The sequence below is a fragment of the Salmonella sp. SJTUF15570 genome (assembly GCF_043357055.1).
Classification (GTDB): domain Bacteria; phylum Pseudomonadota; class Gammaproteobacteria; order Enterobacterales; family Enterobacteriaceae; genus Salmonella; species Salmonella enterica.
The window spans coordinates 52358-134125 of sequence record NZ_JBEUKJ010000011.1 but is presented as its reverse complement, the minus strand read 5'-3'; the positions used below and the strand labels follow the sequence as shown (position 1 = coordinate 134125).

General features: G+C 50.2%; 71 protein-coding genes, 1 tRNA gene and 4 pseudogenes. 36 read left to right on the top strand and 40 right to left on the bottom strand.

Translation table 11 applies throughout. The features are described from left to right. The 5 genes from ABVN44_RS19745 to trmL all read left to right on the top strand — a co-directional run. On the top strand, positions 1–2601 hold a 2601-nt coding region (locus ABVN44_RS19745), incomplete at its 5' end, for a YadA family autotransporter adhesin (RefSeq protein WP_393920715.1). Positions 2602–2899: 298 nt separating this feature from the next. After that, the gene (gene lldP / locus ABVN44_RS19740) at positions 2900–4555 is read left to right on the top strand and encodes an L-lactate permease (RefSeq protein ID WP_001055305.1); all 1656 of its coding nucleotides are present in this window, start codon (positions 2900–2902) and stop codon (positions 4553–4555) included. Beyond that, positions 4552–5328, top strand: coding sequence for a transcriptional regulator LldR (gene lldR / locus ABVN44_RS19735; RefSeq protein WP_000636696.1), 777 nt, complete (start codon positions 4552–4554; stop codon positions 5326–5328). Before lldP ends, lldR begins: the two co-directional genes overlap by 4 nt. After that, positions 5325–6515, top strand: coding sequence for a quinone-dependent L-lactate dehydrogenase (gene lldD, locus ABVN44_RS19730; protein ID WP_000586988.1), 1191 nt, complete (start codon positions 5325–5327; stop codon positions 6513–6515). Before lldR ends, lldD begins: the two co-directional genes overlap by 4 nt. A 63-nt stretch (positions 6516–6578) precedes the next feature. Next, complete coding sequence (trmL, locus tag ABVN44_RS19725; RefSeq protein ID WP_000932336.1) at positions 6579–7052, top strand: tRNA (uridine(34)/cytosine(34)/5-carboxymethylaminomethyluridine(34)-2'-O)-methyltransferase TrmL; 474 nt, start codon at positions 6579–6581, stop codon at positions 7050–7052. A gap of 67 nt (positions 7053–7119) precedes the next feature. Here the strand turns inward: trmL and ABVN44_RS19720 are convergent, their stop codons facing one another. Further along, complete coding sequence (locus tag ABVN44_RS19720) at positions 7120–8124, bottom strand: LacI family DNA-binding transcriptional regulator (protein ID WP_031619425.1); 1005 nt, start codon at positions 8122–8124, stop codon at positions 7120–7122. A 318-nt stretch (positions 8125–8442) separates the two neighbouring features. Between ABVN44_RS19720 and ABVN44_RS19715 the strand changes: the two genes are divergently transcribed. Both ABVN44_RS19715 and ABVN44_RS19710 read left to right on the top strand, forming a co-directional pair. Beyond that, on the top strand, positions 8443–9639 hold the full coding sequence (locus ABVN44_RS19715; RefSeq protein WP_023231693.1) for an L-talarate/galactarate dehydratase: 1197 nt from the start codon (positions 8443–8445) through the stop codon (positions 9637–9639). 73 nt (positions 9640–9712) lie between these two features. After that, the gene (locus ABVN44_RS19710) at positions 9713–11023 is read left to right on the top strand and encodes an MFS transporter (RefSeq protein ID WP_001092104.1); all 1311 of its coding nucleotides are present in this window, start codon (positions 9713–9715) and stop codon (positions 11021–11023) included. Positions 11024–11105: 82 nt separating this feature from the next. Here the strand turns inward: ABVN44_RS19710 and cysE are convergent, their stop codons facing one another. The 5 genes from cysE to ABVN44_RS19685 form a co-directional block, all read right to left on the bottom strand. Then, the gene (cysE, locus tag ABVN44_RS19705; protein ID WP_001112114.1) at positions 11106–11927 is read right to left on the bottom strand and encodes a serine O-acetyltransferase; all 822 of its coding nucleotides are present in this window, start codon (positions 11925–11927) and stop codon (positions 11106–11108) included. Between the two features lie 77 nt (positions 11928–12004). Continuing rightward, the gene (gene gpsA / locus ABVN44_RS19700) at positions 12005–13024 is read right to left on the bottom strand and encodes an NAD(P)H-dependent glycerol-3-phosphate dehydrogenase (protein WP_001076596.1); all 1020 of its coding nucleotides are present in this window, start codon (positions 13022–13024) and stop codon (positions 12005–12007) included. Next, positions 13024–13491 carry a protein-export chaperone SecB gene (secB, locus tag ABVN44_RS19695; protein WP_000003370.1) on the bottom strand — a complete coding sequence of 156 codons (468 nt, stop codon included), beginning with the start codon at positions 13489–13491 and terminating at the stop codon, positions 13024–13026. The genes gpsA and secB overlap by 1 nt, the downstream gene beginning before the upstream one ends. 43 nt (positions 13492–13534) lie before the next feature. Beyond that, positions 13535–13786: a glutaredoxin 3 gene (grxC, locus tag ABVN44_RS19690; protein WP_001273795.1), complete on the bottom strand. Its 252-nt coding sequence runs from the start codon at positions 13784–13786 to the stop codon at positions 13535–13537. 85 nt (positions 13787–13871) lie between these two features. Continuing rightward, positions 13872–14303 carry a rhodanese-like domain-containing protein gene (locus ABVN44_RS19685; protein ID WP_001156179.1) on the bottom strand — a complete coding sequence of 144 codons (432 nt, stop codon included), beginning with the start codon at positions 14301–14303 and terminating at the stop codon, positions 13872–13874. Between the two features lie 247 nt (positions 14304–14550). On the opposite strand from ABVN44_RS19685, the gene gpmM reads away from it, so the two are divergent. From gpmM to ABVN44_RS19670, 3 genes are read left to right on the top strand one after another with little or no spacing between them, the layout of a single operon-like run. Then, entirely contained in the window at positions 14551–16095 is a 1545-nt protein-coding gene (gene gpmM / locus ABVN44_RS19680; protein ID WP_000116589.1) for a 2,3-bisphosphoglycerate-independent phosphoglycerate mutase, read from the top strand. 33 nt (positions 16096–16128) lie between these two features. Continuing rightward, the gene (gene envC / locus ABVN44_RS19675) at positions 16129–17388 is read left to right on the top strand and encodes a murein hydrolase activator EnvC (protein WP_231528403.1); all 1260 of its coding nucleotides are present in this window, start codon (positions 16129–16131) and stop codon (positions 17386–17388) included. A gap of 3 nt (positions 17389–17391) precedes the next feature. Further along, positions 17392–18354, top strand: coding sequence for a divergent polysaccharide deacetylase family protein (locus ABVN44_RS19670; RefSeq protein ID WP_023231691.1), 963 nt, complete (start codon positions 17392–17394; stop codon positions 18352–18354). Here ABVN44_RS19670 and ABVN44_RS19665 read toward each other — a convergent pair. The 3 genes from ABVN44_RS19665 to kbl all read right to left on the bottom strand — a co-directional run bounded on the left by ABVN44_RS19665 (position 18341) and on the right by kbl (position 21900). Next, the gene (locus ABVN44_RS19665; protein WP_023231690.1) at positions 18341–19375 is read right to left on the bottom strand and encodes a glycosyltransferase; all 1035 of its coding nucleotides are present in this window, start codon (positions 19373–19375) and stop codon (positions 18341–18343) included. The two genes, ABVN44_RS19670 and ABVN44_RS19665, sit on opposite strands and share 14 nt — an antisense overlap. A gap of 293 nt (positions 19376–19668) precedes the next feature. Continuing rightward, on the bottom strand, positions 19669–20694 hold the full coding sequence (tdh, locus tag ABVN44_RS19660) for an L-threonine 3-dehydrogenase (RefSeq protein ID WP_000645990.1): 1026 nt from the start codon (positions 20692–20694) through the stop codon (positions 19669–19671). Positions 20695–20703: 9 nt separating this feature from the next. Further along, positions 20704–21900: a glycine C-acetyltransferase gene (gene kbl, locus ABVN44_RS19655; protein ID WP_001213790.1), complete on the bottom strand. Its 1197-nt coding sequence runs from the start codon at positions 21898–21900 to the stop codon at positions 20704–20706. Between the two features lie 202 nt (positions 21901–22102). Between kbl and rfaD the strand changes: the two genes are divergently transcribed. Genes rfaD through rfaL form a run of 4 tightly spaced genes read left to right on the top strand, consistent with a single transcriptional unit; the run spans position 22103 to position 26291 of the window. Beyond that, complete coding sequence (rfaD, locus tag ABVN44_RS19650) at positions 22103–23035, top strand: ADP-glyceromanno-heptose 6-epimerase (RefSeq protein ID WP_000587771.1); 933 nt, start codon at positions 22103–22105, stop codon at positions 23033–23035. Positions 23036–23037: 2 nt separating this feature from the next. After that, positions 23038–24084, top strand: coding sequence for an ADP-heptose--LPS heptosyltransferase RfaF (gene rfaF / locus ABVN44_RS19645; protein WP_000699196.1), 1047 nt, complete (start codon positions 23038–23040; stop codon positions 24082–24084). Then, positions 24084–25037 carry a lipopolysaccharide heptosyltransferase RfaC gene (gene rfaC, locus ABVN44_RS19640; RefSeq protein ID WP_001264617.1) on the top strand — a complete coding sequence of 318 codons (954 nt, stop codon included), beginning with the start codon at positions 24084–24086 and terminating at the stop codon, positions 25035–25037. The genes rfaF and rfaC overlap by 1 nt, the downstream gene beginning before the upstream one ends. A 39-nt stretch (positions 25038–25076) precedes the next feature. Further along, a complete protein-coding gene (gene rfaL, locus ABVN44_RS19635) occupies positions 25077–26291 on the top strand; it encodes an O-antigen ligase RfaL (RefSeq protein ID WP_001728215.1) in 1215 nt (404 codons plus the stop codon). Positions 26292–26348: 57 nt separating this feature from the next. Here rfaL and ABVN44_RS19630 read toward each other — a convergent pair whose 3' ends face one another. From ABVN44_RS19630 to rfaQ, 9 genes are all read right to left on the bottom strand, one after another. Next, positions 26349–27494 (bottom strand): lipopolysaccharide N-acetylglucosaminyltransferase, encoded by a 1146-nt coding sequence (locus ABVN44_RS19630; protein ID WP_023231689.1) that lies wholly within the window; start codon positions 27492–27494, stop codon positions 26349–26351. A 99-nt stretch (positions 27495–27593) separates the two neighbouring features. Continuing rightward, a complete protein-coding gene (waaZ, locus tag ABVN44_RS19625) occupies positions 27594–28403 on the bottom strand; it encodes a 3-deoxy-D-manno-oct-2-ulosonate III transferase WaaZ (RefSeq protein ID WP_000536017.1) in 810 nt (269 codons plus the stop codon). Positions 28404–28552: 149 nt separating this feature from the next. Beyond that, positions 28553–29251, bottom strand: a complete 699-nt coding sequence (gene rfaY, locus ABVN44_RS19620) for a lipopolysaccharide core heptose(II) kinase RfaY (RefSeq protein WP_000582809.1) — start codon at positions 29249–29251, stop codon at positions 28553–28555. Positions 29252–29273: 22 nt separating this feature from the next. Then, entirely contained in the window at positions 29274–30284 is a 1011-nt protein-coding gene (gene rfaJ, locus ABVN44_RS19615; RefSeq protein ID WP_023231687.1) for a lipopolysaccharide 1,2-glucosyltransferase RfaJ, read from the bottom strand. A gap of 17 nt (positions 30285–30301) precedes the next feature. Then, the gene (gene waaO / locus ABVN44_RS19610; RefSeq protein WP_020899385.1) at positions 30302–31315 is read right to left on the bottom strand and encodes a lipopolysaccharide 3-alpha-galactosyltransferase; all 1014 of its coding nucleotides are present in this window, start codon (positions 31313–31315) and stop codon (positions 30302–30304) included. Between the two features lie 5 nt (positions 31316–31320). After that, positions 31321–32400, bottom strand: coding sequence for a lipopolysaccharide 1,6-galactosyltransferase (waaB, locus tag ABVN44_RS19605; RefSeq protein ID WP_023231686.1), 1080 nt, complete (start codon positions 32398–32400; stop codon positions 31321–31323). 335 nt (positions 32401–32735) lie between these two features. Further along, positions 32736–33533 (bottom strand): lipopolysaccharide core heptose(I) kinase RfaP, encoded by a 798-nt coding sequence (rfaP, locus tag ABVN44_RS19600; RefSeq protein WP_000229825.1) that lies wholly within the window; start codon positions 33531–33533, stop codon positions 32736–32738. Further along, complete coding sequence (locus ABVN44_RS19595; protein WP_001261581.1) at positions 33526–34650, bottom strand: glycosyltransferase family 4 protein; 1125 nt, start codon at positions 34648–34650, stop codon at positions 33526–33528. The genes rfaP and ABVN44_RS19595 overlap by 8 nt, the downstream gene beginning before the upstream one ends. After that, a complete protein-coding gene (gene rfaQ / locus ABVN44_RS19590) occupies positions 34647–35717 on the bottom strand; it encodes a lipopolysaccharide core heptosyltransferase RfaQ (protein WP_001526672.1) in 1071 nt (356 codons plus the stop codon). Before rfaQ ends, ABVN44_RS19595 begins: the two co-directional genes overlap by 4 nt. 408 nt (positions 35718–36125) lie before the next feature. Between rfaQ and waaA the strand changes: the two genes are divergently transcribed. Next, on the top strand, positions 36126–37403 hold the full coding sequence (waaA, locus tag ABVN44_RS19585; protein WP_001661391.1) for a lipid IV(A) 3-deoxy-D-manno-octulosonic acid transferase: 1278 nt from the start codon (positions 36126–36128) through the stop codon (positions 37401–37403). Between the two features lie 8 nt (positions 37404–37411). Next, a complete protein-coding gene (gene coaD / locus ABVN44_RS19580) occupies positions 37412–37891 on the top strand; it encodes a pantetheine-phosphate adenylyltransferase (RefSeq protein WP_001171884.1) in 480 nt (159 codons plus the stop codon). A 23-nt stretch (positions 37892–37914) separates the two neighbouring features. Here the strand turns inward: coaD and mutM are convergent, their stop codons facing one another. The 4 genes from mutM to radC all read right to left on the bottom strand — a co-directional run bounded on the left by mutM (position 37915) and on the right by radC (position 40129). Next, a complete protein-coding gene (mutM, locus tag ABVN44_RS19575; protein WP_001114515.1) occupies positions 37915–38724 on the bottom strand; it encodes a bifunctional DNA-formamidopyrimidine glycosylase/DNA-(apurinic or apyrimidinic site) lyase in 810 nt (269 codons plus the stop codon). Between the two features lie 97 nt (positions 38725–38821). After that, positions 38822–38989: a 50S ribosomal protein L33 gene (gene rpmG / locus ABVN44_RS19570; protein WP_001051798.1), complete on the bottom strand. Its 168-nt coding sequence runs from the start codon at positions 38987–38989 to the stop codon at positions 38822–38824. A gap of 20 nt (positions 38990–39009) precedes the next feature. Beyond that, the gene (rpmB, locus tag ABVN44_RS19565) at positions 39010–39246 is read right to left on the bottom strand and encodes a 50S ribosomal protein L28 (RefSeq protein WP_001519051.1); all 237 of its coding nucleotides are present in this window, start codon (positions 39244–39246) and stop codon (positions 39010–39012) included. A 217-nt stretch (positions 39247–39463) separates the two neighbouring features. Beyond that, positions 39464–40129 carry a DNA repair protein RadC gene (gene radC / locus ABVN44_RS19560; protein ID WP_000380129.1) on the bottom strand — a complete coding sequence of 222 codons (666 nt, stop codon included), beginning with the start codon at positions 40127–40129 and terminating at the stop codon, positions 39464–39466. Positions 40130–40304: 175 nt separating this feature from the next. On the opposite strand from radC, the gene coaBC reads away from it, so the two are divergent. The 3 genes from coaBC to slmA all read left to right on the top strand — a co-directional run bounded on the left by coaBC (position 40305) and on the right by slmA (position 42665). Then, positions 40305–41525, top strand: a complete 1221-nt coding sequence (gene coaBC, locus ABVN44_RS19555) for a bifunctional phosphopantothenoylcysteine decarboxylase/phosphopantothenate--cysteine ligase CoaBC (protein ID WP_000050176.1) — start codon at positions 40305–40307, stop codon at positions 41523–41525. Next, positions 41503–41961 (top strand): dUTP diphosphatase, encoded by a 459-nt coding sequence (gene dut / locus ABVN44_RS19550; protein WP_000976078.1) that lies wholly within the window; start codon positions 41503–41505, stop codon positions 41959–41961. Before coaBC ends, dut begins: the two co-directional genes overlap by 23 nt. A 107-nt stretch (positions 41962–42068) precedes the next feature. Beyond that, positions 42069–42665 (top strand): nucleoid occlusion factor SlmA, encoded by a 597-nt coding sequence (slmA, locus tag ABVN44_RS19545; RefSeq protein WP_000818607.1) that lies wholly within the window; start codon positions 42069–42071, stop codon positions 42663–42665. A gap of 77 nt (positions 42666–42742) precedes the next feature. On the opposite strand, the gene pyrE is transcribed toward slmA, so the two are convergent. Together pyrE and rph are read right to left on the bottom strand one after the other, a co-directional pair. Then, positions 42743–43384, bottom strand: a complete 642-nt coding sequence (gene pyrE, locus ABVN44_RS19540; RefSeq protein ID WP_000806167.1) for an orotate phosphoribosyltransferase — start codon at positions 43382–43384, stop codon at positions 42743–42745. Between the two features lie 78 nt (positions 43385–43462). Continuing rightward, a complete protein-coding gene (gene rph / locus ABVN44_RS19535) occupies positions 43463–44179 on the bottom strand; it encodes a ribonuclease PH (protein WP_001247078.1) in 717 nt (238 codons plus the stop codon). Positions 44180–44304: 125 nt separating this feature from the next. Here rph and ABVN44_RS19530 point away from each other — a divergent pair, with 125 nt between their 5' ends. After that, positions 44305–45168: a YicC/YloC family endoribonuclease gene (locus ABVN44_RS19530; RefSeq protein WP_000621352.1), complete on the top strand. Its 864-nt coding sequence runs from the start codon at positions 44305–44307 to the stop codon at positions 45166–45168. Between the two features lie 49 nt (positions 45169–45217). On the opposite strand, the gene ABVN44_RS19525 is transcribed toward ABVN44_RS19530, so the two are convergent. Beyond that, a complete protein-coding gene (locus ABVN44_RS19525; RefSeq protein WP_001050866.1) occupies positions 45218–46120 on the bottom strand; it encodes a LysR family transcriptional regulator in 903 nt (300 codons plus the stop codon). Between the two features lie 73 nt (positions 46121–46193). Here ABVN44_RS19525 and ABVN44_RS19520 point away from each other — a divergent pair, with 73 nt between their 5' ends. Both ABVN44_RS19520 and ABVN44_RS19515 read left to right on the top strand, forming a co-directional pair. Beyond that, positions 46194–47078: an HARLDQ motif MBL-fold protein gene (locus tag ABVN44_RS19520; protein ID WP_023231684.1), complete on the top strand. Its 885-nt coding sequence runs from the start codon at positions 46194–46196 to the stop codon at positions 47076–47078. Between the two features lie 247 nt (positions 47079–47325). Next, a complete protein-coding gene (locus ABVN44_RS19515; protein WP_000924334.1) occupies positions 47326–47943 on the top strand; it encodes a trimeric intracellular cation channel family protein in 618 nt (205 codons plus the stop codon). Here the strand turns inward: ABVN44_RS19515 and ligB are convergent. After that, complete coding sequence (gene ligB / locus ABVN44_RS19510; RefSeq protein ID WP_023231683.1) at positions 47940–49625, bottom strand: NAD-dependent DNA ligase LigB; 1686 nt, start codon at positions 49623–49625, stop codon at positions 47940–47942. The genes ABVN44_RS19515 and ligB overlap by 4 nt on opposite strands. Positions 49626–49881: 256 nt before the next feature. Here ligB and gmk point away from each other — a divergent pair, with 256 nt between their 5' ends. From gmk to recG, 5 genes are read left to right on the top strand one after another with little or no spacing between them, the layout of a single operon-like run. After that, positions 49882–50505, top strand: a complete 624-nt coding sequence (gene gmk, locus ABVN44_RS19505) for a guanylate kinase (RefSeq protein ID WP_000046966.1) — start codon at positions 49882–49884, stop codon at positions 50503–50505. 54 nt (positions 50506–50559) lie between these two features. After that, the gene (gene rpoZ / locus ABVN44_RS19500) at positions 50560–50835 is read left to right on the top strand and encodes a DNA-directed RNA polymerase subunit omega (protein ID WP_000135058.1); all 276 of its coding nucleotides are present in this window, start codon (positions 50560–50562) and stop codon (positions 50833–50835) included. An 18-nt stretch (positions 50836–50853) separates the two neighbouring features. Then, complete coding sequence (spoT, locus tag ABVN44_RS19495; protein WP_000280481.1) at positions 50854–52965, top strand: bifunctional GTP diphosphokinase/guanosine-3',5'-bis pyrophosphate 3'-pyrophosphohydrolase; 2112 nt, start codon at positions 50854–50856, stop codon at positions 52963–52965. A gap of 4 nt (positions 52966–52969) precedes the next feature. Next, the gene (gene trmH, locus ABVN44_RS19490; protein WP_001068436.1) at positions 52970–53659 is read left to right on the top strand and encodes a tRNA (guanosine(18)-2'-O)-methyltransferase TrmH; all 690 of its coding nucleotides are present in this window, start codon (positions 52970–52972) and stop codon (positions 53657–53659) included. A gap of 5 nt (positions 53660–53664) precedes the next feature. After that, the gene (gene recG, locus ABVN44_RS19485) at positions 53665–55746 is read left to right on the top strand and encodes an ATP-dependent DNA helicase RecG (protein ID WP_000016748.1); all 2082 of its coding nucleotides are present in this window, start codon (positions 53665–53667) and stop codon (positions 55744–55746) included. Between the two features lie 35 nt (positions 55747–55781). Here recG and gltS read toward each other — a convergent pair whose 3' ends face one another. Continuing rightward, positions 55782–56987 (bottom strand): sodium/glutamate symporter, encoded by a 1206-nt coding sequence (gene gltS / locus ABVN44_RS19480; protein WP_000462249.1) that lies wholly within the window; start codon positions 56985–56987, stop codon positions 55782–55784. Positions 56988–57214: 227 nt separating this feature from the next. Here gltS and xanP point away from each other — a divergent pair, with 227 nt between their 5' ends. Next, positions 57215–58606, top strand: coding sequence for a xanthine/proton symporter XanP (xanP, locus tag ABVN44_RS19475; protein WP_000115428.1), 1392 nt, complete (start codon positions 57215–57217; stop codon positions 58604–58606). 120 nt (positions 58607–58726) lie between these two features. Further along, positions 58727–60436, top strand: a complete 1710-nt coding sequence (locus tag ABVN44_RS19470; RefSeq protein WP_048348929.1) for an AsmA family protein — start codon at positions 58727–58729, stop codon at positions 60434–60436. 102 nt (positions 60437–60538) lie between these two features. Here the strand turns inward: ABVN44_RS19470 and yicI are convergent, their stop codons facing one another. Beyond that, on the bottom strand, positions 60539–62857 hold the full coding sequence (yicI, locus tag ABVN44_RS19465; RefSeq protein ID WP_023202903.1) for an alpha-xylosidase: 2319 nt from the start codon (positions 62855–62857) through the stop codon (positions 60539–60541). Positions 62858–62868: 11 nt separating this feature from the next. After that, positions 62869–64251 carry a glycoside-pentoside-hexuronide family transporter gene (locus tag ABVN44_RS19460; protein ID WP_000834256.1) on the bottom strand — a complete coding sequence of 461 codons (1383 nt, stop codon included), beginning with the start codon at positions 64249–64251 and terminating at the stop codon, positions 62869–62871. Positions 64252–64538: 287 nt separating this feature from the next. On the opposite strand from ABVN44_RS19460, the gene ABVN44_RS19455 reads away from it, so the two are divergent. The 3 genes and pseudogenes from ABVN44_RS19455 to ABVN44_RS19445 all read left to right on the top strand — a co-directional run. Beyond that, positions 64539–64633 (top strand) — tRNA-Sec (locus tag ABVN44_RS19455). A 228-nt stretch (positions 64634–64861) separates the two neighbouring features. Further along, complete coding sequence (locus ABVN44_RS19450; protein ID WP_342365454.1) at positions 64862–65020, top strand: Arm DNA-binding domain-containing protein; 159 nt, start codon at positions 64862–64864, stop codon at positions 65018–65020. 50 nt (positions 65021–65070) lie between these two features. Further along, a pseudogene (locus tag ABVN44_RS19445) lies at positions 65071–65241 on the top strand (transposase); the annotation flags it as partial. A gap of 104 nt (positions 65242–65345) precedes the next feature. Here ABVN44_RS19445 and ABVN44_RS19440 read toward each other — a convergent pair. The 9 genes and pseudogenes from ABVN44_RS19440 to ABVN44_RS19400 form a co-directional block, all read right to left on the bottom strand. Beyond that, positions 65346–65480, bottom strand: a pseudogene (locus ABVN44_RS19440) (hypothetical protein); the annotation flags it as partial. A gap of 342 nt (positions 65481–65822) precedes the next feature. Then, positions 65823–67052 carry a fimbrial-like adhesin gene (locus tag ABVN44_RS19435; protein WP_023231582.1) on the bottom strand — a complete coding sequence of 410 codons (1230 nt, stop codon included), beginning with the start codon at positions 67050–67052 and terminating at the stop codon, positions 65823–65825. A 23-nt stretch (positions 67053–67075) separates the two neighbouring features. After that, positions 67076–67669: a fimbrial-like protein gene (locus ABVN44_RS19430; RefSeq protein ID WP_000957977.1), complete on the bottom strand. Its 594-nt coding sequence runs from the start codon at positions 67667–67669 to the stop codon at positions 67076–67078. 15 nt (positions 67670–67684) lie between these two features. Continuing rightward, a complete protein-coding gene (locus ABVN44_RS19425) occupies positions 67685–68293 on the bottom strand; it encodes a fimbrial protein (RefSeq protein WP_001080417.1) in 609 nt (202 codons plus the stop codon). 14 nt (positions 68294–68307) lie between these two features. Next, a complete protein-coding gene (locus tag ABVN44_RS19420) occupies positions 68308–68892 on the bottom strand; it encodes a fimbrial protein (RefSeq protein WP_023231583.1) in 585 nt (194 codons plus the stop codon). A gap of 13 nt (positions 68893–68905) precedes the next feature. After that, positions 68906–71506 carry an outer membrane usher protein gene (locus tag ABVN44_RS19415; RefSeq protein ID WP_023231584.1) on the bottom strand — a complete coding sequence of 867 codons (2601 nt, stop codon included), beginning with the start codon at positions 71504–71506 and terminating at the stop codon, positions 68906–68908. A gap of 20 nt (positions 71507–71526) precedes the next feature. After that, on the bottom strand, positions 71527–72270 hold the full coding sequence (locus ABVN44_RS19410; protein WP_023231585.1) for a fimbrial chaperone: 744 nt from the start codon (positions 72268–72270) through the stop codon (positions 71527–71529). 143 nt (positions 72271–72413) lie between these two features. Beyond that, complete coding sequence (locus ABVN44_RS19405) at positions 72414–73043, bottom strand: fimbrial protein (RefSeq protein ID WP_023200971.1); 630 nt, start codon at positions 73041–73043, stop codon at positions 72414–72416. Between the two features lie 389 nt (positions 73044–73432). Next, a pseudogene (locus tag ABVN44_RS19400) lies at positions 73433–73688 on the bottom strand (helix-turn-helix domain-containing protein); the annotation flags it as partial. Between the two features lie 669 nt (positions 73689–74357). On the opposite strand from ABVN44_RS19400, the pseudogene ABVN44_RS19395 reads away from it, so the two are divergent. The 3 genes and pseudogenes from ABVN44_RS19395 to misL form a co-directional block, all read left to right on the top strand. Continuing rightward, positions 74358–74468 (top strand): annotated as a pseudogene (locus ABVN44_RS19395) (transposase); the annotation flags it as partial. 756 nt (positions 74469–75224) lie between these two features. Then, a complete protein-coding gene (locus ABVN44_RS19390; RefSeq protein WP_000984809.1) occupies positions 75225–75842 on the top strand; it encodes a helix-turn-helix transcriptional regulator in 618 nt (205 codons plus the stop codon). Positions 75843–75916: 74 nt separating this feature from the next. After that, a complete protein-coding gene (gene misL, locus ABVN44_RS19385; protein WP_023231589.1) occupies positions 75917–78769 on the top strand; it encodes an intestinal colonization autotransporter adhesin MisL in 2853 nt (950 codons plus the stop codon). A 94-nt stretch (positions 78770–78863) separates the two neighbouring features. On the opposite strand, the gene ABVN44_RS19380 is transcribed toward misL, so the two are convergent. Further along, complete coding sequence (locus tag ABVN44_RS19380) at positions 78864–79328, bottom strand: hypothetical protein (RefSeq protein ID WP_023231590.1); 465 nt, start codon at positions 79326–79328, stop codon at positions 78864–78866. A gap of 10 nt (positions 79329–79338) precedes the next feature. Further along, complete coding sequence (locus tag ABVN44_RS19375) at positions 79339–80196, bottom strand: transcriptional regulator (protein WP_001278066.1); 858 nt, start codon at positions 80194–80196, stop codon at positions 79339–79341. Positions 80197–80980: 784 nt separating this feature from the next. Here ABVN44_RS19375 and ABVN44_RS19370 point away from each other — a divergent pair. Further along, a complete protein-coding gene (locus ABVN44_RS19370; protein ID WP_000106461.1) occupies positions 80981–81661 on the top strand; it encodes an isochorismatase family protein in 681 nt (226 codons plus the stop codon). Positions 81662–81768: the final 107 nt, after the last annotated feature.

Below are 81768 nucleotides of genomic sequence, written 5' to 3'. Positions count from 1 at the left end.
AACGGTTCTCAGTTGAAAACCACCAACGACAACGTGGCAACCAACACCACTAATATCACCAACCTGACCGGCGATGTTGCTAACAACACCACCAATATCACTAATCTGACGAATGACGTTGCCGCCAACACCACCAGTATCACCAACCTGACTGATACGGTGACTAACCTTGGTGAAGATGCACTGAAATGGGATGACGCCTCAGGCGTATTCACCGCTGCACACGGCACCAATGCCACCAGCAAAATCACCAACGTCACCGCTGGAACAATCTCATCTACCAGTACCGACGCCGTTAACGGTGGACAACTCTTTAGCTTAAGTGATTCACTGGCTGACTATTTTGGCGGTAACGCCTCGGTTGATGAAAACGGTGTATTTACTGGCCCGTCCTACACCATCGGTAGCAACAGTTACGATAGCGTAGGTGATGCACTGGCGGCAATTAACACCTCCTTTAGCACTTCACTGGGCGACGCTCTGCTGTGGGATGAAACTGCAAGTGCATTCAGCGCCGGCCACGGTGGCAATGCCAGCAAAATTACCAATGTCGCAAACGGTGCTATTTCTGAAACCAGCACCGATGCCATCAATGGTGGACAACTCTATGGTGTGAGCAACTCTGTTGTTGATGCCCTGGGCGGCAATGCCACAGTAAATGCTGACGGTAGCATCAGTGCGCCGACTTACTCCATTGCCAACACCGATTACAATAACGTAGGTGATGCCCTGGACGCGATCGACTCCACCCTGGATGATGCGTTGCTCTGGGACGCAACCGCCGGTGAAAATGGTGCGTTCAGTGCCAGCCGCGACGGCAAAGCCAGCGTAATCACTAATGTTGCTAACGGTGATATTTCTGAAACCAGTACTGATGCGATTAATGGTTCCCAGTTGTTTGCCACCAACACCTTGATCAATCAGCAAAATGAGATCATCAACCAGATTGCCGGTAATACCAGCGAGACGTACATCGAAGAGAATGGCGCGGGTCTGAACTATGTGCGTACTAATGACACCGGCTTAACCTTTATTGATGCCAGCGCATCGGGTACTGGCGCTACGGCGGTGGGTTATAACGCTGCCGCTTCCGGCGAAAGCAGTGTCGCGATTGGTCAGAACAGCAGCAGTACCGTTGATACCGGTATTGCGCTGGGTAGCAGCTCTGTTTCCAGTCGTGTGATAGCCAAAAGCTCTCGTGAAACCAGCGTAACCGAAGATGGCGTGGTGATTGGCTACGACACTACTGACGGTGAACTGCTCGGCGCTCTGTCGATTGGTGATGATGGTAAGTACCGTCAGATCATTAACGTTGCCGATGGTACTGAAGCCCATGACGCCGTGACTGTACGTCAGTTACAAAATGCCATTGGTGCGGTCACTACTACACCGACCAAGTACTACCACGCAAACTCAACGGAAGAAGATTCACTGGCTGTCGGAACTGACTCACTGGCAATGGGTGCGAAGACCATCGTCAATGCTGATGCAGGTATTGGTATTGGTCTGAATACACTGGTGATGGCTGATGCCATCAACGGTATTGCTATCGGTTCTAACGCACGCGCCTACCATGCAAACAGTATTGCAATGGGTAATGGTTCTCAGACCACTCGCGGCGCACAGACTGACTACACCGCCTACAACATGGACACACCGCAGAACTCTGTCGGTGAGTTCTCTGTCGGCAGTGAAGACGGTCAACGTCAGATCACTAACGTCGCGGCGGGTTCGGCAGATACCGATGCCGTTAACGTGAGTCAATTGAAAGTCACCGACAGCCGTGTTGCCGCGAATACCGAAAGCATCAATAACCTGAACACGCAGGTGAGTAGTCTTGATACTCGCGTCACCAATATTGAAAACGGTATTGGCGATATCGTCACTACCGGTAGCACCAAGTACTTCAAGACCAACACCGATGGCGCAGATGCAAATGCCCAGGGGGCGGACAGCGTCGCGATTGGCTCTGGCTCTATTGCTGCCGCTGAAAACAGCGTGGCGTTAGGCACAAATTCAGTCGCAGATGAAGCTAATACTGTGTCTGTTGGCTCTTCTACTCAGCAACGTCGTATTACCAACGTTGCCGCAGGGGTGAACAACACTGACGCGGTTAATGTGGCGCAACTGAAAGCCTCAGAAGCAGGCTCCGTGCGTTATGAAACCAATGCAGATGGCTCGGTTAACTATAGCGTGCTCAACCTGGGAGACGGGAGTGGCGGCACCACTCGGATCGGCAATGTTTCAGCGGCGGTGAATGATACGGATGCGGTTAACTATGCGCAATTGAAACGCAGCGTCGAAGAAGCAAACACCTATACCGACCAGAAAATGGGGGAAATGAACAGCAAAATCAAAGGCGTAGAAAACAAGATGAGCGGCGGTATCGCTTCAGCGATGGCGATGGCCGGTCTGCCACAAGCCTACGCCCCGGGCGCCAACATGACCTCGATTGCTGGCGGTACGTTTAATGGTGAAAGTGCCGTCGCCATTGGTGTCTCCATGGTAAGTGAAAGCGGGGGCTGGGTGTATAAACTGCAAGGAACCAGCAACAGCCAGGGCGATTACTCTGCAGCCATTGGCGCGGGCTTCCAGTGGTAATGAAGTAACAACACTCCCGACATCAAAGGCAATGGCATAATGCCATTGCCTTTTCACTTCCCTTTGTGGTCCTCTCCTCTCAATTGGCCCTACCAATTTTAGCCAGTTACCACAGCCTACTCACATTTCACTAAATTAACTCTACAATACCGTTGCCAATAAATAACATCTGGTTAACTATTTGTTGTCATTATCCATACACAACAATATTGGCAGGACCACTTTTACACATAATGTGACCCCAACGAGATGAGCAAAGATTCATCCCATTATGCGTGTGGTTCTCAGGAGACCTGCAATGAACCTCTGGCAACAAAACTATGACCCGGCGGGTAACATCTGGCTTTCCAGCCTGATCGCATCGCTCCCAATCCTGTTCTTTTTCTTCGCCCTGATTAAACTCAAGCTGAAAGGCTACGTTGCCGCTTCGTGGACGGTGGTTATCGCGCTCGCCGTCGCGCTGCTGTTCTATAAAATGCCGGTCGATCACGCGCTGGCATCGGTCGTGTATGGCTTCTTCTACGGGCTATGGCCGATTGCCTGGATAATCATCGCCGCGGTCTTCGTCTATAAAATTTCGGTCAAGACCGGGCAATTCGACATCATCCGTTCATCAATACTCTCCATTACCCCGGACCAGCGTCTGCAAATGCTGATTGTCGGCTTCTGCTTCGGCGCGTTTCTTGAAGGCGCAGCAGGTTTTGGCGCGCCGGTGGCGATAACCGCCGCGCTGCTGGTGGGTCTGGGCTTTAATCCGCTGTATGCGGCAGGGCTGTGCCTGATTGTAAACACCGCGCCAGTCGCCTTTGGCGCGATGGGGATCCCGATTCTGGTTGCCGGACAGGTCACGGGCCTGGACAGCTTTGAAATCGGTCAGATGGTCGGTCGTCAGCTACCGTTCCTGACCATTATCGTCCTGTTCTGGATTATGGCGATTATGGACGGCTGGCGCGGCGTGAAAGAAACCTGGCCTGCGGTGATGGTCGCTGGCGGCTCGTTTGCTATCGCCCAGTATCTCAGCTCCAACTTTATCGGGCCGGAACTGCCGGACATCATCTCTTCACTGGTGTCTCTGGTGTGTCTGACGCTGTTCCTCAAACGCTGGCAGCCGGTACGCATCTTCCGCTTCGGCGATATGGGCGCGTCGCAGGTCGATCAGACGCTGGCCCGCACCCGCTATACGACAGGGCAAATTGTTCGCGCCTGGTCGCCGTTTCTGTTCCTGACCGCCACGGTCACTCTCTGGAGCGTACCGCCGTTTAAAGCGTTGTTTGCCCCCGGCGGCGCGCTGTATGACTGGGTAATTAACGTTCCGGTACCGTATCTCGATAAACTGGTCGCCCGTATGCCGCCGGTCGTACACGAAGCGACCGCTTACGCGGCGGTGTATAAATTTGACTGGTTCTCCGCCACCGGCACGGCGATCCTGTTTGCCGCGCTGTTGTCTATCGTCTGGCTGAAAATGAAACCCTCAGCCGCAATCCAGACCTTTGGCAGCACGCTGAAAGAGCTGGCGTTGCCGATTTACTCCATCGGCATGGTGCTGGCGTTCGCGTTTATCTCGAACTATTCCGGGCTTTCTTCCACGCTGGCGTTAGCGCTGGCGCACACCGGCAGCGCCTTCACGTTCTTCTCGCCGTTCCTCGGCTGGCTGGGGGTATTCCTGACCGGCTCGGATACCTCATCTAACGCGCTGTTTGCCTCTCTACAGGCTACCGCGGCGCAGCAAATCGGCGTCTCTGATGTACTGATGGTGGCGGCGAACACCACTGGAGGCGTAACCGGGAAGATGATCTCGCCGCAGTCTATCGCCATCGCCTGCGCGGCGGTGGGACTGGTAGGGAAAGAGTCCGATCTGTTCCGTTTTACCGTCAAACACAGCCTGATCTTCACCTGTATGGTGGGCGTGATCACTACGCTTCAGGCCTATGTTTTAACCTGGATGATTCCGTGATTGTGATGCCAAAACGCCTGTCAGACGAGATTGCCTCTCGCGTGCGGGCGCTGATTGAAGAACAAAACCTGGAAGCGGGCATGAAATTGCCCGCCGAGCGCCAGTTGGCTCTACAGCTTGGCGTATCACGCAACTCTTTACGCGAAGCGCTGGCGAAGCTGGTCAGTGAAGGCGTGCTGGTGAGTCGTCGCGGCGGCGGGACATTTGTCCGCTGGCAGCACGAAACCTGGTCTGAACAGAATATCGTGCAACCGCTGAAAATGCTGATGGCGAACGATCCGGACTACAGTTTCGACATTCTGGAGGCCCGCCACGCCATTGAAGCCAGTACGGCCTGGCACGCCGCCATGCGTGCCACTGCTGCCGACAAAGAGAAAATCAGACTCTGCTTTGATGCGACGCTCAGCGAAGACCCGGATCTCGCCTCCCAGGCCGACGTGCGCTTTCATCTGGCGATCGCGGAAGCCTCGCACAATGTGGTGCTGTTGCAAACCATGCGCGGTTTCTTCGACGTCCTGCAATCCTCCGTCAAACAGAGTCGCCAGCGTATGTATCTCGTTCCGCCCGTATTCTCAAAGCTGACGGAACAACACCAGGCGGTGATGGACGCCATTCTGGACGGTAACGCCGAGGGCGCGCGTAAAGCGATGATGGCGCACCTCAGTTTTGTCCACACTACGATTAAACGATTTGATGAAGACCAGGCCCGCCAGGCGCGTATTACCCGCCTGCCCGGCGACCATAATGAGATGACCAGGGAGAATAAATCATGATTATTTCAGCAGCCAGCGATTATCGCGCCGCAGCTCAGCGCACGTTGCCTCCTTTCCTCTTCCACTACATCGACGGCGGCGCGTATGCGGAATATACCCTGCGCCGAAATGTGGAAGACCTGTCGCAAGTCGCTCTGCGCCAGCGCGTGCTGAAAAATATGTCCGATTTAAGCCTGGAAACGACCCTGTTTAACGAAACGTTGTCGATGCCGGTGGCATTAGCGCCGGTAGGCCTGTGCGGCATGTACGCCCGTCGCGGCGAAGTACAGGCCGCCGCCGCCGCAGACGCAAAGGGCATTCCGTTCACCCTTTCCACCGTCTCCGTCTGTCCGATAGAAGAAGTTGCACCAACCATTAAGCGCCCGATGTGGTTCCAGCTTTATGTGCTGCGTGACCGGGGCTTTATGCGCAACGCGCTTGAACGTGCGAAAGCGGCGGGCTGCTCCACGCTGGTCTTTACCGTGGATATGCCAACGCCGGGCGCGCGCTACCGTGACGCCCACTCCGGGATGAGCGGCCCAAACGCGGCCATGCGCCGTTACTGGCAGGCGGTGATGCACCCTAAATGGGCGTGGGATGTCGGCCTGAACGGTCGCCCGCATGATTTAGGCAATATTTCCGCCTATCTGGGTAAACCGACCGGCCTTGAGGACTATATCGGCTGGCTGGCAAATAACTTCGATCCGTCCATCTCCTGGAAAGACCTGGAGTGGATACGCGAATTCTGGGACGGCCCAATGGTGATCAAAGGGATCCTCGATCCAGAAGATGCCCGCGATGCGGTACGTTTCGGCGCTGACGGTATCGTGGTGTCGAATCACGGCGGCCGCCAGCTCGATGGCGTGCTCTCTTCCGCCCGCGCCCTGCCCGCCATTGCCGATGCGGTGAAAGGCGATATCGCCATTCTGGCGGATAGCGGGATTCGTAACGGGCTGGATGTCGTGCGTATGATTGCGTTGGGGGCCGATACCGTACTGCTGGGTCGGGCCTATCTCTACGCGCTGGCGACGGCAGGAAAAGCGGGTGTCGCCAATCTGCTGGACCTGATCGAGAAAGAGATGAAAGTCGCCATGACCCTGACCGGCGCGAAATCTATTAGCGAAATCAGTGGCGATTCACTGGTGCAGGAACTGGGGAAAAGTTTGCCCGCCGCGCTGGCGCCAATGAGCAAAGGCGATGCCGCCTGAACGCCTGGCGCGTGAGAGCCCGGTAAATTTCTGCTATTCTGCCCCCGCATTTAAGGGGGCATCATGCTTAACATCGTACTCTTCGAACCAGAAATCCCGCCGAATACCGGCAACATCATTCGTCTTTGCGCCAATACCGGCTTTCGTCTGCACATCATCGAACCGATGGGGTTTACCTGGGATGATAAGCGCTTACGCCGCGCAGGGCTGGACTATCACGAATTCGCCGCGGTTCAGCGCCATCACGATTATGCCGCCTTTGTCGCCGCCGAAAATCCACAGCGCCTGTTTGCGTTGACGACAAAGGGCACGCCCGCCCATAGCGCCGTAAGCTATCAGGATGGCGATTATTTGATGTTTGGCCCGGAAACGCGCGGCCTGCCCGCCAGCATTCTCGATGCGTTGCCTAAAGAGCAGAAGATTCGCATTCCGATGATGCCGGATAGCCGTAGCATGAACCTGTCGAATGCGGTGTCGGTGGTGGTGTATGAAGCGTGGCGCCAGTTAGGATACTCCGGCGCGGTATTACGGTCGTAATATATTCAATGCCGGATGGCAGCTGACGCCTGATCCGGCCTGGCCGATCCCGATGGCATGTTCCCGTTTATGCGGACTCTCGCTCAATCAAATGAAAGCCAATATCCACAATAGCTTCTGCGCACGGTTTCTGTTCAATACGATCGGCCAACAGCGTAGCGGCGCGCTGGCCAATGGCGCGTCTGTCAACGCTTACGGTAGTAATTGACGGTCGATTGCTGGCGGCAAAATCAAGATCGCCAAAACCAATAACCGCTAAATCATGCGGGATGCGCAAACCACGGCTTTCCGCCTCCATCATCGCCCCCTGTGCCAGGGTATCAGAACTGCAAACAATGACATCAAACGTCCCTTCGTCAAAAAGCTGGCTTAAACCTCTGCGCCCCAGCGAAAGCGATGCCGGAAGGGGGACATCTACCTGCGGTACGGCATGAATAGCGTGGCGTTGAAGAACACTACATAACCCCTGCTTGCGTTGCGCGGCTCGGCGATCGGCGGTCCACAACAAGCCGGGACGACGATAGCCCTTACTCAGAAGATACTCCCCCGTCGCCTGCCCGACTTTTTCATGGGAAAAACCGACCAGCATATCAAGCGGCGTGGGCGTTAAGTCCCAAATTTCCACCACCGGAATAGCCGCGTTCAGGATGACCTTTTTCAGTTCTATCGTGTGATGGATCCCGGTAAGCACCACGCCATCGGGGCGGCGGGAAAGCAGTGTCGCCACCAACTCCGCTTCCGTTTGTTCGGTATATCCCGCCACGCACAGCAATATGTGATATCCGCGTCGGGCCAGTTCATCGCTCAGCGACTGGATGGTATCGACAAACATGTTGTTGTTAATTTGCGGCACGACGACAGCGATTAATTTACTCCGTCGCGACGCCAGACCACCGGCTAACGCGTTGGGTATGTAGCCTGTGACGCGAACCGCCTGCATGACTTTCTCAACCGTTTTGGGGCGAACCAGTTGTGGCGAATTCAATGCCCGGCTGACTGTCATCGGAGACAGCCCGGCGCTACGTGCTACATCTTCCAGCGTCGGCGCACGAGGTGATTTGGTTCTCTTCACGTCTGATGCCCCTGCAAAGATTGGCTGATTTATCCGCGCATTATTCATCATGCCTGCGGCTATTGCCAGCTTCGCATCAGGAAAGGCCGTAAATACAGTAGCTTATCAAGCTCAGTCATTACAAAATGATAGCGCCATCATTTTGTATTATGCATTTCCCCAGATATTTTTGGATCGTGATCCATTTTGCAATAAATCCTGCTTTTTATACGACATATGTGATCAAATGTTCAAATCAACATCAACTTTCTGGATCCTGCGTTCGCTTAATAATAAAAATGTTAGCGCAATCATTTTGTGATTATCAGGAGAAAAAAAATGGCTTTAAGCGCGAATTCCGACGCCGTAACGTATGCAAAAGCGGCGAATACCAGAACCGCGGCAGAAACCGGCGATCGTATCGAATGGGTGAAGCTATCACTGGCTTTTCTACCGCTGGCGACGCCAGTGAGTGACGCGAAGGTACTGACCGGGCGCCAGAAACCTTTGACCGAAGTGGCAATCATCATTGCCGAAATCCGCAGTCGCGACGGCTTTGAGGGCGTTGGTTTTAGCTACTCCAAACGTGCTGGCGGCCAGGGTATTTATGCTCACGCCAAAGAGATAGCCGATAATCTACTGGGCGAAGATCCCAATGATATCGACAAAATATACACCAAGCTGCTGTGGGCCGGAGCCTCGGTGGGGCGTAGCGGGATGGCGGTACAGGCTATCTCCCCTATCGATATCGCCTTATGGGATATGAAGGCTAAACGTGCCGGTCTGCCACTGGCAAAACTGTTGGGCGCGCACCGCGACTCCGTTCAGTGTTACAACACCTCAGGGGGGTTCTTGCATACACCGCTCGATCAAGTGCTGAAAAATGTGGTGATTTCCCGCGAAAATGGCATTGGCGGTATTAAGTTGAAAGTCGGACAACCCAACTGCGCTGAGGATATTCGCCGCTTAACCGCAGTACGTGAAGCGCTTGGGGATGAGTTCCCGTTAATGGTTGACGCTAACCAGCAGTGGGATCGCGAAACGGCTATCCGCATGGGGCGTAAAATGGAACAGTTCAATCTTATCTGGATTGAAGAACCATTAGATGCTTACGACATCGAAGGCCACGCCCAGCTTGCTACCGCGCTGGATACGCCTATCGCCACCGGGGAAATGCTGACCAGTTTCCGGGAACACGAGCAGTTGATTCTGGGCAATGCCAGCGATTTCGTTCAGCCAGATGCGCCGCGTGTCGGCGGTATCTCTCCGTTCCTGAAGATTATGGATCTGGCGGCGAAACACGGGCGTAAGCTGGCGCCGCACTTTGCGATGGAAGTACACCTGCACCTTTCCGCAGCGTATCCCCTGGAGCCGTGGCTGGAACATTTCGAGTGGCTGAACCCATTATTCAACGAGCAACTTGAGCTGCGCGATGGCCGCATGTGGATTTCCGATCGTCATGGTCTGGGTTTCACGCTCAGTGAACAAGCGCGCCGCTGGACACAATTAACATGTGAATTTGGCAAACGCCCTTAACCCGACTGGCGGGAATCCGTCCCGCCTCTCTTACCTTACAGGATGCATTCTGCCCTTATCTGAGGAGTAGATAATGAACACAATAATAAAGCGCACAAAAGTGCGTCATACCATTCTTATATTTTTATTTCTTGCTACCGTATTTAATTATGCGGATCGCGCAACTCTATCCGTAGTTGCCCCAATAATGAGTAAAGAATTAGGTTTTGATCCGGAAGCGATGGGCCTGGCCTTCTCCTCATTTGGTATCGCCTATGTCATTATGCAACTACCCGGTGGTTGGCTATTAGACCGCTACGGTTCACGACTGGTTTACGGTTGCGCATTGATTGGCTGGTCGTTAGTAACCATGTTTCAGGGAACGATCTATCTGTATGGCAGCCCATTAATTGTACTGGTTATTCTACGTCTGCTGATGGGCGCGATTGAAGCGCCTGCCTTTCCGGCGAACAGTCGTTTAAGCGTACAATGGTTTCCCAATAATGAACGAGGTTTCGTTACTTCAGTTTATCAGGCTGCGCAATATATCTCGCTGGGCATTATCACCCCGCTAATGACGATCATTCTGCATAATTTAAGCTGGCATTTTGTCTTCTATTATATTGGCGCTATTGGCGTGATGCTCGGTATATTCTGGTTAATGAAAGTCAAAGATCCGATGCACCATCCAAAAGTTAATCAAGCGGAAATTGACTATATTCGTAGCGGTGGTGGCGAGCCCTCTCTGGGCTGTAAAAAGGAGCCGCAGAAAATAACGTTCGCGCAGATTAAAACCGTCTGTGTTAACCGGATGATGATCGGTGTTTACATCGGGCAATTCTGCGTCACCTCTATCACCTGGTTCTTCCTGACCTGGTTCCCGACCTACCTGTACCAGGCGAAAGGCATGTCGATTCTGAAAGTCGGTTTTGTGGCCAGTATTCCAGCCATTGCCGGTTTTATTGGCGGCCTGCTCGGCGGCGTGTTCTCCGACTGGCTGCTCAAACGCGGCTATAGCCTTACCGTCGCGCGGAAGCTGCCTGTTATCTGCGGTATGTTGCTCTCTTGCGTAATAGTGATCGCCAACTACACCTCTTCAGAATTTGTGGTCATTGCGGCGATGAGTCTGGCCTTTTTTGCCAAAGGGTTTGGTAACCTGGGCTGGTGCGTACTCAGCGATACCTCGCCGAAGGAAGTTCTGGGTATTGCCGGCGGCGTATTTAACATGTGCGGCAATATGGCAAGCATCGTTACGCCACTGGTCATCGGCGTGATTCTTGCCAATACTCAGTCGTTCGACTTTGCCATTTTATACGTTGGCTCGATGGGACTTATTGGTCTCATTTCATATCTGTTTATCGTCGGCCCGCTGGATCGCATCACGCTGACATCATCCGCAGCCTGATTGTCCACATTGCGAATTCTTCGCTCCGCTGTTCCGGGATTGCACTCCATCGGAACAGCGTTTTTTAGTTGTACCGCGCAATTCAGATGCCGTCGCCATACTCAAACGTATGGTGTAGCCCGTTGAAATGCTGGTCCATATCCATCGACGGCTTATCGCTGCCCGGCTTGCCGACAATACGCGCCGGAACGCCTGCGGCGGTAGTGTGCGGCGGGACAGGCTGTAAAACGACGGAACCTGCGCCAATTTTCGCGCCGCGCCCCACCTCGATATTGCCGAGAATTTTCGCGCCCGCGCCAATCATCACGCCTTCGCGGATTTTAGGATGACGATCGCCGCTCGTTTTCCCGGTACCGCCCAGGGTGACGGATTGCAGGATCGACACATCATCCTCAATAACCGCCGTCTCCCCCACCACAATACCGGTGGCATGGTCGAGCATAATCCCGCGGCCAATTTTCGCTGCCGGGTGAATATCTACCTGAAACGAGACCGAAACCTGATTTTGCAGGAAGATAGCCAGCGCGCGGCGACCTTTATTCCACAACCAGTGACCAATGCGGTAGGCCTGTAGCGCATGAAAGCCTTTCAGATATAACAGCGGCGTGGAGTATTTATCCACCGCCGGATCACGAGTGCGCACGGCCTGAATATCGCAGGCTGCCGACGCGATCATTTCCGGGTCGGCGGCATAGGCTTCTTCAACTACTTCACGGATAGCGATAGCGGGCATGATGGGCGACGCCAGTTTATTTGCCAGCATATAGCTCAGCGCGCTGCCCAGATTTTCATGCTTGAGTAGCGTGGCGTGATAAAAACTGGCCAACATAGGCTCACAGTCAGCTAAAGCGCGGGCTTCAGCTTTAATATTCTTCCAGACGATTTCCAGTTCTTCACACGGCATGGCTTACTCCAGACGGGCAGAAAACGACCAACCCGTTCTGTGCGGGTTGGGTCGTTTATGCAAACAGTTCCTTACGGCTAGTGGCGACTCAGCTCTTCCTTGCGGGCGCGACCTAATAACGTTAATGCTGCCTCGCGCGCGTTTTTTCCGCAATACAATACTTGATAAATTTCCTCGGTTATTGGCATTTCAACACCAAAACGGTGCGCCAATTCACGAACTTCTTTCGTATTGCGATAGCCTTCGACCACCTGGCCAATCTTATCCTGCGCGCCTTTAACGTCCATGCCCTGGCCAAGCATCATGCCAAAACGACGGTTGCGCGACTGGTTGTCGGTACAGGTCAGCACCAGATCGCCTAAACCCGCCATCCCCATAAAGGTGGCGGGATCGGCGCCAAGCGCTGCGCCAAGCCGCGACATTTCGGTCAGCCCACGCGTGATTAGCGCCGTGCGGGCGTTCGCGCCGAAGCCGATGCCGTCAGACATCCCCGCGCCAATCGCAATCACGTTTTTCACCGCGCCGCCAAGCTGCACGCCGATAAAATCCGCATTGATATAGACGCGAAAACTTTTTCCGCAGTGCAACAGTTGCTGGAGATCGTCGGCAAAGGTCTCATCGGTTGAGGCCAGCGAGATTGCCGTCGGCAAACCCGCCGCCAGCTCTTTAGCGAACGTCGGACCGGAAATCACCGCCAGCGGGATTTGATCGCCTAACGCCTCGCGAGCGACATCCTGCAACAGGCGCCCCGTTTCCGCTTCCAGGCCTTTGGTCGCCCATACCAGACGCGCATCCGGACGCATCAGCGGTTTAATCTGCCGCAGCACGTCGCTGAAAACATGGCTTGGCACCACCACCAGAATGTTACGACTGGCCGCCAGCGCGGTTGCTAAGTCGCTTTCCAGGTGTAACGTATCGGGAAAAGGCACATCGGGAAGGAACGCGACGTTGCAGCGATCGTGCTCCAGGGTCGCGATATGTTTTGGATCGTGGCCCCACAGGACAACCTGGTGGCCGTTTCTCGCCAGAGTGATGGCAAGAGCGGTGCCGTACGAGCCGGCACCGATGACTGTCATTGACGCATTACTTTGGTTCATCAGGCATCCTGATGTTCTTCAGTACCTTCGCCAGCCTGCTGCTGCAAATAGTTCATGAACAGCGCATCAAAGTTGACCGGCGCAAGGTTCAGTTGCGGGAACGTACCGCGTGAAACCAGGCTGGTGATGCACTCGCGAGCATACGGGAACAGAATGTTCGGGCAGTATGCACCCAGGCAATGCGCCATCTGAGTACCTTCAATACCGCTGATGGAGAAAATACCGGCCTGCTGAACTTCGCACAGGAACGCGGTTTCTTCCCCCAGGGAAGCCGTTACGGTAACACGCAGCACAACTTCATAAACGTCATCCGCCAGTTGGGAAGATGCCGTATCAAGATCCAGTTTAACCTCTGGCTGCCAATCTTTCTGGAAAACATGCGGTGCGTTTGGCGCTTCGAAAGAAACATCCTTGGTATAGATACGTTGGATCTGGAAAGCCATTTCAGTGTTATTTTGTTCTGACATGTGTAAAACCCTTTAGTGTTGTCCTTAAATACTTGAGTACGCCTTAACGCAACAGCGGATCCAGTCCACCACGCGCATCCAGCGCATACAAGTCGTCACAACCGCCAATGTGCTGTGCATCAATAAAAATTTGCGGAACCGTCGTTCGGCCACTACGTTTGATCATCTCTTCACGCTTCACGGCGTCGCCGTCAATCGCAATTTCCTGGAAACTCACGCCCTTGCTGTTTAACAGCGCCTTTGCACGATGGCAAAACGGGCAGGTTGCTTTGGTGTAGATTTCAATATTGGCCATGACTTCGCTCCTGTTTTTTACCCGATGGATTTCATGTCGACGCAAAGGCAAGTCATTCCCCTTGCGCCATGAAAACGACGGGTAATCACTTACCGCGCACCAGAGGCAGATTCTCGCCGCTCCAGCCTGCTACGCCTTCTTTCAACACAAAGACCTTTTCAAAGCCGGCTTTTGTCAGCGCGTTAGCGGATTCCTGGCACTGCATACCAGAACCGTCGACCACGATAATCGGCTTGTCTTTGTGCTTTTCCAGTTCGCCAACATTGTTGGCTTTGATTTCGCTCGGCAGCAAATTGGTCGCGCCAGCGATATGGCCTTTACGGAAATCGTCACGTTGACGTAAATCCACAACAACGGCGTCCTCTTTGTTGATAAGGCGCGTGGCTTCGCCGCGTGTAATCACCTTAACTTTTGAAGTCAGACCTTTGAACGTGGTAAATAAAACCGCCACCAGTAACGCAATCCAGGCGATACTCAGTATGGGATGACGGCCAACAAATTGCATAATTTCTTGCATGGGGGGTAACAACTCCCGACGTAGTGATTAAAAAACCAGGAAAGGAGTATACCTGTGCAGTGGCGCAAATACAGCCAGAGCGTGCACTGGAATGCATTTTTGCGGGGCGCTACGAAAAAAAATCACGCTATTACTTGCCTTCTCACGCCAGCGCGATCCCTTTCTTTGATCTTCTGAGGCTATTTTATCGATTCAGCTGTAGTAAAATTACGCAATTATTTTGTCTATTGAGTATGAGGTTGTCGCAATGTCGGTTTCTAAAAAACCTATGGTACTGGTGATTCTGGATGGCTACGGCTACCGTGAAGAACAGCAGGATAACGCTATCTTAAACGCCAAAACCCCGGTGATGGATGCTCTGTGGGCAAAACGTCCGCATACCCTGATCGACGCATCCGGTCTGGAAGTGGGTCTGCCTGACCGCCAGATGGGCAACTCCGAAGTGGGCCACGTTAACCTGGGCGCAGGTCGCATCGTTTATCAGGACCTGACGCGTCTGGACGTTGAAATTAAAGAACGTACTTTCTTTGCTAACTCAGTCCTGACCAATGCGGTAGACCAGGCGAAAAACGCCGGTAAAGCGGTTCATATTATGGGTCTGCTGTCCGCGGGCGGCGTCCACAGCCACGAAGATCACATTATGGCGATGGTGGAACTGGCCGCAGAGCGCGGCGCAGAAAAAATCTATCTGCACGCCTTCCTCGACGGTCGCGACACGCCGCCGCGCAGCGCTGAAGCCTCGCTGAAAAAATTCGAAGACAAATTCGCCGCGCTGGGCAAAGGCCGCGTGGCGTCTATCGTCGGTCGTTACTACGCTATGGACCGCGACAACCGTTGGGATCGCGTGGAAAAAGCGTATGATCTGATGACCCTGGCCCAGGGCGAATTCCAGGCGGATACCGCTGTGGCTGGCCTGCAGGCCGCTTACGCTCGTGATGAAAACGATGAGTTTGTCAAAGCGACCGTTATCCGCGCCGAGGGCCAGGCTGATGCGGCGATGGAAGACGGCGACACGCTGATTTTCATGAACTTCCGCGCTGACCGCGCGCGCGAAATTACCCGCGCTTTCGTTAACGCTGATTTCGACGGCTTTGCGCGTAAGAAAGTGGTTAATCTGAACTTCGTGATGCTGACCGAATACGCCGCCGATATCAAAACTGCCGTTGCCTACCCACCAGCGTCGCTGGCGAATACCTTTGGCGAATGGATGGCGAAAAACGACAAAACTCAGCTGCGTATTTCCGAAACGGAAAAATATGCGCACGTAACCTTTTTCTTTAACGGCGGCGTAGAAGAACCGTTTGCTGGTGAAGAGCGCATTCTGATCAACTCCCCGAAAGTGGCCACTTATGACCTGCAACCGGAAATGAGCTCTGCAGAATTGACTGAAAAATTGGTCGCGGCGATCGAAAGCGGTAAGTACGACACCATCATTTGTAACTATCCAAACGGCGATATGGTCGGTCATACCGGCGTGATGGAAGCCGCCATCAAAGCGGTGGAAGCGTTGGATAACTGCATTGAACAGGTAACAAAAGCGGTTGAGTCCGTTGGTGGACAACTGTTGATTACCGCGGACCACGGCAACGCGGAGCAGATGCGCGATCCGGCGACCGGTCAGGCGCATACCGCCCACACCAACCTGCCGGTGCCGCTGATTTATGTCGGCGAGAAAAACGTGAAGGCGGTCGAAGGCGGCAAACTTTCAGACATTGCGCCTACCATGCTGTCGCTGATGGGGATGGAAATCCCGCAAGAGATGACTGGTAAGCCGCTGTTCATCGTGGAATAATCCCTCCCCATGAGGGGAAAGGCGATTAACACCATTCAACAGGCCGTGAAACCAAGAACGTTTTCAGTCAGGCCTTTGTTCTACGCCAGCGTACTTAGCGCTGGCGTATTGTTGTGCGCCTTTTTCGCCCACGCGGATGACCGCGATCAACTCAAATCTATTCAGGCCGATATCGCCGCGAAAGAACGCGACGTACGCCAGCAGCAGCAACAACGCGCCAGCCTCCTGGCACAACTTAAAGCCCAGGAAGAGGCCATCTCGGCCGCAGCACGTAAGCTGCGCGAAACGCAAAGCACCCTGGATCAGTTAAACGCGCAAATTGATGAGATGAACGCCTCAATTGCCAAACTGGAGCAGCAAAAAGCCAGCCAGGAGCGTAATCTCGCCGCACAGTTGGACGCCGCTTTCCGCCAGGGCGAACACACCGGCATTCAGCTTATTCTTAGCGGAGAAGAAAGCCAGCGTGGGCAACGCCTGCAGGCCTACTTCGGCTATCTGAACCAGGCGCGCCAGGAGACTATCGCCGAACTGAAACAGACTCGCGAACAGGTCGCCACGCAAAAAGCCGAGCTGGAAGAGAAGCAAAGCCAACAACAAACGTTGCTGTATGAACAGCGCGCTCAGCAGGCGAAGCTGGAACAGGCGCGTAATGAACGTAAGAAAACGCTTGCCGGACTGGAGTCGTCTATTCAGCAAGGCCAGCAACAGTTAAGCGAACTACGCGCCAACGAATCACGCCTACGCAACAGTATCGCGCGGGCGGAAGCGGCGGCCAAAGCGCGAGCGGAGCGTGAAGCCCGCGAAGCGCAGGCGGTACGCGATAAGCAGCAGGAAGCCTCGCGTAAAGGCAGCACCTATAAGCCGACGGAAAGCGAGCGTTCGCTAATGTCCCGCACCGGCGGTCTGGGCGCGCCACGCGGTCAGGCATACTGGCCGGTACGCGGCCCGATATTACATCGCTATGGCGAACGGCTGCAGGGTGAGCTACGTTGGAAGGGGATGGTGATCGGCGCGTCGGAAGGCACCGAGGTCAAAGCCATCGCCGACGGCAGGGTGATTCTGGCGGACTGGCTGCAAGGCTATGGCCTGGTGGTGGTCGTGGAGCATGGTAAAGGCGATATGAGCCTTTACGGCTATAACCAGAGCGCTCTGGTCAGCGTAGGCGCGCAGGTGCGCGCCGGACAACCTATCGCCCTTGTGGGCAGTAGCGGCGGTCAGGGCAGACCTTCGCTTTATTTCGAAATTCGTCGCCAGGGTCAGGCCGTCAATCCACAGCCGTGGTTGGGAAGATAAGTTTTGCCTCAGTTTCGTCGCTCCATTCTCACGCTGGCCACTTTGCTGGCGTTTGCACATCCCGTTTTCGCTGGCAAGCTCGCCATCGTGATTGATGATTTTGGCTATCGCCCGCATACGGAAAACCAGGTTCTGGCGCTGCCGCCAAACATTTCCGTCGCCGTACTGCCCAACGCGCCGCACGCGCGCGAAATGGCAACTAAAGCCCACAATAGCGGGCATGAGGTGTTAATCCATCTGCCGATGGCGCCGCTAAGCAAACAGCCGCTGGAGAAGGATACGCTGCGACCAGATATGAGCAGCGATGAGATCGAGCGCATTATCCGCGAGGCGGTAAACAACGTGCCGTATGCCGTCGGGCTTAATAACCACATGGGCAGTGCAATGACTTCCAGCCTGTTCGGTATGCAAAAAGTTATGCAGGCGCTGGAACATTACAATCTCTATTTTCTCGACAGCATGACGATTGGCAATAGCCAGGCGATGCGCGCGGCATCCGGTACGGGTGTGAAAGTGATCAAGCGCAAAGTGTTCCTCGACGATACGCAAAACGAGGCGGATATCCGCCGTCAGTTTAATCGCGCTATCGAACTGGCCCGTCGCAACGGTTCCGCTATCGCGATTGGTCATCCGCATCCCGCAACGGTTCGCGTGCTGCAACAGATGGTTTATCGCCTGCCGGCGGATATCACCCTGGTACGTCCAGGCAGCCTGCTCAACGAACCGCAGGTAGATACGTCCCGACCGGGTGTGACGCCGCAGAAAATTGACGCGCCGCGCAATCCCTTTCGCGGCGTGAAGATGTGCAAGCCGAAAAAACCGCTGCAACCGGTCTACGCTACGCGCTTTTTCAGCGTCATCGGTGAGAGCATTACGCAAAGTTCCGTGGTTGTCTGGTTTCAGCACCAGTGGCAAGGCTGGGGGAAAATCGCCGCGCCTAAAAACATGAGCGCTAAGACAGATTGAGCGCCTTACGGGCCATACGACGGTGCGACAAAGTTTTGTCGCGCCATTGCCACAGCCGGAAGGACCAGAGCAGCGTCTGATAAGCCGCTTTCGCGCTGCAGACGTTAGCCATCATCCGTCTATACATGCCAGAAGTAAAAATTTCGGCAATCATACGCTGGCGGGTCAAAATATCAGGCTCTTTACGTACCGCATGACAAACGCGTAACGCTTCCCAGGTAATTTGCTGGCGAAATTCAGGGTAAATCGGAATACGACGGGCATAATCACGATTGAGCTTTTCTAATAAGCGCGTAATTTTAATATAATGCCGCTGATAATTAAGATTTTTATTGCCTTGTCTTTGCAAACGGCTTACCGAATTATCATGCAGGAAATATTTATATAATGATTGTTCGGTATAACGTACGCGCGTGGCATTAAACATAACTTCCGTCGACCATAATATGTCCTGATGATGTAGTCCGGGAACGAAAGTAATATTGTTATCGATAATCAGCGCACGTCGATAAACGCCCATCCAGACAACATGCGTCCAGCGTCGCGAGGCCAACGCCATACGCAACCAATCCGGTCCGCTTAATACCCCGGTGGAACGCAGACGATCGGTCGGAATAGATTGCCAGGCGTGCCCGGTTTTTCGGACGCACCAGTCCGCATTACACTGCGCAACGTCCAGATCATCGTTAAGCGCCATAGTCATCAGCGTTTCATACATCTTCGGGTAGACCTGGTCATCCGCATCGACAAAGGCGACATAATCGCCGGTCGCCGCTTGCAGGCCAAGATTACGGGCGACAGATGCGCCAGCATTGGCCTGATGAAGCAGTCGAACATGTGGGTAATGTTCCGCGTAATGTTTTGCTATCTCAACGGAATGATCTGTCGATCCATCATTCACAATAATAATTTCCAGCGCCGACCACGTTTGCGCGATTAACGACGCCATGCAAGCATTAAAATCCGCTCCCGCATTATATAACGGGACAATGATACTCACTTTGGTTTTACTATTTTTCATAACGATTACCAGAAAAACCTTAATTTACCCTGCCTTTATACTGTGGCTCTATTAAGAAACTATTAAGCCGCCATAATTAATTTTTACAGTAAAAAGCAAGCACAAAACTCAGAGTAGAGCGTGACGTTAGCGAGTAAAATAAGAGTAAAGCGCAATTACGAATGCTTGATGTCTATGACAATTCTTTACGGCTTTCCAGATTTTCCCTAACAAAAAAGGTTGGCGAATGACACCAACCTTTTACGATGAAACGAATATCAGACCCGATAAATATCATCGGGTCTCTATACATATTAATCCCAGCTCAGAATAACTTTTCCTGACTGGCCTGAACGCATGGCGTCAAAACCTTTCTGGAAATCATCAATAGAGAAACGATGGGTGATAATCGGTGACAGATCCAGACCGGACTGGATCAGCGCCGCCATTTTGTACCACGTTTCGAACATCTCACGACCATAAATACCTTTAATGAACAAGCCCTTAAAGATAACTTTTGTCCAGTCGATAGACATATCTGATGGCGGAATCCCCAGCATCGCAATACGACCGCCGTGATTCATGGTGTCCAGCATGGTACGAAACGCCGGCGGCGCGCCGGACATCTCCAGACCCACATCGAACCCTTCGGTCATTCCCAGCTCCGCCATGACGTCGTTCAGGCTCTCTTTCGCGACGTTGACCGCGCGGGTGACGCCCATTTTACGCGCCAGCTCCAGACGGTATTCATTGACGTCAGTAATCACCACATGACGCGCGCCGACATGTTTCGCCACTGCGGCGGCCATTACACCGATTGGCCCCGCCCCCGATACCAGTACATCTTCGCCGACCAGATCGAAAGACAGCGCCGTATGCACCGCATTACCAAACGGGTCGAAAATAGAGGCTAAATCATCAGAAATGTTATCCGGGATTTTAAACGCATTGAACGCCGGGATGACCAGGTATTCCGCGAAGCAGCCGGGACGATTGACACCCACGCCGGTGGTGTTGCGACACAGGTGAGTACGACCGCCACGGCAGTTGCGGCAATGACCGCAGGTGATATGACCTTCGCCGGAGACGCGATCGCCGATTTTAAAGCCTTTCACTTCCTGACCGATGCCGACCACTTCGCCGACATATTCATGCCCCACGACCATCGGAACCGGGATGGTTTTTTGCGACCAGTCATCCCAGTTATAGATGTGAACGTCAGTACCGCAGATGGCTGTTTTACGGATTTTAATCAGCAAATCGTTATGGCCGACTTCCGGTTCCGGAACGTCGGTCATCCAGATGCCCTCTTCCGCTTTCAGTTTGGATAACGCTTTCATCTTACATCCTCAGGCAATCACGCCCAGTTGTTTACCAATACGCGTGAACGCGTCTACCGCACGCGTAATTTGCTCAGGCGTATGCGCCGCAGACATCTGGGTACGAATACGCGCCTGACCTTTTGGTACGACCGGATAGAAGAAACCGGTAACGTAAATGCCCTCTTTTTGCAGTTCGCGGGCAAATTTCTGCGCGACAACCGCATCTCCCAGCATTACCGGGATGATGGCGTGATCCGCGCCTGCCAGCGTAAATCCCGCGGCAGACATCTGCTCACGGAACTGCCGGGCGTTCGCCCACAAGCGATCGCGCAGTTCTGCGCCCGCCTCCACCATCTCTAACACTTTAATAGAAGCCGCCACGATCGCCGGCGCCAGGGAGTTGGAAAACAGATATGGGCGGGAACGCTGACGCAACCACTCAACGACCTCTTTGCGCGCCGCGGTATAGCCGCCGGATGCGCCGCCTAACGCTTTGCCCAGCGTACCGGTAATAATATCTACGCGGCCCATTACGTCGCAGTATTCATGGGAACCGCGACCGTTTTCGCCGACAAAGCCTACCGCGTGAGAATCATCAACCATCACCAGCGCATCGTATTTATCGGCCAGATCACAGACGCCTTTCAGATTGGCGATGACGCCATCCATTGAGAACACGCCGTCGGTGGCGATCAGGACATGACGCGCGCCGGCCTCACGCGCCTCTTTCAGCCGCGCTTCCAGCTCTGCCATGTCGTTGTTGGCATAGCGATAGCGCTTCGCTTTACACAAACGCACGCCGTCAATGATAGACGCGTGGTTCAGCGCGTCGGAGATAATGGCGTCTTCCGCGCCCAGCAACGTCTCAAACAAGCCGCCGTTAGCATCGAAACAGGAGGAATACAGAATCGCATCTTCCATGCCGAGGAAGCTTGCCAGCTTTTGCTCCAGCGCTTTGTGGCTGTCCTGGGTGCCGCAGATAAAACGCACGGACGCCATACCGAAACCGTGGCTGTCCATGCCCGCTTTTGCGGCATTAATCAGCTCAGGGTGATTCGCCAGCCCGAGATAGTTATTGGCGCAAAAGTTAATAACGTGGCTTCCATCCGCCACGGTGATATCCGCCTGCTGCGCAGACGTAATAATGCGCTCTTCTTTAAACAATCCTTCCGCCCGGGCGGTTTCCAGATCGTTGGTTAACTGTTTGTAAAAATCCCCACGCATTGCGATTCTCCAGACTGGGCAAATTTCAGCACATATTACCCAAAGCGATACGTTGATACGAGATGACGCGTCATCACTTCTTTAAAATGCAGCATAAATCACGCGTATCCTCACGGGTTATCAGTGAATGGATGAATAGTGTTATGATAAGAGCATTCATGTCTGAGACAGTCTCTGACACCATAATTCAAAGGTTACAGTTATGATCATCGTTACCGGCGGCGCGGGCTTTATCGGCAGCAATATCGTTAAGGCCCTGAATGATAAAGGTATCACCGATATTCTGGTGGTGGATAACCTGAAAGACGGCACCAAGTTTGTAAACCTGGTGGATCTGAACATTGCTGACTATATGGATAAGGAAGATTTCCTGATCCAGATTATGTCCGGAGAAGAGCTCGGCGATATCGAAGCTATTTTCCATGAAGGCGCCTGCTCTTCCACCACCGAGTGGGACGGCAAGTATATGATGGATAATAACTATCAATACTCCAAAGAGCTGCTGCACTATTGTCTTGAGCGCGAAATCCCGTTCCTCTATGCCTCTTCTGCCGCCACCTATGGCGGTCGCACGTCTGATTTCATCGAATCGCGCGAATACGAAAAACCGCTTAACGTTTACGGCTATTCTAAATTCCTGTTTGATGAATATGTGCGCCAGATCCTGCCAGAAGCGAACTCGCAGATTGTCGGTTTCCGCTATTTCAACGTCTATGGACCACGTGAAGGCCATAAAGGCAGCATGGCAAGCGTGGCATTTCATCTGAATACACAGTTAAACAACGGCGAAAGCCCGAAACTGTTTGAAGGCAGCGAAAACTTCAAGCGCGACTTCGTTTACGTGGGCGATGTGGCCGCCGTTAACCTGTGGTTCCTGGAAAGCGGCAAGTCCGGCATCTTTAACCTGGGCACAGGCCGTGCGGAATCTTTCCAGGCCGTCGCCGACGCGACGCTGGCATACCATAAAAAAGGCAGCATTGAATACATTCCGTTCCCGGATAAGTTGAAAGGTCGCTATCAGGCGTTTACGCAGGCGGATTTAACCAATCTACGCAACGCGGGCTACGACAAACCCTTTAAGACCGTCGCCGAAGGCGTCACGGAGTATATGGCCTGGCTGAACCGCGACGCGTAAGTATGAAAATTTTGGTCATTGGCCCGTCCTGGGTGGGCGACATGATGATGTCGCAAAGTCTCTATCGCACGCTTAAAGCGCGCTATCCCCAGGCGATAATCGACGTGATGGCGCCAGCCTGGTGTCGTCCGTTGTTATCGCGTATGCCGGAAGTTAACGAGGCGATACCCATGCCGCTGGGCCACGGCGCGCTGGAAATCGGCGAGCGCCGCAGATTGGGCCATAGCCTGCGAGAGAAGCGCTACGATCGCGCCTGGGTGTTGCCAAATTCGTTTAAATCGGCGCTGATTCCTTTCTTTGCCAATATCCCGCACCGTACCGGCTGGCGCGGCGAAATGCGCTATGGCCTGCTGAACGATGCGCGCGTCCTTGATAAAGACGCCTGGCCGCTGATGGTGGAGCGCTACGTGGCGCTGGCCTATGACAAGGGCGTGATGCGCACGGCGAAAGATCTGCCGCAGCCGCTGCTCTGGCCGCAGCTCCAGGTTAGCGAGGGTGAAAAGTCGCTGATGTGCAGCGACTTTTCACTATCTTCTGAACGTCCTCTGATCGGCTTTTGCCCCGGCGCGGAATTTGGCCCGGCAAAACGTTGGCCGCACTATCACTACGCCGAACTGGCAAAGCAGCTCATTAACGAAGGGTACCAGGTCGTACTGTTTGGCTCGGCAAAAGACCATGAAGCCGGAAATGAGATCCTGGCGGCGCTGAATAGCGAGCAGCAGGCATGGTGTCGCAACCTGGCGGGGGAAACCCAGCTGGAACAGGCCGTCATTCTGATAGCCGCCTGTAAAGCCATCGTCACTAACGATTCCGGACTGATGCACGTCGCGGCGGCGCTCGACCGCCCGCTGGTCGCGTTGTATGGCCCAAGTAGCCCGGATTTCACGCCACCGCTGTCTCATAAGGCCCGGGTGATTCGTCTCATTACGGGTTACCACAAAGTGCGTAAAGGCGATACGGCGCAAGGCTATCACCAGAGCCTGATCGATATCACGCCGCAGCGGGTTCTGGAAGAGCTTCATTCGCTGTTGTCGGAAGAGGGCGTTTAATGCGGGTTTTGATCGTTAAAACATCATCGATGGGCGACGTATTACATACCCTGCCTGCGCTTACCGACGCGCAACAGGCGATTCCGGGGATTCAATTTGATTGGGTTGTCGAAGAAGGGTTTGCACAAATTCCGTCCTGGCACAGTGCTGTCGATCGCGTGATTCCCGTCGCTATTCGCCGTTGGCGCAAGGCCTGGTTTTCCGCGCCCATTAAAGCGGAACGCACAGCCTTTCATCGGGCGGTATGCGCATACCAATACGACGCTGTGATTGATGCGCAGGGGCTGGTGAAAAGCGCGGCGCTGGTGACGCGTCTGGCGCATGGGATAAAGCACGGTATGGACTGGAGTACCGCCCGCGAACCGCTGGCCAGCCTGTTCTATAACCGTAAACACCATATCGCAAAGCAACAACATGCGGTTGAACGGACGCGCGAGCTGTTCGCCAAAAGCCTGGGATACGATAAACCGCAGTCGCAGGGCGATTATGCCATCGCAAAACATTTTCTGCATTGCCAGCAGGCGGTTAGCGATCCGTATGCGGTGTTTTTACATGCCACGACCCGCGATGATAAACACTGGCCGGAAGCAAACTGGCGCGAGCTTATCGGTATGGTGGGCAACACCGGATTACGGATAAAACTTCCCTGGGGCGCGCCTCATGAGGAGGCCCGGGCTAAACGACTGGCCGAAGGCTTTGACTATGTGGATGTGTTACCGCGCATGAGCCTGGAGGAGGTCGCCAGAGTGCTGGCTGGCGCAAAATTTGTCGTATCGGTTGATACCGGCCTGAGCCATCTCACCGCCGCGCTCGACAGACCGAATATTACGCTATATGGCCCAACGGACCCTGGGTTAATTGGAGGTTATGGGAAGAACCAAATGGCATGCTGCTCACCAGAACAGAACCTGGCGAATTTAGATGCCACAAGCGTATTTGGAAAGATTCATTAAAGAGACTCTGTCTCATCCCAAACCTATTGTGGAGAAAAGATGCTAACCACATCATTAACGTTAAATAAAGAGAAATGGAAACCGATCTGGAATAAAGCGCTGGTTTTTCTTTTTGTTGCTACGTATTTTCTGGATGGTATTACGCGTTATAAACATTTGATAATCATACTTATGATTATCACCGCGATTTATCAGGTCTCACGCTCACCGAAAAGTTTCCCCCCTCTTTTCAAAAATAGCGTATTTTATAGCGTAGCAGTATTATCATTAATCCTTGTTTATTCCATACTCATATCGCCAGATATGAAAGGAAGTTTCAAGGAATTTGAAAATACGGTACTGGAGGGTTTCTTATTATATACTTTATTAATTCCCGTACTATTAAAAGATGAAACAAAAGAAACGGTTGCGAAAATAGTACTTTTCTCCTTTTTAACAAGTTTAGGGCTTCGCTGCCTTGCAGAGAGTATTCTGTATATCGAGGACTATAATAAAGGGATTATGCCATTCATAAGCTATGCGCATCGACATATGTCCGATTCCATGGTTTTCTTATTTCCAGCATTATTGAATATTTGGCTGTTTAGAAAAAATGCAATTAAGTTGGTTTTTTTGGTGCTTAGCGCTATCTATCTTTTCTTTATCCTGGGAACCCTATCGCGAGGGGCATGGTTGGCGGTGCTTATAGTAGGTGTTCTGTGGGCAATACTGAACCGCCAATGGAAGTTAATAGGAGTTGGTGCCATTTTATTAGCCATTATCGGCGCTTTGGTTATCACTCAACATAATAACAAACCAGACCCAGAACATTTACTGTATAAATTACAGCAGACAGATAGCTCATATCGTTATACTAACGGAACCCAGGGCACCGCGTGGATACTGATTCAGGAAAACCCGATCAAGGGCTACGGCTATGGTAATGATGTGTATGATGGTGTTTATAATAAACGCGTTGTCGATTATCCAACGTGGACCTTTAAAGAATCTATCGGTCCGCATAATACCATTCTGTACATCTGGTTTAGTGCAGGCATATTGGGTCTGGCGAGCCTGGCCTATTTATATGGCGCTATCATCAGGGAAACAGCCAGCTCTACCTTCAGGAAAGTAGAGATAAGCCCCTACAATGCTCATCTCTTGCTATTTTTATCTTTCGTCGGTTTTTATATCGTTCGTGGCAATTTTGAACAGGTCGATATTGCTCAAATTGGTATCATTACTGGTTTTCTGTTGGCGCTAAGAAATAGATAAAAAAAACGCGCTGATACTTATTACGGTATCAGCGCGTTTTCCATCGTCCGGACTCAATCACTTATCAAACCAGCTTTTCATTTGTTCCTCGAAACGCTGAGCTACATTTTCCCAACTGTATTTTGAAAACACCAGGGATTTTGCTTTTTCGGCAATCTGGTGGCGTTCCTTATCAGCAAGCGCACGGTTAATATCATTAATTATACTGTCGCTCGACATAGGTTCTGCGAGGTGATAGCCCGTTATGCCATCTAACACAAATTCGCTAATCCCCCCTTTTTTGCTGGCAAGAACCGCTTTTCCTGCTGCCATCGCTTCTACAGCCACCATGCAAAATGCTTCTTCAACCTGAGATGGCACAATAACCAGATCGGCTATATGATAGAAGTTATGCATCTGGTCAGGAGATTGCCCCCCAGCCATAATACAATCAGTTCCAATCTCTTTTGCGGCGTCCAGTACTTTCTTTTGATACTCTGCTTTTTCACCCTTGCGGCTTGCATAAGGATCGCCAACAACGACAAGTTTAATATTACTTCTTAAGGTACGTAATTTTTTGAACGCCTGCAAAAGCAACAGGATGCCTTTATCAGGCGAAATTCTCCCGGCATATAAGAGAACGGTGGCATCTTCCGCAATATTTAATTGCTGACGAAGATTATCTTGTGGGTTTCTTTTATAAGTCTCAGCACAAAAACCATTAGGCACAATACTAACAGCAGCGGCGGGCAATCTTTCTTCATAAAACGCTTTAAGAAACTGACTGGGCACGATAATTTTTGCATCGTTATCAGGAAGTTCTGGTTCAAATGCGTTATGCATGTGCATAACCAGTTTTGCATTCGGATTGCGCTCTCTGATCTGCCGATACAGTTTCATACTATTATGAATAACAATGACGCTATCTTCCTGGGTAGTCACTTTATCTCTAATATTAAGGATGCGCTGGGAATAGGGTAATGGGTCGAGACGAGTCCATTTCTGAAAAAGACGCTTATAAACTTTACTAAACCCAATGTAATGAATATCACAGTTATCGTTTATTTTATTATATTCAGGATAGCCAGCATTCTTTATACAAGCAATAGCACTCGGTATTGATAGTCGTTTTGCAACCTGGTAAATCCAGGTTTCTACCGCAGCCGCACCACGAGGAGGAATTGAAAATATAGGAGTAACAGTAAATATGATTTTTTTAATCATAATAGCTATAATCCAGAATAGTTAACTTTATAGAAAAAGAAATATTATAGAAAAAGAAATGCGTGCCGAAGCAACGCAAAATAATGATTTATCTAGTGTCTAGACAATTTTATCGTAATATATTTCATCCTCAAGTTCCGAGGCTGTAATATATGGAATAATATCGTAATGAATTGCAGTATCATCTGATAAATTAAAGATATTTAAATCACTCACATTTTTTCTCATAAAAGTAAAAAATGGCAGTATTTTAAACAGATCTTTACTAAGCTCAGATGGCATAGGGCTGGTAGATTCGTCATAGAAACGTGGGCAACTTCCTGTTAAGTCAAGCCCAGAACATATAATACGGCCATACTTGAGGGAATAGGCAACCTGAATAGCGGTATAAGCAATAGTATGGCAAGAGCAATACCCGATGCTGATATCCTTGCAAAATCCAGCCAGTCGCCCTCTTTTCGAAAGAGGAACTGAAATAAGTAATGCTTTATGAACCCGCTTGAGGATATTAAATTTAATTTTCTTTAAAAAGCCCCCTTTTTCTCGGCGATAAAAGGAGCGAATAATTAAACAGTTTTCTTCAATATATTTTTGATCATCCACTGAAGCCTGTTCGTACACATCAAGATTGACGATAGTAAACTGACTGTTACGGCTAAAGTTATAAAAATCTTCGCGCCGACGATGGAGGAAGCGAACATCCGTCAGAAGGTACAAAAATGGCTTGACGTTATTGTTTAGCAAATATTGAACAGAACCATTGACTGCAATGACATCTTTCATTCGTAACAAGGACAGCGGCGTCTTTCTGGACGTAGGACCAGAAAGAAAAATAATACAATCTTCAGCCGTTCTTTTCGCAATAAGTTGCAGAACATCGGCGTGAGTTATGAAGTTAACGCTGCCCATAAAAAACTCGTATGTTTATCTTGCAACCTATAAATAAATGTTATATTCAATAACTAATATTACATCTCAAATTCTCTCAAGTATGTCATAACGCTGCAGCAAATAAAAGTCAGTCAGCCCCTTAAATTAAACCAAACGTGCTACATTGATCAGCGCTTTTCCTTACCCTTAATACGACGCAAGAAATTTCGAAGTTTTTTCTTATAAATCAATAAGTAAAATCCGATATCTCTCACATTATTTTTGATACCATAATGTCTTTCTAAATCAATACGATCCTTTGCTTTTCGTTGTCTGGAAGGTCTTTTTCCGGACAAATCGATAATTCTGATCTCATTGCCTTGCAGGATAAAGTTACCTTTATGGGGATCGCCCGAAACCATACCATGCTGATGCAGAGAATATATCGACTGTTTGATTTTCCCTCTCACCTCGTCAGAAATTTCTGGCATATCAACAAGTTCAATACCTTCAATATACTCAATTATCATCACGTATGTTTTTACATAGCGTAATGTTTTAATTTCCGCCAGCAGGTAAAAATCATTAAGCGCCGCAAACCCTTCACGCCGCACACGATCTGTCTGATGAAAAAGCTTTTCGTAGTAATCTCCTTTTACTAACGATTTGAAAAAGCGTTCTGTATTTTTTACTTTTGGACTAAATACTTTGAGAATATATTTTCCGTAGTCTGTATTAATCAATACAACTTTTGTATCTTCTATATTACGGAAGACTTTAATAACCTGATGATTATAAGATAGAAAATCTTTGAATATCTCAATGTATTTTTCACCGTCTTTTTTGACAAAGACGGTATAGTTTTTAATCTTTTTTTCAATAATCATAATGGAGATTTAGGGAGGGGAATTATTTGTGGAAAAGTTTACGATAAAGATATGCGCTTCCAGCCAGCAGGCCTTTAAAATAATGCCCCTGCACAAGAAGATGTTTATATCGCTTCTTAAATTCAACTATGGTACGCGCATCTTTTGCAGGAGAATCTTTCCAGGGCGAGTTCAGTCGTGCATTTTTATAATAGATAACTGAAGGATAATTTGCCCAGGCATGCCATGGTTTTGTAGCGCCCGTATAATGAATTAAAATAGTATTATCATTAATTATACTTCTATATTTTTTATGTGACTTATCTTTCAACTCACTTTTAATAGTATAAATGGTATTATACGGTCGCGGTAGAAAAATGACTTTATCCTGTAGGAGAATATTCAAAACATCCTGATCGGGATATTTAAAAGAGTCAGCCTCTTTACCTGCCAAAAGTAAAAATGCCTTTTTGGTTAAGGCATTCTCTTTCCATAATTTCAGGTTAACAAAAACCACGCCGGAGTTAAAATAACCACCTTGTAAATTAAAAGCGCTTAATCTCTCATTTACCTTATTCTGGATGGAATCAACATCTTTTACGACCGCAGCAATCTTCTCTGTCAAATCAAGCTGTAGAAGATCTTGCAAAGATCCTTTGCATACAACATCGGCATCCAAATAAAGTAAGGTGTTTACCTTCTTGCTGAGATAATCGAAAGCAAATAAACGAAAATACATTGCTCTCGACCATACTTTAGTTTGAGGCAATACCTCAAGGCTTTCTACTTTAATAAGATAAAGAGAAATTTTTATATGATGCTGTACGGCTAAACGCTCTATGTATTTTACAAAACACGGGGAGTATGAATCACAAATAATGTGAAAAGCGAGCGGGATATTATTGTTTAATACAACTGAAGCGATTGATACCCCCACACCATCAAGATAGTTTTCATCAACGCCATAAGAAATGTTTAATACGTTATCATCATTATTATTACTTTCATCAAAAACTTTATATTCAGCTATTTCTATCTCAGGAAATGAATCCATTACATCACCTATGGGTTTTATTCAAGAAGTTTACGTTTAAAGTAGGCTATATAATAATTTACACCCGAAGTATAATGCTTCTGATTAAACATATGCTTTGCCGCATAACGTAACTGATGGCTAGTCACTGGATTTAAAAGTGCACAATGAGACCATGGTGAGTTGCTCTTAGCCTGTAAAAAATATTGTGACACAGGGTAAGCCCCCCAACTATGCCAGGGCTTCGTTGGTCCGATATAATGAACAAATACAGTCTCAGCATCGACTGGATTAATAACTGAATCTTTTAATTCATAGTTAAGACTAAATTGTGTATTAAATTTTTTATCAACAAAACGCGCTTTATTCACTAACAATATATTTAATACATCCTGATCAAGGTGCGTTATGCGCTGTACTACCTCCGGATCTTTTAGCATTTCAATCGCTTTCTTAGAGATATTTTCTGCGGTCCAAAGAGGTATGTTAATTAAAATAAAACCGGCATTAAAATAGCCAGAAACCAGCCCAGGCGTTGCCAGGCTAACCGAGCGCTTAGTCCACCATTCCAACTCGCCTTCAGCAACGACAGCAGCAATCTCATTTTCAGCGAAATTAAGATCAATAAGTTCCTGAATACTCCCCTTACATGCAATATCTGCATCCAGATAAAGTACTCTATCTGTTTTATCTGAAAAATAATCGGCGATAATGAATCTAAAGTATGTTGCATAGGTCCAGTTTTTGGTACTGGGTAGCGATTTTAAGCGCTCACAGTCGATTAGGTAAACAACAATCTGCGTAGCGTACTGTTTTGCTAATGCCTCAAATCGCTGCTGGTCTTCAGAGTCAAAGAAATCGGTAAAAACATGGAAAGCTAACGTCTTATCTGGGTTAGCGAGGAGAACCGATGCAATAGAGACACCACAGCCAAAAAGAAAGTTTTTATCAATCCCATAAGCTATATTAAATTTATCAGCATCACTATGTTGTGCATAGTTATAATCTAAAGTCTGTTGAATGACTTCTTCTTCAAAATATTTTCTGCTCATAGTGATCACTTTTGTAATTTCGAGAATATCGCATTATTAAAATTTTTAAAATATAGCACATCGTAAAATCTCTCAATCGTGCCGGGAATAATATCATGCTGATATTTTACTTCACCAGAAATAACACGATTAAGGTGTCCTACAAAATCATCTATAGCCCCCGGGATGTAAAGCTCACCATTCAAACCGGGTTTAATCATATCGCGCGGACCAGACATACAATCAGAACTAATACACGGAATTCCATATGACATTGCTTCCAGCAGGGTCATAGGAAATCCCTCAAACGCAGAGGTAAGTAGTAACGCGGTGACATTTTTTATTTTTTGCTGTACGACTTGCCACGGCGCTCTTTGCCAACCATACCAGATCACACGCTGCTCAATACCAAGCTCCCGACTATAGGCCTGGCACTTTTCAAAATCTGAGCCATCACCAATAATATGTAGCTGCCATTCCCCTGTCGTACGAGCTAAGCCATCAAATAAATCTTTAACTCTTTTCTGCCCTTCAAATTTAAGACGCCCTACATAGAGAAATACAGCAGGTTTATCGCGCTCAGGCGGCGGCACAATGATTGTTTTAATAGAGACAGGATTATAAACGACGCTAATATCTTGCGCTGAGATACCCCGTGCCATCATCTGTTCTTTAATACCACTACTGATGGCCAGATGATAATCCGCGTACGTTATACATTCTGCATGTTTTTTATGGTCGAGCGAAAAATGCGGCCACGAGAAAATAATAAACTGTTTACCACTTTTCTTTCGTGCTTTATTGGCATAAAGACATGAGATGACATCAATACATATCACAATATCCGGTGACGTTTCTTTCAGCCACTGACTAAAATTATAAACATGCTTAGCTCGACGAAGAAAACTTAATTTTATATTTGAGAATGATTGCGCATATTTAATCTCTTTTAGCCATGCTTTATCCATTTTGTCATTACGACAAAAGAAAAACATTCCACAGTTGATTTTCGGAGAGCTATTTTCAAACGTATGGATAACGTTGCTAATAACGGTTTCCATCCCTCCAAAACCGGATACCGCTTCGCCAATAAAAGCTATTTTCATATATACCCCAGAGTTAAAACCTTAATCTAAAGACTTTAGATATTAAATAGCAAAAATAGTAATATAACCCTATAGAGTAATTTTTACCTGACATCTCTCTATTTGCTTTAAGGCGTAGTCAATATCTTTATTATTTTCGATAATGGAATATATTGCCACACCTGCTGGCATTATAAATGCCATGATCAAAGCAAAGAGCAATGTCCAGTCTTCTTCCAAAAAAATCATCATGTTGAATTATGTTTTTTTGGTTTGAAATATAACTTTTAATGTCAGACATTCTGTCTATCCTTGTCTCACTCATAAATTACTCACTGAGTGCATAATTATTATAATTACAGATTTTTTCTTATTGTCCTTTCTTTAATTCGAGCGGCTTTAACATCCGCCTGATGAATCAACCCCGATTCTTTTTGCAAAATCTCTCGTAGGGGGAGAGAGAAATACTCACGCATAAACCGGAATATATCTCGCTGAGTCAGGCCAATATTCATTGAAGAAAAATAAAGCCCAATTAAATCTTTGTCACGCCAGCGAAGGGGAACGTGCTGACGTATCTGCGCGCGATGCAGGTCGATTACGGAGATTTTTAAATCCTCTTCGCGACCAGTGAAAGGTAAATGCAGAAGAAAGTGGCAAATATAACAGTCGCGATGGTTAATTCCCCCGGCGTGCATTTTACGTACCATAGTCGCAACACGCTTAATGATCATCCACTTCACCTGCGCGTCCGGTGGATTAACAGCCCAGTCAGCACAGTAGTCTTCAAGGCTAATGGTGGGCGTTAAATCTTCGGTGATAATAAATGATGTTCTGGTTAGCGGGTTTACGCCTTTTTCACCAAAACCAACGCCGTGCATCGTATCAACGCCCAGCTCATGTAGACGATGAATGGCGTGCCATTCTCTGTCAGCGCCCAGAACAGGCATACGTAACGAAATCAGGTTCTTCACAATTTCTTTCAGCGAAGTGCCTTTATGCCACTTCAGGAAGTAACTTTTGCCGTCCAGCTCAAACCGCAATGTTCGACGCGTCTCCAGCTCTCTGAACACTTCGCCCTGTAACGTTTTCACTTCCTCAAAAGCATCTTTACCGCGCCATAGTGTGGTTAACGGCGCTTTCAGCTCAACCATCTAAATCACCTGTAATAATATCTGCGGCCTTCTCCGGTAAGCTGTATAAATCCTGGGTATCAGCATAATACCGCGCATTTTCAGCCCAGGCGTTGCGTAAGGAAGGCTGTGTCAGCGCTTTGAGTAAAACCTCATTTAGCGCATCCTGGCGAAAAGGTTCAGTCATCGCTTCGCCACAGTTTGCATCCACAATATAATGTGCATAACCGCACACCGCAGTTGTCAGCACCGGCAAACCAGCAGTAATGGCTTCCAGCAAAACAATACCTGCAGCTTCCTGATAGGCTGGATGCAGTAAAAGGTCGGCTGCCGCCATTAACTCCGCGATATCATTACGTCCGGAGAAAAAATGCACATTCGTGCCGACGCCGCTTCTTTCAGCCAGTGCTGCAAACTTCTTCGGCTTATCCTGCCCGACAACATAGAGCACCGTATTTTGCCGTAAAGATTCGGGTAGCGATGCCAGCGCTTCAATAGAGCGATCCACACCTTTACGGGTGAAGTCAGACCCTACTTGCAACAGTAATTTTTGCTGTTCTGAGATACCATTTTTCTGACGATAAATTTGACGACTGTTCGGGATCTGTTGGCTATATTTTCTGTCCGGGTAAATCCCCGGAGGAAGAATATGGAAACGCTCCGCTTCAGTCTGATAATGTTTTTGGAAGTCAGCAATCTGCTTATTCGTCAGCATTAATAGTTGCGTCTGCTTGCCGTGTTCAAACGTGGCGCGTTCAAAAGCAGCATAATGCCGATAGCGTGATGTCAGGCGATAGAAAAAACCTTTTTCCTGTGCGACTTTTTCGGCGTAACACACGTCTGCGGCGTAATACACATCAAGGCCTGGCATCTTATTGAACCCAACCACCCGATCGACAGGATGGTCGCGCAAATGGTGTTGCACCCAGGCATAATATTCTGCGTTACGACCGTGGTTCGTCCGGGATTTAACCGGCACGCGGATTAATTCAAAATTATCCGGGCATTCCCCTTCCCATGACTGAGTATAAACACGAACCTGATGACCTCGCGCCGCCACGGTTTGGGCAATGCGCATAAAATCACGCTGCAGACCGCCAAAAGGAAAATACTTATATAAGCAAAAGGCAACTCTCATAGCAGGCTGTCCAAATCTATGGTGCGTGCCTCATGCGGCAGCATTTTTTCCGTCGCGGCGATAACATCTTCAGCCGGAATCACGGAAAGGTATTTTTTATTACGATCAAGCTCATGCCGTTCAGGCATCGGCTGATAATTTCCTGCCCAAAACTGAATGATGTCGTCGGTCCAGGGACGCCAGAACACATGATCCGTCGCGCCGAAAAGGCAAATGACCGGCGTTTTGACTGCTGCGGCAATATGACCAGGGGCCGAATCAACGCCGATAAAGAGATCCGCATGGTCAATCAACGCGCCCAATTCAGGAAAGCGAGTTTTACCCGCCAGACCAGTAACCGGTTTTGTCTCACAGCCGCGTGCAATAGCATCCACGCAGGCCATCTCGTCTGCGGCCGGGCCTGACGTCAGTACAACTTGATAACCGCGGCGCTGCACGGCATCAATAACCTGAGAGAATTTATCATTATCCCAGCACTTAAATAGCTGCCGTGCCGTAGGCTGAATAACAACATATTGTCGGGTCACACCAAGTTGTTTGAGCTGTTGTCGCATGTTTTCCCAATGTTCCGGGCGATAGCTCATGGTGGTTTCCGTGACATACTGTTTTAACGCTAACGGCTTTAGCGCGGATAATGTGCGCTCAACAGCATGTTCTCCCGCATAAGGTACTAAATGCGTAAAGCTCTTTTTCCATAAAGCAGACTGACGATTACCGAAATCCTGCGAGATTTTTATTTTTGCGTTTAAAAAACGCACAATAAGCGCCACGCTCCACTGATCGGTGAGGTTGACGACCAGATCATACGAGTTAGCACGCAATTTTTTGATTAGCGATAGCGCGTTTTTGATCTTCTCTTTTGTTCCTGCGCCTTTGTTACTGATGCCGTAGAGTGCATTAATCTCCGGATTTTCCGACAATATCGGTATGGTGTTCTGGTAAAGAAGCACATCGATTTTTGCATCGGGATAATTCTGCTTCAGCGTACTGATGACAGGGGTGGTAAGTAACATGTCTCCATGAAAACGCATTTTTATAATCAGAATTCTTCGAAATGGCTTTTCCACAAGCGACTCTTTGGTTGAAATTGTCCGGATAAATAAGCAGAAAAAAGCACGCTACCGCCCCAGGCTTCACAGCAACCCGATGGCTAATACCGCACTCATTTTAGATGCGCTAGTGTAACACTTCTTTCGCAGCAATCCGATACGAATAATTTTTATACACAATCATTTTTTTAATCATAAATTCAAAGAGATATTAATTTATCCCTCTCTTGTGAATGGTCATTCCCATTGTCTGGGGCGACAAGGGCGGCAAATTTCAATGGATTGCGTAAAAATGCAAAAATAATGGGGTTCAGCGCCTGGAATCCTCGCTTCTGAGCCAATTTGGCGCAAAAATGGGAAAAGTAATGGTAAAGCCCAGGCTAAATACATAGAATCCCCAGCACATCCATAAGTCAGCTATTTACTATGCTCGAATTGCTTTACACCGCTCTTCTCTACCTTATTCAGCCTCTGATCTGGATACGGCTTTGGGTGCGAGGACGTAAAGCGCCGGCCTATCGTAAGCGCTGGGGTGAACGCTACGGATTCTACCGCCGTCCGTTGAAACCGGGCGGAATCATGCTGCATTCCGTCTCGGTGGGCGAAACTCTGGCGGCCATCCCATTGGTCCGCGCTCTACGTCATCGCTATCCCGATCTGCCTATTACCGTAACGACCATGACGCCGACCGGCTCGGAGCGCGTCCAGTCCGCCTTTGGCAACGATGTTCAGCACGTTTACTTGCCTTATGATTTGCCCGATGCGCTCAATCGTTTCCTCAATGAGATTGATCCTAAGCTGGTATTGATCATGGAGACTGAGCTCTGGCCAAATCTGATTGCTGCGCTACACAAACGTCATATTCCGCTGGTTATCGCTAATGCGCGGCTTTCCGCCCGCTCCGCCGCGGGTTATGCGAAGCTTGGCAAGTTTGTCCGTACGCTCCTGCGCCGTATCACCCTGATTGCCGCGCAAAACGAAGAAGATGGCGAACGCTTTGTGGCATTGGGCGCGAAGAACAATCAGGTCACGGTCACCGGCAGTCTGAAATTTGATATTTCAGTTACGCCGCAGCTGGCGGCTAAAGCCGTTACGCTACGCCGCCAGTGGGCGCCGCACCGTCCGGTCTGGATTGCCACCAGCACCCACGATGGCGAAGAGAGTATCGTTATCGCCGCTCACCAGGCGTTATTACATCAATTCCCGAATTTATTACTGATTCTGGTGCCCCGCCATCCGGAGCGTTTCCCGGATGCTATCAATCTTGTGCGTCAGGCAGGGTTAAGCTACATCACTCGCTCTTCGGGCGAAGTGCCGTCCGCCAGCACCCAGGTCGTGGTAGGCGATACCATGGGCGAATTAATGTTGCTCTATGGCATTGCCGATCTCGCCTTTGTTGGTGGTTCGCTGGTTGAACGCGGCGGTCACAACCCGCTGGAGGCCGCCGCTCATGCGATTCCGGTACTGATGGGTCCGCATACCTTTAACTTTAAAGATATTTGCGCCCGTCTGGAGCAGGCGAGCGGACTTATCACGATTACCGATGCGGCTACGCTGGCAAAAGAAGTTTCCTCTTTACTGACCGACGCTGATTATCGTAATTTCTACGGACGTCACGCAGTTGAAGTGCTGTATCAAAATCAGGGCGCGCTTCAGCGTCTGCTGCAACTGCTGGAACCTTATCTGCCACCGAAAACGCATTGAGGACTGTCATGCAAAAACGGGCGATTTATCCAGGCACGTTTGATCCGATTACTAACGGTCATCTCGATATTGTGACGCGCGCAACGCAGATGTTCGACCATGTCATTCTGGCTATCGCCGCCAGCCCCGGCAAGAAACCCATGTTCACCCTGGACGAACGTGTGGCGCTGGCGCAAAAAGCGACCGCACACCTGGGTAACGTAGAGGTGGTAGGCTTTAGCGACCTGATGGCCAATTTCGCCCGCGACAGACAGGCGAATATCCTGATTCGTGGTCTGCGCGCGGTGGCGGATTTTGAATATGAAATGCAGTTGGCGCATATGAATCGCCATCTGATGCCGCAACTGGAAAGCGTTTTCCTGATGCCGTCCAAAGAGTGGTCGTTTATTTCATCGTCGCTGGTCAAAGAAGTGGCGCGCCATCAGGGCGATGTGACCCACTTTCTGCCGGACAATGTGCATCAGGCGCTAATGGATAAGTTGAAATAAGTTTCCTTGCCTGGCCTGGCGTTTTACTTCTGACAGTGACGGCAATAGAACGTCGCACGCTGTGCGTGTTTCGTTGCGACTATCGGCGTACCGCATACCCGACACGGCTCGCCTTTGCGCCCGTACACCTGCAACTCCTGCGCAAAATAGCCCGGTTTCCCATCGCTTTGCAGAAAATCCTTCAGCGTTGTCCCGCCTTGTTCAATAGAGCGCAGCAAAACGGCTTTAATCACCCGTGCCAGCAGGTCGCACTCCTCTGTCGAGAGTGACGACGCCAGGCGGTCAGGGTGAATACCAGCGGCAAACAGCGACTCGCTGGCGTAGATATTCCCCACGCCGACCACCAGCTTGTTATCCATCAGCCAGGGTTTAATCGCCGTCTTCTTCTTCGCGCATTTCTGCTGCAAATATTCGCCATTAAACTCATCGCTTAGCGGCTCCGGTCCCAGATGCGCCAGTACGTTATGCCCTTCCAGCTCTTTGGTCCATAACCAGGCGCCAAAGCGGCGAGGATCGGTATAACGTAGAATTTTGCCATTGCTCATCACCAAATCGACATGGTCGTGCTTTTCCGCCGGCAGCGCTTCCGACAATATCCGCAAGCTTCCCGACATCCCCAGGTGAATAATTATCCAGCCGTCAGGCAGCTCCAGCAGTAAATATTTAGCACGACGCTGAACGCTAAGGACGGGTGTATCGCTCAGACGATAAATTTCATCTGAAACCGGCCAGCGCAGACGGCCGTTACGGATATGGGCGTGCAGGATAGTAGCGCCAACTAAATGGGGTTCAATACCCCGGCGGCTGGTTTCAACTTCGGGTAATTCAGGCATAACGTCTCCGGCTGTGTGGCAGGTCTCATTAATATGGGGACGGCCAGAAAACAAAAAACCCCGCCGAAGCGAGGTTTTTGTTACATCAAAGCGAGAATTATTTGATTTTCGCTTCTTTGTAGATCACGTGCTGACGGACAACTGGATCGAATTTTTTCAGTTCCAGTTTTTCCGGTTTAGTACGTTTGTTCTTCGTAGTGGTATAGAAGTGACCAGTACCAGCAGAAGAAACCAGCTTGATTTTCTCACGAATACCTTTAGCCATGATTTATTTCCTCTTAGTACTTAGTACTTTTCGCCACGGGCACGCAGTTCAGACAGAACTGTTTCGATGCCTTTTTTATCGATGATACGCATACCTTTAGCAGATACACGCAGGGTGACAAAACGCTTCTCGCTCTCAACCCAGAAACGGTGAGAGTGCAGGTTAGGCAGGAAACGGCGTTTAGTCGCGTTCAGTGCGTGGGAACGGTTGTTACCGGTCACCGGACGCTTGCCAGTAACTTGGCAGACTCGGGACATGTCTATTCTCCAAAAATCAAATTAGCTCGAGCTTCGTATGGGGTATCGGCGCCTCGTCAGGCTTTACAGCCTGGTCATCGCGCAGTTCTATTGAACTCTCGATTGCCAGGCCCAAATGCCAAACCCGAGATTCTCAAAGGTGGCGTAGTATACGCTGACCCGGCGATATGCTCAAGTCCCGAACAGACAAAGATCCCGATGGATCGCGCAAAGAATCTTAAATCCAGCCGCGTTCGGCAAAAGAAACGTACTCTCCGCGCCCAATTATCAGGTGATCGAGCACCCGGATATCCATAAACTGGCAACACTTTATCACGCGCTCAGTGATAAGTTTATCTGCTTTACTTGGCTCTGCGCAGCCTGAAGGGTGGTTATGCGCCAGAATGACCGCTGAAGCATTGAGTTTAATCGCTTCCCGAACAATCTCACGCGGATGCACCTCTACGTGGTTAAGCGTGCCGGAAAACAGGCGGCTGTGCTGAAGCACCCGGTGCTGGGCATCGAGGAAGATCACCAGAAAGATCTCACGCTCTTCGCCCGTCAGTTGGCTTTGCAGAAATTCCCGCGTCATTTCCGGACTCAGCAACGCACTTTCCTCATTCATGCGCACGCTGTAATAGCGCCTTGCCAGCTCAGCAATGCCTTTCAACTGCGCGAATTTCGCCAGGCCGATGCCGTTTACGCCGCGAAACTGCGCAAAGTCCGCCGACAACAGGCCATACAGCGACCCAAAGTGCTGCAATATCTCTTTTGCCAACGTCATAACATCTTTTCCCGGCGTGCCGGTACGTAAAAAAAGCGCCAGCAGTTCCACGTCGCTGAGGGAAGCAATGCCGGATCTGAGCATTTTTTCACGCGGTAATAACTCGTCCAACGTATCCATACGCGCACCTCCTTTTTTAAGGAAGCGGCATAGTGGCACAGCCTTTGGGAGAGATCGACGCCCCGATTTTGTTCTTGCGTAGCGCCTCGCAAAGTGGAGCGCAGGCAAAGACACGACGCCGTAGAGATTGTGATAAAATAGCCGCCTTTCAAAGTCACCCAACAGGAAAGACATGATGAGCCTGGCCGGTAAAAAAATTGTTCTCGGCGTTAGCGGCGGTATCGCTGCGTATAAAACGCCGGAGCTGGTGCGCCGTTTACGTGAGCGCGGCGCTGACGTGCGCGTGGCAATGACCGAGGCGGCAAAAGCCTTTATTACCCCCCTGAGCTTACAGGCAGTGTCGGGCTATCCCGTATCCGACAGTCTGCTTGACCCTGCCGCCGAAGCCGCGATGGGGCATATCGAGTTGGGGAAATGGGCCGACCTGGTGATTCTTGCTCCCGCGACCGCCGACCTGATCGCCCGTGTAGCATCGGGTATGGCTAATGATTTAGTCTCCACCATTTGCCTGGCGACGCCAGCCCCGGTGGCCGTTCTTCCGGCCATGAACCAACAGATGTACCGCGCTGCCGCCACGCAACATAATCTGGAGGTGCTCGCCTCTCGCGGCCTGTTCATTTGGGGGCCGGATAGCGGCAGTCAGGCGTGCGGCGACGTAGGCCCAGGCCGAATGCTGGACCCATTAGTTATCGTTGATAAGGCCGCCGCGCATTTCGCTGCCGTCAACGATCTGCGACATCTTAATATCATGATTACGGCAGGCCCGACGCGCGAACCGCTCGACCCGGTGCGTTATATTTCCAACCACAGCTCAGGTAAAATGGGCTTCGCTATTGCGGCGGCCGCAGCGCGTCGCGGCGCAAATGTCACGCTGGTCTCCGGTCCCGTTTCGTTACCAACGCCGCCTTTTGTAAAACGGGTTGATGTCATAACCGCGCTGGACATGGAAGCCGCTGTTCAGGCCGCCGTTCAACAGCAGCACATTTTCATTAGCTGCGCCGCTGTGGCTGACTATCGCGCAGAGACTATCGCCAGTGAAAAAATCAAAAAACAGGCGGCGCAAGGTGATGAATTACTAATAAAAATGGTCAAAAACCCGGACATTGTCGCCGGGGTGGCCGCACTCAGTGACAATCGCCCCTATGTTGTTGGGTTTGCCGCGGAAACGAATAATGTGGAAGAATACGCCCGGCAAAAACGTATCCGTAAAAACCTTGACCTGATTTGTGCAAATGATGTTTCTCTTTCAAATCAGGGATTTAATAGCGATAAAAACGCTTTACACCTTTTCTGGCAGGATGGAGATAAAGTCTTACCGCTTGAGCGAAAAGAACTCCTGGGCCAATTATTACTCGACGAGATCGTGACCCGTTATGATGAAAAAAATCGACGTTAAGATTCTGGACCCGCGTGTTGGTCAGCAGTTTCCGCTGCCGACTTATGCTACTTCTGGTTCTGCCGGGCTTGACCTGCGCGCCTGTCTCGACGACGCCGTAGAACTGGCGCCTGGCGCAACGACGTTGGTGCCTACCGGATTGGCCATTCATATCGCCGATCCATCACTGGCGGCAGTCATGTTGCCGCGTTCTGGCCTGGGCCATAAACATGGTATCGTGCTGGGCAACCTGGTCGGGCTGATTGATTCCGATTATCAGGGGCAACTGATGGTTTCGATCTGGAACCGTGGTCAGGACAGTTTTACCATTGAACCGGGCGAACGTATCGCGCAAATGGTGTTTGTTCCGGTCGTTCAGGCCGAATTTAATCTGGTGGAAGCATTTGACGCCACCGAACGTGGCGAGGGCGGCTTCGGTCATTCTGGCCGTAAGTAAATTTTACGCATCCCCATAACGTCATAATACTGCCGCAAGCGCTGAGTTTGCGGTTATAGCGTGGGTGCTCGCCTGGCAAGTGCTTATTTTCAGGGGTATTTTGTAACATGGCAGAAAAACAAACTGCGAAAAGGAATCGTCGCGAAGAAATACTTCAGTCACTGGCGCTGATGCTTGAATCCAGCGATGGAAGCCAACGCATCACGACGGCAAAACTGGCGGCCTCGGTCGGCGTTTCCGAAGCGGCGCTATACCGCCATTTTCCCAGCAAGACCCGCATGTTCGATAGCCTGATTGAGTTTATCGAAGATAGTCTGATTACCCGTATCAATCTGATTTTAAAAGATGAAAAAAACACCAGCACGCGTTTGCGCCTGATTGTGTTGCTGATTCTGGGTTTTGGCGAACGCAACCCTGGCCTGACGCGCATTCTTACCGGGCACGCGCTGATGTTTGAACAGGATCGCCTGCAGGGGCGCATTAATCAGCTTTTTGAACGCATCGAAGCGCAGCTCCGTCAGGTGCTACGAGAAAAAAGAATGCGTGAAGGCGAAGGCTACACGACGGATGAAAATCTGCTGGCAAGCCAGCTGTTAGCCTTCTGTGAAGGTATGCTTTCACGGTTCGTGCGTAGCGAATTTAAATACCGCCCAACGGACGATTTCGACGCCCGCTGGCCGCTCATTGCCGCTCAGCTACAGTAACGCTGACTGGATAGTGGCTCACGCCTTATCCAGGCGACAGAAACATAGGCCCGGTAAAGCGCCACCGGGCAATTCGCTTACACGCCAAATTCTTCCCGGTATGCTCGCACAGCCGCCAGATGCTCAGCCATATCAGGTTTTTCTTCCAGATAGGCAATCAGGTCTTTCAGCGTAATGATGGAGATAACCTTACAGCCATAGTCGCGCTCCACTTCCTGAATCGCGGAAATCTCGCCGCGGCCACGTTCCTGACGATCCAACGAAATCAGTACGCCAGCCAGTGTAGCCCCGTGCGCCTGAATAATCTCCATCGACTCGCGAATCGCCGTACCTGCGGTAATCACGTCATCCACCAGCATCACGCGGCCCTGTAGCGCGCTGCCCACCAGGCTCCCGCCTTCACCATGATCTTTTGCCTCTTTGCGGTTAAAGCAGTACGGCAGGTCTTTATCGTGATGTTCCGCCAGCGCAACCGCCGTCGTCGTCGCGATCGGAATACCTTTGTACGCGGGGCCAAACAGCAGATCAAATTCAATACCGGAATCCACCAGCGCTTCGGCATAAAAACGGCCTAACAACGCCAGGTCGCGCCCGGTATTAAACAGCCCGGCGTTGAAGAAATAGGGGCTTTTGCGCCCGGATTTCAGCGTAAACTCGCCAAACTTTAGTACCTGCTTGTTAAGCGCAAACTCAATAAACTGGCGCTGATACGGTTTCATGGATTCGCTCCTTTTCTTACTTTCATCATTTACGAAATTTACGGACAAAAAAAAGGCGACTTTTCAGTCGCCTTAAAATCAATTTTCTAACGCCGCCTTCTGCGTCGCCACAATGGATTCAATTCCCCCTCGGGCCAGCGCCAACAAAGTGAGAAGTTCTTCATGGCTGAACGGCTCGCCTTCTGCGGTACCCTGTACTTCAATAATGCGGCCGTCTTCAGTCATCACGACGTTCATGTCGGTTTCTGCGGCGGAATCTTCAACATATTCCAGATCGCAGATCGCTTCGCCGTTAACGATGCCTACGGAAACCGCCGCCACCATGCCTTTCATCGGATTGGTTTTCAGCTTACCGTTGGCAACCAATTTATTCAGCGCATCCGCCAACGCCACGCAGGCACCGGTAATAGACGCTGTACGCGTGCCGCCATCGGCCTGGATTACATCGCAGTCCAGCGTAATGGTAAATTCGCCGAGCGTTTTCAGATCGACCGCCGCACGCAGCGCACGCGCGATCAAACGCTGAATTTCCATAGTACGGCCGCCCTGCTTACCCTTTGCCGCTTCGCGCGCGTTACGGGTATGGGTAGCGCGAGGCAACATGCCATACTCTGCGGTGATCCACCCCTGGCCTTGTCCTTTCAGAAAACGTGGAACGCCTTCTTCAATGGAGGCGGTGCACAACACTTTGGTATCTCCAAATTCGACCAGTACCGAGCCTTCAGCGTGTTTTGTATAGTTACGGGTCAGGGTTACGGGACGCACCTGATTAGCGCTACGGCCTGCTGGACGCATATTGAGATCTCCGGCTTAAAACGAATGTGGCTGCGCATTATACGGACTTCCGATGGTTATTCCTATCCTGACAAGGCCTGGATAGCTATAATCCTCTCATCTCTCCTTTAAAAACGGGAACATCTATGATCCGCAGTATGACCGCCTACGCCCGGCGTGAAATCAAGGGTGAATGGGGTAGCGCGACCTGGGAAATGCGCTCGGTAAACCAGCGTTATCTGGAAACTTACTTTCGTCTGCCGGAACAGTTCCGTAGTCTTGAACCCGTCGTGCGCGAACGCATTCGTACACGCCTGACGCGTGGCAAAGTCGAATGTATGCTGCGTTTTGAACCCGATGCCAGCGCGCAAGGCGAGCTTATTCTGAATGAAAAGCTCGCGAAACAATTAGTTAGCGCCGCAAACTGGGTCAAAATGCAGAGCGACGAAGGGGAAATCAATCCGGTTGATATTTTGCGCTGGCCAGGTGTCATGGCGGCGCAAGAGCAGGATCTGGACGCGATTGCCGCAGAAATTTTAGCCGCACTGGACGGTACGCTGGATGACTTTATCGTCGCGCGCGAAACGGAAGGCCAGGCGCTGAAAGCGCTGATTGAACAACGTCTGGAAGGCGTCAGCGCCGAAGTAGCGAAAGTCCGCGCGCATATGCCGGAAATCCTGCAATGGCAGCGTGAACGCCTGGTCGCGAAGCTGGAAGATGCTCAGGTTCAGTTGGAAAACAACCGTCTGGAGCAAGAGCTGGTGATGATGGCGCAACGCATTGATGTGGCGGAAGAGCTGGATCGTCTGGAAGCGCACGTCAAAGAGACTTACAACATTCTGAAGAAAAAAGAGGCGGTAGGTCGCCGTCTGGACTTCATGATGCAAGAATTTAACCGTGAGTCGAACACCCTGGCCTCCAAATCCATCAACGCTGATGTAACTAACTCCGCTATTGAATTAAAAGTGTTGATCGAGCAAATGCGCGAGCAAATCCAGAATATTGAATAATTCTGGCGCTCAATATGTCACAGAGCCCGCCTTATGCGGGCTCTCGCGTTTATCGGTAGTACGTTTTTAATTTCCGGCGAATAGCGTCGATAAGGCGTCGCTTCCACTCTACCGTTGAAGCCCGATACTGCATAAAAATAGCGCCTTCCGCCTGCTCCCCGGCAAGCGGCAGGACAAAAAGACCGCGCTTATCGGATAAATTTTCATACCAGGGGCGCGGTACAATCGCCATTAGCGGCGCCGACTGGACAGCAGGCGCCAGTTGACTGTAATCATGACAAACAAACGCCAGCGGACGTTCAAACCCGGCACGAGCCTGCTGCCTGTCCAGTTCGTTGTTCTCTTTTGTCCACGGCAAACAGTAAATGTGTTGATAATGCTGTAGATCAGCAAAATTCAACGCTGTGGCATTCTCCAGACGTGAACGCAATGGCGCGCCATAAACCGCGATCAAACGCGTAGTCCCCACCCGCTCGTAATGCAGAGCGCTGACCTGCTTTTGATGGTCGCCAATTGCCAGCACCAAATCAACCGAGCTATCCAACAGTTCATCACGCCAGGGTCGGCGGGCAAAAGGAAGGCACTCGATCACCGCCTGATGAAGATGACCTTTCTCTGCGAGAACGGGCGTAAGCAGCGCGTTCAATGCGGGAGGAAGTACCACCCGAAAACAACGGGAGCCGTTCTCTTTATCACCAAATAGCTCCTCATTAAGCGAAACAAACACAGGCGCCAATTTGTCACGCAGCGCCTGCGCATAAGGCGTAGCAATCTGGCGGTTCCCTTCCCGTCGAAACAACGGATCGTTTAGCGCATCGCGCAATCTCATTAGCGCATGACTTACCGCAGAAGGCGACAAAGCCAGCTTTTGCGCCGTTTTCCCCGTAGAGCTCGTCTCCAGCAGCACATACAGTACTTTTAACAGGTTCATATCCATTTGCAGCAAGTTCATTAAACGTCTCTCTTATTGAACCTGGCTAAATTACTGCCAGGTATACTGCGGGCGCTTCAATCAGGAGAACATTATGAATCGCTATGCATTATTCTTTGTATGTATATTTTCAACATCAGCACTTCCTGCCATGGCGGCATTAGATCCTTCACAACCGTTATCACCCGCGCCTCCGTTATCACTGTTTAAAGCGTGGGCTAAGCCTATGAAGCCGTTTCAAATCACTGAAGGCGTGTGGTATGTCGGCACGGAAAATCTCTCTTCTATTCTGCTGACCACCCCGGCAGGGCATATTCTTATTGATGCGGGATTGGATGAAAGCGCACCGCAAATTAAAGCGAATATTGAAGCGGCAGGATTCCGCCTCACAGACATACGCTATCTATTGAACAGCCATGCGCGGCTGGATCAAGCGGGGGGCATGGCACGTTTGAAAGCGTGGAGCGGCGCACAATTGGTCGCCAGCCAACCCAACGCCGATCAGATGGCGAGGGGTGGACGAGAGGATTTTGCGCTTGGCGATGCGCTCCCCTTCCCGCCCGTCACCACTGATAAAATTATCCACAACCAGGAAAGCATCAGCCTCGGAGGGATAACCGTGACAGCACTATTCACGCCTGGACATCTACCCGGCTCAACCTCCTGGCGCGTAACGCTTCGCAACGGCAAGACGCTAATTTACGCAGATAGTCTCGCCACGCCCGACTATCTGCTGATTAACAACAAAAATTACCCTGACCTGGTTACTGATATTCAGGGTAGCTTTAAGACACTGGCCGCCCAGCATGTTGATATCTTTATTGCCAACAAAGGTGACCGCTTCGGGCTACTGGAGAAACGACAGCAACTTCGCAACGGCGATACACAGGCATTCTTTGATTCCAATGGCTTGCAACAGTATGTGGAACGCTCGCGCCAGCGCTTCATCACACAACTTACCGCACAGCAGCCACAATGAAATGACTCACTGGCGGCGCGTCCAGGGCGCCGTTCAGGTAATTTATCTAAGTCAAAACAGAAAAACCTCGCATACAATAAACCACAAAAATTGCTTTCAATTTATTGATATTTATAATAAATAATTATTAATCATAAATTTAAAATCATTACTAAAATTTATTAATCGTGTAATGCCTTAGAAAATCTCAATCGTGATACAGCGCACAAATCGTTAATCTTCGCCCCCAGTAAATTAGGGGGAAATCATGCTGTTGCACGTTCTTTATTTAATTGGCATCACTGCCGAGGCCATGACGGGCGCACTCGCTGCGGGTCGTCGTCGCATGGATACATTCGGCGTAATTATTATTGCTACCGCCACCGCCATTGGTGGAGGCTCGGTTCGCGACATTCTGCTCGGTCACTATCCGCTGGGTTGGGTGAAGCATCCCGAATATGTCATTATTGTGGCGACTGCCGCTGTATTGACCACCATTGTTGCCCCCGTCATGCCCTATTTACGCAAGCTTTTCCTGGTACTTGACGCGCTGGGGTTGGTGGTTTTCTCTATTATTGGCGCTCAGATAGCCCTTGATATGGGCGAAGGGCCAATTATCGCCGTGGTAGCCGCCGTCACTACCGGCGTCTTTGGCGGCGTGCTCCGCGATATGTTCTGCAAACGCATTCCACTGGTGTTTCAAAAAGAGCTATATGCCGGCATTTCGTTCGCCTCGGCGGTGCTCTATATTGCGCTGCAACATTACGTCATGAATCCGGATGTCGTCGTTATCTCTACACTACTGTTTGGCTTTACAGCAAGGTTATTAGCGCTACGTCTTAAACTTGGCCTGCCGGTATTTTATTACCGCCATGAAGGGCACTAAGACCCAAATCCGGGAATATGCTGAGCAGCCAGCCATCTGCTCAGCGTTTTGATCTGCGGATTATCCCGCCAGTCGATAACTCTCCCGGCACGACGCTCGCCCGTCACTGGTAACTGCCGCCAGTGTTGCTCTGTTCGCATTAATAACTGCTCCCATGAACGATCGCCACTGGCTTGTAATGCGGCCTGCGTTAAGGGGATATCCATCGCCATGATCCAGCGGGTAAACGACTGCCGGCGCGCCAGGTTAAATTGCCGCCATATCTGCTCGCTTTTTCCTTTAGCAAAGCCTGGCGTGTTGGCTATTTGCGCTGACGTCAGGGCAAGCCAGGAGAAGATATGCTCAAAGCGATGCGTCTGATGCAAGGCCCGCCAGCTGGCTTCGCCCATTCCGTCCAGACCCAACGCCGACCGTGACCCCAGCCATACCAGCCTGGAGATAAACTGCTCCTGACACGTTGCCGACGCGTAAAAGCAGGTCAGCGAGTTGAAATGGCTATCAGGCGGTACAGGCTTACTCCGCTCACGACTCCGCCAGACGACCTCATCAAGCCGGGGAATGCCTTGCCCGGCCAGACTCACCAGGATTTGATCGCCCGGCGCGATATCCCACGCTTCCCAACGTTTCACAGAGCCGATATTGACCCGCTGAACCCGCTTATCATCCAATATAACGGGGACAAGCGACGCTACTACGGTAATTTTGCCGCTTTTCCCCACCGAGAACTGAATAGCGCTCACTTGCGCGACCTGCGCTACTGGCGGATATTTCCATGCTGCCAGCCAGTCGCCCTGCCCGGGTCGCCAGTATTGTGACGCGGGTTCTTTAGCCATGCGTATCACTACGCCATCCGTCACAAAGGGTAACGCTGACGTCAGCCATGACTGGCGCGCCCGCTCGACCTCGCTGGCATCTTTTACCACCAAGGAATATTTCTTCGTCAGACTGAATCCAGCCTTAGCAAGTTGGCTTAATCTTTCGGGCATATTTGCCGGACCGTCCGGCCACGCCCAAATAAAAATACCCAACGAATTTAGCGCGGAGGCGTTATCCTGGCGCATTAACATTCCTGCGACTTTCGAGCGCGCATTCATCCCGCCCATCCGTTGCTGGATATGCCCCTCGCGCTGTAGAAAGATTTCGCCCTGCAACACCGCGTTAGCTAGCGCGCCTTGTGTTGTCTGCGGTATAGAGGGGATCAGGCGAATTTTTGGCGTCCAGTCCTCGCCTTGTAGTCCGTTACCCCGGCTAATAGCCCTGGTCAGTTTACCGTTTTGATAAACCAGCGTTACCGCTACGCCATCCACTTTTGGCTGTACCCAAAGCTCGCTGCGCCCGCGCATCCACTGTTCTACCGCCTGTCGGTCCGCGAGTTTGCGTACGCCCGTATGCGCAACAGGATGCATTGTTGTACCGTTTAACGGCGGTGAAACCGGAGTAGATGAAACATCCTGACCAACACAGCGTTGCCACTGAACCAGCCTTGCGCTGAGTTGGTCGTACACACTATCGTCAACCGCGCTAACACCTTGTTTCCAGTAGATGTCATTCCAGTCAGCGAGCTGTTGCTGTAAACGGGCGATTTCTTCAGCGGCCCTTGCTGGCGGCCAGGCCGGGCAAAGCGCCCCACTCTGCGAATGCCACAATAAAATTCCCCACGCCATACTTTTCCATAATCTCATCACGACCTCCTGCGCACATTGCCCGGCAGGTATAGCGCTTTAGTGAATAAAAACCGACAGGTAAAAATGCATCATCCGAGCCGCTTTCCAGATTTTTTGGTGGGTTGCTGCAACGACGCGATAAAAGCGGAAAAAGGGACGCAAAATGCAATAATCTGGCGCAAAAAGTGTGACAAAGACTACGTCGCATAACGGCGATGTGTATAATAAGCCCGTATCAAGGCTCTATTTCGATAATCACAGACGTAAGATACTCATGGCTCAAGGTACGCTTTATATTGTTTCTGCCCCCAGTGGCGCGGGTAAATCCAGCCTGATTCAGGCTTTATTAAAAACCCAACCGTTGTATGACACTCAGGTTTCCGTTTCACATACCACGCGCGCGCCGCGTCCTGGTGAAGTGCACGGTGAGCACTATTTCTTTGTAAATCATGATGAGTTTAAAACCATGATTGGCAGGGAGGCGTTTCTGGAGCACGCGGAAGTGTTTGGCAATTACTACGGCACTTCGCGCGAAACCATTGAGCAAGTGCTGGCAACCGGCGTTGATGTTTTTCTCGATATCGACTGGCAGGGCGCCCAGCAAATTCGCGAAAAGATGCCGCAAGCACGCAGCATTTTTATTTTGCCGCCGTCAAAGATCGAATTGGATCGCCGTTTACGCGGCCGCGGGCAAGATAGCGAAGAAGTCATTGCCAAACGAATGGCGCAAGCGGTTGCAGAAATGAGCCATTACGCCGAATATGATTATCTTATTGTGAATGACGACTTTGATACCGCGTTAAGCGACTTGAAAACCATCATTCGCGCTGAACGTCTGCGTATGAGCCGCCAAAAGCAGCGTCATGACGCTTTAATCAGCAAATTGTTGGCAGACTGAACCCACTTTCAGTATCATGCCCAGTCATTTCTTCACCTGTGGAGCATTTTAAGTATGGCACGCGTAACTGTTCAGGACGCTGTAGAGAAAATTGGTAACCGTTTTGACCTGGTACTGGTCGCCGCGCGTCGCGCTCGTCAGATGCAGGTAGGCGGAAAGGATCCGCTGGTACCGGAAGAAAACGATAAAACTACCGTTATCGCGCTGCGCGAAATCGAAGAAGGTCTGATTAACAACCAGATCCTCGACGTCCGCGAGCGCCAGGAACAGCAAGAGCAGGAAGCCGCTGAATTACAAGCCGTTACCGCTATTGCTGAAGGTCGTCGTTAATCACAAAGCGGGTCGCCCTTGTATCTGTTTGAAAGCCTGAATCAACTGATTCAAACCTACCTGCCGGAAGACCAGATTAAGCGTCTTCGGCAGGCGTATCTCGTTGCACGTGACGCTCACGAGGGCCAGACACGTTCAAGCGGTGAACCCTATATCACGCACCCGGTAGCGGTGGCCTGTATTCTGGCCGAGATGAAACTCGACTACGAAACGCTGATGGCCGCTCTGCTGCATGACGTGATTGAAGATACCCCCGCCACCTATCAGGACATGGAACAGCTTTTCGGTAAAAGCGTTGCCGAGCTGGTAGAGGGGGTGTCGAAACTTGATAAGCTCAAGTTCCGCGATAAGAAAGAGGCGCAGGCCGAAAACTTTCGCAAAATGATTATGGCGATGGTGCAGGATATCCGCGTCATCCTCATTAAGCTTGCTGACCGTACCCATAACATGCGCACGCTGGGCTCGTTACGCCCGGACAAACGTCGCCGCATCGCCCGTGAAACCCTCGAAATTTACAGCCCGCTGGCACACCGTTTAGGTATCCATCACATCAAGACCGAGCTTGAAGAGCTGGGTTTTGAAGCGCTGTATCCCAACCGTTATCGCGTCATTAAAGAAGTGGTAAAAGCGGCGCGCGGCAACCGTAAAGAGATGATCCAAAAAATCCTCTCTGAAATCGAAGGACGTTTGCAAGAGGCGGGAATTCCGTGTCGCGTTAGCGGTCGCGAAAAACATCTTTACTCGATCTACTGCAAAATGGTGCTCAAAGAGCAGCGTTTTCACTCGATCATGGACATTTACGCTTTCCGCGTCATCGTTCATGACTCCGATACCTGCTATCGCGTACTCGGCCAGATGCACAGTCTCTATAAGCCGCGTCCGGGACGGGTGAAAGACTATATTGCCATTCCGAAAGCGAACGGCTATCAGTCTTTGCACACCTCAATGATCGGCCCGCACGGCGTTCCTGTTGAAGTCCAGATCCGTACCGAAGACATGGATCAGATGGCGGAAATGGGGGTCGCGGCACACTGGGCGTATAAAGAACACGGTGAGACCAGCACCACGGCGCAGATCCGCGCCCAGCGCTGGATGCAGAGCCTGCTGGAGCTACAACAGAGCGCCGGTAGTTCGTTTGAATTTATCGAAAGCGTAAAATCCGATCTCTTCCCGGATGAGATTTACGTTTTCACCCCGGAAGGGCGCATTGTCGAACTGCCCGCTGGCGCTACGCCGGTGGATTTTGCCTATGCAGTGCATACCGACATCGGCCACGCCTGCGTCGGCGCGCGTGTCGACCGGCAGCCTTATCCGCTGTCGCAGCCGCTTAGCAGCGGTCAGACCGTCGAAATTATTACCGCGCCGGGCGCACGTCCTAACGCCGCCTGGCTGAACTTTGTCGTCAGCTCTAAAGCGCGCGCTAAAATTCGTCAGTTGCTGAAAAACCTCAAACGTGATGACTCCGTAAGCCTGGGCCGTCGTCTGCTTAACCATGCTTTAGGCGGCAGTCGTAAGCTGGCGGAAATTCCGCAGGAAAATATTCAGCGCGAACTGGATCGTATGAAGCTGGCAACGCTTGACGATCTGCTGGCGGAGATCGGTCTCGGCAACGCGATGAGCGTAGTGGTCGCGAAAAATCTGCAGCAAGGCGAAGCCGTGGTGCCGACCGTTGCGCAATCGAATCACGGCCACCTGCCGATTAAAGGCGCGGATGGCGTGCTTATCACCTTTGCGAAGTGTTGTCGTCCGATCCCAGGCGACCCGATCATCGCTCACGTAAGCCCAGGTAAAGGACTGGTGATCCACCATGAATCCTGCCGTAATATCCGTGGATACCAGAAAGAGCCAGAGAAATTTATGGCGGTCGAATGGGACAAAGAGACGGAGCAGGAATTCATTACCGAAATCAAGGTGGAAATGTTTAACCATCAGGGCGCGCTGGCTAACCTGACGGCGGCGATTAATACCACCACCTCCAATATTCAAAGCCTGAATACTGAAGAGAAAGATGGTCGCGTCTATAGTACCTTTATTCGCCTTACCGCACGCGATCGCGTACATTTGGCGAATATCATGCGCAAAATCCGCGTGATGCCAGACGTTATTAAAGTCACCCGTAACCGAAACTAGCGCTATGAATCCAAAACGTTATGCGCGTATATGCGAAATGCTCGCCAGGCGTCAGCCTGATCTCACGGTCTGCATGGAGCAAGTCCACAAACCTCATAACGTTTCTGCAATCATTCGTACCGCAGATGCCGTTGGCGTCCATGAAGTCCATGCTATCTGGCCAGGTAGCCGGATGCGCACCATGGCTTCCGCGGCGGCGGGCAGCAACAGTTGGGTACAGGTGAAAACTCACCGTACCATTGGCGATGCGGTAGCCCATTTGAAAGGACGGGGAATGCAGATTCTGGCAACCCATCTTTCTGATAAGGCCGTAGACTTTCGCGAGATTGATTACACGCGCCCGACCTGTATTCTGATGGGTCAGGAGAAAACCGGTATTACTCAGGAAGCATTAGACCTGGCGGATCGGGATATCATCATTCCTATGATCGGCATGGTACAGTCGCTGAATGTTTCCGTCGCCTCCGCGCTCATTCTTTATGAAGCCCAGCGCCAGCGACAGAACGCGGGCATGTATCTGCGTGAAAATAGCATGTTGCCGGAAGATGAACAGCAGCGCCTGCTGTTTGAGGGTGGTTATCCGGTGCTGGCGAAAGTCGCTAAACGTAAAGGTCTGCCTTATCCTCGCGTCAATCAGCAGGGCGAAATCGACGCCGATGCTGACTGGTGGGCGACGATGCAGGCGGCAGGGTAATCACCATGTCAGGCCGCTTGTTAGACGCTGTTCCGCTCAATTCCCTGACAGGCGTCGGCGCAGCGCAAAGCAGTAAACTGGCGAAAATTGGCCTGCACACCGTGCAGGACCTCCTGCTCCACCTCCCTCTGCGTTACGAAGACCGCACCCATCTCTACCCCATTGGCGAACTGCTGCCTGGCATCTACGCCACCGTTGAAGGCGAAGTGCTGAACTGCAATATCACTTTCGGTGGTCGTCGGATGATGACCTGCCAGATTAGCGACGGTTCCGGCATTCTTACCATGCGCTTTTTCAATTTTAACGCGGCGATGAAAAACAGCCTGGCGACGGGACGACGTGTGCTGGCCTACGGGGAAGCGAAGCGCGGCAAGTATGGCGCAGAGATGATCCATCCGGAATATCGCCTGCAGGGCGATCTCAGCACGCCGGAACTTCAGGAAACGCTCACCCCCGTCTATCCGACCACCGAGGGCGTGAAGCAAGCGACACTGCGCAAGCTTACCGATCAGGCGCTGGAGTTGCTCGACACCTGCGCCATTGCCGAACTACTGCCGCCGGAACTGGCGCAGGGTATGATGAGCCTGCCGGAGGCGCTACGTACCTTGCATCGCCCGCCGCCGACGCTCCAGCTCGCCGATTTAGAAACCGGCAAACACCCGGCGCAGCGGCGGCTTATTCTTGAAGAGCTACTGGCGCATAATCTCAGTATGCTGGCGCTTCGCGCAGGCGCGCAGCGCTACCACGCTCAGCCGCTAAGTACCAACAACATATTGAAAGACAAGCTGCTGGCGTCGTTGCCGTTTAAACCCACCAGCGCGCAGGCGCGGGTGGTAGCAGAGATCGAACGTGATATGGCGCTCGATGTGCCGATGATGCGTCTGGTTCAGGGCGACGTCGGTTCAGGGAAAACGCTGGTTGCCGCCCTGGCGGCGCTACGCGCCATCGCTCATGGTAAGCAGGTGGCGCTGATGGCGCCGACCGAATTGCTGGCTGAACAGCACGCAAATAATTTCCGCAACTGGTTCGAACCGTTGGGCGTTGAAGTGGGTTGGCTGGCGGGTAAGCAAAAAGGTAAAGCGCGTCAGGCGCAGCAAGAGGCTATTGCCAGCGGTCAGGTGCAGATGATTGTCGGCACCCACGCTATCTTTCAGGAACAGGTGCAGTTTAACGGGCTGGCGCTGGTCATTATCGATGAGCAGCACCGCTTTGGCGTCCACCAGCGGCTGGCATTGTGGGAAAAAGGCCAACAACAGGGCTTTCATCCGCATCAGTTGATTATGACCGCAACGCCCATTCCGCGCACCCTGGCGATGACTGCCTACGCCGATCTCGATACCTCGGTGATTGACGAGCTACCGCCGGGCCGTACCCCTGTCACTACCGTTGCGATTCCGGATACCCGTCGCCATGAAATCATTGATCGTGTGCGCAACGCCTGCACAACCGAAGGCCGTCAGGCCTACTGGGTCTGTACGCTGATTGAAGAATCTGACCTGCTGGAAGCGCAGGCGGCGGAAGCCACCTGGGAGGAGCTCAAGCTGGCGTTACCGGAGTTGAATATCGGCCTGGTACACGGCCGCATGAAGCCCGCCGAAAAACAGGCGGTGATGCAGGCCTTTAAGCAGGGTGAACTGCATCTGCTGGTCGCCACTACGGTGATTGAGGTGGGGGTCGATGTTCCTAACGCCAGCCTGATGATTATTGAAAACCCGGAGCGACTGGGCCTGGCGCAATTACACCAGCTCAGAGGGCGCGTTGGCCGTGGCGCGGTCGCATCGCACTGCGTGCTGCTCTATAAATCGCCGCTGTCGAAAACGGCGCAGAAGCGTTTACAGGTATTGCGCGACAGCAACGACGGCTTTGTGATTGCACAAAAAGATTTAGAGATTCGCGGCCCGGGGGAATTACTGGGCACGCGCCAGACGGGTAACGCCGAATTTAAAGTAGCTGATTTGCTACGCGATCAAGCCATGATCCCCGAAGTTCAGCGTATTGCCCGTCATATTCACGAACGTTATCCGCAGCAGGCACAAGCGCTGATTGAGCGCTGGATGCCGGAAACCGAACGTTATTCCAACGCCTAGTGAGCACGGCGGCTTTAATGCCGCCGTACAAACTATTATTGCGCGAAAATCGGTAACAGCAGGTACAGCTTGATCACCAACGCATTGACGATATCGATAAAGAACGCGCCGACCATCGGCACCACCAGGAACGCCATATGCGAGGGGCCAAAACGGTCGGTAATCGCCTGCATATTAGCAATGGCGGTCGGCGTCGCGCCCAGGCCAAAACCGCAGTGACCCGCCGCCAGCACCGCCGCATCGTAGTTTTTCCCCATCATGCGCCAGGTGACGAAGATCGCGTACAGCGCCATGAAGATGGTCTGTACCACCAGAATCGCCAGCATCGGCAGCGCCAGCGACGCCAGTTCCCACAGCTTCAGGCTCATCAGCGCCATTGCCAGGAACAGTGACAAACTCACGTTCCCCAGCACCGAAACAGCACGCTCAAATACGCGATAAAAACCCACCAACGCCAGGCCATTGCTGAGGATCACCCCAACAAATAGCACACAAACGAAGACCGGCAGTTCAAGCACCGTTCCCGCCAGTAGCTGCGCTACGATTTTGCCCACGGTCAGACAGATAGCAATCAGGGCGATAGTTTCGATTAGCACCAGAGAGGTGATCATACGACCCACATCCGGCTTTTCAAAGGCTGTCGGCACGGCCTGATCGTCAGGCATTCCATCCGGCGTGGTGGAGTGTTTCACCAGATAACGCGCTACCGGGCCGCCAATCAACCCGCCCAGCACCAGGCCAAAGGTTGCACATGCCATTGCAACTTCGGTGGCATTGGCAAAACCATAACGTTCGACAAACAGTTTACTCCACGCCGCGCCGGTACCGTGTCCGCCGGACAGCGTAATTGACCCGGCAATCAGCCCCATTAACGGGTCCAGCCCCAACAGACTCGCCATGCCGATACCGATGGCATTCTGCATCAGCAGTAATCCGACCACGACGACCAGGAAGACGCCAACAACGCGTCCCCCCTTGCGCAGGCTGGCAAGGTTAGCGTTAAGGCCGATCGTCGCGAAAAACGCCAGCATCAACGGATCGCGCAGGGTCATATCAAAGTTGACTTCCCAACCGACGCTTTTTTTCAGTACCAGCAGAGCAACCGCGACCAGTAACCCCCCTGCCACCGGCTCCGGAATCGTATATTTCTTCAGTAAGGAGACAGACTGGACCAGCTTGCGACCCAGTAGCAGCACCAGCGTGGCGGCGACAAGGGTCGATAAGGTATCGAGTTCAAACATTTAAAGCTCCTGTAGTGCGCTGTGACACGTGCGCACAAATCATTTCCTGAGTCAGTTTTTTAGCTCTTTGCGAGTCTTCGGCATGGATTTTAAGCAGAAAAAGGCAAAAAGTTATATAAAAAGGTGCATTTATCTTTTTTAAATATTAAGAATATTCGCTCGCAATCGTTTGCTTTTACCATCTGGTCAGATAAAATCACCGCTTTTCCACCACGAGAATGTCCCTGATGTCCGTTAACGCCATCGAGCCGGCAGATGCGCAACCGGTTGCGCAGACGCAAAACAGCGAATTAATTTACCGTCTTGAAGATCGCCCGCCGCTCCCTCAAACCCTTTTTGCCGCTTGTCAGCATCTGCTGGCCATGTTTGTCGCGGTAATCACGCCAGCGCTGTTAATCTGCCAGGCGTTGGGTTTACCGGCGCAGGATACGCAGCACATTATCAGCATGTCGCTGTTCGCCTCCGGCGTAGCCTCTATTATTCAAATCAAAGCGTGGGGGCCGGTAGGATCGGGGCTGTTATCCATCCAGGGAACCAGTTTTAACTTTGTCGCCCCGCTGATTATGGGCGGTACCGCGCTGAAAACCGGCGGCGCGGACGTCCCGACGATGATGGCGGCGCTGTTCGGCACGCTGATGCTGGCAAGCTGCACCGAGATGGTGCTTTCTCGCATTCTACATCTGGCGCGCCGGATTATCACGCCGTTAGTCTCCGGCGTCGTGGTGATGATTATTGGCCTGTCGCTGATTCAGGTGGGGCTAACCTCCATCGGCGGCGGCTATGCCGCCATGAGCGACAACACCTTTGGCGCACCGAAAAACCTGCTGCTGGCCGGCGTCGTCCTGGCCATTATTATCCTGCTGAATCGGCAGCGTAATCCCTACCTGCGCGTGGCTTCTTTGGTTATTGCCATGGCGGCTGGCTATCTTTTGGCCTGGTTTATGGGCATGTTGCCTGAGAATAACGCGCCGGTCTCACAGGACATCCTGATGGTGCCGACCCCGCTGTATTATGGTCTGGGCATTGACTGGAACCTGTTACTGCCGTTGATGCTGGTCTTTATGATTACGTCGCTGGAGACCATCGGCGACATCACCGCCACCTCTGATGTCTCCGAGCAGCCGGTATCCGGCCCCTTGTACATGAAACGGCTAAAGGGCGGCGTACTGGCTAACGGCCTGAACTCATTTGTTTCAGCGGTATTTAATACGTTCCCGAATTCCTGTTTCGGTCAGAACAACGGCGTCATTCAGTTGACCGGCGTCGCCAGTCGCTATGTGGGATTTGTCGTCGCGCTGATGCTGATTGTACTCGGCCTGTTCCCGGCGGTAAGCGGTTTTGTGCAGCATATCCCGGAACCGGTGCTCGGCGGCGCCACGTTGGTGATGTTCGGCACCATTGCCGCCTCCGGGGTGCGTATTGTCTCGCGTGAGCCGCTGAACCGCCGCGCGATTCTGATTATCGCCCTGTCGCTGGCCGTGGGTCTTGGCGTCTCGCAACAGCCGCAGATCCTGCAGTTCGCGCCGGAATGGGTGAAAAATCTGCTCTCATCCGGAATTGCCGCTGGCGGCATCACGGCTATCGTGCTGAACCTGATTCTCCCGCCGGAAAAACCGTAAAAACCCTGCGGCGGCGACACGATTCGCCGCTGCTGTAACGCTCTTTCACCATTCCTGTCTTGAGGATTGCACGCAAATCGTGCATAAATCCCCTATGTGCATTTCACGGGATGGAAGACCATGAAATTGATTGGGAGGTTGCTTCTCTACGTGCTGATCGCCTGTTTAGTGGTGATTTTCGGCTTTTATTTTCTGCTGCAAACGCGCTGGGGCGCAGATCACATCAGCAACTGGGTATCAGAGAACAGCGGTTATCACCTCACATTCGACGTGATGGATCATCGTTTTTCCGCCCCATCCCATCTTTTACTGGAGAATGTGACCTTTGGTCGTGATGGTCAGCCTGCTACCCTGGTCGCGAAAACCGTAGATATCGGTCTGAGCATTCGCCAGTTAACCGCGCCGCTGCATGTCGACACGATTCTGTTACAGGACGGCACGCTGAATATTTCAGTGCAAACCGCCCCTTTCCCGTTTGAGGCCGACCGCCTGCAACTTCGCAATATGGCGCTCAATAGTCCCGGTAGCGAATGGCGGTTGAGCGCCCAGCGCGTTAACGGCGGCGTTATGCCCTGGCGCCCCGAAGCCGGTCGGGTATTGGGCAATAAAGCCCAGATCCAATTGAGCGCCGGTTCGCTGACGTTAAACGACGTTCCCGCCACGAATGTGCTTATTGAAGGCAGTATCGACCATGATCAGGTGATGTTAAACACCGTTGGCGCCGATATGGCGCGCGGAGCGTTAACCGGCGTCGCCCGGCGTAACGCTGATGGTAGTTGGGTCGTTGAAAATCTGCGGCTGAATGATATTCGGTTACAAAGCGATAAATCCCTGAGCGAGTTTTTCGCGCCGCTTACTACGGTTCCATCTTTGCAGATTGGTCGTCTTGAAGTGACGGACTCCAGCCTGCAAGGACCAGACTGGGCAGTCACCGATCTTGACCTGAGTTTGCGCAATCTGACTCTGCGCAAAGAAGACTGGCAAAGTCAGGAAGGTAAATTATCGATGAACGCCAGCGAGTTTATTTACGGCTCGCTGCACTTGCTCGATCCAATCCTGAACGCCGAATTTTCACCACAGGGCGTTGCGCTACGCCAGTTCACCACCCGCTGGGAAGGCGGTATGGTCAGAACCTCCGGCGCCTGGTTACGCGAAGGCAAAGCGCTTATTCTGGACGATACCGCTATCGCCGGGCTGGAGTATACGCTGCCGGAAAACTGGAAGCAGTTATGGATGAAGCCGTTGCCCGACTGGCTGAACAGCCTGACGCTGAAAAAATTCAGCGCCAGCCGCAATCTGGTGATTGATATCGACCCGGCCTTCCCGTGGCAAATCACCGCCCTGGACGGCTACGGCGCAAACCTGGAGCTGGTACAACATCATCAATGGGGCGTCTGGAGCGGCAATGCGACCCTCAACGCCGCGGCGGCAACCTTTAACCGTGTGGACGTGCGCCGCCCGTCGCTGTCGTTGACGGCTAATGCCAGCACGGTCAACATCAGCGATCTGAGCGCGTTTACTGGAAAAGGGATACTGGAAGCCACTGCCAGCGTATCGCAACTGCCGCAGCGTCAGACGCAAATCAGCCTGAACGGACGCGGCGTACCAATGGATGTGCTACAGCAGTGGGGCTGGCCGGCATTACCGATTACTGGCGATGGCAATATTCAGCTCACGGCCAGCGGCAATATTCAGGCCGATGCGCCGTTGAAACCGACGGTAAACGGGCAATTACACGCGGTCAACGCACAAAAGCAGCAGATAACACAGACGATGCAAGCGGGCGTGGTGTCCGGCGGTGAAGTTACGTCAACGGAGCCAGCGCTGTAATTGAGGGCTTGCCCGGTGGCGATGGCGCTTACCGGGCTTACGGTTCTTGCTCATTTGTAGGCCGGATAAGCGCAGCTCACGGCGCCATCCGGCGATTCAGATTTAAAGCGTAATCACCACTTCATTTCCCTGCGGGGTGATCACTACGCCCAGTTCACTTTCCGCATATGAACCGCATTTGGTACCGCTAATCTGCGTAATATTACGCAGACACAGCGTCCAGTTGCGCGCCTCGCCTTCGCCGCTCACCGTAATGGTATTGCCTGTGCGTTTCGCCTGCAGCGTAAAGATAGTCGAACCATCCGTAGCAGGGACTTCGCAGACCGCTTCGCAACCGTCATCCAGATGGAATAACTGGAAGGCCGTACCCTCATGCCAGGCGTAATCGGGCTTCTGGCTATTGTTGCCCAGCGCCAGTAGTGTATTGTCACGCACGTACACTGGCAGGCTCAGGAAGTCATGCTGCTGTTTATGCCAGCGGCTGCCCTGCACTTCATCGTTGCGCCACAGGTGCGTCCAGCGGCCTTCTGGCAGGTAGAACTCCACGTCGCCCGCTTCACTAAATACCGGCGCTACCATGACCGCATCTCCCAGCATGTACTGGCGATCAAGATAATCACACGCCGGATCGTCCGGAAACTCCAGCATCATCGCCCGCATCATGGGCGTACCGGCTTCGTTGGCGCGCGCCGCTTCCCGATACAGATACGGCATCATCCGGCACTTCTGTTCGGTGAAGAAGCGCACCACGTCACAGGACTCGTCGTCATAGGCCCACGGAACCCGGTAGGATTTGCTACCGTGCAGGCGGCTGTGGCTGGAGAGCAAGCCGAATGCGCACCACCGCTTGTAGACATGCGCCGGCGCGGTATTCTCGAATCCGCCAATATCATGACTCCAGAAGCCAAACCCTGACAGGCCGATGGACAGCCCGCCGCGCAGGCTTTCCGCCATCGATTCGTAGTTGGCGTAGCAGTCGCCGCCCCAGTGCACCGGGAACTGTTGCGCGCCCACCGAGGCGGAACGGGCGAACAGCACCGCCTCTTCAACGCCGACGGTCTCTTTCAGCACGTTCCACACCAGTTCGTTGTAGATGTAGGCATAATGGTTGTGCATTTTCTGTGGATCTGAACCATCAAACCACTGCACATCCGTTGGAATGCGTTCGCCGAAGTCAGTTTTGAAGCAGTCCACTCCCATCTCCACCAGGCCCTTCAGCTTGTCGGCATACCATTCGCAGGCTTGCGGGTTGGTGAAGTCGTAAATCGCCAGTCCCGGCTGCCATTTATCCCACTGCCACAAGGAGCCGTCCGGGCGTTTAAGTAAATACCCTTTCTCTTTCAGCTCCTGGAAAACCGGGGATTTCTGGCCGATGTAGGGGTTAATCCACACGCAAACTTTCAGCCCTTTCGCTTTCAGACGGCGAATCATCCCTTTCGGATCGGGGAAAGTCACCGGGTCCCATTCAAAATCGCACCACTGGAAGGCCTTCATCCAGAAACAGTCGAAGTGGAAGACGTGCAGCGGTAGATTGCGCTCGGCCATACCGTCGATAAAGCTGTTAACGGTCGCTTCGTCGTAGTTGGTGGTAAATGAGGTGGTCAGCCACAGGCCAAACGACCAGGCGGGCGGCAGCGCCGGACGACCCGTAAATTGGGTATAGCGGTTCAGCACGTCTTTCGGGGTCGGGCCGTCGATGACGAAGTATTCCAGATACTCGCTCTCGACGCTGAACTGAACTTTGGAGACTTTCTCGGAGCCAATTTCAAACGACACGCACTGCGGATGGTTTACCAGCACACCGTAGCCACGGTTGGTGATATAGAACGGGATATTCTTGTACGATTGCTCGGTGCTGGTGCCGCCGTCGCGGTTCCAGGTCTCCACCGTCTGACCGTTACGCACCAGCGCGGTAAAGCGCTCTCCCAGCCCGTAGACGGTTTCGCCCACGCCGAGATCCAGACGCTCGAACATGTAGTTGCGCCCGCTATTGGTGTCCTGCACATAGCCGTTATTTTTCAACTGACTACCGGTGATACGTACACCGTTACGCAGAAAATCCAGAGACCAGAGCTCGCCTTTGGTGACGCGCACGCTCAGGCTGCCGCTCTTGAGTTCGGCAAATTCAGCGTTGTTCTGCATCTCTACGTTGATATCTTGCAAGACATTGAGTGGGTAATGTGGGCCGTTATCCAAAGCGCCCTGGAAGTGTTCCATCCGTACACCTATCACTCCTTCCTGCGGCGAGAAAAAGCGCAGGGTAAACAACGGGGTATCCAGTTGCCAGGTTCGTTCGCGGACATCGCGCGGCGCGGCATAGATCACCATCTCATTCCCGTGCTGTTCAACGTCGAACACCTGAACCGGGTGAATCAAATTAAGGCCAGGCTGGATCAGCCAGTTTCCGTCGCTAATTTTCATAGTCTGTTCCTTTAGTTTTGCAATTCTTTATGGGTAAATTCTTGTTCGTTGCGGTGTGCGCCCTGCGCCAGTTGTTCCAGAATGGTTTTCAGGAACGGGCTTTTCAGGGTGTAGTAGCGTTTAGCGATCGCGGCGCTCAGCAGATAACAGATGGCCGGAACGATAGTGAACAGAGCGATGATGATGCTGATCGTGGCGCTGTTTTGCGTTTTCGCCGCCGCGTCGTAACCGCCGCCTGCCAGCATCCAGCCAATCAGCGCCCCGCCGAGGGCAAGACCCAGTTTCAGCACGAACAACGTGCCGGCAAAACTGATCCCCGTCAGGCGTTTGCCGTTACACCATTCGCCGTAGTCGACGGTGTCAGACATCATCACCCACTGGATAGGCGTGACTAACTGGTGCAATACGCCAATCACAAAGATAAAGACGAACATAGCGATCGTGGCGTGCATCGGTACGAAGAACATCGCCACGCTGATTACTGCGAGTAAAGCATTGGTCCAACAAAAAACGCTCACTTTGCATTTCCAGTCGGTCAACGGTTTTGCCAGCGCCGAGCCAATCAGGTTGCCGACGCAATAGGTGGTGAGGAAGGCGACAAACACGCCCGGTTTGCCCAATATCCAGGTGACGTAATACATCATCGCCCCGCCGCGCACGCATACCGCCAGAATATTCAGGATGGTGAGCAGGCCGACTATGCGCCACTGGTCGTTGTGCCAGATATCACGCAGGTCTTCACGCATGGAGGTATGGGTGGCAGGCGCTTCAACGCGCTCTTTGGTGGTAAAGAAGCAGAACGCCAGCATCAGGAACGCCACCACCGAGAGCGCCGCGATACCCCCCTGGAAGCCCAGCGCCTTATTCTCGCCGCCAATCAGTTTCACCAGAGGCATCATCAGTACGGTAGAAAGCATTCCGCCCGCCGTTGCCAGCACAAAGCGCCAGGATTGCAGGGAGATACGCTGCGTTGGGTCATTGGTTATTACACCCCCCAACGCGCAGTAAGGGATGTTGACCACAGTATACAGAAGGGTGAGCAACGTGTAGGTGATGGCGGCATAAATCATTTTGCCGTTCAGACTGAGATCCGGCGTGCTATAAGCCAGCACACAAACGATACCAAACGGCAACGCTCCAAACAGCACCCAGGGTCGGAATTTGCCCCAGCGAGAGCGGGTGCGGTCGGCCAGCAGGCCCATGCAAGGGTCGGAGATGGCATCAAGCGCACGCGCCAGTAAAAACATGGTGCCAACAAAACCAGCGGGAATGCCGAAAATATCGGTATAGAAGAACATCATATATAACATGACGTTATCAAAGATGATGTGGCTCGCGGCATCGCCCATACCATAGCCAATCTTCTCCTTAACGGAGAGAATCTCACTTTTCATTACGCATCCTTAACGCTCACAACGCTCACTGATACCGGTTACAGTTTTTGTAAACCTTCCCTGCGAGCGTGAATATTCCGTTATTTGGTTATCAAATTACGATTCTTGTTTTCTGTGATCAGGGTAGCGCCAAAAAGTGTGATGAAATGTAACTAATGGATTTTATGGGGCTTTATATGAAACCGATCATGGCAGAAGGAAAGGGAAGTTAAAAAAGCACGGGAGGGGATGTGGAAACGTCAGGAAGTAGCTATAATGCGCGCGCCTCCATGTAGCAATCGAGGCGCGGAAGATCGTCGTCTCCGGTGAGGCGGCTGGACTTCAAATCCAGTTGGGGCCGCCAGCGGTCCCGGGCAGGTTCGACTCCTGTGATCTTCCGCCAATTAACCTCTTCTGAACTCTCCTGACGTCAACAAAACCCTTTATAATTCCTTATATATCAAGCATTCCTTGTATTCTGAGGTCAACCGGAGTCTATTGGTATCAATATGCCTTTGGGGGCACAATTGGGCATACCAACTATTGGAAGTAAAATGACATGCCACCAAAAGAAAAAAATCATTAATAATCAAATAATAATATCACTTTGAAACCGTAGTAAACCTTACAAATTTTCTATCGGCAGGGGCTCTTTTTGCTGGTGAATCCAACGGGGTCAACGTGCTGGCGGAGGAAGTACCGAATAGAGGGGAAGGAGAAAAGCCCCACATCTGGAACATGGCCGGATGTGGCTATTAACGAAGCCATCAAGCCAGGGTGTGTCCCGTAACTATTTTTATACAATCTGACGCATGATTTGATTACAAAGCGTCACTGAATTTGGCTCGTTACGATTTCCCTGAAGAAGCGTGGGCGCTCATTTCCCTTATGTTGCCACCTGAAAGGGGCTCTTCCAGAGGTGGACGTCCTTACTTTGCTCATCGACATGTTATGAATGGCATATTTTGGGTGCTTTGTTCAGGCGCTCCATGGCGGGATTTACCTGCGCGCCTCAGCGACACGTTCAGAGAAAACGGCAAGAAACTACCAGTGCATGTTAAAACCGGGAGCCATCAAATTGTTTTTGAGGCGATTGTTAGGTTAAGGACACACCCTAATACCCCATTTGTTTCTGCTATCCTCAAACAACGATTTATTGCACCAATATCATGCCGATGAAGTTAATCTGCTGGCTCACAATTCAATAATCTCTGAGCACGATAAATTGAAATATACTCTAAAGGCGGTATATTATTTAACTTCTATATATTTCTTTCTATTTTACTCATGATATTCCAACGCACGCTTATCAGGCTGATTGAACCATTGACGTCAATAACCATATGATATTATTTTTGGTTTGTAGCAATCCGGTTATTGACATAGCCATTATTTGTTATAAGCCAACCTATTGTGGTGCCTACATGCATATACATATCAATCGTGACAAAGAATTTACCCCATAGCGACCTGGAATTTATATACAATAAAGAGGTCATTCATACCGAACGACCATCTTTATGAAAAAGATCTAACACCGGGCTCTATCGAATATGTTTCCTGCCCCAGTAGTAGATCTACAGGTAAAGATATTATGGATAGTTGATGGTAAATCTACCCGTAGCTTTAAATTCACCTGCATTGATAACATTACTGCCATCCTGTTTTAAGGTAGCCCGAAAATTCATTGTTTGGGTACTATTTCCAATATCGCTGTTGGTATAATCAGGTGTATTGGTAAATTTATAAACTGAAGTACTGTCTCTGGGCTTGAGCAATGTCCAGTCGCTGGTGCTGAGTGGGTTCTTCTCCCCCTCAATCATTACACCAATCCCACTGGCAGCACTACTCGTCAATGTATTACTTAGTAAAGTTTTATCTTTTGTACCAATATTGGTAGAATCCAGCGTCACATTCAGGTTTTTAACATACTTACAGTTACTGAGTTCAATAGAAAATGTTTTCTGCATCGTTGTGCTTCCATTAACAATATCTTCAGCAGAAACACGTCCAAACGGCACGGTGGCATTACTAACGCCCTCACCGGTAACGGCACTGGCTGTGCAGGTTGGATAATTGATATTTAGTGTACCACTATTGAACACGTAGCTCACAGAATGTTGTGCAGCATCTGAGGTGTACGGTGTATTAAATTTAAGATCATATATACTACTTTTCAGAAAAGTGATGGGGAGGGATGTTGCGCCATTAGGATTAAATTTATCATCAATATAAATATGATATTTAATCCATAAAACAATGCCACCATAGGCATAATACTTCCAGTTGGTAGCCCTATCGCACATTCCATTTTTTGTACGCTGATCGGCCCCCATTATAGTATGCATATTAAAGGATTTAGCTGCACTATCACCGCTGGCCCAGTTGACCCAAAATTGCTCACTGTAATATTGACCACCAAAGTTAATATTAGTAAATTCAAGAGCAAAATAGAGCCCGGTAATATTTGTCTTCCAGAGCTTATTGCCATTATAAGTTAATCCAGAATCGATATACCCATGATGCAAATCAGCCTGACCTTCGTTACCATCTTTATTACAACTCAGGCCGGTATGAGGATCAAGATCTCTTGCAGCATCCGTCACAGCAATTTCCCGTAAACCGTTTCCTTCATGCATTGCCAGAGGTTTTACAAAAGTTGTCGGGTTGAAATCTACAGTGATATCACTGATGCTGCTTGAAATATTACTACTATTTACGTTGCCATAATCTCCAACAAAAACAGACCATCCATAGGAGGCTGGTGAAAATAAAGAAAGAGTCGACAACAACAGACATAACATGCGAAATTTAATCGTCATTATTTTATCATCCTTGTTTTTATTTACTGGTAAGATATATTCACCAGCACTCTGGCAGTTACCAGCCCTGATGACACATCTTCCATGCTGACAATTTTTTGCATCCGGGCGTAGAATGTCCACTGTGAATTACTGTAATTGCTATCCGGCAAGCTATAGATAGCTTTTGACATCCCATTGACATCCAGCACATTAAAACGTGTAGCGTTGCTCTGAGCGGAAAAAATTACCACGCCAACATTTTTCGCACCATCGTTATTTTGCGCCAACTCATTAGCAAATACCTGTAAGTTATCCGCAGGCAAGGCCCCCTGTTGCGGGGAAAAGGTAAATAACACCTGAGAAATCTTATCATCGCTGACCGGACAATCAACCAGACGCAGAGTAAAGTTTTGCCCCCCGGCATAATCAGTTTCAGCTGTAATCTCATTCGAGAAATAGTCCAGCTTAACGGTGGGCAGTCGCACCACACCGTTATCATTGACTTCCAACCGACAGGTATTATTAATCACCGTTGCAGTCACATCGACGTTATGGTCGGCGTATCCCGGTCGCGATAAAAAGGCCGTTGCCAGCCCTGAACAAAATAGAAAATAACACTGTCTGCGCGTCAGCATGGCTATTCCAGAGCCTTAGTTATAAGAGATAATAAAGGTGGTTTCACCAAGAAATGACCCCGCCTGAATATCAGCCAGGGATTTACCCGACGGCATGGCTAACCTGGCGCTCATATCATAATCAACCGTAGTAGAACCTGTTGCTGCTGAGACATTAATCTCCTGTGTGGTGGTGTCCGGCGTGTAGCAGTGGAACTGCGTTCCCTGACCTGCCGAGCTACCCGTCCATAGCTCCAGGGCCGTAGCCGTAGCGCCACCACTTGCAGCGGCTGTACTATTGGCAAAACCAGCCTGGTTTGAGTTGCCCCCTGCACAGCCATTGGCCCGCTTAACAATTTTCAGATTAGCCTTGCCGTTTGGCAAACCAGAACAGTCAGAAAAACGTATTTTAAAAGCTTTGCCTGCATTACTTTGATAGTTCACTACCTGTGAAACTGGCACGTTACCCAGTGCGATAGTGTTGGTTTGAGTGGTACCGTCGTAGATAGCCGCAGTACAGGTACCTACTTCGATAGTACTTTTTACTTTGAGATCAAGGGTTGAGGTTCCGGCCCAGGCTGGAGAAGCAACTCCTGTGCTTAATAAACTACCAAAAACCATCCCGGCGAGTAATTTCCTGTTCATTATCATCATCCTTGTTAGTTATAGGTGAAGTTGAAGGTGGCGGTAGACTCAAACTCACCGGTAGACGTTGTACCACTGCTGTTAACGATGCGCAGGGCAACGGTCAAGGGTAAACCTGCTGACCTTTCATCAGAACTCCATGTGATAGTCGTGGCGTTATCCGGAGTAATAAAGTTATTACCGCTATCGCTCTGGCGTTTAAAACCCATGCCGATATTAGTTGCCGCAGTACTGTTTGACAGACTGTTGTTAATCAGGTTGCCAGTGCGTCCTGCGGAACTGGTGATTTTTGTGCTAATGGCAGAAATCCCAGGGCTGCAATTATCAGTCTTCAGCGTAAAATTAGACTGCGCCGCAGGGTCTTCGCTAATGATTTTATCCAAAGAAACATTAGGTATAGTCAATGTATACTGACTATTACGCGTATTTTCCTTAACAGCCGGGCTGACGGCAGTATCAATAATAAAATTACAGGTGGTCTCAATCACCGTTGCGGTAAAATCAACATTAATTTCGGTAGGGGTCGCAGCCCCCTGGCTGGCTAGTGGTAATATCAGCCCCAATAATGGTGCGGTAAGTACAGATTTATTCCGTTTCATGATCTATTCCATCTTAGTTACGGTTGGAGATACGGCAGATGACATTACTCAACACCAATGTCTGACTCCCCGGTAGAGTGGCTGGCTGAGCCGGGAATTGATAGGCTGCGCGACAGGACTGCGGTCGACCTTCTTCATACCAACGAACGATGAGTTCACCAGCATTGTTAATACCACGCACAAATGCCTGACCATCCTGGCCCATATTGCCAATTGGCGCATCACCTTCATAAACCTCAGCAGCAAACGGCAATGTCTTATTATCGCTGCGGCTCATATTTATGATGGCTGAACGCCCCTGGTCGGTTTCGAAGTTGGCGAAGAGAATCGCGCCATCGCGCGGTACGGCAATGGTACTGGTACTTTTCAGTTCCACGTCACCATCCATGTCCTCAATATCCAGTGAAATGGTATTTTCACGGTATGGTGACAGCGAAGAGGTTACACCGTAGCCCCAACGGTCTACGCTACTGCCGCTACTGTTAATACGTGCACCTTTGGCCCCTGGCGCTTTCACCAGCACTATGGTGTCGCTGGAGCTAAAACTGTCATTACTGAAGGTCAGACCACCGCTATGCAGCACAAAACCACCATCTGTACTCAGTGAATATTGTCGACTCTTATCAGTATCAAATGAGCTGGATGCAGACCAACTGCCCCATTGTGAATCATAGCTGGCATAACCGCCTACTGAGGCAAGATCGCTACCGGTCTTATTCATCGTATAACCGGTGTTAACACTGTAATTCAGCAAATTATCTTCGCTATTACCGCTTGAGTTCATATTCACCATATGGGTGCCGTTAAAATCAGTATTAATATTGGCGTTAAGGCTGGTAAAACCTGAACGGCGGTAAGTACCACCAAAAAGATTACTCAATGGAATGCTAAAGTTAATATACATCGCATCGTCTTTATTACCATATTCGTTCCATGTACGCTGAACGGTAATACCCGCACTCCCCCAACTGAACCCTTTGCTATAGCCGACGTTGTACTCACTGCGACTATGCTCACCCGCCCAATAATCACTCCAGGATCCGGAAAGATAGAATGAACCGTAATCCTCTTTCTCAAATTGCAACGGCTGGCTGATACTGACGGTAAACTGATTTTTGAGTCGCTCGTAAGTATTCATTTTCGTACTCACCACGCCATGTGCCGCATCATCAATCAGGCGTTGTGCATCGCTCAGCCCAAGATATTTTCGGGTAGAATAGCGATAAGCAGCAACGTTGATCGAGGTCTCTGTCGGCTCCAGCAGTTTGTTCCACGTCAGGCGGTAACTCTGTCCGGCATAAGACTCATCATCGGTGATTTCCGCCTGCGATTGGGTGACATCCACTGCAATGGCGCCAAATGGTGTGTTAATCCCCACACCTAATAACCCAGCTGAGTAATCATTATCGGTGACTTGCAGGCCTGCATAACCAGTCACATAGTTGTTGATACCGTAGTAAAACGATCCCTGAATCAAATTAGGTTCATGACGCAGACTGTCGTCTTTCATCTGTCCAATGCTAAAATCCCAGCGGGCGACGCCAGGTCGCTGCATCTGCATCACTGAAGAAAACGGCTGGCTAAAGGTTCGCCTGGAGCCGTCAGCCTCTTCAATAGTAACGATCAAATCGCTACCGAAACCGGATGGGCTAAGATCGTCAATGATAAAGGCTCCTGGCGGTACGGTAGTTTCATAGATTTTATAACCCCCCTGGGTAATAGTGACCCTGGCGTTGCTGTTAGCAACTCCTCGAATAATAGGCGCATAGCTGGCCTGCGAGGATGGCAACATTCGGCTGTCACTATAGAGGCGAGCACCGCGAATATTAACCGAGTCAAAGGTTTCGCCCGTCGTATAGGCCTCACCCATAATGAGCTGAGATCGCAATGCGGTAATATCACGCTGAACGTAGCGGTTCTGAAAATCGAGGTTACTACCACCATTTTTGGCCCAGTTATAGTTACCGGTGGCACGAAAGCGCCAACCCGCAAGGTTAACACCGCTGTTAAATGCACCATAAAAGGTGTCATTATTTCCATTGTCATATTCACTGTGATAGGCATTGAGTGAATAAGATAAAGTGGCGGCATTAATCCCATTGTCCCACAATGAAGGGTCGACATAACCTTGATAGCTACGATTCTGCCAGGCTTGCGGTACAGTAATGTATAAACGTTGATCGCTGCTATCGTAGCTAATATTCGAATTGTCTATTAGCGTTGTCAGATTCAGGCAATCGCTATTTTCATCCTCTTTCTTTAGCAAAATATCGCTATTTTTTATCTTCTCAGGCTGATTAATATGCAACTGCGCAAGATTTTTTTTGCTGATACAGGCTTCAGCATCATTTTTTCCGACATCAATAAACGGAATTTCCAGATTAGTTGTGATTTTATCATTAACAAAAACGCTGACATTGTATACCCCCGGCGGTGTAGGGTTACCGTCGGCATAGCGGCTAATATCAATAGACGACTTACCATCACCCATTAGAAAAGTTTCATCAAACTCAATGCTTTCCGCAGCATAGCCCCTATTAACAGCACACAATGCCAGGCAGATAGCAATGGTAGTGCGCGATAAGGGATGAGGGCAATTGATAAAGGTGTACAACGTTATAATCCTTCTTATTTTTATTGTAGAGAGGCTGTAGCGTTGATAATTCCGCCAAAATCATTGATAAAACTGTAGTTAATTTTGCCACTGCTGGTCGTAGTCGCGGTTTTGAGAGTAAAACTGGTCTCAGTTAGCGGAGCAGCCATTTGACCGTCGACGATATATTTTTTACCAGTCGACTCCAGTTCAATACTATTAAACGAGACAAAATAGGGCGTTGGATTATTAACGGTCACAACGGACTTGCCCTGTTCATGCTTCATTCTCCAGGTTAACTTTGCCGGAGCCTCACCCGCCAGATCGCCCAATCCTTGAGGGCGGTAAAACAGTTTAATGCGTGTGCGAAACGCTAACTGCAGCGTGTTCTGCGCAGCTGAATTCTCATTTTTATTAGCTTTTGGCGGCACTTCCAGTACGTTGAACCAGAATACACTTTCCCGGTCACTGGGAAGAGTTTGACTACCGGTATACATAATTTTTATCGTCTGGCCTTTTTTGGGATCGATACGAGAAACCGGCGGAGTGGCGTTAAATGGTACCTTAATTGCACCAGGTTCCGTATTATCATTACCGGTATCCAACCAAGTTTGTACCAGCAATGGCCGCGAGCCTTTATTCTCCAGGCGCACGTTAACATCTTTTTGTGCGCCACGATAAACGATACGCGTACCTGAAATAACAATATCAGCCCAGGCGACATTACTTAGTAACGTCCCGGTAAGCGTGATGACCGTAAATGCAGTTCTCAGATGACATAACATAAGCATTCCTTGCGTGCTTAAATATCGCCATTAATCCATCGCGGTATGGGCAGGATATTTTATTGATAATAAGCGTACCGAAAAATATCGGCACGCATGCTCGCATGACAATTCGCTAAATAATCTTCACGGGTAGGTGTAGATTAATTATAAACGATAGAGTAAATAGAGTTAGTGGTGACCGCGCCGGAGGTCACTGCATCGCTGGTGACACCAGGAGCCATAACGTAGGAAGCGCGCAGATTATAGGTACCGGCGCGGGTAGTATCATCCAGTGCCAGTTCGTGTTTGTCAGAGTGGTTAACCATATTCACCAGAGTCAGACCGCCGGCAGCTTCAACTTCGTGTACTGCGATACTTACGCCATTGGCCATTTTAATGCCTGAGCCCAGAGTGATATTGGTATTGTTAGCCAGAGTACCGTCGCTGTTGGCGAAGTCTGCAGAACTCATATACAGAGCTACGTTTTTCAGATCAGCATCAGCGCCAGTGCAGTCCACGGTGATAGAGAAATCTTTAGGATTCAAACCAGTGGTGTTTTGCGCAACGGTTGCGGCAGCTTTCATATCTGCCAGAGTGACGGTTTTCAGTGTAACAGTACCGTCAGAACCGATACTGGTTTTACCGCCGTCAACAACTTTAGCGATACAGGTCGCTGGATCGACCTGGCCATTGAACGTGATCTGGCCAGCCGCTACTGGAACGTCGGCAGCCATTGCAGAACCCGCGCCCATCGCCATAACCATAACTGCTAACGATAATGTTTTTTTCATTATTACATACATCCTTAATGTGAATAAAAATTGTCATCTATGATTAAATGAGAGCGCAGTATGAGCGAGGGAAATATAATATGTAAAATAAAACACATGTATTATCATTTAGAAACAATTCACGTTAACTATAAATAAGGATATCCGTATAAAATATATTGAAAATAAATATATATATGATTAAATATTATACTTTTAGGTATAAAATTAGTTCATTCAAATCATGTAGCTGATTACAAGAATAATTTTTTTATATTTTCTTAAAAGTAAAATTAAAAAAACTAAATGGATTTATTTATTTCATAAAATAATATTAAAAAAGAAATAAATGTCAATGACTGCATTATGGTGTATTACCAAGAACGCTATTGTTGTGTCCGCTCATTCATTGAGCGCTGATGGCAAAAATCGCCGGGAGCATGTTTTACCAGCTCACGTAATAACGTGCAGATATGCTTAAAAGGCCAGCGACGGGTTCGTCCGGCAGGTAATGATTTCAGTCCTGCAACACTCGACTGCGTGAACCAGTTAATCCAGCGTCCGACGGAGGAACTGGCACAGCAGAGCGTTCTGGCAACATCGCTGACGCGGTCACCCTGATGCAACATCAGCATGGCCGTCAGCCTGCGGATGCGTTTTATGGATTACTTACTGCATCAGGCGTCGTTCGTCACGGGGAATGGGTGCTATGATCGGCATCGCTTAGTCCGGTTGGTGATTTGTTTTGATTTGGCGATTGATCAGATCGCACCATCCGGACTGGGTTCCCTCAAAGAGATTTACTATTCCGCGTAGCTATTTAGAAAAAATTTTTGATGCAAACATAGGAAACAGAATGGCTGCGCTCAATAATCTGTTCTACCGCTTTAATTTTAAACGCTTCGGGATAACGTTTACCGCTCATGGGCTCCTCTCTTTAAGTCATTTTAAATGACTCTGCGGCGTCTGTTAAACCTGTGGTGATTCACTCCTCCGTTTTATCCGGACGAAATTATCCTGATAATGTGCTGTAGCGGCTGAATGACTTAATGTCACATTAACCTAAACACTGAATAGTTTCTCAGTTACCTGATTTTTCATTGTTATCTATTAGATACTGCAAGCATTTTACCTTTATACCCTTTCTCTCCCATACGTCCTGTTTATTCGTAATCCCTCCCATTATTATATTTCAGCAGCAAAATACCCGTATACATTCTTATACCAGGTACTCATATTACTGGCAGTTAGTTTAACTTTTTTGTACGTATCCCACATAATCGTGCCATTCACATTTAGAGATCACGTCGTCGATCTGCTGACGAAGGAATCTCTATGCGTAAAGCCCGTCTCACTGAGCATCAGAACATCGCCGTAATTAAGTTGGTCGAAGCTGGACGAACGGTTAAAGATATCTGCCAGGAGGCGGATATTTGTGAAGTGACTGACAACATCTATGGACATTAGGTTTGACCACATCCTGTTTCTCACTAATGTGCTCCGGGAAAGAGTTTTCATCAGATGAGCGATTGAAAAGAGAAGCCAGAAGCTGAGGTTGCTTCGACCGATAAGTCTGTCGGTTGCTCAGACTGTCACGATCAGAATTAAATCAGATCAACTTATTGGCAAGGTATAACTCCCAGCGTTAAGTTACAAGATTTTCTCATGGCATTAGCATTACACCCCCTTAAAGTTTACATGCGTCTCTATAAAATAGTCTTAAATTTGTATATAAGAAGTTGATGAGAGCACAAATGCCACCATTAAGTCATTGAATAATAATGCAATAAAAGAAAAAACCTTAAATTAGGTTTTAATAATAAGAATTCATTACAGGTTTACAGGAATTACTTTTATATTTCATCACATCACCCCGATAGTGACGAGGGCAGCAGACAGATGATATTGATAACCGTTATTTATCACTCTCATGGTTTAGCAAATAGTGCTGTTTTAAGATTTTTTATGATATTGGAGATACTGTATAAAAATCTCAATGAGTGAAATACAAATCCGAAATGATGTATTACGACTGTCGGTTCTGTCATGGTTCCTTAAAGCTGTATTTTAGGTCTTTCCAGGAGTTTATGACACTGACAATAATTCGCGACCTTTGACAGCCGTAGCACGGTATATTATCTGGATTGACACATTTATTTACCAATGAAATATTAATAGAAACATCGACGGGAGTCGTTCAGGATGATGAGAAAGCCTTCACAAATTGTCCATTGCATTAGTTGCGATTTATCCTGTCAATTATTCCCTGACAGCGCAGTACGGGTGCAATACTGTCATAATGCGGCATTTTCCATCTGGCCAGATGGTAATGCTTTCCTGAAAAAAGGGTTTATTGAAAAGTTATTGCTTGATAGACACAACCATTTATCCAGCGGTTTTATCTTTGTTGATTTTTCTTTCCCGAATCTTCGACGATTTACCGATTTACAATGGGCTGACAGTCTGGCAAACAGTGGTATGCATATTGTCCTGATTTCTGACAAAAGTTTAACTCCGCTGGCCAATTACTGGATTTTGAAAAGCAATAAAATACAAGGAATTATTTATTCCGATGACGATGATATTGTGCAACAGCAAAAGATGCACCGCTTGTTTACCGGTCGGCTTGCCAACAGTAAACGTGGACGAACGCTTAACTATACGGAATTTATATTACTGAAGCGCTTTGTATCAGGAATAAGTATTCAGCAGATTGTAAATATTGACAATATTGATATTAAGAAACTTTATGTGCATAAGCTGCGGCTTGAAAATAAGCTAGGGCATAGCATTCATAAAATAATATCAAATATTTTATAGATCCGTTTCCATTTTTATTATTTCCATATTATTGCGATGTGGAAGACGCTTTACGCCATAATGCAGGAGGCAGAATGCCAACCCCCCAAAATTACTCATTCATCGCCATAGCGGTATCAGCAGCGTTAGCCTCTATGGTATTTCCCTCCCAGGCGGCCTGGGTTGACGTTGATAGTCTGCCATCCAGTGGGCTAGTCAGCCAGTTGCCGCCGGAATTACAGGCCATTATTCCCGCTCAGGCCAGTACCGGTTTCACCAAAGTCGGTACCATGCCCAACTACGTTTATCAGTGGAACACCGGCACCATCCCGGTTTATGGCAATGGCCTCACGCTTAATGGGCCGGGCGCGGAGGCGTTTGAACACACTGTCACGGTTATTCAGAACAGCGGGACGGGAAGTCCGGGCGTGATTTTTGGCAACGACCTGACCATTCGGACGCAGTCGGCGAATGCCGCGAATAATGGTAGAGACGTCGATGGCATCCGTACTCACGGCGCAAATACTCCGGATAACCCGGTATTTATTATTACCGGTGACCGTACCAACATCTACGTGGATGGTCAGGATGGTGACGGTATTAACGCCGGATATAACTCACTGGGCCAGGGTTGGACCGGATCGGCCAATATTTACGTCGGCGACGATCTGTATATCAAAACAACAGGTAGCCAGGGACGTGGCATTACAGCTAACGCCATGCGGGATGCGTCACGTGCCAAAAATACGATTGTCGTCGGCAATCGTGCACATATTGTTACTACCGGCGACAGTTCGGAGGGGCTGCGTACCGGACAAAGCGGTTCTTTGATTCGTCTGGGTGACGATGCAACCATCGAAACCTCCGGCGTATCCTCAACGGGGATTTACGCAGCATCCTCCTCCAGAACCGAGCTTGGCAACAACGCTACTATTACGGTGAACGGTGCCAGCGCACACGCGGTATATGCAACTAACGCTACCGTTAATTTGGGAGAGAATGCCACTATTAGCGTTAACAGCGCCAGTAAGGCTGCATCCTATAGTAAAGCCCCTGCCGGTTTATACGCCCTCTCCCGAGGCGCCATTAATCTGGCAGGCGGTGCGGCTATTACTATGGCGGGCGATAACAGTAGCGAAAGTTACGCCATCAGCACGGAAACTGGCGGCATTGTTGACGGTTCTTCAGGAGGTCGTTTCGTCATCGACGGTGATATTCGTGCTGCTGGCGCCACCGCTGCCAGCGGTACGCTACCGCAGCAGAACAGTACGATTAAGCTCAATATGACGGACAACTCGCGGTGGGACGGGGCATCATACATCACCAGCGCTACGGCGGGCACAGGCGTTATCTCTGTACAAATGAGCGATGCGACCTGGAATATGACCAGCAGCTCAACGCTCACTGACCTGACGCTGAATAGTGGCGCAACCATTAACTTCAGCCATGAAGATGGCGAACCATGGCAAACGCTCACCGTTAATGAAGATTATGTAGGCAACGGCGGTAAGCTGGTCTTTAATACTGTGCTCAACGATGATGATTCCGAAACGGACAGACTGCAGGTTCTCGGCAATACTTCAGGCAACACATTTGTTGCGGTAAATAATATTGGAGGAGCCGGGGCTCAAACCATTGAAGGTATTGAAATTGTTAACGTTGCTGGCAATTCCAACGGTACTTTCGAAAAAGCAAGCCGTATTGTTGCCGGAGCCTATGACTACAACGTGGTGCAGAAAGGTAAAAACTGGTATCTGACCAGCTACATTGAGCCGGACGAACCGATTATTCCCGATCCGGTAGACCCTGTTATTCCCGATCCGGTAGACCCTGATCCAGTAGACCCGGTTATCCCTGACCCTGTTATTCCCGATCCGGTGGACCCTGATCCAGTAGACCCTGAGCCAGTAGACCCGGTCATCCCTGATCCGGTCATTCCTGACATAGGGCAATCTGACACACCGCCGATAACAGAACATCAGTTCCGTCCGGAAGTGGGCAGCTATCTTGCCAACAACTATGCGGCAAATACGCTGTTCATGACGCGTCTCCATGACCGTCTGGGTGAAACCCAGTACACCGATATGCTGACGGGTGAGAAGAAGGTCACCAGCCTGTGGATGCGTAACGTCGGCGCCCATACTCGCTTCAACGATGGCAGCGGGCAGCTAAAAACCCGCATCAACAGCTATGTGTTACAACTGGGAGGCGATCTGGCACAGTGGAGCACTGACGGTCTTGACCGTTGGCATATTGGTGCAATGGCAGGTTATGCCAACAGCCAGAACCGCACGCAGTCGTCTGTGAGTGACTATCATTCCCGTGGTCAAGTCACCGGTTACAGCGTCGGCCTTTATGGCACCTGGTATGCTAACAATATTGATCGGTCTGGGGCTTATGTGGATACCTGGATGCTGTACAACTGGTTTGATAACAAGGTCATGGGTCAGGATCAGGCCGCTGAGAAATATAAATCCAAAGGAATTACCGCCTCGGTTGAAGCCGGTTACAGCTTCAGGTTAGGTGAAAGCGCGCATCAAAGCTACTGGTTGCAGCCCAAAGCGCAGGTGGTATGGATGGGCGTGCAGGCTGACGACAATCGCGAAGCCAATGGTACCCTCGTCAAGGATGATACCGCCGGTAATCTGCTAACCCGCATGGGCGTAAAAGCCTATATTAACGGCCACAATGCTATTGATGACAATAAATCTCGAGAGTTCCAGCCGTTCGTGGAGGCGAACTGGATCCATAATACGCAGCCTGCCAGCGTGAAGATGGACGATGTCAGCAGCGATATGCGTGGTACGAAAAATATTGGTGAACTGAAAGTGGGTATTGAAGGACAAATTACCCCGCGCCTGAACGTATGGGGTAACGTGGCGCAACAGGTGGGTGACACAGGTTATAGTGATACCCGAGGAATGTTGGGGATGAAATACAGTTTCTGATTCAGGTAACAACAGAGCCGCTGATCTTCAGCGGCTTTTACCCGGAAGCGCTTTCATTTGGCTGATACGTTCCATGAACGGTTCCCAAAACCGCTTAATGTGTACAGAAAAATATCGGGCGTTTCCCGATGGTGAACATAAAGCCACGATGGCCCTGAGTCAGGATGGTGTAACTGATACTTTTCCCTGGATAGACATAAAAATCGGGTAAAACCGTCTCGATAACCGCATCGGACAGTGTTTCGTCACGCGTGACTTTGTTGATATCCGTCGATATAAAATGGGTGCTGTCTTTATTTTCACTCCATACATAGGAAACATCACGGCGGATCACGCCGCTCATTTTATTATCGACGTAATACGTTCCGCTGATGGAAACCACCCCAGTGCGTTTTTTCAGCGAATACATAAAGTCCAGCGTCAAGTTAGCCTGAGTGTTGTTATAAAACACAATCACAGGCGCCGTACATTTCTCTGGATCCCGGTTCTTTTCCGTATATAAATGAACAAGATGCCCAAGCCCTACTCCCAGAAACAGTAGCATCAGGCAGGCTAACATCAGTGCCTTTTTACCCATGTGTCACCCCGCGGAAAAAAAGCGTCACGCAGCCTGTATCACCGCGCGTTTTATAAGGTTGCTGACAAATCAATGCCGTAACCGCTGGGGTGCGACTGCTGGAAGGGAAATAGACCCATGGGTATTTCTGACAATCCATACCGGTTTTTAGAATCATTGACTTATAGCTTGCAAAGCGGCTACCGCTTTCGATATCTTCATTCCGCGAGAAAAAATGACAACCCTGGGTTGTTTCAACCAGCGTGTAGCGATCATAAAAATCCTTATCAGGAACGGTTTGCCAGCTTATGGTGCCAAGCAAAATACCGACAGCAAATGTCCCGGTCATCCAAAGTACAGGTACATAATGTTTAAACCAACGCCCTGACGTACGCGGCGGCGTCTCACCCTTTTTTTCTATTGTCTGAGCGAAGTCTTTGCGGATGGTCATGAGGCTCACGCCAGGCTCAATCTGAAAGCCTCTACGCGGAACCGTGATTATCAGCGTATCTTCATTTTCGCCAACGGTACGTAATCCGCGGCGAATAATGGAGATATTCTGATAAAGCGTATTTGCCGACACCACCATGCCGTCTTCTTCCCACACTTTTTGAAAGAATGTTTGTTGTGAGACGACGGAGGGGGCGTTTTCCAGCAGAAGGCGCAAGCAGCGGCTGGCGGGCGTTGTCAGAATAATGTTGAGATCTGGCCTCGATAATGACGCCAGGCGATTCATTTCTGGATTAAATTCAATATTATCGTTAATTATCCATAACATCGCATTGTTACCATGCCAAAACATAACGTAGTTGGAGAGGGTTAATAGACACCACTGAGTATAGTCTGATGCTGTGGCTGCGTAGCAGGACATGGATTGTCCCCTGCACATACCGATCATATAGAAGAGCGAGAGGCATAAGACATTAACAGGTAAGCGTAGACACCGCTTTTCTCATTATAGCAGACTCAGGAGTGAAAGTACGTTTGGTTTTCTTGTTCGTTAAGTCTCCTGTTTTGTATTGAGGTGAGAATATCACCTTTAATCAGGTGGCCAAATTTACTGTGCCGCTACGCTTTAATATCTCATAGATAAATCATGAGAAAATATATCCTGACAATCTATATCATATGAAAGAGAGGGTTTTATTGAACGCGTTCTCTATAATGGCTTGTAATATCCAAAAAAGCAGCACTCGTTATGTAGGGATAGTTTCCAATTTATTAAGAGTTACAGTAGCTATACTTAATAGCAGCACGCTTCGCACTTAATATTTAAGCTGTGCTTTATGTTATTTTAATATAAATAAGTTAACTCTTAATTGATATATTTCAAACTTATACTAAATAATTTTAAAACTATCCATCAGAAACAATTTGTAGGGACATAGTTTGTTTTTTCAATCAATAATCCTCTCTGACATGTAAAATAGAAACATTTATTCATAATATGAATATTGTTGTGATAACAAATTCGCGTGAAAGTAAATCGACTGAAGGTGATGCCGATGAATATTCCTTCAGAAAGAACTCACCAGGGTAATCCAGGATCGGCAACGGATTACTGTCATCAGCTTAAAAACGGAAATCGCCCCGGCGATTAATGACTTTAACACTGATAGTGATTATCAGTGAAAGGCAACAACAAGGAATGAATTATGTCTACACCCGCGAATTTTAACGGTCAACGCCCTGCCATTGATGCTAACGACGCAGTAATGCTGCTGATTGACCACCAAAGTGGCCTGTTTCAGACCGTCGGCGACATGCCGATGCCGGAATTACGCGCGCGCGCCGCGGCGCTGGCTAAGATCGCTACCTTATGCAATATGCCGGTCATTACTACCGCATCCGTACCACAGGGACCAAATGGTCCGCTGATTCCGGAAATCCATGCGAATGCGCCCCACGCGCAATATGTCGCGCGTAAAGGGGAAATTAATGCCTGGGATAATGCCGATTTTGTACAAGCGGTAAAAGCGACAGGCCGTAAAACGCTGATCATCGCCGGTACTATTACCAGTGTCTGCATGGCTTTTCCAGCCATCAGCGCCGTCGCGGAAGGGTACAAGGTATTTGCGGTAATTGATGCCTCCGGTACGTACAGTAAAATGGCGCAGGAAATTACGATGGCCCGCGTGGTGCAGGCGGGCGTAGTACCAATGGATACCGCGGCGGTAGCCTCTGAGCTGCAACGTACCTGGAATCGGGAAGATGCCGCAGAATGGGCGGATGTATATACCAAAATATTCCCGGCCTATCAGCTACTGATTGAAAGTTATACCAAAGCGCAGGAAGTAGTAAAAAATAATGAACTGCTGGATTCTCAACGCGCATAAATAACGCCCTGAAGAGACTAAATAGCCCCATTTAATGGGGCTATTTTACTTGCCATTTTGGACCTGGGCAGTGCTCGCCAAAACGCGTTAGCGTTTTGAACGCCGCT

Bases quoted from the DNA above. Each gene is read 5' to 3' on its own strand.
- lldP (WP_001055305.1), top strand. From the start codon at position 2,900: ATGAACCTCTGGCAACAAAACTATGACCCGGCGGGTAACATCTGGCTT.
- lldD (WP_000586988.1), top strand. From the start codon at position 5,325: ATGATTATTTCAGCAGCCAGCGATTATCGCGCCGCAGCTCAGCGCACG.
- trmL (WP_000932336.1), top strand. From the start codon at position 6,579: ATGCTTAACATCGTACTCTTCGAACCAGAAATCCCGCCGAATACCGGC.
- ABVN44_RS19715 (WP_023231693.1), top strand. From the start codon at position 8,443: ATGGCTTTAAGCGCGAATTCCGACGCCGTAACGTATGCAAAAGCGGCG.
- ABVN44_RS19710 (WP_001092104.1), top strand. From the start codon at position 9,713: ATGAACACAATAATAAAGCGCACAAAAGTGCGTCATACCATTCTTATA.
- cysE (WP_001112114.1), bottom strand. From the start codon at position 11,927: ATGCCGTGTGAAGAACTGGAAATCGTCTGGAAGAATATTAAAGCTGAA.
- gpsA (WP_001076596.1), bottom strand. From the start codon at position 13,024: ATGAACCAAAGTAATGCGTCAATGACAGTCATCGGTGCCGGCTCGTAC.
- secB (WP_000003370.1), bottom strand. From the start codon at position 13,491: ATGTCAGAACAAAATAACACTGAAATGGCTTTCCAGATCCAACGTATC.
- grxC (WP_001273795.1), bottom strand. From the start codon at position 13,786: ATGGCCAATATTGAAATCTACACCAAAGCAACCTGCCCGTTTTGCCAT.
- ABVN44_RS19685 (WP_001156179.1), bottom strand. From the start codon at position 14,303: ATGCAAGAAATTATGCAATTTGTTGGCCGTCATCCCATACTGAGTATC.
- gpmM (WP_000116589.1), top strand. From the start codon at position 14,551: ATGTCGGTTTCTAAAAAACCTATGGTACTGGTGATTCTGGATGGCTAC.
- ABVN44_RS19665 (WP_023231690.1), bottom strand. From the start codon at position 19,375: ATGAAAAATAGTAAAACCAAAGTGAGTATCATTGTCCCGTTATATAAT.
- tdh (WP_000645990.1), bottom strand. From the start codon at position 20,694: ATGAAAGCGTTATCCAAACTGAAAGCGGAAGAGGGCATCTGGATGACC.
- kbl (WP_001213790.1), bottom strand. From the start codon at position 21,900: ATGCGTGGGGATTTTTACAAACAGTTAACCAACGATCTGGAAACCGCC.
- rfaD (WP_000587771.1), top strand. From the start codon at position 22,103: ATGATCATCGTTACCGGCGGCGCGGGCTTTATCGGCAGCAATATCGTT.
- rfaF (WP_000699196.1), top strand. From the start codon at position 23,038: ATGAAAATTTTGGTCATTGGCCCGTCCTGGGTGGGCGACATGATGATG.
- rfaC (WP_001264617.1), top strand. From the start codon at position 24,084: ATGCGGGTTTTGATCGTTAAAACATCATCGATGGGCGACGTATTACAT.
- rfaL (WP_001728215.1), top strand. From the start codon at position 25,077: ATGCTAACCACATCATTAACGTTAAATAAAGAGAAATGGAAACCGATC.
- ABVN44_RS19630 (WP_023231689.1), bottom strand. From the start codon at position 27,494: ATGATTAAAAAAATCATATTTACTGTTACTCCTATATTTTCAATTCCT.
- waaZ (WP_000536017.1), bottom strand. From the start codon at position 28,403: ATGGGCAGCGTTAACTTCATAACTCACGCCGATGTTCTGCAACTTATT.
- rfaY (WP_000582809.1), bottom strand. From the start codon at position 29,251: ATGATTATTGAAAAAAAGATTAAAAACTATACCGTCTTTGTCAAAAAA.
- rfaJ (WP_023231687.1), bottom strand. From the start codon at position 30,284: ATGGATTCATTTCCTGAGATAGAAATAGCTGAATATAAAGTTTTTGAT.
- waaO (WP_020899385.1), bottom strand. From the start codon at position 31,315: ATGAGCAGAAAATATTTTGAAGAAGAAGTCATTCAACAGACTTTAGAT.
- waaB (WP_023231686.1), bottom strand. From the start codon at position 32,400: ATGAAAATAGCTTTTATTGGCGAAGCGGTATCCGGTTTTGGAGGGATG.
- rfaP (WP_000229825.1), bottom strand. From the start codon at position 33,533: ATGGTTGAGCTGAAAGCGCCGTTAACCACACTATGGCGCGGTAAAGAT.
- ABVN44_RS19595 (WP_001261581.1), bottom strand. From the start codon at position 34,650: ATGAGAGTTGCCTTTTGCTTATATAAGTATTTTCCTTTTGGCGGTCTG.
- waaA (WP_001661391.1), top strand. From the start codon at position 36,126: ATGCTCGAATTGCTTTACACCGCTCTTCTCTACCTTATTCAGCCTCTG.
- coaD (WP_001171884.1), top strand. From the start codon at position 37,412: ATGCAAAAACGGGCGATTTATCCAGGCACGTTTGATCCGATTACTAAC.
- mutM (WP_001114515.1), bottom strand. From the start codon at position 38,724: ATGCCTGAATTACCCGAAGTTGAAACCAGCCGCCGGGGTATTGAACCC.
- rpmG (WP_001051798.1), bottom strand. From the start codon at position 38,989: ATGGCTAAAGGTATTCGTGAGAAAATCAAGCTGGTTTCTTCTGCTGGT.
- rpmB (WP_001519051.1), bottom strand. From the start codon at position 39,246: ATGTCCCGAGTCTGCCAAGTTACTGGCAAGCGTCCGGTGACCGGTAAC.
- radC (WP_000380129.1), bottom strand. From the start codon at position 40,129: ATGGATACGTTGGACGAGTTATTACCGCGTGAAAAAATGCTCAGATCC.
- coaBC (WP_000050176.1), top strand. From the start codon at position 40,305: ATGAGCCTGGCCGGTAAAAAAATTGTTCTCGGCGTTAGCGGCGGTATC.
- dut (WP_000976078.1), top strand. From the start codon at position 41,503: ATGATGAAAAAAATCGACGTTAAGATTCTGGACCCGCGTGTTGGTCAG.
- slmA (WP_000818607.1), top strand. From the start codon at position 42,069: ATGGCAGAAAAACAAACTGCGAAAAGGAATCGTCGCGAAGAAATACTT.
- pyrE (WP_000806167.1), bottom strand. From the start codon at position 43,384: ATGAAACCGTATCAGCGCCAGTTTATTGAGTTTGCGCTTAACAAGCAG.
- rph (WP_001247078.1), bottom strand. From the start codon at position 44,179: ATGCGTCCAGCAGGCCGTAGCGCTAATCAGGTGCGTCCCGTAACCCTG.
- ABVN44_RS19530 (WP_000621352.1), top strand. From the start codon at position 44,305: ATGATCCGCAGTATGACCGCCTACGCCCGGCGTGAAATCAAGGGTGAA.
- ABVN44_RS19525 (WP_001050866.1), bottom strand. From the start codon at position 46,120: ATGAACTTGCTGCAAATGGATATGAACCTGTTAAAAGTACTGTATGTG.
- ABVN44_RS19520 (WP_023231684.1), top strand. From the start codon at position 46,194: ATGAATCGCTATGCATTATTCTTTGTATGTATATTTTCAACATCAGCA.
- ABVN44_RS19515 (WP_000924334.1), top strand. From the start codon at position 47,326: ATGCTGTTGCACGTTCTTTATTTAATTGGCATCACTGCCGAGGCCATG.
- ligB (WP_023231683.1), bottom strand. From the start codon at position 49,625: ATGAGATTATGGAAAAGTATGGCGTGGGGAATTTTATTGTGGCATTCG.
- gmk (WP_000046966.1), top strand. From the start codon at position 49,882: ATGGCTCAAGGTACGCTTTATATTGTTTCTGCCCCCAGTGGCGCGGGT.
- rpoZ (WP_000135058.1), top strand. From the start codon at position 50,560: ATGGCACGCGTAACTGTTCAGGACGCTGTAGAGAAAATTGGTAACCGT.
- trmH (WP_001068436.1), top strand. From the start codon at position 52,970: ATGAATCCAAAACGTTATGCGCGTATATGCGAAATGCTCGCCAGGCGT.
- recG (WP_000016748.1), top strand. From the start codon at position 53,665: ATGTCAGGCCGCTTGTTAGACGCTGTTCCGCTCAATTCCCTGACAGGC.
- gltS (WP_000462249.1), bottom strand. From the start codon at position 56,987: ATGTTTGAACTCGATACCTTATCGACCCTTGTCGCCGCCACGCTGGTG.
- xanP (WP_000115428.1), top strand. From the start codon at position 57,215: ATGTCCGTTAACGCCATCGAGCCGGCAGATGCGCAACCGGTTGCGCAG.
- ABVN44_RS19470 (WP_048348929.1), top strand. From the start codon at position 58,727: ATGAAATTGATTGGGAGGTTGCTTCTCTACGTGCTGATCGCCTGTTTA.
- yicI (WP_023202903.1), bottom strand. From the start codon at position 62,857: ATGAAAATTAGCGACGGAAACTGGCTGATCCAGCCTGGCCTTAATTTG.
- ABVN44_RS19460 (WP_000834256.1), bottom strand. From the start codon at position 64,251: ATGAAAAGTGAGATTCTCTCCGTTAAGGAGAAGATTGGCTATGGTATG.
- ABVN44_RS19435 (WP_023231582.1), bottom strand. From the start codon at position 67,052: ATGACGATTAAATTTCGCATGTTATGTCTGTTGTTGTCGACTCTTTCT.
- ABVN44_RS19430 (WP_000957977.1), bottom strand. From the start codon at position 67,669: ATGCTGACGCGCAGACAGTGTTATTTTCTATTTTGTTCAGGGCTGGCA.
- ABVN44_RS19425 (WP_001080417.1), bottom strand. From the start codon at position 68,293: ATGAACAGGAAATTACTCGCCGGGATGGTTTTTGGTAGTTTATTAAGC.
- ABVN44_RS19420 (WP_023231583.1), bottom strand. From the start codon at position 68,892: ATGAAACGGAATAAATCTGTACTTACCGCACCATTATTGGGGCTGATA.
- ABVN44_RS19410 (WP_023231585.1), bottom strand. From the start codon at position 72,270: ATGTTATGTCATCTGAGAACTGCATTTACGGTCATCACGCTTACCGGG.
- ABVN44_RS19405 (WP_023200971.1), bottom strand. From the start codon at position 73,043: ATGAAAAAAACATTATCGTTAGCAGTTATGGTTATGGCGATGGGCGCG.
- ABVN44_RS19390 (WP_000984809.1), top strand. From the start codon at position 75,225: ATGATGAGAAAGCCTTCACAAATTGTCCATTGCATTAGTTGCGATTTA.
- misL (WP_023231589.1), top strand. From the start codon at position 75,917: ATGCCAACCCCCCAAAATTACTCATTCATCGCCATAGCGGTATCAGCA.
- ABVN44_RS19380 (WP_023231590.1), bottom strand. From the start codon at position 79,328: ATGTTAGCCTGCCTGATGCTACTGTTTCTGGGAGTAGGGCTTGGGCAT.
- ABVN44_RS19375 (WP_001278066.1), bottom strand. From the start codon at position 80,196: ATGTCCTGCTACGCAGCCACAGCATCAGACTATACTCAGTGGTGTCTA.
- ABVN44_RS19370 (WP_000106461.1), top strand. From the start codon at position 80,981: ATGTCTACACCCGCGAATTTTAACGGTCAACGCCCTGCCATTGATGCT.